We start from the raw sequence: 91,939 nt of genomic DNA, 5'->3' as shown, positions 1-91,939 counted from the left end.
GGGGGGGGGAGCCGGTCCCCCAGGACCGGCTCGCCGAGGCGGTGCAGTCGTTCCTGGAGTACTTCGCCGTCGCCCCCGGTGGCCGTACGCTCATCCCCGCCCCGCTCTACCACGCCGCACCCAGCCAGCACGCGGTCCTCGCCCTCGCCGTCGGTCTGGACATCACGCTGATGCCGCGCTTCGACGCCGAGGAATTCCTGCGCCTGGTCGAGCGGCACCGCATCCAGCAGGTGCAGATGGTGCCCACGATGTTCGTACGGCTGCTGCGGCTGCCCAAGGACGTCCGCGAACGCTACGACCTGACCTCGCTCACCTCGGTCGTCCATGCCGCGGCCCCCTGCCCGCCGCATGTCAAACACGCCATGATCGACTGGCTGGGACCGGTGCTCCGGGAGTACTACGGCGGCAGCGAAACCGGCGCCGTGACCTGGTGCGACAGCGCCGCATGGCTCGGCCATCCCGGCACGGTCGGCCGGGCCGAGGGGACCTGCGGGGTCGCGGTCCTCGGACCCGACGCGAGGCCCGTGCCGCCCGGCACCACCGGCGAGATCTACCTCAAACCCTCCGACAACTGGCCCCGCTTCACCTATCTCGGCGACCCGGCCCAGCGCGCCGCGATGGAGGCGCCGGGCCTGCCCGGATATATCACCCTCGGCGACATCGGCCATCTCGATGCGGACGGCTATCTCTATCTCAGCGACCGCCGCAACGACATGGTCATCTCCGGCGGAGTCAACATCTACCCGGCCGAGATCGAGGGTTGTCTGCTCTCCCTCGACGGAGTCCGGGACGCGGCGGTGTTCGGCATCCCCGACGAGGAGTTCGGCGAAGTACTGGCCGCCCATCTCCAGACCGAACCGGGCGTCGTGCTCGGCGCCGAGGCCGTACGGGCCCATGTCGCCGAACGGCTGGCCGGGTACAAGGTGCCGCGGGCCGTGGTGTTCGAGGAGCGGCTGCCCCGGGACGAGTCCGGCAAGCTCTTCAAACGGCGGCTGCGGGAACCGTATTGGGATCGATCGGCTGAGGGGTGATCCCGTGCAACGTCGGCGCTTCCTCGCCAAGAGCGGCCTGTGCTACCGCGACAAGGCTGGCCGGACCGAACTGGTCGCTCTGGGCCGGAATTGACGTACCGTCACTCACCGCGGCCGTCACCCGCCACGCCGTCACCCGCTTCCGCTCCGGGCTCGCGATGACCCCGGAGGTAATGATAGAGAGGACCACGAGCGCGGCTGCTGTGCAGGTCAGAGGCAACCTGCACAGCAGTCAGGGTTCGGGGGGAGCCAAACAGGGAGCCACGGGCTGGAAGTCATGCTTCCAGGCTGGGTCCCTGGGCGTCGGAACTCTCCCCTCCAAAGATGACGTCCATCGCTTCGGCCCCCTCCGTGATCACGGGACGCAGTTGCTTCCGGTAGACCCTCTCCGTGGTGGCGGTGCCGCTGTGACCAACTACTCGTGCGATGACCTCGATCGGGATCCCGTGGTCCGATAGCAGTGAGACAGCGCTCGTTCGCAACTCACGGGTGGTCCACTCGTGCGGCTTCGTGAAGCCAGCCTCCCTGAGCAAGCCTCTGAAGTTGCGAAGGACGTTTGTCGAGGTCCGCTCCTTACCATCCTCGCCTGGGAAGACGAGCCCGTCCTCCTGCCATTCCACACCAGCGCCGGCCCATGCCTCTTGCTGTCGCCTCCGATAGGCGTCCATAACAGCAGCAGCCTGCTGCGGCATAGCGAGCGACCGCCGGCTCTTCCTGGTCTTCGTGTCACCCTTCCGGCGCACAGATCGCCACACGTCTACGTACGGTCTCCCACCATCGCTGGGCGCCGTGTGCAAATGCGACCAGGTGAGAGGGCGAGCCTCCTCCGTTCGGACACCAACCAACAGAGCAAGCACTACGTAGGCGTGGATCCAAGTCCCTTCCTTGGCTCGCAGAACTTTCTCTGCCTGTTCCAGAGTGAGCGACTTGCTTGGACGCCCTGGTTGCCCCTCCGGGAGTTCCGCGAGGTCAGCGACGTTACGCGCGACCCTGCCCCTGCGCTGTGCGTGGCCGATTGACCGACGAAGAATCGCGCGCACTCTCTTCAGTGTCTCGTGCGACAGTTCCTCTGCCCTGGACTCCAGCCATTCATCGACCTCTTCTGCCTTCAGATCACGCAGCTGGGCTTTCCCCAAGTCAGGGACGACGTGGTTGTTCGCGAGGCTGCGATAGGCGGCAATGCTGCTGTCCTCACGCCCCTTCAGGCCGTGAACTAGCCAGTCGTTCACGGCCTGTTCGATGGTGTACCTGGCTGGCGCTTTGATCCCGGCTTCGAGTTCTTTCTTGAGGGTACGAAGTTTGCTGCGGACCTCGGTCTTCGTCTTGCCGTACACCTTGGGGCGGCGACGCTTGCCATCCGGCGCATAGCCACGGGAGACGGCGCCTACGTAGCGTTGTTTGGACTTGTCCCAGTAGATCGAATCTTCGCCGTTTCCAGCCTTACGGGACCGCTCAGTCGCGTCGGTCATTGGTCGCACTCCTGAAACGAAAGCCAAGGCCCCGCCCGGAGCGGGCAGGGCCTTGGTTCGGTGTGTGGTGGGTTCAGTCGTCCGCATCGGACTCGCGCATGAGCAAGGCGACGTAGTCGTCGATGTACTGGAGCGGCACGAGTCGGCGCCGACCGATCCGGACGGTGCGGAGTCGGCCGAGCCTGATCTCCTCGAACGCCGTTGAGCGTCCGACCCCGCACAGCTCTGCCGCGACCTCGATGCTGTAGAGGCGCGGCTGTATGCCATGGACCCTCGAGGTGGCGGCCATGAGCTCCTCCTTGGTGAAAACCTCGGGGGCTGCACCCCCTTCCTGGATCCGCAACATCCGCCACGCCGCAACACCGCAGGTCAGCGGCGTGGTTTTGTGGCGGATGGCGGTTGTGTTGCGGATAGGTGCCGCCGCGCATGGCCGCAGGAGCACTTGTTGAGCGCGGTTGGTCAGCCGACGCTGCGAAGTTGGGGCGTGTCGGTTTCCACGAACATGTGGCGGCTCTCAGAAGGGCCTTCCGCCACAGCTCCACCCCCGCTGACCTGCGATGTTGCGGATGTTGCGGATGTTGCGGACTTCTCGGGGGGAGGGGGGCAGTAGCGGATCCAGGCGTCGCTCAGGTCCTCGGCGTAATAGCCCTTCGGGGTGCCGCTGCCGACACGGATGCCGCGGGGGCGGATCGGGGTGTTGTCGGGCCGGACGTACTGACTCAGGAGCTTGGACAGGCCGCGTGCGGTGAGCGGCTTGCTGTTCTGGCCGTCGTCGCTCAGGTCAGCCCACGGGGCGTCATCGAGTCCGAGGAGGACTTCGAGGATGGCGGCGGTGGGCATGCGGTCGGCGCCGCAGAACACCTTGTCGCGCAGGTCGGTCAGCAGGCGGACTCCGAGGGATGCTTCGTCACCTTCCTGCGCGGCCTTGATGAGGGCGACGCAGGCGGCGCGGGCTCGCTCGGGCCAGTGGCCACCCGCCGCGTCGGCGACGGCGAGGAGCGGCTCCCATACGTCGGCGGGCCGGTCGGTGACGCCCTCGGGCATCTCCGGCCACGCCTCGGCGATCTGCTTCTGGATGGTGGCGGTCCACTCGGCGAGTTGGTCGCGCAGGGCGTGACCCTGCTTCTCGTGGACGCGCCGCCTGTACGGTTCGGCCTTCTCGTTGGGGGCCTTCTTGCGCATGCGGATGATGATCGAGCGGGTCAGGATCGTGTCGGGTAGTGAGCCGAGTCCGGCCATGGCGACCGCGCAGAAGGAGGAGAACCATTCCGCGTTCTGGCTGGACCCGTCGCCGACGCAGCGCAGGGACTTGGCGCCGCGCCGGTAGCCGGAGTTGAGGAAGCCGCGGACTTCCTCGTTGCCGCCGGCCTTGGGGCCGAAGACGGTGTCGATCTCGTCGAAGAGGAGGGTCGGGGTGCCTGCGTCGGCCTCCACGAGTCGAAACAGCGCGTTGGCGGAGGCATTGACGGTGGTTGCCGCGCGTGGCGTGAGTGTTTCCACGATCTCCAGAGCGCGGGACTTGCCGGACCCGGGTTCCGGGGAGAGGAAGGCGAGGCGGGCGGTGCCGTCGAGTGCGTCGATGAGGTGGGCGTGTGTGTCCCACAGGGCGACGGCGACGTAGGCGGCTTCGGTGGGGAAGACGTTGAAGCGGCGGTGAAAGGCTTCGACTTCGTCCAGGAGGGCAGCGCCGTCGATGTGGTCGGTCATGAGGCTTTCCTTGTCTCGCGGGTGGCGGGGTGGCGCCAAGGACAGACGTTGCGGTGGGCTTCGTGGTCTGCGATCAGGGCGAGGGCATTGGTGCGGCCGATGGCGCTTTTGTCCCGGCCGCAGCAGCACTTGGAGGTGGCGGTGGGCACGGCCCCACGGGGCGCGCTGATGTGCAGCCAGGCGACGGGGTAGCGTCCGTCGCCGGTCGGGTGCGGGTCAGAACGTTGAAAGGACGCCCTTCGGGCAGCGTCCTTCGGCGCACTGAGGCTGGTCGTGGTGCAGGCCGGTTCGGCGGGGTGCGGCTGGCGGGTGGCCGAGGGGCTCTTAGTGGGGGGATGTTGGGCGGCGCTCATGCGGTGCGCCCTTGGGGATTGTGGGCGATGGACCAGTTCAGAGCCCTGGTGATGACGTCGTCGTAGTAACGCTGCGACTGGCCGCCGTTGGTCGCCGCTGCCCAACTAAGAGCCTCCTCGACCTGCGCGCGGGGGAGGTCGCCGGATGCGACCAGCCGCCCCAGCGCCCGCGCGGCCCGCAGCAGCGTCGCGTTGCGGGTGCCCTCGGCTGCCGTCGCGACGGCTCGGACCTCGTTGTTGAAGGCCGCGTCGGCATACCGCGAGGCGCTGACCGTGATGGGTGCGAAGCGCGCCGGTGCCGGGCGCGAGCGCGGTGCGAGGGCGCTGAGCAGCCACTGGGGCAGCGGCGCCGCGGGGGCGTTGTCGAGGACGTCGTAGGTGCCGGTTGGTGTGGTGCTGGTGGGGGCGACGACGTAGCCGCCGCCTGCCCGGGTGTCGATCCGTGGTCCGAGCGCACCGGCGGTGTTGGGCAGCCGCGCACCGGGCGGTGCGGTGAAGTACAGGTGCCCGCCGCCGCTTGGTGTCCGCACCGTGTAGGTGGTGGGCATGGGCTGGCCGGCGCGCTCGCAGAGCGCCTGGAAGGTCGTCGCGCCGCTAGGCGCGTCCTTCGTGTTGTTCTTCGGTACGTCGAGGTCGACGACGACCAATCCGGCAGGGCCGGTGGCGATAGCGATGTTGTACGGCCCGGTTGACCATGCTGCTCGGATCCGGTCGGGGTTGGTGGTGGCGCGCTGTTCCCACTTCCGGTGCCCTTCGGTGCATGGTCCGGTGTGGGGGCAGCGGGCTTCGCCGTGGAGGGCGGGGCGCTTGTCGCCGGGGCGAAGGGGGAACACGGGCCAGCCGCGTTCTGCTGCGGTCAGTGCTGCGGAGAGCAGCGCAGTTCGCGGGTCATGCGTCATGCTGGAGACCTCCTTGAGTCTCTCGCAAGGGATAAGGAGCCAGGGCGGCCCGAGGCTTTGGCGAGACGCGGGCCGCCCTGCTGTGTCCTGCGGGTCAGAACGGGGGTTCTTCGGAGGCCGAGCCCACCGGCGCCACGGCCCCCGTGGTCGTCCGATCACCGGATTCCACGCCCCAGGGGTCGCTGCCAGCCGGTGCCGGGGTGTTGCGCTGGACGGTCGCGGTGGCGAACTGAAGGGAGGGGCCGATGTCGTCGACTTCGACGGCGAGCATCGAGCGGTTCTCGCCTTCCGGGGTCTGCCAGTTGTGCTGGCGGATGCGGCCGGAGAGGACGACGCGGGTGCCCTTGGTGAGGCTTTCGGCGATGTGCTCGGCCAGTCGTCGCCAGGCGGCGCAGCGGAAGAATGCGGCGGTGCCGTCGCCCCACTGCCCGGATTCCTTGTTGTAGGTGCGCGGGGTGGAGGCGATCGTGAACTTCACCAGCGGGGCACCGGAGTTGGTGAACTTCAGCTCGGGGTCGGCGGTGAGGTTGCCGATGATGGTGATCGGGGTTTCTCCGAACGACATGCTGTCTCTCCTGGTTAGTTGGTGGGATTACTCGCAGATGCAGTCGGGGCGTTCGCTGGAGCCGTCGGCGCCGCAGCCGCAGCAGTGGGCGTACGGGTGGGGCTCGCTGTCGTCGCTCGGGTCGCACAGTTCGCAGTCGATGAACTCGTCGTCCTCGTACACGGGGGTCTCCTGGGTGGTGTTGGTGATCAGGGCTGAAGAGCGGTCGTGGTGCACCACAGGGCTGCGAGTGCGGTGGCGGTGAGGGTGAGCCAGGACAGGGCGTCGGCCCACAGGCGGCGGCCCATGCCGTTCGGGTCGGGTATGTCGGCGTAGGCATCAGCGAGGCGGGCCTGTACGGCGGCGATGAGGCCGAGGTCGGCGTACCAGCGGCCTCGGCGGTCGACTGCGCCGGTCTTCTCACCGTCGGGGTAGTGGTCGCCGTGGAGGATTGCGCGGTGGCGGTCGCTTTCGCCCTTCAGCTCGGCGCGGTTCCGGCAGACGGGGCTGGTGGTGCGGCAGACGGGGCAGCGGTAGAGGAATCTGCGCATGGTCACGTCCTTCGTGGGAGCACGGGTCGGCCCTCCCTGGCGGTGCCGGGGAGGGCCGGATCGGGGTCTGAACGGGGGTGTAGCGGGTTGATTGGATTGATTGGTTTTTGCAGGTCAACATCGGTTTGCTGATCGGCTGGCCATCGGCGGTGATTGGCGTTGTCGGCCGATCGACAGCCGATCAGTGGCCGATCGCCGGCCGATCGGGAGCCGATGCCGGGAGGGGTCAGGCGGTGGCCTCGATGGCGTCCTGGATGGCGGTCAGGCGGTAGCCGCGGGGCTGGCCGGCGAGTTCCTTGAGCCGTTCGGAGGGAAGGTCCACTCCCGCATCGCGCAGGGCGCGGCTGAGGGCCTTGCCGAGTTCGCGAAGGCGGCTGACGTCGTCCCGGTCGTCCCACGCGCCCCACCGTGCGGGGTCCGCAGCCTTCAGGCAGGTGTGGATCTGGTCCATGGTCAGGAAGGCCGGATCGTCTTCCTTCGTGAAGGCACCCCGCAGGAGTTGCAGGACCGGGGGGACCTCCCGATCGGCCGTGCCCGCGCGGAGGGCGGCGCAGAGCTTTTGCAGTGCGCGCCATTGGTGGAGGAGTCCGGCTTCGGTGAGGGTGTGGCCGAGGTCGACGAGTCCGGCTGTGCGTCGTTCGGCGGCGACGCGGGCGGCGTGCTCGGGGGTGATTTCACGGACCTGGTAGCGGGTGGGCTTGTTGGGCATGCCGGGCAGGCCGGTGGCGTAGATCTGTCCGGCGTCGTTGGGCTGGGTGTGGGTGGCGGCCTGGAGGAGGTCGGCGCGGTAGCCCTCGGCGACGGCGCCGGCGCCGAGCAGCTCGGTGATGTCGACGCGTCGGCAGGCGCCGAGGAGCTTGGCGGACAGCTTGGGGCCGATGGCCTCGCCGAGGTAGTCCTTGGTGCCGAACTGGGATCCGGCGTAAACCCAGATGGCTTCCTTACGTCCCAGGAGCAGCAGGCGGACCAGGAGCCTTTTCGCCCTCTCCGACAGCTGCGGCCACTCGTCCCCGAACACGCAGACTGCGGGGTGCTCACGGGAGACGCGCCACTTGTTGCCCCAGCCGTAGCGGGCGCGCTGACGGGCTCGGGCCGAGCACCAGGACAGCAGGAATTCCAGCACGGCGCAGATCGCCTCATCGTCCATGCAGGCGCTCAAGGTGATGGCCTGCTCCAGGTCGCCGATACCGGTGCCCGCCGGGTCGAGGTTGAGGGTTACCGCGTCGTAGCAGGCGGTGGCGACCTCGGCCATGGCGAGCATGACACCGGACTTGCCGCCGCCGGAGTCCGCCACCATCAGCAGCATCAGCCCGGCCAGGGTGAAGGCGAGCGGCGTCGCGTCCATCGCGACCCCGTAGTCGGCCAGGTCGGTGATCGACATCGACAGCGGGGCCCGGTAGGGGGCCGGGCCGACCAGTTCGGGGGTGAAGGGGTCGGTGAGGATCATCCGGACGGTGCAGGTGTCACCGCTTTCGGGGTCGGTCTCCACCAGGAGTCCGTTGCGACGGAGCTTGAGCAGCGTGATCAGCCGCCGGTAGGTCCCCGTCTCGGCGAGTTCCTCGGGGCTTCCGGAAGCGAAGACGACACGGGCCGTCCAGCCCCACGGCTCACGCACCACACCGGTGATGCCCTCGATGTCGCAGCCCTGCGCCAGCAGTGCGCGCCGCAGTGCCTCCTGCGCGTCCTCGCAGCTGGTGACATCGCGGATCGGGAACGGCTTGGCCTCCTCCTGGACGGTCTCGTGCTCCTTGCTGACGGTCGGCATGTCAGGCTTCTCCAGTTCTCGGGGGCCGACCAGGTAGGCGGGCAGTGCGCGTTGGGTGAGGGCGAGGGGATGGCGGCCGAGCCACCAGGCGGCGCCGGCCAGTACCGGCACGGCCACCAGGCCCGCGGCCGGTGCGGCGAGCACGAGGGCGAGGGCTGTGGATCCTGCCGGGAGGAGTACGCCCGCGAACCTGCCCAGGGCCCGTACGGTGCGGTAGCGGCGGATCTGCTCGCGGGTGGGTTGAACTGCGGCGATGTCGAAGGGGATCTGGGCCAGGGCGGCGCCGGCGGTGCGGCGTAGCTTCAGCTCGGTGCCGAGGTCCTTCAGGCGGCGCCCCTCTTCGGTGGTGAGGCCGAAGTCGACGGCGTCGCGAGTCAGTTTCTGGGCCTTCTTGCCCAGGCGGTTGATGTCGGCGGTGACGTCTTCGCGCTGTTCGAGGTAGGTGTCCAGGTGGCGTTTGACCATGCGGCGCCGGATCTCCTCATCCGACATGTAGGCGAGAGTCGTCCAGTGCGCGGTGGCGGCCCAGGCGTGGCGCAGGCCCGGCACGGTGCCTCCGGCGACGGCACGCAGGGCGGCGGCCGTGTACCGGCCGACGCGGACAGCCGCGGGGCGGCGACTGGGACCAGGTTTTTCTTGCTGGGGGCCGGGGGCATCGTCGTCGAGGATTTCGGCCCATACGTATTCCCCTTCGTAGGGGGCGACTTCGGTGCTGTGGTGAGTGCTCATGTGTCCTCCGTTCGCGGTCCGGGCTGGGGCGGCCCGCCACACCTCCGCTGCAAAGGTGTGGGGGACCGTCACGGCCCGGTCAGCCGCCGAAGGCCCACAGGCCGACGTTGTTGGCGGCCAGGACGGCACCGGCGACGAAGTAGCCGGTGAAGCCGAGGCCGGTGCCGTAGCAGACGCCGACGCCGCAGCCGATGCACATCTCCTTGAGGTCCTTGGCGCGGCCCTTGGCGGCGAAGAGCTTGACCCCGTACCAGGCGAGGCCGCACAGGCCGACGACGGCTCCGCCCGCGGAGACGGGCGTGATGGTGGTGTGCGGGGCGTGCGGCGTCACTGCTGTTCCGGACACCCCGTGAACGGCCGCCTCGCCGCCGGCATTCAGGCCCAGCCGCAGGGCCCCCGCGATCTCGCCGAGGACGCCGCCGGAGTTGACGGTGACCAGCAGTACGAACAGGGCGACCAGGATCACGGTGGCTTTGGCTCGCAGCCACTTGAACTTGAATCCGGCGACGATGACGACGGTGCCGATGGCGGCGAAGGCGAGGCAGCCGAAGCCGGCGTTCGCGCCGGGGTTGTTGAAGATGTTCACGTCAGGCTCCTGTGAGAACGCGGAGAAGGAAGCGGCCGGACAGCAGGAGGACTCCGCTGATGGCGGCCCAGATGGCGGGGCGGGTGACGATCCAGCCCAGCCGGGAGGTGGCAAAGCGCCAGGTGGCGCGGGTGGTAAATGCCACCGCGCTCCACAAGGGGCGGCACACGGCGCCCAGCGGGCCCGGAGCGAAGGCGCCGACGAAGACCGGCATCACGCTGCCGAGCGCCATGCCGACGGGCATGAAGACCACGCCGAGGCTGTAGTTGGACAGGCCGTGGGCCACCCACTGGGCGGCCGTGTGCTCGCCGAGCGGAACGGTGGTGGCCACCAGCAGCGACAAGCCGTTGCGCTTGAGCTGCAAGCGGCTCCAGTCGATGGGGTTGCCGTCGGCGTCCTCTCGGTTGAACCGCTCGATCAGCCCGGTGGCCAGGTCCAGCCAGCCGAATCCGAAGGCGCCGGAGATGGCGGTCTCGACGCCGCGGGAGGCGACCTCGGTCACGTCGAACCGCCGGGTGGCCGGCGGCTCGGCGTAGGCGTCGGCCGCGGTGGCCTGTGCGGGGGTGTGATCCGGCGGTGCGGGGGGAGGGCTGCTGCCGGTGATGGGGCAGACGACGTAGGTGTCGGCGGCAAGCGCGCAGCCCTCACGGATCGGGCATCCGGCGCAGCACCCGCCCTCGGGCGCTCCGAGCGGCCAGTCGGTCGTCTTGCTGAACGAGTACGGCGAAGGTTCAGCCATGGCCTGCCTCGACTTCCGGCGGGGTGGCGCCCTGGAGGCTGTCGACGACGGCGTAGAGGCGGGCCCGTATGCGCAGTTCGTCGGCGCCGGGCGCCTTCGGGTCCGGCACGGTCTGTATCGGGGCGGGTGGGAAGCCTGCGGGGAGCGGCGGCAGTACGTTTTCGTGCGGCGTGCAGGGGCGGCAGGGAAGCCGGGTGCGGGTGGCCGGGTTGGTGCTGGTGGCGAGGCGGCGCAGGTGCCGCAGGCGGCGGGGGCGTCGGATCAGCAGACAGGTGAACAAGGCACTCTCCGGAAGGAGGGACAGGCAGGCCCGCATCCGGGCGGGATGCGGGCCTGCGAGGGAGCCGGTCAGGTCGTGCGGTTGCGGGCGCGCGACCGGGCGCGGGCGCGGGAGCTGGCGGAGGGCATCGCGATGCGGAAGCCGCACGTGTCGGCCAGGGGGCATGTCGCGCAGGTGCTGGCCGCCTCGATGCGGACGACGAGAGGCGCACGGCCACTGCCCGCCACGTCAAAGACGTCGCGCTTGTTGGTGCAGGCAGCCACGCCGCTGGTGGTGGGGCGGATCGTGGCGACCGCCGCGAGCGTGCGGCGCCCCTTACCGCCACGCGTCTGGGGGCTGGTCATCGGCCCCACCGGCCGTTGCCGTCCTGTCGGGCACGCTCGCTGTCCTCCCACGCTTGGCCCTGGCGGGCGACTTTCGTCAGGTTGCGTCGGTGGCCTTCGAGGCGTTTGCGGGCGGCCTTTGCGGATGCTGATTCGCGGTCGCTGTAGGTGGTGTCGGCCAACGTGCGGTCGTTGCCGAACAGTCCGAAGAAGGCCATCACCGCTCCCTCTTCTTGGTCTTGGGGGTGCCGGGGACGGGTTTGGGCTGGGTCTTGAACCAGCCGCCGCGAGATGGCTGGTAGGTCGTCTCGTGGCGCGGGTCTGGTCTCGTTCCGGGGGCAGTGGGGATGTCTCGGCGCAGTGGCATGCTGAGGCTCCTGTCTCGTGATCGGGATAGGACTGGGGCGGCCGGTCGCTGGGGAGTGGGTGGCCGCCCCGGGACGTGAGGCGATGGCTCAGGCAGCCAGGTACAGGGCGGCTGCGGTGAGCGCGGCGATGTGAGCGCTCTGGTCGACATGCGCCATGCCGCCGTGCGCGATGAATTTGCGCTGGCCGGTGTGTTCCATCCACCAGCGGATGGGCCAACGGCGGTCGATGAGGCTGTGTGTGGCGCCGATCCACGCCACGGCGACGGCGGCGTGGATGGGCGGCAGTTGCCAGCCCAGCACTGCACTACCGAGGGCCAGCAGCGCCCCGCAGACCAGGACGTGGGTGGTGGCGTGGGTGAGGTTGGCGCGCCAGCCCCGCGCGCTCGCTTCGGCTTTGTGGGCGGCTTGGTGGTCGGTCTGGCCGGGGTAGTCGGCCAGCAGATGGCCGACCCATAACAGGATCGCGATCGAGGCGAACACCGGAAGTCCTCTTCAGGCGGTGAGAGCCGGGGCGTCTGCGCAGGTGACGCAGATGCCCAGGGATGTCGGGATGGTGTAGCCGCGGTCCTGGCCACAGCTGGGGCAGGTACGGCGGGCGGCCAGGGCCTTGTCCAGGGCCGCCCACTTCGCCGGCGTCATCGGCCGGACCGGCTCGGCCGCGTCGACGCGGTAGAGGTAGGCGGCGCGGATCCCGGGACGGGGGCGGCGCGATTGCCACAGGACCTGTGCGGCGACGGCCTGGCCGCCCGGCCGCAGCCCCTTGGCGCGGAGCTGGCGGCGGGTGGCCAGGCCGTCCGGGGCGAGCCGCCACGGGTAGGTGGGGATGCCGTAGCGGCTCCCGTCGGGGTCCCAGAAGCGGGGGTTGGGCATCAGGGTTGGTCCGGGCGGGGCAGGGCGCGGCACTTCTCGGCGTGGCTGTTGGCGTCGCGGCGGGCCACGTCGCGCTCGTTGGGGAGGTAGCGCCCGTAGTCGAGGCTGGGCCCGCGGCTCCCGTCAAACCTGCCGTCGGCGTCGCACCCCAAGCACTCCCACACGAACCCGTCGACCTCGCGCGTCGAGTCGCCGCTGACGTAGGGGCGGCCCTGCCAGGTGTAGTGGGTGGTGAAGCGGTGGGAGCGCACCTCGACAGTGGCTCCGCCCTGGGTCAGGAACCTCATGACCGCGGTGGGCGTGGTGGCAGGGACGTCGGCGGTGGTGGGCTGGCTGGTGGTCATCGAGTTCTCCGGTTCGGTGCGGCGGAAGAGGGTTCGCAGAACGGATGCGGGCATCTCGTGTCCTGATTGATCAGCTGGCGATGGATGGCACATCGGCTGCCGGCATGTCGGGAGTGGGCAGCGCTCATCGGGTCTGCTGGCGGATCTGCTCACCGGCCGCCGCGGTCTCTGCGGCCGGGTCACTCACCGGCTGCTCGCCGGGTCTGCGGTGCCATGTCGACTTCCGGCAGTCGCAGCAATGGCCAGCCCGACGGGGCGGGCTGGCCATCACTGGTGGTGCCGGACTACTGGTCTTTCTCGCTCTCGCCGGCCTCGGCCGCCTCGTCGGCGGTGTCAGCCTCCTCGTGGGACATCAGCTCGCCCCATGCCTTGCGCACGCGCTGTTCCCCACCGACGTATCCGGCGTCACGGAACGCCGAGACGGCTTGGCGGTAGGACAGGGGCGGGTCGTCGCAGTAGCGCAGGTGCCGTAGGACGACGTCGAGTTGCGTGCCGGTCAGCCGCTCGCCCGGCGCGGGCGTGGTCACGCCTGCCACGGCTGCGATCTCCTCCAGCGTCGTGGCCCCACCGATTGCCGACTCGACATCGTCTGGGGTGTCTTCGGGCTCGACGGGCGTCACGGGCGGCGTCACAGGCTCCTCGGCTGCCGCCGTGTCCGTGACGGCCGGGACGTCTGCGGGCGGGGCCTGGGCGGTGACCTGCGTGCCAGCGGAGTCATCGCCGTCGGGTGAGGCGCTCTCCAGCGCCGGATGAACGCTCCCGGCTGCGAGCGGCGTCACGCGGTCCGTCACACCCGTCACGGGGTTCGTGACGGGTGTGACGGTGGGCGTCACGGCGAACATCGCGGCGATGGCGGCATCGGCGCCGTCCGTGACGCGGTCGCGCTGGACCTCCAGCAGACGCGGCGCCAACGAGGGGTCACCGGCGCCGACCTTCCGGGCCAGCTTCCACGAGGCGCGCTCCGACTCGGCCCGCAGCTCCTTGTCCGGATGGTTCGCCGCACGGGCACGGTGATACGCCAGCGCCTGCACCACCGAGGCGGCCTTGCGATCGACTTCGACGTCCCGCCCGTCGGTGTGGACGACGATGCGGCGGGCCAGGAACGCCATGCCCTCGGCCGCCACGCACATGCCCATAGGCGTGATCGCGTAGATCACCGTGCGGCTGGAATCCGGCGCGGCCATGGCCGACATCGCGGATGCGGCGGCCGGCAGAGCCCACAGCCCCGCGCGGACCACCAGGGGGGAGGACTGGCCCAGCATCGTCAGGCCCAGCAGCACCAGCGCCAGCACAGCGGTGGCACCCTCACCGGCAGCCACCGCGCCCAGCGCCGTTCCCCTGCCGTAGGCACGAGAGACGTTGCTGAACGTGCCGACCCCACCAGCGATGCCGGTGGCGAGCATCGGCACGAATGCCGCCCCCAGGACCCATCGTTGGGCCGTGGTGAGCGGCTTGGGGGAAGAGGTGCTGTGCATCAGGCCACCGCCTTCTGGCGCTCGACGGGGTGGTGGCTGCGGCTGTAGCCGATCAGGCACAGCTGGATGCCGGCGTAGTCGACGCTGGCCTCCAGCACCCGCGTGGGCACCTCCTCCAGCTCGGTGTACGTGACCGATTCGAGCGGGATGCCCAGCGCCTGCCGCCATGTCTCGAACACGTCGAAGCCGTCGTGGCAGGCCAACTCCAGCTGGCCGGGGTAGATCCGGGAGATGGCCACATTCACGGCGGGCAGGTCGGGGAAGTCCGCAGCCAGCAGCCGCAGGGCCCTCATCGGTGCCGCGAGGTCGGTCATGGTCAGGCTGCTCATGCCGCCAGCTCCTTCGAGGAGCCGGTCCGCCGGTACCGACGGTCAGCCGCCGCACGAGCCGCTCGGCACGCAGCGCACGGGAGCTCGCTCCGCCGCAGGTGCCGACGGTAACCACGGTCCGTTCCGCAGCCAGCAGGCTCCGTCAGGTGCGTGGCCTGAGCCTGGCGGACCAGGTGGTGGGGAAGGCTCAGATGGCGGGCGATCACGCGCAGAGCGACACCGTGGTCGGTGAGGACGCGGGCGGCCATGAGCGTCTCTTCCACCGTCATCCCGACCGGGGGAACGTCGTTGACGGCACGCTCCACCGCGATCAGATCAACTCCACTGCGGTAGGTCTGCGTCGTCGAAACGTGGACGTACGAATCCAGGACGGGCCTGGAAGTAGGGTCGGACATGGGTCGTGCTCCTCTCGAAGGGAACGGCCCGACAGCGGCCCCGGGATGCACCCCGGGGCCGCGCGCCGTTGAGGTGGAAGCCGTACGCATGGGCGTCGGCGCGGCTGCCGAGAGGCGGCCGAAGTGCCCCGGCCGGGAGTCGAACCCGGCCTGCGACCCTCGGGGCGGTAATGCGTCAGTGCCGGATGCGGTATTCGCACGCCGAGCACGGCCAGCGCCGCGGGCCGTAGATGCGGATCGGCCGCACGACCATTCCGGCGGCACGGGCCTCGGCGGCCCACTGGGGGCAGTCGCCCAGCCACGTGAATCCGTCGGCGTCGACCAGTTGGTATCCCTTACGCGACTTCATGAGCTCTCCTCTGATGCAGAGCAGAAGAGTTGGGGCGCCCGCGATCGGTGATGTGCGGGCGCCCCGGCTGGAGGTGGTGGGTCAGAGCGATTTGCCGGGGTTGCGCTGGGGCAGCGGCGGCATTGGCTCGGCAGTGTCCGGCGGGCGGTCGTGCTGTGGCTCGGGTTCGCTCACCGGGTACCGCCCTGGAGCTCGGCCGCGCGGGCGGCCGCGGCCTCAGCCGCGGCGGCGGCGTGCATGGCCTCCTGGATGCGCTGCTGGACGAGCGCGTCGGCGGCCTGCTGGTCGGCGATCTCACTCACCGGGAACCACCCCCGGCACGCTGTGCGTCGGCCTGGCGGGCACGGCGCAGGGACTCGTCCGTCTGGCTCGGGTGTCCCTCGTCGCCCGGCGAAGTGGTGGGCGGGAGTGCGAAGATGTGCATCAACACAGGTCTGCCTCTCACTAGGTGTGCCTGTGGCGGGTCCCGGGGGTAGTGGCCCTGGGGCCCGTGCCTGGTTGGCGCTCGGTACGAGCAGCCACGGCCGCCCACCTGTGTGTGCAGGTGGGCGGCCGTGGTCGTTCGTGTGCAAGCGGTCAGGTGCGGATCCGGTGGGGCTCCAGCGGCAGGTTCGGGCCGCGGAGTTCAGGGACCGTGTTGGCCGGGTGGAGCCGACAGGCGTTGTTGGCCTCTTCGATCGTGGTGCCGCTGCGCTTGGCCAGCGACTTCCTTCCGGCGGCTGTGTTGTCGCGGTGCTCGGCCCACCGGGCCGCGGTGTGCCGCCTGGCGACGGCCGACCGGTGGCGGGTGAGCAGTGCCTCGACGCGGTCCTCTTGCTTGTGCTCGCGGTCTCGATGCGGCTGGGTGCGCTGCAACTGCTCGTAGAGCGCGGCGAGCCGGGCTCCGTCAGCGCAGCGGTGGGTTCCGCCGCAGCGGCCGGGCGCCCGGCCGGCCGTGCACATCGTGAAGTGCTCGCGGTAGGCGGTGAGCGCGTCGGCTGCGCTTACTGGCGCCGAAGTCATCTGGGAGATGGCCGGCAGCGCCTTCACCTGGGGTTTGCGCCGCACGCTGGTCCGGCGCCGCGACGCAGTATCCGTGACGCCTTCCGCGAGGACCTGGCGCCACTCGGCGATCGGCACATCGAGCAGCACCCGCCGGTTGGTGCCGATACAGCGCCGGGCGTTCGGCCCGTCGTGCGGGACGAGCTTCGGGGTTCGAAGGCCGGTGATTGGGCACCAGGTCCGACAGTCGGGGCAGACCACGTGCTCCTTTCCGGGCTCCAGATTGACTTCCTGGACACGGAGGGTGCTCAGCTCAAGCGCGGGGTGGTGGGACACGTTCTTGGTCCGGGTGCGCTGCGGACGCTTCCGCTTGTCGCGGGTGCTGGTAGGGCTCTGATGGGTCGCAGTGGCAGGCATGGGACTCCTCGAATAGCGACAAGAGGTGTGCAGGTGCTCTCTCCTCCCGGCAGGCACACACGGGTATCCCGGCGTCCTGGCGAGCGGACAGCGCATCAGTGATGTCCACGTGCGGCAGCCGTCGCCGGCCGTGGGATTTGGTGGAGCTATCAACCCCGACCGCTGCATGTAAGCAGCGACAACTGCTCTACTTCTGTGGTGCGAACCGGAGGTCGTGTCACGGGCCATCCGGTGTATGAGTCGCACATTTACGCAGGTCAAACAGTGCGACTCTCGGGCCCAGTGGTGGCGCCCTCACCCATTCAGATTGACCTGGGTCAATCTGAATGTCAAGCCTGCACCCCGGCTCATCTCCGAGATTGACCTAGGTCCGGTTACGCTCGGAGCTATGAATCCCAGCTCCGACGCAGCCAAGCCCACGGCCAAGGACATCGCCGCGAGGTACCGCAAGGAGATTGCGAGCGGCGAGCGCGAGGTGGGCTCCCGCATGCCGGCCGCGCGCAAGCTCGCGAAGGATCTTGGTGTTCAGCTCATGACGGTGCAGAGCGCGTACAACCAGCTCCGCGACGAAGGCTTGGTCCTCAGCCAGCAGGGGCGCGGAACTTTCGTACGCGACCCCGCGGTACCACTCGGAACCGAACCTGGAAGCAGCCCCGCCTACGTCGCACTCGCGGAGGAGCTCAACTCGATCCACGACACCCTCCGCCTGCTCGGCGAGCGTCTGGACCGCCTTGAAAGAGTCGTGGGAGATGCGACTCCGCCTGCGCAATGAGCCCGTCGGCCCGCCGCAGCAGCTGATCAGCCGCTGCACGCGCCTCGCTCAGGCTCGCCTTGATCAGCGCAAGTTCTAGGGGAGTCATGCCTCCCAGATCGCCACATCGCTCGTTGATCCCCGTCATGTCTCCGAGCATGTGGCCGCGAACTGCAGAGGACCCGGACAGAGTGTCCGGGTCCTCTTTCTTTGCAGGTCAGGCAGGTTGACGATACGTCACCCCGCGGCTGCCTCCACCGCGTCCAGCACTGCCGTCCAGGGAAGTTCGCGCCCTGACGGCGCCTCCCTAGGCTCATACAACGGCCAGACGTCCGGTCCATAGACGAGTCGGACGCCTCCCTCTCGCAGGTCCCCGAGGTGGCGCTCCCACGCCGGGTGGCGAGCATGCGCCGCGTTCACGCGAGGGAAGACGACTACCGGCAGGCCGATGGTCCCGATCGCTTCACCGACCTGTGTCAGCGCCTGGTTGTCCAGGAGACCGGTCGCCAGCTTCGCGACCGTGTTCGCCGAAGCAGGAGCGACCACGTAGCAGTCCACTTCCGGGTGCGGTCGCGCTTCTCCAGGCAGTCGTGTCTGGTCACGTACGGGCAGACCCGTCAGCTTCTCCAGCTGCTCGACTTCACCGCTCATGCGCAGCCAATGCCCCGCAGTCGGCGTCAGCGTCACCGCCACCTGCCACCCACGTTCCATCGCCGGCTCAACGAGGCCGGTGCGCAGCTTCTCCACTCCGCCGGCCGCTGAACCCACAACCCCGAGCACACCGCGTTTACCTGAATTCACTGCACCGCCCTGCACCGTTGAGCCATCACGAACACCTCCGACGAACGAGAGCCGCCGGTCACCGGAGATTGTTTGATCAGGTCCCGCAGCGTCTCACGCACCCTGGGATTGTTGCGCACGAGCTGCGGGGATGTCCCCTCAGCCGTACGCAGCTCCGCGAACGCCTCGTCCCCTTGCCCGGCCAGCGAGAGCGCACGCGCGTAGTCGATCCGGTGCGAGACGCTGCGCTCCTGGGGCATATGATCCACATTGATCCGACCGTGCTCCACCACGTACGAGATGTTGTCGAAGTCCAGCTCAACGGACAGCCGATGGAGCAGCACATTCGTCGGGCCGAAACCGGTCTGCCAGTAGTTCTCGTCCGAGCCGAGATCGTCGGCAAGCGCCTCCGCCCGACTCAACAGGCTCGTTGCGGTAGGACGGTCCTGATGCCGCGCCGCGGCGACGGCGGCACGCAGGTGGATCATTCCCAGCAGGCTGAGCGCAGCAGGGTCGTTCTCTGACACGCGAGATGACAGCCATGCTGCGGCGGTGCTCCCCAGCTCGAGTGCGTCGTCATAGCGGCCATTGGCGAGCAGGGCGTGCGTCCCGGAACGCGCGGCCGACGTGAGGACGAGGGGGTCATCGGATTCATCCGCGGCCCGCATCGCCCGCTCGGCAGCCAGCCAGGAGATATCCGATTCGCCGATCTTCGCGAGTGTCGTAGCGGCGAGATGGTGTGTACGGGCCGAAACGGCCCAGCAGTCTCCGCGGTCATCCCCGCGCCGCGCGGCACGATCTTCCAGTTCCTGCGCCGTCTGGAGGAGAGCGGGAAGCGCGGCAATGACGCTGCTGAGTCGGCCGCCCTGGTAGTCGTTCCAGGCGTGTTCCACACGCACCGCCACCGGGGCAGGCGTGGGAAGCTGCACCTCTACTTCCGGACCGAAGAGCAGGCGTGAGAGCCTGCGCGGACTCATGAGCGCATCGCGTACCGCCGGCACATCGTCCTGCTGCCGCTCGCCTTCCATGAGCACCGTCTGGCCGAGCAGGTCGCCCAGCGGAACACGCAGGATGCGCGCGAGTTCCGTGAGCATGTCGATACGCGGCGGCTTCCTGCGGCCGGTCTCGATCTTTGCAAGCCAGTCAGTGCTGCGACCTACCAGTCCGGCCAGAACCTCTTGCGTGTAGCCGCGGCGCTTCCGGTAGAACGCGATCCGTTCGCCGATGCTGAGGTGATCTCCGAGACCACGCATTGGTGCTGCCTCCTGCTGATTGTGGGGGCTTGCTTCACGGTACAGAGCCGGTAATGCGGTGGGTAGTCAGCTTCGCGACCATGCCACCGAGACGAGCGTGAAGCCCCCGAAGTGAGGAGACCCGGACGGACTGTCCGGGTCTCCTCCTTCGTGTTCGCAGGCCAGTCGTGCCCGGCCGTCCCGAGGAGCGGCTAGAGCCAGACGGACAGCGCCTGGCGATGGGCGGGTGATCACACTTCCTCCCGGGGCAGGCGGTACACACCTGCTCGCCGTTCTTACTGGAGGAATCCGGTCGGTGAGTTACAACTTGCTCTACTGGTTTCAAGCTCCGGCTGCGCTCGGTCGAGATGCAGTCGCTTATACCGAGGGTTACGTTAGTTGTTTCGAGGACTCCGCGAACAAGGGACAAGGATGGGGTGACGCGGTCCCATCGGAAAGGAATGCAGCTGTGCCAGCTCCTATCCATGAAGGCGATCATGTTCGGTTCTTCAGCGTCCAACACAACGGCCAGTACATTTTCGTGTCCGAGGACAAGGACAGCGATGGGGACAGGTATGTTGAAGCGCATCCTTACGCAGACGAGCCGCGCAACGTGTTCAAGGCCTTCCGCACGGATAACGGCCTCTTTCGCTTCACCAACTCCGCGACCGGGCATGCCATGTTCGTCTCCCAGGACAAGGTGAACGGAGATCTAGCTGTGCAGGGGCACCAGCCGAATTTCGAGACTCGTGACCTCTTCGCCCTACAGGACGCCGGTGACGGCAGCAGCTACAACCTCTGGAACCCCGACACCGGAACCTTCGTATTCTTGTCCAACGACAGAATGGGGGACGACTTCGTGATCGAGGCTCACTCTCCCCAGGAGCTCCGCAATCACTTCATTGTGGAGCCGGTGCCTGCTCCGTAGGAGTTCGCTTCATCGGAGGGCTTCCCCCAAAGGCGCCCTCCGATGCCGTCGGCGGCCACACCCGCCGACGGGGCCCTTGGGTGGGGAACGCTGAAAGGGCGGGTGCATCACTGACGGAGTCATGGCCTGTCAAGTGGCCCCTCATTACTGACACCAGTGCCCGACACCAACAGCCCCGGACGGTGGCGGCTAAGAGTCGGTAACACAATGGGGGCGTCGCCACTCGGCGTCTGTGTTCATGACACAGGTGGGCACCCGGTACGTGGCGCGTATTTCCTGGCCGTGGCGGTTTCAGTACCCGTAGCCTGCCCTCCATGCTCGAGGAAGATGAGGCGAGTCCGGCTGTCCGCGTAAGCGGGGTGAGCCCGGGAGCGATCAAGCTGTGCTTCAGCGGCCTGACGCGCTCCTTCCTGGAGGATCGGGACGATTTGATGCGCGACTTCATCGTGATCGCGCGCAGCAACACCGTGCAGATCGAGGTCACGGTGAGGACATGGGGGGGTGATGGCCTTGACGTGTTCCTGGCCGAGTTGGCGGAAGAATTCCGGGGGTGGAACGGTTACTCGGACCTGGTGTTCTTTGGAACGAGACCTGACAGTCTCGGCGAAGCACGTGGGGTCCCATGTCCAACTGACGTGGGGTCTGCACGGTCAACTCCCCGAGCGCGACTGGCTGTTGTTAGCGCGGTACCTCCAATCTGTCCGTATCGCCACCCAAGTGGCGACCCGCTAGACCCCGTCATACCATCCAAATATGGCACCTTTGCCGAACCCACTCGACCCGATTGCTCTCGACGCGTCACCGGGGCAGGCGTTTGCTAGTCATAGGGCAAGAGCAAACGGGATAGCGCAATTCTATGCAGCCAATCATCCTTTGAGTACCGTCAGCGGCACGGCCAATGAGGACAACACGATCACTTTGATCGCACACCTTCATGCCGCAACCTGCGATCCGACTTTTAAAGTAGGCGAGGACCTCAGCCTGACGGCAGCGCCACAAGCGTTGCGGAGACTGAATAAGGGTAACGGTCTAGTAGGATCCGACCAAGCATCCACGAAGCGGGACTACGACTTTGCGCTGAAAAGCCTAATGGCTATCGCCTACCGCTATCAAAATATCTTGAGTAGCGAGGATGTCAAATTTATTCTAGAAAACCTCGTTCCAGGCTACCTTAGCGGAGGGCATCCTGCTGAGATCGAAATCGTTGAACTAACGTTCCTGAATATTGATAGCCCAGAAACAGAAAATCACTTGCTGATGATCGAGAGCTCCAGGTACCTCGTCAATCAGCTCCTTCACAAACAGCCAGGAGATGTATATGACAACGCGACAAATGGACTGACTGAGTGGCTACTGGCATATATGCAAAGGATTTCCAAGCATGACTTCTTGGAGTTCAGCGCCCGTCCTTACGCGCGACTAGCCCTACATGCACTGCTCAATCTCTATGAGTTCGGTGAACCAAAAATCCGGACGGCTGCGCAGATTCTACTCGACTACACCATGGTCAAGTTCGCCCTGTCGAGCAATCGCGGGCGACGGGTGACTCCATTTAGACGGCATCAGCACAGGATAAACCACCAGGCCAACGATCTTAACGATCTTTACGCGCCCGGGGGTGACCAAATTGCAGCGTATTTCGTTGCCTACATGGGGCAAATCGACGCACAGGGCAAACTGGCAAAGCTCCCGGAAGGCTTGGTGAGAGATACTCACGGTGCCTTGATAGCAGGAACCGCAGCATATCGCCCACCACCGGCCGCCTACATCTTGGCAATGAACGCCGCTCCTCCGTTCCTGCACCGTTTCTTCCACGGGACACGCCCGCAACTGCCTGGATCGAGTGACACAATCGATAGTGGTTTGGAAATCTACTATCGATCTCCATCCTTTCTTCTATCCGCCGGAGGATCCTTTCTAAACAGCGGCTACGGAAGCGACGAGTCTGGATGGGGCGACAAGACCGCCTGGGAAGAGACTTCGCGAGCGCAGGCGACAACTCTGATCCCCACGCGCACAGGCAGCGCTATTGAACCAAAGTTTCATGATCTGCTCCGCTTCGAACCCTACCCGGATCCCCTCGTCGATCCGTATGCGGATGACCCAAACGCTCCGCACTGCTATCACACGACGGCGGTAAATATCGGCGTCCACCGTGGAATTGCAGCAGGTGCCAACCTGCGTCCCGCCGAGAAGAAATCCGTCCTGGAGCATTCAACGTCAGCCTCACCTTCTCTCACCGCTCACGGTGACAAGCTCATGATCGCCTGGAAGGGCTCAGGAAACGACGCCATGAACGTCGCCACGGTTCAGAGCACCAGCTTGCTCGGAATTGACGGCGTCGAGGGGATAGAGGAAAGAATCACGCTCACACAACAAACCACCGATGCGGCACCGGCGCTGGCGTCGCACGATGGGCGATTGTTCTTGGCCTGGAAGGGATCCGGAAACGTTCAACTAAACCTCGCAGGCTCGAGCGACAATGGGAAAACGTGGAAAACAAGGACCTTTGCGGACGCCAGTGACTACGGCCCAGCCCTGGTGTCACACGCAGGCAGGCTATTCCTTGCCTGGGTGGGCCACGGTAATGAGAAGCTGAATGTGGCCAAGGTAGTGATTTGGGCCAATTCCACGGGCGCGTGGGGCATTGAGGGACTTGAGGGTAAAGCCATGCTGGAGGCGACAAGTTCCGCACCTCCGGCATTGGCATCTCACAACGGTCGCCTGTTCCTCGCCTGGAAGGGATCCGGAAACGACACCTTGAACCTGCAGCTTTCCGAAGATCAAGGTGCCAGTTTCCGTGCCACTACACCTCTGCCAGAGACATCCTCGCAAGGACCCTCGCTGGCATCACATGCAGGCAGGCTTTTTCTCGGCTGGCGTGGCTCTGGCAACAAGGTCCTTAACGTAGCGAAAGTAGTGTTGGTCGACAGCACCGCTGGTGCATTTGGCATTGAGGGAATCGGCGATAAAGCGATTCTCGGTGAAACTAGCACAAACTCACCAGCATTGGCCTCTCGCGACGGCAAGCTGTTCATAGCTTGGGAGGGCGAAAGTAAAGATCATCTTAACCTGAGAGTATCTCAAGATGGTTCGTTCCAGGTCGACGGCCCTTGGCGGTTCCTCAATCTTAAACATCTGGGATTTTATGTCGCAGTTTACAGGGCACTCCCTGCACATCCCGAAGATCTTGACCCTCCACCAGAAAGTCTAGCCATTCTGTACGCCATGGAGGCGGACACCATGGACTTCAGTCAATTCGTGGATCTGACGGTGGAAGGTAATATCAATCTGCCGAAACAAATTGCATATGGTTCCAATCTTGACTTCCATAGTCCTGACGGCAAACACTTCAAAGTTTGGTTCCTGCTAACCACGCAGAAGTATACTGAACGAGTTTCAGAAGCGAGTAATCCGTTCGCCGATCTAGACGTACTGCCGCTCGTTAGCGGCGACTACATGAACGCACCTGGCGGGCATGACGGCGTCATCAAGATTCATCATCCCGGCTGCGAGAACTTTCCCCTCGTCCTTGATTTCCATGATTCAAGTAATCCCATTTACCGGGACAACATAGGAGAATGTCCCCAGCCATGGCTCGAACGCGCCGATGCTCTCGCGGCCCTGGCAGGGCAACTCGCAAAATCCGGAGACTCTGCAGGGGCCACTGCCGCCCTGATAGACCGTGTCGAGATACTGGCACGGTTGAGCCAAATAGATTCCGTTAAGTACGGCCCGTTGTTGGGCGCCGCCTTGATCGATTTGGTTGGCAGACATCGGGCTGAATTGGGGTCGCAGGCCGCGCTGTCCTGGGCGCAGCGCGGTGTTCAGGTCTACGAGGAACTGGCCGGCCTGCGTCCAGCAGGTTCCACCACCCCGGTCAATTACGAGAATCTAGCCGCTTTCACCCCGAATACGTACTGGTGGGACCCTTCCACCGGCGGCCTGGCGTCGGCCCTTTGGTTCCTTGCCCTCGCCTACCGGGAAGCGAACAACGACGCAGCGGCGGCAACCATCTTGATCCAACGTGTCCGCCTCGCTGAACGTCTCGCCGGAGCCGACCCCAACACCTACAAATCCTTGCTGGGCTCCATCCTGGTCCACCAGTTCATCGGGGATGCCAAGTGGCGGGCTGAATTGGGGTCGCAGGCCGCGCTGTCCTGGGCGCAGCGCGGTGTTCAGGTCTACGAGGAACTGGCCGGCCTGCGTCCAGCAGGTTCCACCACCCCGGTCAATTACGAGAATCTAGCCGCTTTCACCCCGAATACGTACTGGTGGGACCCTTCCACCGGCGGCCTGGCGTCGGCCCTTTGGTTCCTTGCCCTCGCCTACCGGGAAGCGAACAACGACGCAGCGGCGGCAACCATCTTGATCCAACGTGTCCGCCTCGCTGAACGTCTCGCCGGAGCCGACCCCAACACCTACAAATCCTTGCTGGTTCATGCGCGCGCCGACGCGGCCGCCTTCGGGTTCCGTCCGCGTCTTTGAGTTCGAGCGGCTTCCAGCGTTATGGGATCAGCCGGCAGTGCCCAAGGCCTCTGCAAGGCAGATGCCCTGATCAAGGGAGAGGCCGAAGCCCCCCCATGCGCGGACTCCAGCTGCTCAAGCAGCGTAGAACTCGACTGGGTAGGGAGTTGCATTCCCACCACTGAGAGGAGAGGCGTCAGGCTCATCGAAGTACCAAGGAGGAGCTTCCCAGAAAGGGTGGTCCAGCAACGCCTCGGCGAGAATCGTGCGCGTCTGCGGGGGAGCGTCGATGGCGTCCAGGGCACTCTCGACAACGTCGACGGCATCCGGGGGTAGTGCCGCGTCGCCGAGAACGGGCAATAGGAGGAGCAGGCGAGCGTGCGGGGTGGTGACCCCGGGGCCCACACCTGGATGCTGAGCAATGTGGACCAGTTCGCGCCAGGCGAGACCGGGGCCGGCGAAGTGGCCTTCGATGCTGCCGAGCGAGCGTGGTCGGTCCCAGCTGGGGTGGGTCAAGTAGTAGTCGATTCCGCAGCCCTCGGGAAAGTTGCGATAGACGATCAGAATAGTGTGTCCGCGTTGCAAGGGCAGCCGGAGGACAGGCCAGGAAGCCGGGTCAGTGAGAGTCCCGTAGGTCTCCTCGGTGTCCGCGCCGTCGATGCCGAACCATCCGGGCTCAGGATCCACGTCCTCCTCTTCGGCCAGCCACAACAGGTGCGCGGGCCAGAAACCGGGAAGGCCGAGCAATTCCTCATTGAACGCAAGAGGGTCGTCCTCATATCCGGGGATCACCACGCCATCATCCTGACACCTCGCTACCTGCTTCCTGGGGAGAGTGCCCAACTGCGTGACAACGCCGACGTACACCGGCGAACCCGCGCGCACAGTGACGGAACATTGGAGCAGGTGAGAGACGCAGCGGCCCCAGGTCGAGCGCCCGCACAAGTTGCTTCGGGACGAAGCAGTCGCTCGGTCGGGTCATGGGGCTCGCGATGGGCAATCAGCTCGTCCAGAAACCACCCACGCCGAGGTTCCCGGCACTGGCATGCTGGCAGGTCCGAGTATCGGACCAAAGCCCCTGGGGGACAGTGTGATCGTGAACCGGCGTGTCGGCAGCGAACAGCCTGATGAGCACGACGAACTAGAACAGCACCTCGCCACGAAGCTCAACGTCCCGCTCGACTGGCCAGAGGATGGCGCCCTCACTGCCAGCCACGTTGCCGCAATCGCCGCTGCTACAACCTGCGATACGGCGTACAACCATGCCGCCAACGGTCACTTGATCGACCTGTTCGCGGCACTTCCGTTGCCAGGAACCGCAGAAGGGAAGGACTTCTGGGAGCGCATCCGCGACGCCGGAGGCAGCGCAGCCTGGAACATCCACCCTGCCAACATGGGCGGCCCCTTCTTCGACCGCATCCATAACGGCAACGAGGGCGGTATCGCCTCCCGTGTTCTGAGCTTCCTGGGGGAGCTGACGCCAGCTCAGCGCACCCATGTGGCTGAGGCCATCGGCTCAGCCCTCGACCATGGCACAGTCGGCGTCAATGGCCAGTACGGGGGCGAGCTGTGGCTGCGGGATGCAGAGATGAGCGCATGGCGCGTCGTGCTGGCCAGTCGACGGGAGTTCGAAACGGCAGAGGACCGCGAGCGATTCTTCGAAGCGTGGCGCCGCGCCTGACCCCCTGGCACGCCCCGAATTGCAAGGCCGACGGCAATACTGGTTGGCCAGACTGATCGAACTGGTAACGCAGTGGGGAGTCGTCTTCGCGGCCGTGCCACTGAGACGAGTGTGAAGGCCATGAAGTGAGGGGACCCGGACGGACTGTCCGGGTCCCCTCACTTCATGTTCGAGGGTGAGTTGTGACGGCTATCTCGGGCCACGGTGGGGAGCCAGATCTAGGCAGGCCGGGAGCCAAAGGGGGAGCCACCAGAGGCAAATTCCGGTGGACTCTCCCGGACGGTGACGGATGGATAGTGGGGCAACTCCAGCTCACAGTGACCGCTTTGGGCGTCCCTTCCTGTGTCCCTGCTCAGCCTCGTGTTACCCCGGAGGTAATCGCCCCGTACGGCCCCGGCTGCCACCGTTGACCTCGGCGCATCCCGCGCCCCCGTCCCCGGAGAGAGGCAGACCCATGACCGCCTACGCGATAGCCCACCTCCGCCCGGCCGCGCCGCACCCCGAAATCGCCCGGTACATCGAGGAGATCCAGGCGACCATGGACCCGTTCGGCGGGCGGTTCCGGGTGCACAACGCCGAGGTCGAGGTGCGCGAGGGGGAGTGGCCGGGCGCCCTCGTCGTGCTGGAGTTCCCGGACATCGAGCGGGCCCGCGCCTGGTACGACTCGCCCGCGTATCAGGAGATCCTGCCGCTGCGTGCCCGGCACATCGAGGGCGATCTGGTGCTGGTGCCGGGCGTCGCGGACGACTACGACGCGACTCGGACGGCGGCCGGGATGCGCGCCCGAGGCGGGTGGCAGTAGGGCGGCGGCAGCACGGGAAGCAGGGCCGGAGCAGGGCGGCACGACGGACGGACAGTCGAGGGTTGAGGACATCATCCGTCCTAGATGGCTCATAGCGTCGGTGGCGCGGGTCGCGAGTGGCGCGGCTCGGGCACCGTATGGAGGAACAGCGCGATGAGCAGCGAGAAGACCACGGGCGACGCGACCGCACGGCTGAGCGGGGCGGCGTTCTGGGGGCATGACGGCAAGGCGCTGGCCGACTTCTACGCGGCCGCCCTGGGCTGGAAGGTCACGCAGACGTACGGCGACTCGGCGGCGATGATCAGCGACGGCACCACCGGCTATGTCTTCTACACGGCCAAGGACTTCCGCGCCCCCGACTGGCCGGCGGACGAGCTCGTCTTCCACCTCGAACTGGCCTGCGACGACGTCGCCGCCACCGAGGAGCTGCTGTTGTCCCTGGGCGCGACCAAGCCCGACCACCAGCCGGGCGGCGAGCGCTGGACGGTCCTGCTGGACCCGTCCGGGCAGCCGTTCTGTATCAGCGCGCGGGGATGATCAACTCCCGGGCCGCGGACGGTCTCCGGCCGCCGCGCCCGTACGGTGTGGCGGCGTCGTCGGAGGGCCGTACGGGGGAGAGCGCCGGACGTCCCGGCGGCTCGGGGGGAATGGCCCGGTAAGCGGTGGTATGTGTGTCGGGCATGAGCGAGCACAGCGAGCGAATCATGCAGAGGTGCGCGCCTCGCGCATGCGAGGCCGAGCGAAGCGTGGGGGTCCCCCGGTCGGAGACCGGGGGAGTCTCGGCATGAGCGCACGCACACGGTATGCGGCCGTCGCCCTGGCCGCCGCGCTGGCCGCGGGTTGCGGCGGTCGGCTCTCGTCCCCGTATCCCCTCCCGCATCCGGCGCCGTATCCCGTCCGGAAGCCGCTCGCCAAGGCGCAGCCGCGCGGCCCGGTCGGGGCCGGCCCGGCGAAGGACGCCCGCCCCTTCACCCTCGTCGCCTCCGGCGACATCATCCCGTCCTCCCCGGACGTGCTGCGCACGGCGCGGCGCGATGCGGCGGGCACGGGCTATGACTTCCGGCCGATGCTGACGGAGGTGCAACCGGTCGTCTCCCGCGCGGACCTGGCGCTGTGTCATCTCAACGCCCCGCTCGGCCCGCTGTCCGGCCCGTTCACCGGCTATCCCGTCTACCAGGCGCCGCCCCAGGTCGCCACTGCCCTGAAGGCCACCGGCTACGACTCCTGCTCCACCGCCTCCAACCACGTGCTCGACCAGGGCGTTCCCGGGGTGAGCCGCACCCTGGAGGCGATGGACACCGTCGGGCTGCGGCATGTCGGCTCCGGGCGCGATGCCGCCGAGGGGATGCGGCCGGCGGTGCTGCGGGCCGAGGGCGGGGCGCAGGTGGCCCAACTCGCGTACACCTACGGCACCGACCAGAAGCGCCGCCCGGCTTCCGCCCCCTGGACGGTGAATCTGCTCAATGTGGAGAAGATCATCACCGATGCGCGGGCCGCCCGCCGGGCCGGTGCCGATGTCGTGGTCGTCAGCCCGCACTGGGGCACGGAGTACCACACGGCGCCCACCAAGGAGCAGCTCACCCTCGCCCGTGCGCTCACCGCCTCGCAGACCAACGGCCGCCCCGACATCGACCTGATCCTCGGCACCCATGCGCACACCCCGCAGCCGTACGAGAAGGTCAACGGCACCTGGGTCGTCTACGGCCTCGGCAACCAGCTCGCCGGCGGGATGCGCAAGCCGGAGGGCAACTGGGGCACCCTCGCCCGCTTCCGGTTCGCCCCGCCCCGCCGGGCCGGGCAGCGCTGGCGGGTCACCAGGGCGCAGTACATCCCGCAGCTCACCGACCTGGGGCCGCCGCTGCGGGTGCGCAACCTCGCCCGGACCCAGGCGCACCGCGACGTGCGCAAGGCGATCCGCGCGGCGGTGCTCAGCCGGGGCGCCGGCGCCGACGGGCTGCGCATGGGCGGGTGAACCCGCGCTCCCGGGCCGCTCCGGCACGGGCCGCCGCAGAGGTATGAAACCCTGGTCACCCACCGGATCGCGCGGATCCCCGCGGACCGGGGAGCAAGCAGCGGACAGCGGCGGCCATCGGCGCGGCCGGGAAGGACCGGAGGCAGTGAGCGAGAGTGCGGCCGCCCGGCCCCGTAACCCGCGCGGCCAGGGCGAGCGGCTGCGGGAGGAACTCCTGCGCGCCACCGAACGCCTCCTGGAAGAGGTCGGCAGCGAGGACGCGCTGTCGCTGCGCGCGGTGGCCCGCGAGGCGGGCGTCGCCGCGCCCAGCATCTACCGCCATTTCGCGGACAAGACCGAGCTGGTCTGGGCGACCATGGAGGTCAGCTACGACCGGCTGGGCCGCGCCATGGCCGAGGCCGCCGCGCAGGCCGACGACGACCCCGTCGCCCGGCTGCGCGCCCAGCTGCGCGCGTACTGCCGTTACGCCATCGGCCACCCGGCCACCTACCGGCTGCTCTATGAGACCCGGCAGACCCCGGTGGGCCCCGAGCGGCTGGCCGGGCACCCCGCCGCGCCCCTGGTACGCGGCTTCCATGACGCGCTGACCGCCTGCGAGGAGGCGGGCTGGCGGGTGCGCGGTACGCGCACCGAGGCGCCGTATGTGCTGTGGGCGGCGGTGCACGGCCGCGTCATGCTCTGGCAGGTCATGCCGAGCCGCAAGGACGCCGGCCGGCTGGACCGGTTCGTCGACGAGATGCTTCAGCTGCTGCTGGAGCGCTGAACCGGGCCGTCTTCCGGAGCACCACCCGGCGCCCTGAACACCCCGTGGCGCCCCGAACACCTCGTGGGAACCCCTGCCACCCACTTACCTGTGCATTACACATGTAAGCTTACAGTCGTTAGGCGAACGTTCTACTCGTGGCGCACGTCCCTGTCGGCGTGCGTACAAGGAGAGTGAGATGACGATCCCCACGGCTCCGGCTCCGGCCCCGCTGCCCGTCCAGCCCCCCACCGGCTGCCCCTTCGATCCCCCCGCCGCCTTCGACGCCCTGCGCACCGAGCAGCCGATCTCCAAGATCTCGCTCCCGGACGGCAGTTGGGCCTGGCTGGCCACCCGCTACCACGACATCCGCGCGATCCTCGGGGACACCCGCTTCAGCTCCGACACCACCCTCCACGGCTACCCGCTCAGCGGGATGACCGGCGGCGGGAACACCCAGAACCGCGGTTTCATCCGCCGGGACCCGCCGGAGCACACCCGGCTGCGCCGGATGGTCACCCGGGAGTTCATGGTCAAGCGGGTCGAGGCGCTGCGCCCGGAGATCCAGCGGATCACCGACGAGCTGTGCGACGCCATGGAGCGCGACGGCGGCCCGGTGGACCTCGTCGAAGCCCTGGCCCTGCCCGTCCCCTCGCTCGTCATCAGCCTGCTGCTCGGCGTCCCCTACGACGACCACGAAGTCTTCCAGCGGCTCACCGGCACCCTGCTCTCCCGCACCGTCGCCGACGAGGAGCGCGAGGCGGCCCGGATCGAACTGCGCGACTATCTCGACCGGTTGGTCACCGCCAAGGAAGCCGCCCCGGGTGACGACATCCTCGGCCGCCTGATCACCGAACAGCAGCAGACCGGCGAGATCACGCACGACGAGGTGGCCGCCTTCGCCGCCCTGCTGCTCATCGCCGGGCACGAGACCACCGCGAACATGATCGGCCTCAGCGCCCTGACCCTGATGCGGGACCCGGAGAGCGCGGAGCGGCTGCGCCGGGACCCCGGCCTGATCCGCGGCGCCGTCGAGGAACTGCTGCGCTTCCACAGCATCATCCGCAACGGCCCCCGCCGGGTCGCCACCACCGACATCGAGATCGACGGACACCTCATCCGTGCGGGCGAGGGCGTCGTGGCGGCCGTCCCGTCCGCCAACCGCGATGAAGCCGTCTTCCCCGACGCCGACCGCCTCGACATCACCCGCCCCAACGCCCAGCACCACGTCGCCTTCGGCTACGGCATCCACCAGTGCCTCGGCCAGGCGCTGGCCCGGGTCGAACTCCAGGTGGTGCTCGCCACCTTGCTGCGCCGCTTCCCCGCCATGCGGCCCGCGGTCCCGGTGGACGAGATCCCGTTCCGTACGGACATGGCGATCTACGGATGCCACGCTCTTCCCGTCACCTGGTGACCTGCCACCTCAACGACACACGCATATAACGGAGTTACTCGCCATGAAGATCACCCTTGACGCCGACAAGTGCTGCGCGGCCGGCCAGTGTGTGCTGGTCGCCCCCGAGGTTTTCGACCAGCGCGACGAGGACGGCATCGTCGTCCTCCTCGACGCCGAGCCGCCCGCCGGACAGCACGACGCCGTCCGCGAAGCGGCCGCCATCTGCCCGGCCGCCGTGATCGAGGTGCACGAATGACCGCCCGGCCGCTCGCCGTCGTCGGAGCCTCCGCCGCCGGACTCGCCGCCGCCGAAGCGCTGCGCCGCCTCGGCTGGCGGGGCCCGCTCACCCTGATCGGCGACGAACCGCATCTGCCCTACGACCGGCCGCCGCTGTCCAAACAACTGCTGCACGGCGCATGGGAGCCGGAGCGGCTGCTGCTGCGCAGCAAGGACCAGCTCGCCGCCCTCGCACTCGACCTGCGGCTGGGCACCCGGGCGACCGGACTCGACGCGGCCACCCGCACGCTCACCCTCGACAACGGCGAGACCCTGCCCTGCGCCGGAGTGATCATCGCGACCGGCGTGGCGGCCCGTACGCTGCCCGGCGCCGAGGGGCTCACCGGGGTGCACACCCTGCGCACCCTCGACGACGCGCTGGCGCTGCGCGCCCGGCTGACCGGCACCGGCCACCGCCTGGTGATCGTCGGCAACGGTGTGCTGGGCTGCGAAGCTGCCGCGGTGGCACGGGAGTTGGGCCATGACGTCACCCTCGTCGGCGTCGAGCCGATACCGATGGCCGCGGCCGTCGGCACCGAGATCGGCGAACTGCTCGCCGAGGAACACCGGGCGCACGGCGTGACGCTGCGCACCGCGGCGGTGGCGGGCTTCGACACCTCGGGCGGTGCGGTCACCGGCGTACGGCTGGCCGAGGGGGAAGCAGACGCCAGGGAAAGGGAAGGCACCCGCCTGCCCGCCGACACCGTCCTGCTCGCCATCGGCTCCACCCCCGCCGTCGGCTGGCTCGGCGACGACCCGGCCCTGGACACCACCGACGGCCTGCGCTGCGATGCCTACTGCGCCGCCGCCCCCGGCATCTACGCGGCCGGCGACGTCGCCCGCTGGGAACATCCGGTGCACGGACGGCCGGTGCGCTTCGAGCACCGGATGAACGCCAGCGAACAGGGCATGGCCGCGGCCCGCAACCTGCTCGCCGAACTGGCCGCCGAAGAGGGCGACCAGAGCGCCTTCGCGGACGCCTTCGAGGGAGCGCCTCCCGAGCGCCGGCCGTTCGCGCCCGTGCCGTACTTCTGGTCCGACCAGTACGCCGTCAAGCTCCAGGCGTACGGGCTGACCGCAGGCGCGGACCGGATCGAGACCACCGTGCTGGACCGCGCCGGGCGCCGGGCCGTCGCCCTCTACGGCCGCGACGGGCACGCCGTGGGCGTCCTCGCCGCCGGTCTGCCGCCCCGCCAGGTCCGCGGTCTGCGCGCACTGATCGCCGCCCCCGTCCCGTGGGAGGAGGCCCGCGAGCGGGTCCGCGCCGCCACGGCCACCGGCTGACGGTGCCGGTCACGGCGGACAGTGCCCGATCATGGAGGGATGGCCGACTCGTACGTACGGGTGCGCGGCGCCCGTGAGCACAACCTCCGCACCATCGATGTGGACATCCCGAGGGACGCGCTGGTCGCGTTCACCGGGGTGTCCGGATCGGGCAAGTCCTCCCTCGCCTTCGGGAGCGTCGCCTAAGTGCACCCCCATGGATGTGCGTAGGCGCCGCTCCTGCCCTTCGGGAGAATCAGCTACATGCACTGCGATAATCGGTCATACGACCCATAGCTGACCTGAAGGATCATGAGCACCACAACAGACATAGAGCGGCCCTACGACGGTTGCGGAAAGTGCCTTGTAGGGCTGCGTCGACTTTCCCGCTCCTCCGACGCGTCATCCAGCCCGGCCAAGCAGCGGGACCAAGTGCTACAGGTGGTGCGGGCGTACGGCGGCCATGTGATCGCCTGGGCGGACGACTGGGAGGTGTCGGGCGCCACGGACCCCAAGACGCGCCCCCGCCTAGGCCCCTGGCTCCGAGGTGAACGAGGGCCGTATAGCGGCATCGCAGGTGCTTCTGTGGACCGCCTCGGCCGCAACGTCGTGGATTGCCTCAACACCGGTTACATGATGCGCGACCATGGGCTGACGCTGCTCACGTACGGCCATGACGGGCCATGGGACCTGGACGACCCCCACGACGAAAACCGCTTCACCATGGAGGCGTGGGGCGCGCAGATGGAGCTGCGATCCGTCCAGCGCCGGAACCGAGAATCGGCGGTGAAGGCGCGCCGAGACGGCAAGATCAAGTACAAGCCTTCATACGGCTACCGATACGAGCGGGACCTCCCAACGGGCCCTGTAAGCCGCGCCATTCTCGATGACGGCGCCACGCTGCCCGCGCCGTGGAACGAAGAAGACGCAGCCGAGATCATCCGCAACGTGGCCCGTCGCATCCTCGTGGACCAGACAGGGGAGATCACGGAGAATACTGAGGCAGCCCGCCTGACACGCGAGGGCTTGCTGTCGCCGGAAGACCGGAAGCGAGTGCTGTACGGGCGAAAGCCGCAGGTTTCGCCCTGGCCAGGCGCTTCGCTGGCCCGAATCCTCATGTCGAAATCCGCACTCGGCTACCTGATACACAAGGACGAGCCGGTGCTGGATGAGGCAACCGGCAAGCCCATCCGAATCGGTCCCGAACTGTGGAATTACGCGACGCACCGCGCATTGGTAAAGAAGTTGACACCGAAGGGAAAGCGGCGAATACGCAGCGCCAACAACGCTTACCTCCTCACCAAGCGGATCGTGTGCGGCAATTGCCACAACCGCATGTACGTCGCCAGAGGGCGTAGCAAAAATGCATGGGCTTGCCGCTCCAAGTTCAAGGGTCTGACGGACTGTGCACCCGCCCCGAACATCCGTATGGAAGAGATAGATGCTCTGGTGGAAGGGTGGTTCCTGGAAGAGTTCGGTAGTGGAATGATTATGGAGACCGTCTACGTGCCGGGAAATGGTGTCGCTGATCTTGTAGAGGAAGTTGAGGCGACGCGGGCGCGCCTGCGCAGCGACCGCGAAGCTGGGTTGTACGACTCGGCGGATGACCAGGAGTGGTTCCGTTCCCGCTATGCGTCGCTGGGGCGAGAGCTGGAGGGCTTGCGACAGCAGCCAGAAACCACGGGCGGAATGGTCAGGCGACCGACTGGGAAGACCATCGAGGACGCGTGGCACGAGGCAGCGGACGACGCAGGACGGCGCGAGATCCTGGCGGGATTCGGTGTCGTGATCAGCGTCTGGCCCGACAGTTCGCCCGTGCGTTGGTACCCAGGTCGGATGCATGGACCTGAGCGCAACTCGGAGCAACCAACAACAACTGAACTGCTGCCCGCGCTAAGCAGCATGGAGAACGCCGTAGCTGCATAGGCGTCGAGCGTCGTTCCGGCCCGTCCGGACTTGAGTTCCTGGCCGACGACACAGTCTGATGTGATGCAAGTCATGTTGAGGGAGTCGGCCCCGCCAAGGGTTCGGCTCCCTCTCACGTTGAGCTAGTGCCGGCTGGGCGGAGAGTGACTAAGGGGAGAGCATTGGGGGCGGAAAAACTGCCCTTGAGTCCTTCTTTCCTATACCCGCGCATAAGAAAGAAGGAGCGGAGGGCAGTTTTTCTGCCCCGTGCGGAGGGCTCGGGGCCGAGCCTTCTTAGCGTCCTGTCACGCTCACCAGTTAATGGATATGTAGGCGGGGCCACGTTTCCACTCTCCAGCGTTTGACGTGGAGGTGGGTGCGTCCCCTGCTGTTGGCTCCTCCCGCCCGCCCCGTTCTCTCCTCCGGGATGACGCACGGGAGTTGAGCCGTGGTCTCGTAGCTCAGTGGTAGAGCGCCCGCCTGTCGAGCGGGAGTGCGCCGGTTCGATTCCGGTCGGGGTCGCTTGCGAGGGGACCACGTGCGGCCCCTTGCGTTGGGAGGGGCCGACACGGACTGGAACGTTCAGGTGTTGTGCCGGGGGTGTCATCGGCTGAAGGACGAGACGGAGTTGGGGGCCGGGTGGTTCGCCGCAAAGAGACAGCGACCCCGTAGTAGTGCACTGCGACGCAAGGAATGGCTTAGCCGTAAATATTCTGGTTGATCGCCAGATCGTGTTTGGCCTTCCCTGCATTGGAGTCCCACTCGATGACGCCCTGTGGCCCGCCGTCCCCCTGCCTGTCCCGGGTGCCGTCGTCCGCGACGCGGCTGATCGACCACTCCACGTAGTACTTCCCGGAGTCACATTCGATCCTCCGATCTGCCGAGATGGTTTCGCGGTGCGAAGGCTCGCAGCATCGCTTGGTCCTGATTTCGGCGACCCGGTCTCTGTCGTACCTGCCGCCGCCAGACCATTGGTACTCCGAGTAGATGGCGGCGAACAGCCCCACGGAGTGTTGGCCTCGCTGGGTGGGGGCCGCGCGGGCGACACCGGTGGACGTCCAGATGTCGTACGCAAACTCGAACTCCGGCTCCCACCTAGCGGAGTTCAGGTCGGGCACTTCCACGCCCCAAATGGGACGGCCTGACTGGTCCTTCTTGTTCATCATCTGGTAGCGGAGGCGGGGGTGGAACGTGAACTCGCCGCAGACCTTGTGCCAGTCGTTCGAGGTCCACTCCGATTTGGACTGCTTCAGCTCAGACATGAGTACCGCCTACCGGAAGTAGGGCCAGCGCGGTATGCCCGGCTGTCGTGGCCATTCCGGCACGGCAGGAAAGCACATAGGACATCAAGATCCGCCTCCTTATGCGGTGAAACCGAACAGATGATTTTCCTCGGGGAGATCAAGTGGAACACCGGGAGTAGAAAATTCACTCGTTGGAACCCCCCTCAAGCCCCTTACGGGACACCAACAGCATCCCGATGAGCTGCGACGAGCCTCCGCCCCTTGTTTGGATGTGCCCCCATGCCCCGAAGACCCCGCCCCCTTGCAGTGTCCCCGGGTGCCCCGAGCTGACCCGCGCCGGTGGACGCTTCGAGAAGCCTCAGCGCGAGACCGAGCGGCAGCGCGGGAAGGAGTCCCTTGTCCTGGCACGGCAGTGACCGACGCTCCCGCCTACCGGCGGACTGGCAAGTCCGTCGCCTTTCTGTCCTGAAGCGGGACGGCTTCCAGTGCGTGGCCGTCCTGCGGGACACGGGGGCGCGTTGCACGGCGCCGGCCACGGACGTGGACCACATCGTCCCGGACGACGACCACGCCCCGGCGAACCTTCAGGCGTTGTGTCGTTGGCATCACGCGCGGAAGTCCAGCGTGGAGGGTGCGGCGGCTCGGCGGAGGTGGGTGTCCAAGCGGAGGCCGGAGGCGCGACACCCCGGTGAGCTGGCGTAAATAGCCGCCCAGTTCGACGAGGAGATGCAGCCGGCGCCCTCAGCGGGCCAGGAGTGCCGGGGCCGCTCAGATCCAAGCGTATTTGCAGTTGAGTCACGGCCTTGATCCCTGGGGGATGCCCCCTCTATCCCGGATTGAAAGACCGAAGCGTGATAGCAGCTCCGGTTCTGTACGGGTTCCAAGGTCTATGTACGAAGCGAGACCCACGCCCACGGGGGCAGGGCCTCGCTCGGGCGGCCTCTCTTAGAGGGTCAGGTGCGGTTGCACATCGCGTACGCCCTGGCCTTGTTGTATTGGCCGACAGTCTTGTTGATCCAGCCCTCTCCGTTCATCGCGGGCCTGTCCACGTAGATCGCGAAGCTGGGGCTTCCTGCGTTGGTCATGGTCCACGCATCAAACTGGTATCCGCCACCGACGAGGTGCGTACCGTCAGGGCACTTGGCGTACGACTCTTGTTTGGGACCGGCCTGGTTGCCCTCGACGATGATGGGTTTTGCCGAGGTGGTTGCGTTGGCGTTCGCACTGCTGATGCTCAGCGGAACGACGACAGTGGCGGCTGTGATGATTGAGGATGCGGCGGCAGCCTGCCAGGCGGATAGCTTCATACGCATGATGTGGCTCCTGGTCGCTGGATCGCCCGATGGGGCGATTGGCCTTGCGATCGTGGCAGATCGAGCCCGGTGGTTGTGTTAGCTGCCCAAGAGCCCTTTCATCGACTCCACCCGTGTGAGCCATCCAGTTTCGTGCTCGTTCGCGGCATCTTCGAATGGTTCGCGTATCCGTGCTGATTTGTCCGACAGCTGTGAGCGCACGGATACCGTACAGCGCTGTCCGCGTGGCCCTGGGGAGTTGGAGGTAACAACCATGCCGGGCCCTGTCCCGAAGCGCAGTGATCAGCGCCGAAGGCGCAACGAGCCGGACGGCCCGACCCTGGTGAAGGCGGAGGCTGGCAAGGCCCCGACGATCCCCCGGGCCTCCGGCGACTGGCACCCCATTGCGAAGCGGTGGTTCCAGTCCCTCAAGGACTCGGGCCAGGCGCAGTTCTACGAGCAGTCGGATTGGCTCACGGCGGTGTATGTGGCGGAGGCCATGAGCCGGAACCTGGGCCAGAGCAAGTTCAGTGCCCAGCTTTTTCAGGCGGTCATGTCGGCCATGACTGACCTACTGACCACGGAGGGCGCCCGGCGTCGGGCCCGGGTGGAGCTGGAGCGGGACAGCGCCGGGGAGGACCCGGCGGAGGCGGCCCGTGTGACTCTCATGGATGCGTATCGGAAGGCAGCGGGCGGTGGTGGCACGACTGGAGCCCGTACGCACGTGGCCGGACACCGTGCCGGACGCGACGCGGACCCTGGGCTGGGACGTGCTCCTGTGGACCTCCCGCTACCTCCTCCAGCCTGACGGCCCCGACGCGGGCCAGCCCTGGCGGTTCACCCCGGAACAGGTCCGGATCGTGCTCCGCTGGTTCGAGATCAACGACGCCGGGGAGTTCACCCGGCGGCAGGGCACCATCAGGCGCCTGAAGGGCTGGGGGAAAGACCCGTTCCTGGCGGCTCTGTGCGCCGTGGAGTTCGTCGGCCCGTGCCGTTTCGGCGGATGGCGGGAAGATGGCACCCCGATAGCCGTCCCACATCCGGCTCCGTGGGTCCAGGTCTGCGCGGTCAGTAAAGACCAGACCCGCAACACCATGCGCCTGTTCCCGGGCATGTTCTCTCCGGAGTGCATTGCGGAATACGGCATCGACCTGGGCAAGGAGATCATCTATGCCCGCAGTGGGGCGGTGATTGAGGCCGTCACCAGTTCGCCGCGTGCGCTGGAGGGCGGCCGATTACCGCTCCACATTCGTGGTGATGAACGAGACCCATCACTGGATCTCGTCCAACGGTGGCCACGAAATGGCGATGACCATCGCGGGCAACGTCGGCAAGTCGCGCGGTGGTGGCGCTCGAACGATGGAGATCACGAACGCCCCGTTGCCGGGCGAGGAGTCCGTGGCGGAGCAGACTTGGCACGCCTGGTCGAAGTTCGCGGAGGGCAAGAGCCGGGCTTCCGGCATGTATTACGACTCTGTGGAGTCCCCGCCGGTTGACCTGGCGGACCCGGACCAGCTCCGGGCCGGCATTCTCGCGGCGCGTGGTGACGCGGACTGGCTGGATGTGGAGTGGATCGTCTCCACTATCTACTCCGGACACATGCCGCGGAGTCGGTCCCAGCGCATGTTCCTGAACCAATTGGTCACGGCAGAGGACCAGTTGATCAGCCCGGAGGACTGGGACGCGTGCGCGGTGGGTGACCGCCTGGTGGACGGCGACGCCATCACCTTGGGATTCGACGGTGGGCGGACCGACGACGCCACGGCCCTGGTAGCCGTCCGCGTGCGGGACCGCCTGATAGTCCCCCTGGCCGTGTGGGAGCGGCCCGACGGCCCGGCCGGGGACGGCTGGGAGGTGGACCGCCAGGCCGTGGACGGTGCGGTCCGCAACGCCATGGAGCGGTACGACGTACAGGCATTTCACGCGGACGTAGCGCTCTGGGAGTCCTACGTGGACGCATGGTCAGAGGACTACCGGGACCGCCTGGTCATCAAGGCGTCCCCGCAATCTGCGGTGGGTCGGGATATGCGCGGTGGCCTCCAGGAACTGACGTTGGCCAACGAACGGTTGGTGTCAGCCGTGGAAAACAGCCAGGTGCGACACCCGGGAGAAGCGATTCCCCTGGGCCGCACGCTGCGTCGGCACGTGCTCAACACCCGGCGCCGACCGAACCGGTACGGGCTGAGCTTCGGCAAGGCCAACCGGGAGTCCGCCCACAAGATCGACGCCTACGCGGCCATGTTGCTGGCTGACCTGGCGAGACATCGACTCATCGAATCCGGCAAGACGCGGCCCTCCGAACGATCGGGGGCCGTCTTCTTTTTCTAGGAGCGGCGCAGCGTTTTGGCAGTCACGAATTCCTCCCCCGTGGAGCTGGCAGACCTCGGGTTCTCCCGGCTCCGCGCGGACCGTGAGCGGCTGGACCGAATAGACCGGTACATGCGCGGCGAGCATGACGGGCCGTACATCCCCCGCAGCGCCACAGAGGAATACAAGCTCCTGGCGAAGCGGGCCATTTCGAATTGGCTGCCGCTGCTGGTGAAGACCCCATCCCAGGCTATGGCCGTGGACGGCTACCGGCGGAGCGCGGGCCCCGGCGGGGACGCTCCGGAGGAGACCCCCGCGGAGTGGCGGGCCTGGCAGGACAACCGCATGGACGCCCGCCAGACCCCGGTCCACCGGGCCGCACTCACCTACGGCCAGGCGTTCGCCACGGTCCTGCCAGACCCGGCGAGCCCGGCTCGGCCGGTCATCCGGGGGGTGTCGCCCCGGCTCATGCACGCCTCCTACGAGGACCCGGCGGCCGATGCGCTCCCGCTGTGGGCGCTCCAGGTGGAGACCGTCCCGGACGCGGAGGGCGTGGAGGCGCGGGCGTGGCTGTACGACGCCACCCACGTCTATGACTTCCTGGTGGGCGGGAAGGGCGGCCCCCAGCTCCTGGCGTCTCGGCCCCACGGAATGGGGGTGTGCCCGGTCGTGCGCTTTGCGCCGGACATCGACCTGGAGGGCCGGGTCACGGGCGTGGTGGAGCCCATGATCCCGATCCAGGACCGGGTCAATCAAACGGTGTTTGACCTGTTGGTTTCGCAGACATTCGGGTCATTCAAAGTCCGGACGATCAGCGGGATGGCGCCCGAATTCCGGCGTGATCCGAAGACCGGGGAGATCCTTTACGACGCCAACGGGCGCCCACAGGTGATCCCCATCCAGGCGGACGCATCGCGGTTCCTGGTCGCACCTGATGCGGACACCAAGTTCTCCCAACTGGACGAAACCCCGCTCTCGGGGTTCCTGGACGCCATCGAGCTGGCGACAAAGCACCTGGCCGCGCTCTCCCAGACCCCGCCCCACTACCTGTTGGGCTCCATGGTCAACCTGAGCGCGGAGGCCCTGGCGGCTGCTGAGTCCGCGCTCTCCCGCGCGGTGGATGAGTACAAGCACGCCATGGGGGAGTCCTGGGAACTGGTCCTGTTCCTGTGCGCCACGGTCGTGGGCGCGGAGCCGGACCCCCGGGCCGAAGTCCTCTGGAAGGACGCGGAAAGCCGCTCCCTGGCCCAGACGGTGGACGCCCTGGGCAAGGCCGTGACCATGCTCAACGTCCCGGCCCGCGTCATGTGGTCACGCATCCCGGGTGTCACGGCCCGGGACGTGGAGGAGTGGGCACAGATCCAGGAGGCCGACGACCCCGGCCTACGCATGGCGGACCGTATGGCGTCGGCCGTGGCCCCGCCACCGGGTACGGAGCGCTTGGCCGGCGGTGACGGTGAGTAGAGCAACAGCGGCCCTGCTCGATGAGCACTGGCGCGCACAAGCCCGCATCGGTGCGGGCGTCTCCGCCCAGTCTCTGGCCCAGTGGTCGCGTGTGAACCCCCACTCCCTGGAGGGGAACGGTTCGGCGTGGCTGGCCTGGATGCTGGCGCTCATCCGTACCGAGCGGCGCCGGTCCCGGAGCCAGGCGGCGGCGTTCTACCGCCTCTACCGAGCCCTGGAGACCGGCCACACCCTCCCGCCCCTGTCCCGGGAGCACGTGGGCGAGACCACGACCCTGGGGGAGCTGCGGGAGGATTGGGCCCAGCAGACGGACACGATCCGCACACCGGAGTCGGACGACGGCGAGGAAATCCGGCTGGACGGCTTCGACTGGCCCGACGAGCCGGAGGACGCCCACGACCGTGCGGCCGTGGCGTCCCTGGTCTCCCAGGGCCCCGCCAAACTGCGCCAGAACGTGGCCCAGGTGGCCGACGAGCAAGCGCGCGGCAGGCTGGACGAGGCCGGGTTCCTCCAGGAGCTGGAGGACGCGTCACAGACGGCGGGCCGTGCCTCTGCCGGAGCGGCCGACCGGGAGGCCCTGCGGGCCGGGCGGGACCTGATCGACCAGGCGTCGAAGGAGGACCGACGCGCCCTCGGTTGGGCCCGCGTCACCGACGGCAACCCCTGTGCGTTCTGCGCCATGTTGGCCAGTCGCGGCGCCATCTACTCGTCCCAGGCCACGGCGGCCAGTGGAGGGCGGAGGAAGCCCCGGGGATCGGCTGACGGGCGGGCCCGCGCGAACAGGCGGCCCCCGGTGTCCCGGGAGGACCTGACCCGGTACCACAACGGCTGTCATTGCCAGACGGTCCCGGTGTTCAGCCGGAACGACTTCATGACCCCCGACGCCCGGCGGTTCGACCACGAATGGCGGGAGGTCACGCGCGGCAAGGCGGGCGCGGAGGCACGCGCGGCCTGGCGGCGCCACATCGAATCATCACGTTGACCGGAGGCCACCACATGGCGGAGAATCCCACCTCGACCCCGACCGACTCCCAGTCGGAACATGTTCCGACTGGCGACGACGATGGCCAGGAGGCCCCAGTCCAGGCGCAGCCACCGGAGGCGGAGGACGAGGGCCAGGAGCTGGACGGCGACGGCCTCCGTACGGAGCTGAAGGCAGTACGGGCAGAGGCAGCGAAGTACCGCACCAAGGCCCGGGAGACGGCAGAGGCCCTGAAGGCGGCCAAGACCCCGGAGGAGTACCAGGCCGTGGCCGACCGGGCGGCGGAGCTGGAAACGGACCTCCACCGGGAGCGTCTGGCCCGCCGGTACAGCCTGCCGGATGCTCTGGCGGCCCGGATCTCCGGCGCGGATGACGACGCCCGCGAGGCAGACGCCAAGGCGCTGGCGAAGCTGTTCCACGGCCGTGGCGGGGGAGTGGGCCGTGGCGGCCTGGACCCGTCGGCCAAGTCGGTCTCCAACGATCCGGGAGAGCTGGCGGCCAGCATTCCCCGCGCTCGCCGGTAAGGCGAGCTAAGAAAGTCCCGGGCCGACACATGCATGCGGCGGCCCGGGACCGTCATTTGCTCATTGAATTGCGGACGGCGTTGACGAGCTTGTCACGCGGAGTTGCCGTTCCGACGTGAAGACGACCCAAGCCAGCCAGCGGAGCGCGATGCGGCGGTCAGCGCGACCGTCACCGCCAATAGCGCGATGGTTGGTGCGGCGCTGGACTGCGGACGTACGAAGAGCAGGACCGCCGCCGCAATCGTTGCGACAGACAGGGCTGCGAGTGCGCCCCTCGCCATGAGGATCTTCTGCGACTGCTTCATGACGTCACTCCTGCTCATCCGAACGGGTTGCAAACCACGGCGCCGTACGGAGGAACCCCCACCGCGTACAGGATCGACCAACCATTTTCATGCTGGCAGACGTACATCTGGGCAACCAACAATCCGGCGACCGCCCCGACAACCGGAGCCGCCGGCCCAGTCGCTCCCATGGCCGCCGCCAGGCCGGAAACGCCACCCACAGCGCCGATCCCGCCTGAAAGCTTGCCGATCAGGTACTTGTCCATCCCGAATTCAACGCCGTACCAGTGCATTTTGACGTAGCCGTGCTTGCCGGACGAACTCATCGCGGACTTCGCTTGAGCGGCGCTGGACCCGGAAGCCGTCTGCGGCGCCGGAATCTTTCCGTCCTTGACGTAGCCATTCATCTTGTCGATCTGACTCTTCAGCTTCTGAAGATCAGCCGCCGGTATCTGCGAGAATGCGTTCGCAGGAGCGTCGAGCTTCCAACCCTCGGGGCTGGAAGTGACATACGGATCAAGCTTCTTGATGGACGCACCCAGAGGATTTTGGGCCAGTGCCTTGGCCTCGGATGACGCACTTACCCGCGAGACTGGCTGATCGGCGGCAACGGCAGCGGGCGCGGCGATGCCCAGCGTTACGGCAAGAGTTACGGCAGATGCGGCGGCCCTCAAGCTGCGGCGAGTGAACAAGAAATTCCCCCTGCTTTACGCGAATGGGTATCCGCACATGAGCGGACTTTGGTCGTGATCAACACCATCAGTCCTGTGAAGTGAATGTCAAATGAGTGTCACTGGTGCCAGAGTTCCCCAATTTGATGATGTGTTATTGCCTATCTCCATGGCATTTCATCTTGAATCTGGCTCCGTCAGCATAAACCTGGCATACGAGGCTTTACGTCCTTGTGGGTCGGGCGTAGGGTCCGGGGCTGGGTAGGCGCATCAGGACCGGGGGCGCCCCGATGAGGGCGCGGAGTGGAGGCCCGCGGGGGCTGCGGAGCTGGCGTTCATGTCGGAGGGCGGACGCCCGCCAAAGTTTAAGTGGCGGCAAATTCAAGGGGTTTCACCATCCAAGGGCCCATGGATATGCCGCGTGTGCTGACCCAGGGCCCCTGCTTTGAGCGGAGCACATGGCTAACAGCTTTCTGAAGTCCGAGAAGATCGCGGCGACCGCGCTGGGTCTTCTTGAGCGGGAAATGGTCCTGTCGCGTCTGGTGTGGACCAACGGCGGGTTCGATTTCACCGGCGCCAAGAACGACACCGTGACCATTCGGATTCCGGCCCAGCTTGAGGCCCGCGAGTACGAGTGGCGCAACGACCGGTCCTCGGACATCGTCCTGGACGAGCTGGCGGAGGACTCCACCACCGTCACGCTGAACAAGGACATCTACAGCGCCGTGGCGATCACGGACGAGGAACTGACGCTGGATATCCGGGACTTCGCGTCTCAGGTCCTCCAGCCCCAGGTCAACGCCGTCGCCAAGGCGATTGATACTGGCGTGGCGAACATGATTGAGACCGCCACCTACAGCAGCACGGTCACGCTGGACGAGGCGGACCCGTGGAAGGGCCTCATTGATGCCCGCGCGGTCCTGAACAAGGCGAACGTTCCCCAGGAGGGCCGTACCCTCCTGATCGGCGCGGACGTGGAAACCGCCCTACTGAAGTCCAACCGCATCGCGGACGTGTCCCAGTCCGGTTCGGACTCGGCGCTCCGTGCCGCGACCATCGGCCGCCTGGCCGGGTTCGACCTGGTGGTGTCCAATGCGATCAACCCGCGCGCCGCGTATGGCTTCATCCCGTCCGCGTTCGTCCTGGCGACCCGTGCTCCGGCCATCCCGGCCGGTGTCACTTCGGGTTCCTCGCAGTCGTACAACGGTCTGGCCATGCGGTGGGTGCGCGACTACGACGCGGCAAAGCTGCGGGACCGCTCCATCCTGAACGTCTACGCCGGGTACAACGTCATGACGGACCCGGTGGGCGGAGGCAAGAACCCGGCCAAGCGCCTGGTGCGCGCGGTGAAGCTGGACATGCCGACCGCGACGAAGCCCCCGACCGACAAGTAGGGGTCTTCATGGAGCCCCTTGCGGACGTGGCGGCCCTGGAACAGCGTCTGGGGCGCTCCCTGGTTGGGGAGGAGCGGGCGCAGGCGGAGGCGGCTCTATCGGACGCCTCCACCACCGTGCGGGCGTATGGAGATGCCTGGCCCGACCCGGCCGAGGCCCCGGCCATCGCGGTAGCGGTCACGCTGGCGGCTGCGGAGCGACGGGTGAGGAACCCGGAGGGGTACCGGTCGGAGCTGCAAGGCGCCTACCAGTACCAGCTTCCGGCATCACTGCCTGTGGGCGCCGGCCTCACCGATGGTGAAGCCCGGTTGATCCGCGCGGCCGTTGGCGCGTCCGGGGTGTTCGCGGTGCCCGTGGAGTCCTTGGGGGGTTCGCTGTGAGCCTCCTGGACTCTGGCCCGGACATCGTGACCGTGTTCCCGACCGTGCCCGTGGACGACGGGTACGGCGGCACCAAACCGGGCCCCGGCCAACCGGTGATGCTCCGGGCCCGCGTCCTCCCGGCCACCAGCGACGAAAGCGGAGAGCCGGGATATCTGACTGGCACCGAGTACCGCGTGTACGCCCGCGCCTTCCCGGCCGGGCCCTGGTCCCGCGTCGAGTGGGCCGGACACATCTGGGCCGTGGTCGGTGAACCCCAGCACTTCGGCGGCTCCCGGCGCCTGGCACACGACGTGGCGACGATCCGGAAGCGGGGATGACGTGGCAGAGGTGAAGCCCAACCTGGACAGCATCGTGGCGCACATGCCCGGCGTCCGGGACGCCGTGGCGGACGAACTGGAGCACCGGGCGGACCGCGTGCGGGCGGTGGTCGAGGCGCACCGGCACTCCGGAGCCTTGGCTGCCCACACCAGGGTCCGCACCAACCGGACGGACTCCACGGTCACCCTGGAGGACCCGGCGGTTTTCGCCATCAACTACGGCCACCTGGCGCCCAACGGCCGATGGGTGCCTGGCATTCACGCGATTGAGGCCGGCCTATGAGGCCGGTACTCCCCGATGTGGACGCCCTGGTGGTGGACGCCTTCCGCGACGGCCTGAGCGGCGCCACGATCCGGGTGGCCTGGCCCGAGGACTGGACCGACCGGCTCCCCCTGGTGGTGGCCCGCCGGGTGCCGGGCGGCTCCTCCAATCCCCTCGGCATCGACGTGGCCCTGATCGACGTGCAGGCGGCGGCCACGGACCGGCGGGAAGCATCCCGCCTGGCCCGCGTTGCGCGCGTGGTCCTGGCGGACGCGTGCCTGAAGCAGTGGCAGGGCCCTGACGGCTACTTGAGCCGCTTTGAAGACGTGACCGGCCCGGCGGAGATCCGGACCGGAGAACCCACGGCCGGACCGGATCTCTTCCGGTTCCAGGCCACCTACCGCGTGACCGCGCGGCCCATCTGACGCACCCTGGAGGCGGCCCCTTTGGCCCTGATTGACGATGCCGCGTTCGTCGCGGCAGGCGGTTACATCTACATCGCCGACCCGGACACGGCCAAGCCGACCGATATCAAGGACCCACTGGCCCCGGGGAACGGCTGGGAGTCCATCGGCCACACCAGCCTTGACGACCTGCCGGAGTTCGGCCGGGACGGTGACGACCCCGAAGTCAAGGGATCGTGGCAGAACGTGAAGCTGCGGGCGACCACGCCGGACGTGACGTACTCCGTCACCATCAAGTCCATCCAGGCCACGGCCCTGACGTACCAGCTCTATTTCGGAGCGGGCCCCGCGGCCGTCCAGGCGGACAAGTCGTTCCGTATCCCTGCCCAGCCCCGGCCGCAGACCAAGGCCCTGTTGGTTGTCCTGGTGGACGGCGCCAACTACCTGCCGCTGTGGCATCCGCGTGTCTCCCTCCTGGGCTCGGACGCCGTGGGCCTTGCGGCGGATGACTTCGTGTCCTTCCCGATCAAGGGCACGTTCCTGGGCTCCAGCCTGATCGGCAACGCCATCGGCGAATGGGCCCAGATCGCCGCACCGGAGGCGCCGCCCGTACAGGGCGGCGGAGGCGAGTAGCGCCCTCACGTTGCGTAGAGCGCTGGCTGAGCGCTCCGTGACCGCCTTCCGCCCGGACGGTCCCCCGGGTGGGAGGGCCTGCATTCCCAACGGACCGCACCACCAACAACTTTGGGGAACACACCTTGGCACTTTCTTGCACGGAGATGATGGCGGAGGCTGCGGCGGAGTACGCGGGCCTGGAGCTGGAGACACGGGCCGGTGAGTCCGTGCAGCTCCGCAACATCCTCATGCTTCCGGACGACGGCCTGAAGGCCGCCCGGGACATCCTCGCGCGCTTCGGTGAGACCGGCGCGGAGGACCTGGAGGAACTGGTCCCACAGATCCGGGACCTTCTCCTCCTGGTGGCCGACGACCCCGCCGCGCTGAAGGCGGAGATGGCGGACTGGCCGCTGGCCGTGTTCGTCCGAACTGTTGGCGCCTGGCAGGAGGAGACCCAGGTGGGGGAAGCTCCGCGCTCGGACAGCTGATCACCGAGGGGCACGGCGGGGCGCTGCGGGCAGACCTCCAGCGCTACTACGGCCTGGACCTGGCCGACGTGTGGAGGGGCACCCTCACGCCCCGTCGGGCCTGGCAGTTGTCTGAGCACCTACCACCGGATTCCGCCCTGGCCGCATCGCTGGCGGGCGGTCCCGAACACCGGGGGTGGACGGTCCAAACCCACCTCCTGGCCCAGCTCGTCAACGCCGTGAGGTTCGCCGACGCCAACAACGTCCGCGTCTCCGGCGGACGACTCAAGCGGGAACCCACACCCGTCAACGTTCCACAGGTCAAGGCGGACAAGCACGAGCGCCCACGCCTTGACCTGTCCAACCACCCCTTGGCCAAGCCCATTGCACCCAGGGGGTAGTCCATGGCTGGGCCCGGAGGCCGCGAGGCCGGGCGGCTGGCGATCCGCGTCCTTCCCGACACATCGAATTTCGCCACCAGTCTCCAGCGGTACCTAGACCGCGTCGAGCGGCGAGCCCGCGTTCAGGTCCAGGCTGTCCCGGACCTGACAGGGTTCCGGGAGCGGCTGAATACCCAACTCGCCCGCGTGCGGGCCCGGGTCCGCGTCAATGTCGATCCGGACCTGTCCGAGTTTCGCGACCGACTCCGCGGTCGTCTCCAGGGCGCGAACGCCGCTCTCGGTGTCCGCCTGGAGGTCAACGAACGCGAGATAGCCCGGCTCCGTCGGGAGCTGGCACACATCACGCCCCCGCTGACCATCCCGGCCCGCGTGGACGTGGACCGGGACCGGCTGGCCAACCTGGCTCGGGACGTGACCTCTCTGGGGGACGGCTCGGGCGGCGCCGCTCGAAAGGTCCTGTCCCTGGCGGGGTCCGTCGGGAAGCTCGCCACGATGGCCTCCAGCGTCCCGGCCGTGGCGGGCCTGGCGTCGTCCATCGCGGCCATGGCCCCGGCGGCCGGAGTCGCGGCCCCGGCCGTCCTGGCCCTGGCATCGGCCGGTGTCGCGCTCAAGATCGGCATGTCCGGCGTCTCCGATGCCTTGTCGGGCGACGCGGACGCGATGGCCAATCTGGCCCCCGCTGCACAGGGTTTCGTCACCCAGGCCAAGGCGCTGGCGCCTGCCTGGGACGAGGTGAAACGTTCCGTCCAGGGGACGCTTTTCCGGGACCTGGGCGACACGCTCACCCGGACGGCGAACTCCGTTCTCCCGGTTCTGAAAACCCAGCTCACCGGTACCGCGTCCGCGCTCAACTCCATGGCCAAGGACGCGGCCGGCACAGCGCGGACCCTGGCCCAGGACGGCACGCTGGGCAAGGCGCTGAGCGGCGCAACCCGGGGCCTTCAGAACATGAAGGGCCTACCGGGGACGGTCCTTCAGGGCCTGGTCCAGCTCGGCGCGGCGGCGGCGCCCACATTCGACCGGATGACGGGCTCCATTGGCCAGGGCCTGGACCGCCTCCGGGCCAAGTGGGACGCGTCGTTCAAGTCCGGCGCCATGCAGTCGTCCATAGAGGCGGCTGTGGGAGTGGCCCGCACCTTCGGCGGGGTGCTGGCCAACGTCGGCAAGACCCTGGGCAACGTCCTGGGCGCGGCGGCCGACGCCGGGGGCGGCGCGCTCCAGGTTCTTTCGGAACTGGCCGCTACGGCAGCCAAGGTCACCGCGACCCCCGAGGCCCAGGAGACGTTCCGGGCCCTGTTCGAGACCGTCTCGGCGGTCGGCAAGGCTGTCTCCCAGGTTCTGGGGGCCGCCTTGAAGGCCGCCCTGCCTCTGGTCCACACGTTGGTGACAACGTTGTCTGGGCCGGTTCAGAGCGCGGTCCGGACCTTGACTCCGGCGTTCGTCCAGCTCGCTCAGAGTTTGGGCGCCGGGCTGGCCCCCGTCGTCAAGGTCGCCTCCCAGGCCCTGGCCGCCATCCTGCCGATCGCGGCCCAGCTCGCGGTCCAACTGGCGGGCGCCCTGGGCCCCACCCTGAAGATCGTCGGTGGCCTGGTCGCTCAGGTCGCGTCTGCGCTGCTCACGGCCCTAAAGCCGGCCCTGGCGCAGCTCCCGGCGATCGTCGGCCCCATCCTGGCCGTTGTAGCCAAACTTGCCCCGATTTTGGGGCAATTGGTCGGGCAACTGGTCAGCGCCCTGGCCCCCGCCCTGGCCACCATCGGGTCTGCCCTCGGCCAACTCCTGGCCGCCTGCGGCCCGCTGATCGAGGCCGTCGGCACGCTCCTGGCGGGCGCCTTCCGCGCCCTCATGCCCGTGATCACCGCTGCGATCGGCATCGTCGGCAAGATCGCGGGCGTGCTCGCCTCGCTGGCCGCGAAGTACATCACCGGCATCGTGGTGCCAGCGATCAAGGCCATCGTGGCGCTCTTTCGCGGGGACTTTTCCGGAGCGCTCACCGCCGCCAAGTCCGCTTTGTCCGGGCTGGCTTCGTTCTTCGGGTCCATCTTCTCCAAGATCGGCTCCATCGTGTCCTCCGGAGTCTCCGCCGTGGTCGGCTACTTCGGCGATATGGGCTCGCGGGCCTGGTCCTACGTGAAGTCGATGGGCTCCAATGTGGCCAGCGCGGCCCGGTCGGCCATGTCCTCCATGGGATCCAAGATCTCCAGCGGGATCAGTTCGGCCGTCGGGTTCATCCGCGGCCTACCCGGCCGTGCGCGGGACGCCCTGGGCAACCTCGGCTCCACCCTCTGGAACGCGGGCGCGAGCCTGATCCGCGGCTTCATCAACGGCATCACGTCCATGATCGGCAGCCTGCGGGACAAGCTGTCCAGCATCACGTCCATGCTCCCGGACTGGAAGGGCCCGGCGGAGCTGGACGCCCGCATCCTGACCCCGAACGGCCGCCTGTTGCTGAAGGGGTTCATGCGCGGCATTCAGGACCAGGTGCCCGCGCTCAAGCGGCAGTTGGGCGGGATCACCGGAGACCTTCCGGCCATGGTCGGCGAGCAGGCCCGCATCCAGGTCCAGTCAGAACACGTTTCGCCCGCATCGCGCGGCACCGGATCCATGGCGCTCACCATCGAGAACTTCAACGCCGGTCACCTCACCCCCGGGCAGGTGGCGCGCGAACTGGAGTGGCGCATGAAGGCAAGGGGGTAGTTTGGCGCCGCATCTGCGGACGGCCGACCGCCTGATAACTCAGGACGGCCAAATCCAATACAGCAACCTGCTGTTGGGGGAAGAGACACCGTTCGTCGGCGAGCGGCTGACTGGCTGGGATGACCTCCCGGACGCCGATGTGGCCAACGTGGCCATGCCGGGACAACACGGCGTATGGCTCGGCCAGATGCTGGCCGGCTCCCGCGTCCTCCAGTGGGATTTCTCCATTCTCCCGGACGACCCGGACGACTTCCCCGGCATCTTGAACCAGCTCCGAGCGGCCACCGCGCTGGGGCAGGAGGAACGGGAGCTGGTGGTCCAACTCGCCGGAGCCCGGCGGATGATGCGCGGGCGCGTCATCCGTCGCCTTCTCCCTGCGGACCGCCAGTACACCAAGGGGGAGCCCTCCGGTTCCCTGGTGTGGGAGTGCTCCGACCCGCGCCGCTACTCCGTCAGGGAGAGCCGGGCCCGGGTCGGACTCCCGGAGGGGGAACCCGGCCTGGACTGGGGCGGCGGTCTGGAATGGCCTCTGGATTGGGGGCACGCCGGGTCCGCCGGCACCCTCAACGTCGTGAACGCCGGGGACGCCCCGGCCCATCCCGTCGTGGAGTTCCGGGGCCCGGTCGTCCGCCCATCCCTGGTGCAGACGCATAGCGGCCTGGTGCTGGAGTACGACATCACGTTGGCGGAGCGCGACACGCTCACCGTGGACTGTGCTGCCGGAACGGTCGTCCTCAACGGTGCGGCCTCTCGCCTCTACACGGCCACCCGGGCCTCCGTGCCGGAGGAGGCATTCACCGTCGAACCCGGCTCCACCCCCATGGCATTTCGCGCGGACATGGCCGCGTACGACCCGCGCGCATCGGTGACGGTCCGGTGGCGCCACGCATTTTGGTAGCAGAGAGGTGGGCCGGCTGTGACGGTTCGTAGTGGATGGCTCGTTACTCGAGGACCGGACGGTGGGGGCCAGACCCGCGAGGACACCCGCGTGGTCCCGATCGGGACGTTCGCGCCCGCTGGGGAGCTGTCGGCGCGCTCCGGAGTGGTCCCCGGTGGCAGCCCGTTCGCCCTGGTGTCCGCCGGGGAGATGGAGGCCACCGTGGGCGTGGGCCGCGCCGTCATCCAGGGCAGCGGCCCCCAGGGCGCCTATCCGGTGGCGATTACTGCCCCGGAGTCGGTGACGTTCACTCCGGGGGACGCGCAGTTCCCGCGTATCGACGTGGTGGCGCTGCGGGTCTATGACGACCCCTACGACTCGTCGGGGGAGGAGAAGGCCGTCCTGGAGGTGGTCCAGGGCGACCCGGCCGCCGCGCCCACGGCGCCGACGGTCACCGGGGCCGCTGTGGTCCTGTGGGAGGTGACCGTCCCGGCCGGGGCATCCTCCGGCACGGGCGGGATCAACTGGTCCACGGGCGTGGCTGACCGCCGGGACTACGCGGTGGCCGTCGGCGGCATCGCGGTGGGCAACACCCCCGCGTCCTACGCCGGACAGTGGCGCGACTACGGCGGCGTCCTGGAGCGCTCCAACGGCACCGACTGGGAGCCGGTCGTCCGCCTCGGCTACTCCGGCCGCCTAGAGCTGGGAGACGTGAGCCTGTACCGGAAAGGCGCCAAGACCCTGGCGACCGACCAGCGGTTCACGGCCCAGGTCGAGAAGTCCACGGCCTACTCCGCCGTGCAATCCGGCTGGAAGGTCTTGGCGTTCGAGGCCAAGAAGACCTGCGGCCTGGTCCACCTCTTCCTTGAAGTCGAGCGGACCGGGGCGCCCATCACGGCGAACAGCTCCGGCAACATCGCCGACGAAACGATCGTCACCATCCCGCCCGGGTTCCGCCCCGCCCGCGACGTGGAGGCCATCGCGTGCGACGGCTACGCCGACGGCGGATGCCGCATCAGCCCCAGCGGCACGGTCGTGATCCGCACCTGGGCCCCCAACGGAACCCTCACCAAGGGCAACGTCATCCGCATCACGCCCACCTACATTCTCTAAAGGAGCTAAACGTCCTGTCGCAGTACCGGTTTCTGTTCGCGGACCTGCGCACAGACCAGACCCTGGACCAGCTCCCCGTCCAAGGCGTCACGTTCGACGACTACATAGGCAAGACCGGCGCCCTGTCCGGCACGATCCCGGTACCGGACGCGGAGATAGCCGCCCGCGTGAAGAAGGCAGTGGTTCCCGGTCGCACCGCCCTGTGGGTGGAGCGCGGCCCTGACCTGTGGTGGGGCGGAATCGTATGGACCATGACCCCGGCCGTGGACGACAGAGGCGCCGTAACGGTAGCCATCCAAGCGGCCACCTTTGACTCCTTCTGGGACCACGCCATCCTCCGGGACACCCTGGAGGCCCAGCAGATGGACCAGTTCGACATCGCCCGGGACCTGGCCACGTACGCCACGGACCAAGAAGGCGGAGACATTGGCATCCGCATCGACTACAGCAAGACGTCCGGCGTGCGGCGGGACCGCACCTATTCGCGGTTCGACGCCACCCGGGTCCGGGAGGCCTTGGACCGCCTGGCGGCAGTCGAGAACGGCTTTGAGTGGCGGGTCCAGGTCTACCGTGAGGCGGCGACCGGGGAGCGCGTGAAGCGGCTCCAGCTCGGATACCCCACGATCACGGCAGGGGCCGCGCCGGTCATGCTGACCTACCCGGGCAACGTCCTGAACTACTCCTGGCCCCAGGACGCCACCGGCATGGCCAACACCTGGCAGAGCCGTGGCGCCACCGACAACCAGAACCAGGCGGATCAGTCCAACCCGATCATGTCCACGCTCTGGTCCTACCCGGAGAAGCTGAAAGCCGGATGGCCCCGGCTGGACGGCTCCAGCGACTACAACACCGTGGAGAAGCTGACCACGCTCAACGAGCACGCGAAGGCGGACCTGGCCCGCGCCAAGGACCCCGTGGTCATCCCGTCCATCCGGACCCGGCTGGACGGACAGGTGACGCCCGCGCTCATCGGCTCCGCCGTTCGCCTGCGCATCCGGGACACCTGGTTCTCCGATGGCCTGGACGCGGACTACCGCGTGGTGGGGCTGCACGTGACCCCGGCCCAGCGCGGACAGCAGGAATCCGTGGAGCTGTACTTGGAGGCTGCATAGTGGCGACCATCCCTCAGGACATCAACGACCGACTCCGGCGCCTGGAACAGGAGTTGCGCGCCCTGACGACAGCGGCCAACCGTCGGCCGGCACTCAACCAGATCATGCACGGAGACGTGAAGATCGGCGAGGGCGGCGGCCTGTCCGTCAAGCAGCCGGGCGGCGCGGAAACCTTCCGCGTGGGCGAGGTCGGGCCCATCGCAGGGGAACATGCCCTGGTCGTCCGGCGCCGGGACGGCAGCGTGGCCCTTTCGGTCTGGAACGGCACCACCACCGGGGGACAGGCCCAAGCGTTCCGCATCAAGGACGCCCAGGGCCACGAACTCCTCTCAGAGGACGTGGTGGCCGGGGGCCTGGCCCGCCCTCACCTGCCCATCCCCATGAGCCCGGCCCAGCCCACCAACTGGCCGTCCACCAGCTCCACGTCCTGGACGGACCTCCAGGTGGCATGGCCAGAGGCCCAACACCCGCGCTTGGAGGTGTTCGCCCAAGCTGTGGGAAACGGCAACGGCGGAGATATGCGCATCACGGTGGATGGCCAGGTCATGGCCTCCGGGACCCACAACAAGCCGATCCAGGCCACGTTCAAGATCCCCAATTACGAGTTCGGGCAGCACCCGGAAATCAAGCTCCAGGCACGCGCCAAGACGTCGTCTACCGTGTGGGCGTGCGTTCAGCGCATGTGCGGCGTCGCATCGTAGGCGCTGTCCGACGGGTCCGGTGCCGACCATCTGGCACTGAGCCCGTCGGCGTTCGTGGTGACTGGGGCGCTCAGCCCGGCAGTTCACCTGCTTCGATGCCGCTGCGGAACGCGGACCATTCGGCTGCTGTGAAGCGCAGCGCCTTACGGTGGGGGTTCTTGGAGTCGCGCACCGCGACCGCGCCACCAGGCAGCTGCGCCACCTCGACGCAGTTGTCCAATCCTTCGCTGAAGGACGACTTCTCCCACCTCACGCGCGAGAGGTCCAACGCGTAAAGATCAGCCTTCTCCATCGTGTCCTCCTCGTCTGGGCGGTTGCGCCGCATCGCTACCCAGCTCGCACGGCGCCTACCGGCCAACATTTCCGAGCCGCAGGACCCGCCGGACACTACTGGCGGGGCATCTCAAAGCTCCAGCCAAGGGAACTGCCTGGCCTGAGGAGCGTTTGAGTCAGCAGCAGGCCAAGGCAGCCAATTTCAGGCCCGATTGATGTCGATCGTTGGGCCTGCGGCGAAGGAGTCGCCCAAGGCGACGTAGTTGTCAAAATCGGACCTCTTCTTGGGGGCCATGGTCGCCGTATAGGACGCAACCGTGTTCCCTGAACTGTCCACAACGGCGAGGTGAGCGGGGGCTGCCGTCCCCTCGCTCAGCTTCAGCACCGGCACACCGTCCCGGTACTCCAAAGACAACGTGCCGAGGTCCTGCTTACTGACCTCGGTTGCCGGGATGGTGACCAGTCCCTCGTTCCCGGGCTGCTTTTGACTCATGTCAACTCCTCCTGACGATCTCAGATTGCACCGCAGTTCAGCTTACCCAGCGCAGGTAACCGGTTACCTTCCGTCAGGCAGGCGGAGGAAACAGCTCACCCATTCGCCCCGGGCCGGTCGGCCGGGGTTCCATGCAGCACAACAAGGAGGACGGCTTGGGCAAGGCCGCAGACGTGATCCGCATAGCGCGCGGAGAAATCGGCTACCGCGAAGGATTCAGCGGTGGCCACTGGAACAACCATCAGCGCTACAGCCCGGCTGTGCCGGGCCTGGAGTGGTCCCAGAATCAGGCATGGTGCGCCACGTTCGTGAGCTGGTGCGCGCGGGAGGCCGAGGTGGCCTCTCTCTTCCCGGTGACAGCGTCCGTGTGGACGGCCTGCGACTGGTTCAAGTCCAAGGGCCGGTACTCGACATACCCGGCCATCGGCGCCCAGGTGATCTATGGGCGGTCGGCGAACTCCCACACGGGCATCGTCGTGGCCTACGACTCCACGTACATCACGACCGTGGAGGGCAACACCAACGCCAACGGGAGCGCCGAGGGAGACGGCGTGTACCTCAAGCGCCGCAGGCGCCGCGACGCGTATGTTCATGGCTACGGCCTCCCTCGCTATGCGGAGGGCGTGACGACGGCGGACCCGGCCCTGAAGGGGAAGGCCGGGTTCACCTACAAGGCGACAGCCTCCGGCCCCACCACGGGCGGCTCCCACTCCGGTTCGGGCAAGGCCAAGACCGTGACGGTGAAGGCCGGCCAGACCCTCGGCAAGATCGCGGCCTCCGCTGGGGTGTCCCTCGCGGCCCTTCTGGCGATCAACCCCCAGATCAAGAACCAGGACCTGATCCACCCCGGCGACAAGATCAGCATCCCGGACAAGGGCGCCAAGCCCCCGGCCAAGTCCAAGCCGATGGTGTCCCTGTCCCACATCCGCGCGGCGGCCGTCCGTGACCCCGGCCTGAGCCAGGGCGGCACCACCTACCCGGCCGACGTGCGGCATGTGGAGGCGGCGTTGAAGGCGGAGGGCCTGTTGGACAGCCGTTGGTGCGATGGCGCGTTCGGATCCATGACGCGCATCGCGTACGCGAACTGGCAGAAGCGGGCCCGCGTCGGCGGCCCGCCGGACGGCATCCCCGGAATCGCGTCGCTCCGCCTCCTGAGCACAAAGCACGGGTTCACCGTGAAGGGATGAGACAGACGTGAGCCAGCGTGACGAGCTGGGCGGCGTCACCATCGGAGCCCGCGAAATCTATGACGAGCTGGTGGCGCTGCGGGGCGATGTACGGAGCCTGTCCCAGACCCACGAAGCAGTGACCCAGACCCTGACCGACCACGAAACCCGACTCCGGGGCCTGGAGCGGTGGCGCTACGCCCTGCCCGTGGCGGCCCTCACCTCCGCCGGAACCCTGATCGCGGCAGCCCTGAAGGCCACAGGCGCCGTGTAACGACCCCCAGTGCACAACGACAAACACCCCGCGCCCCAGGGCGCGCAACGCCTGGAGGACCCCTGTCCCCTCCCCACATCGCACTCATCGGCAAAGCCCGGTCCGGCAAGGACACCGCGGCCTCCGAATTCGGCCGGCACGCCGCCTACACCCGTCTGGCGTTCGCCGACGAGCTGAAGGCAGCACTCACCCGCCTTAACCCCCTGGTGCATTCGTGCTGTTGCTACGAGGACTACCACCTGGTGGACGCCCTGGAGGACCACGGCGGATGGGAAGGGGCCAAGGCGCTACCCGAGGTCCGGCGACTCCTCCAGGAGTACGGCCAAGCCATCCGGGACCGAGACCCGGACTTCTGGGTCCGACCCGTTCAGGCCCAGGTCCGCCAGGGGACGGAATGGAACCTGCCGTGCATCGTCACGGACGTGCGATACGCCAACGAGCTGACCGCCCTCCGGGCCGAGGGGGCCGTGGTCGTTCGCGTGGAGCGGCCAGGGGCGGGCCTGGCGGGACAGGCCGGTGAACACGACTCGGAAACGGAGCTGGACGGCATCACGCCGGACCACGTGCTCCGTAACGGCGGAACGGTGGCCGACCTCCAGGCCAGCGTCCGCGCTTTGATCGACAAGTTGGGAGACTGAATGTTCGACCTCATCCGCCATGCCATCCGGGACAACCCGGTCCGGGTCCGCACGGCCCTGGGCGCGGTCCTGGTCCTAGTGGGCCACTACATCCCCGCCGTGGCTGACGTGGCCGTCAATGACCAAGCCGTGGACGCGATTACGTTCCTGGTGATCCTCTTCCTTGGCGAGGGCGCCTCCCGGAAGGTGGCGGCGAAGTACAACCCGGCCTACGTACCGCAGGAATCGGCGGGGGACGGCACCGGGCGCTAAGGCGTGTCCGACCGGTTAAACAGACGGTCAAACAGTCGGCCGTGCGGCAGTTTGTGGTGGGAGAGGAGCGGCGATGGCCCCGTGATGGTTTCGCCCGACGCCTGGCAGTGGGCGCGTGTGTTCCGCCGCCCGCGCCATCCAGCGCAGGGCCTGACTGGCGGTCTGCGGTTCGGGGGCTGTAGTGGGTGCGGAGATCCAGCTGGTGAGGGTGAAGCGATGGTCGGCGAACTGACCGGAGGGGCAGCGGGAGACCATCACCTCGTGGAAGGCGCTGGCGGGAAAGAAGACGATCGTGTCGTGGTCGGGTTCGATCACCGTGCAGGTGTCGGCGCGGCCGGCACGACCGTCGTGTACGGCGGTGTCGTAGATGCGCAGTTGCCCGCCGTCGAAGCCGCGCGGGCGCCGGTGCAGGTAGTAGATCGCTGATACGGCTGTGGCGGGGTGGGGCACCTTGGTGGCATCGGTGTGGATGCCAAAGTAGCTGTCTGTTCCGTGTGCGGTCAGGGCTGTGATCGCTTGGGACGGCGTGGTGTCCATGCCGAGCATTTCGATGACCTGGGGCAGGCAGTCGGAGAGGTACTGGTGGAAGGCCGTGCTGTGGGCCGGTAGCACCAGCGAGTTGCGGTCTTTGTGTGACAGCTGTCCGGTCAGCGGGTCCATCACGGTCCCGTCGGTGAAGTCCGCTTGCCGGGAGATGGCATGGGAGAGCAGCGCATCAGCGTGGGTTGCGCCGAGGAAGTTCTCCATGCGGCAGATCGGCGTGGGCACCACCACCCGGGGGGTTTGCGGACCAGACCATCGGTGTACGTACGGCAGCACCTCAGTGCCGATCTCCGTGAGCGCGGTTGGTTCCGTCGTGTATCCACCCATGCCCACGACGTTAGGCACACCCCCACACGGCTCCTAGGCGGGAACAAGCCTGTCATCGTCCTGGCCGGATACATACCCGACGGGTCGGGCGGTCAGGAACCATCGGACTGGCCCTGGTACCTCGACGAGTAGTGCCGTCCACACCTGCTCACTTCAGGCCCCGTTCCGGATTGGAACGGGGCTGTCGCATACCCGAGAGGGGGCTGTCACGGGCCCCAGTGGATTCCGCCGTAAGCAACTGAGCGCGGCCCCTTGGCGGGTCCGTGAGCGAGCGGAGAGACCCGTGGCAGCCCTCAACACCATTCAGCGTTCCGGAAGCCGGTTCTACGTCGATCCCGAGACGGGCGCCAAGGCGCCGGGCGTGACCTCTGTCCTGTCCATGCTCCCGAAGGGCTTCCTTCAGTTCTGGGCCGCCAAGGAAGTGGCCACGGCGGCCGTGGACAACATCGGCCCCCTGGTCGGCTTGGCCGTGAACGACCGCTCCGGCGCCATCGACTATCTGAAGGGTGCGCCCCGCCGAGTCACCCGGCAGGCGGCCGACATTGGCTCGGACGCACATGACGTGTTCGAGCGTCTTGCGCGCGGGGAAGCCGTGGCCCGCGTCCACCCGGACCTCCGGAGCTACGCCGACCACTTCCGCGCGTTCCTGGACGAGGTTCAGCCGGAGTTCCTGTTCCTTGAGGATGCGGTTTGGAGCGACCAGCACAACTACGCAGGGTCGTTTGACGCCATCGCGCGCATTGGCGGGGAGACGGTGGTCCTGGACTGGAAGACCACCAGGAGCGGCGTCCATGAGGAAGTGGCTCTACAGCTTTCCGCTTACGCGAATGCGGGCCGCATCGTCCGGGCCGACACGGGCGAATCCGCACCTGTGCCGACCATTGATGCGGCGGCTGTTCTCCATGTCCGCCCCGAGGGCTGGAAGCTGGTCCCCGTCGCCCACACACCGGAGCTGTTCCAGGTCTTCCTTCACTTGAGGGCGGTATTCGACTGGGAGCGGGAGCTGAAGCGCGGCGTTATCGGCCGCCCGGTGGCCTCCGGCGGGGAGGCCGAGACCGGCACCCAGCGGCGCGCGGCGTAGGGCGTGCCCGACGGAGGTTTCTCGACCGAACACGCCCCATGAATCGGTCTACGTCGCAGCGGACGCGTTACTCGTCACCGTCGTAGTGCTCGTACCGGCCGTGATGGATCTCTGTGCGCATGGACATCAGGGCGCCTCCTCTCCTCACACGGATGAGCCACATCCATGGTGGCCCGCTACGCCCGCACGCGCATCCGCGTGTTTTCGGCCCTTCCGCGATGCGGCACTGGCTTGGCAGGGCCTGTCACGGCCCCCAGTGCATGGAATCAGCGAGAGGCCCGGCGGCCATACGCCGGGCCTTTTCGCTGCCTCTTTCCATGTACTTCCCCAAGGAGAGCCAGCACAGTGGCCCGCACCCTCCGCGTGTTCGACAACGACCCCTCCGCCCGCCCCAAGGTCTACAACTCCGATTTCGTCGGCCGGTTCCGAGCCGGGCAGAAGCTCAACGGCCGCCCTGTGGGGCTGTCTGCCTGGCGGATCACAACCGGCGACCCTGAGGTGGGCAAGACCGTGGCGAATCTGTACGGCGGCATGCCCCAGTCGTGGGAGACCTCCAAGGAGGATTCCTTGGAGGTGCTGACCGATGCGGACACCGTCAAGGTCATCGTGGACGGCCCCGATGCAGTGTCGTTCCGCATGGCTCTCTACGGCATGACCGGCAAGCCCATCCACGCCTGCGACGGCGTGGAGTTCACGGACTCCGAGGACCCGCGCCACGGCCAGCCGTGCGGCTGCCCGCAGACGCTCCAGGAGCGCAAGGCGGTGGCCAAGGCGGGCCACGGCCCGAAGCCTGACCAGCGCGTGGAATTTCGCCTGGCCGATGACCCGGAGATGGGCAAGTTCAAGCTCCTGACGGGCTCCTGGGACTTCATGAAGGCCCTGGAAGGAGTCTGGCGGGAGCTGGAGGCCGTCGGCGGCCCCGCGCTCTGCACGCTCTCTCTGGAGCTGGTGGAGTTCACCACCAAGGCTGGTGTGGACGTGAGCTACCGAAAGCCTGTCCTGAAGGTCCACGGCAGTGTCCCGGCCGACGTGGACGCGGCGCTCCCCTCCCGGACCAAGGCCGCCGACCCCGTTCCGTTCTGATCACTCACCGCTAGGCCGGCGGTGAACCCAGCGTGACCGGCGGGGCCGGACCAGTTTGGGCCCGGCACCACCCTTCCCAAGAAACGACAGAGGAGAGACACGTGGCGAAGCGTGGCCACATACACGACTTCACGGGCCAGGAGATCCGGGAGGGGGACACCCTGGTGTACGCGGCCCGTCGGGGCAACGGCGTGCGAATGGTGGAGGCCACCGTCCAGCGCACGTACACCGAGCAGTACAAGGGGCGCACGATTCCCATGCTGAAGGTGAAGCCCACCGGCAACGAATCGGGGTTCGTCAAGCGCTCCACGTTTCGCGTGGAGACGGTGGCAGCCGAACACGTCGCCGTGACGATCCCAGCGGAGGTTCCGGCCGGTGTCTGACGTGATCCTGGTCCTGGTCGCCATCGTCCTGGGCCTGTTCATCCTGGGGCGCGTGCTTTGGTTCCTCCTGGCCGCAACCGTGGGCCTCGTGGGTGTACGGGCCGTCCGGCGCGCCCGGTTCCGAGGCCGCCAGTGAGCAGCCCGAACAAGCAGAAGGGGACCGCATGGGAGCGGGCGGTCCGGCACTACCTGAACGCCGCCCTCGGCCAGTACGTGGACCAGTGGAAGGACGCCGCGTACCCGTGGAAGGACCCGCACGACCCGGACAACATCACCCGGCCCGCCCAGACCGGCGCCAAGGACATAGGAGACCTCCACGCCCGACCATTCGTCATCGAGTGCAAGGCAGAGAAGTCAATCCGCCTGGCCGACTACGTACGCCAGGCCAACAGGGAGGCCGTCAACGCCGGGTTTCCCTACGGCGTGGCTGTGGTGAAGGCCCCGCGCCGCCGCGTGGACGACGCGTACGCGGTCATGGACCTGGTGACATTCGGGCGCGTCCTCGACGCCCTTCGCAATCTCGACTGACCCCCCAATCCGCGGGCGTGTCACGGACCCCAGTGCATGGGGCCGGACACGCCCGCTTTGCGTTGGAGGAGAGACGTTGCGCACGAAGGACCTGGCACAGTTCCTGACCCGCTTCCCGGAAGTGGTGGAGGAGCGCGGGGAGTACGGCGTCCCCTGTCCCGTCCACGACGACCAACGGCCATCCCTCTTCTTCCGCCTGAAGGAGGACGGGCGGCTCCTGATGCGCTGCTGGGCTGGATGCTCCCGTGACGCCATCCTGGCTGCACTGGGGATGAGGCCGGCGGACCTGTTCGACTGGACCCCGGGGGCGGGGGTGAAGGCGTCGGACAAGCCGGTGCCCGGCGCCCTGGACACTGGCGCCCTGGCAGCTCTGGCCCAGTACGTGGACACCACGAACGTGGCGTTCCTGGACCCGGAGCACCCCGAAGCCCGGGACTACGTAGCCGATCGGTTCGGACTGGACACTGAGCGCGCGGTGGACCTCGGCTTGGGCCTGGACTACCCGGGACTGGACGACCGGTTCCCCTACCGCTCCACCGGCTACCTGCGTCACCCCCGCTTGACCGTCCCGCTGTGCGACTTCAACGGCAGGCCCCGCGGCCTCCAGGGCCGGGACCTGACCGGCCATTGTCCGGCACGGTGGCTGTCCATCGTCTCCCCGGACGGGTCCGCATGGGCCAAGTACGGCGTCCTACGGGCCAACTCCGGCTATGACACAGTGCTGATTACCGAAGGGCCTGGCGACGGCCTTACGGGCCTTGCTGTCGGGTATGACGTGGTGATGGTCCGGGGCGCGGGACTGGCCCGCAACGCGGCGTTGGTGGGAGAACTGGCGGCGGGGCTGGGGGACCGGGACGTGGTTCTGGCCGGTGACCGGGACAACGCCGGGGCCGCCTTCACCGACGCTCTGGCGGACGCTCTGGTCCGGGCCGGAGTCATGGTCAGGAAACTGGAGATCCCGCACGCCGGGGACGATCTCACCGACTGGCGAAAGCGTGACCCCGAAGCCTTCCCTGGCGAACTCCACGCAGCCGTCCGGCGGGCCCCGCTCCACGCCGTGGACTTCGAGGCGCAGCCGGAACCCGTTCTCAATGACGACGACCAGGAGGAGACGGCCGGAGTCCTTCCGCTCACGGACCTGGGCAACGCCGAAAGGCTGTTCCGCCAGCTTGGCGGCCACGTCCGCATGGTCCCAGGCGCGGGCGTGTTCAAGTGGCGCGGCCGGTGCTGGGCCCAAGTGCCCACGGAAGCCCTGTACGCGGACGTGCGGCGCGTGGTCAAGGAGATGGCGGACGAGCCTGGCCACGAACCGGAGAAGCTTTCAAAGCACGTGCTCAACTCCCAGCAGGCGAACAAGGTCAAGGGGATGGTGGACATGCTGACGTCCATCCCCGGCGTCTACGCCACCGTGGACCAGTTCGACGCGCGCCCGGACCTCCTGGCGTTCCGGAACGCTGTGGTGGACCTCCGGACCGGCCAGGCCCGGCCCCACGACCCGGCCGACACGAACACTTTCTACGTGGACGTGGACTACAACCCGACAGCCCAGGCCCCGCGCTGGGAACGCTTCCTGAAGGAGTGCCACCCGGGTTGTGAAGCCATGCCGGCCTTCCTGCAAATGCTCACCGGGTACGGCATCACGGGGTACGGCGTGGAGCGCGCGTTCATCATGCACACCGGTCCGACCACGAACGGGAAGACCACGTTCACGGCCGCCATCGAGGACGTGTTCCGGGAGGCGACCAAGCGCGCGGATGCGAGCTTGTTCCAGCGCCGCAGGGAGAACGGCGGGCCGCGCGCCGACGTGGTGGGCCTGCGGGGCCGACGGCTGGTGATCTCCTCCGAGTGGCCCGCGAACATGCCCTTGGACCAAGCGCTGATGAAGGCCGTCACCGGAGATCAGACCATCACCGCCCGGGGCGTATACGCACGGTCGGAGATCACGTTCCGGCCGGTGTGCCTGGTCCAAGTGGACACCAACTACGTCCCCGACGTGGATGCCACGGACGCCGCACTATGGCAACGCGTTCGGGTAGTCCCTTGGAACGAGGATTTCCGGGGACGGGAGGACCGCCACCTCCAGGCCACCCTTCACCAGGAACGCGAGGGCATCGCGGCGTGGGCCGTGCGCGGCGCCATCGAATGGTTCCGGGAGTACGAGAGTGGGCGGGGCCTGGACTACCCCGCCGTGGTGGAACGGGCCACCGCGCACTACCGCGACAGCAGCCACCCGCTTAGCGGCTTCATCGGGGAGGAGTTTGTGGTCCAGGAGGGTGCGCACGTGCCCAGGACGGAGACCTGGGAGCGCTACCGGTCGTGGGCGGAGGAGTCCGGGATCCGCCACACGATGATGCGCAACAAGTTCTACGACGCCCTGCGCACGTTCCCCGGTGTCCGGGAGGCCAAGGTGAACGGCACTCGCGTCATAGCCAACCTGGCGGACTGCCGGGCCCTGTCACGCAACCCAGTGGATGGAGGCAGCCCAGACATATTCGGCCAGGCCAGAGCAGCGGTCTAAGCGTGCGGTGTTGGGGGTCGTCCCGGTCGGGACGGCCCCCTTTCGCATGTCACAGAGCGTGGGGCCGGCGGCCGACGGACAGTGACGGAGCCCGCCACGTGAAGACCTACCGCCACCCCTTCGCCGGGGACGTGACGACCATCCACGCCCTGGAGACACCGGACGACGCTCGGGAGGCACGGGAGTGGCTGAGTGCGCACCAGCCACGTTCCCTCGCTCTCGACACGGAGACCAGCGGACTGGACACGTTCAACCCCGGACACCAGCTCCGAACGGTCCAGTACGGCACGGGGGACGTGGCGTTCGTCGTCCCGTTCGAGCGGGGCGGGGCCTTCGTCGACCTGGCCCGGACCGTGGTCACCCGGTGCCCGGAGCTGGTGATCCACAACGCCGCCTATGACCTCCTGGTCTTGGACCGCCACGGCGTGGCCCCGCTGGAGGCCGTCGCGCCTCGCATACGGGACACCAAGATCCTCGCCCACCTCTGCGACAGCAGACAGGACTACGAGGGTGGTGTGGGCATCTCCCTGAAACCCCTGTCCGCCTCGTACGTGGACCCGGCGGCGCCCGACACCCAAGCGGGCCTCACGGCGGTATTCCGCAGCCTTGGGCTGACCAAGGCCACCGGCTGGGCAGGCATCCCGTACCAGGATGAGACCTACCAGCGATACGCCGGTTTGGACGTGCTCCTGGCCGCCCGGCTCCGCCCCCACCTGGAACGCGAGCTGGAGCGCCATGGCATCCCGGACACCCTGGTGGAGTTCGAGCACCAGCTCATGACCATATGTGCGGCCATGGAACGGCGGGGGATGCTCCTGGACGTGCCGTACACGGAGGGTCTGGTGGACCGCTTGGCGGCGGACGCCCACCGCCACGTGGAGCGCGCGGCCCGCTACGGCGTGGAGAACCTGAACTCCACAGCCCAGGTGGCGGAGGCTCTGTTGGGCATGGGGGAGGAGCTGGTGGACTGCACCCCGTCCGGTGCGTGGAAGGTGGACAAGGCGGTGTTGCTGGACCTGGCGGACCTCGACGGCCAATGGCAGCCGCGCGGCACCCGCCGACCCAACCCGCTGGCGGACGCGGTGCTCCGTGCCAAGCGGGCCGCGAAGTGGCGCAAGTCCTACGCCGTGGCCATGCTCGACAATCGCGACGCGCACGACCGCATCCACCCGAAGATCAACACCCTGGGGGCCAAGACCGGCCGGGCGTCCGTCTCGGACCCGCCGCTCCAGCAACTCCCGTCAAAGGGGTGGGAGATCCGGCGGTCCGTGATCGCGGAGCCGGGCAACGTGTACTTCAGCGTGGACCAATCCAGCGTGGAGCTGGTGGTCCTGGCCGCCCTGTCCCAGGAGCCCCGCATGTGCCAGGCCATCCGGGACGGCCGGAACCTCCACGACTTCACCGCCACGCTCATGTTCGGAGGCGCGTTCACCAAACACCAACGGAGCCTGGCCAAGATCGCTGGACTGGGGACCTCGTACCAAGGCGGAGCGGCCACCCTGGCCAAGATGACCGGCGTGCCGGAGCACGTCATGAGGGACACCCTCCAGCGCTACGCACGGGCGTATCCCGGCGTGAAGCGGTGGGCCCGCGGCCTCCAATCCCACGCTCTGCGCAACGGGTGCGAGATCCGTACGCCCTCGGGCCGGCGCTTGGTCCTGGACCGGGACCGCCTCTACAAGGGCGTGGCCTACCTTTGCCAGTCCACGGCACGCGACACGATGGGCCAGGCACTCATCGACCTTCAGGACAAGGGCCTGACCCGGTATCTGAACCTCTGGGTGCATGACGAAGTTCTGGGCACGGCCCCCAAGGCGGAGGCGGCTGCAATCGCGCAAGAGGTAGCGGAGACGGTCCGGATGGACCTGTTCGGCGTCCCCATCGGAACGGACGCTGAGGTGTACGGCAAGACCTGGGCAGGGGGGTACGGCCTCCCAGAGGACTGGGCGCCCGCCGCATAAGTAGGTGTCTCTCTTCCTCCAGTAGCAGGTCATGACCCATCTTTGAGAACCCATCTCGGCCTATTACTGATTCGTGCATGTCAGACGCTGCGGGCGGGTGTGCAGCCGGGAGTTCACCGGGCCCGCGGCAGAGGGGGGATGCGTGCTGCACCCAGGGGCATCGTTACGCCCGTTTGAGTGGCAAGTCCCCTGTGGGGGCCGGGCTTGCGGTTCTTCGCTGCCTACGTTGGATTCGATCACGAAGGGGCCTGATGACCTGCCGCTTCGTTCGACTCGACGAGAGGGGCCAGGAAATGGCGAACGTGAGTGCGAAATTCCACATGGGTAACCGGACGAAGGCGTCCTTCGACGGGGTGGTGGACCCGGACGGGGCCGAAGGCTACGTGTTCTCCGGCACGGTGAAAGCCACCTGCATGCTTGACCGGTCCTCGACGGGTTTCAAGAACAAGGTGATTCTCGGGCACAGCGGCAGGTCCGTCGGGCACACCGACCTGGAGCTTTACCCTGAGGGCGCGGAGGAGAACGTTATCCCGGTCGAGGGCCGGGGAAGGCGCGCCAAGAACGAGAAAGTGGAGTTCCTGATCGGGATGAACACCGGCCTCAGCGGCCAGATGAGCTTCGGGGAGACTGTCTATGTTGCGCCTGGGGGGCCGCCTCAGAAAATTTCCCTGTTCTTCACGAAGTCCAAATTCAATGTGTCGTTCGAAGGTACTGCTTGGGCGGACGGGCCGACGGGGTATGTCATTCAAGGGCAGTTGATCCCCGCCAGCAGCACTACCGACTCGTACGTGTCCGAATACGGAACGTTCGGTTACAAGCCGTCCGGAGGTAGCTGGCAGTACGAGACGACGAAGTTCAGAGAACCCAAGCAGATCCTGATCAGGGGCAGCCGCAAGGAGGGCGCGGACCTCAGTGTGATCGTGGGTAACACCACCGGGAGTTGCAACACCTATAAGTATGGCGACGAGTCCTCCCTCTCCCTTCCCCTGGAATTCTGAGAGCCGGAGCCCCGGTCACCATCGCGCGGGTCCGCCCGACGCAGACAGAGGCGAGCCCGAAGCACTTGAAGCACCCACCCAAAGGCCCCAACTTCTCTGTGAATCAAGGGGCGTTGAAGATACCGGCGAGGCGTTCGCCTACGGCGTTTCCGCCCCGGACGGTCGCTACGGCGATCTGTCCGGGGCCTCGTACCGTCTGCGTCAGCCTGCGGTGGGAACCAGAGTAATGACCCGCATGTTCGGCGCACGGAGCGGGGCCAGGGCCATGATGCGAACCGGCACCTCCGCCCCCTCGTGGTACGGGAGACGGAACCGGCGCACGTGACCGTCCGGGTGCTCCAACGCCTCATGATCCGCCCAGATGCGAGCGGCATCCTTGCTGCCCTCCAGAATGTCATCCCGGAGTTTCAAGAGCCCTGGTTCGTCAGGGTTCTTCGCGAGCGCTACGCGAATCTGGGCAAGAAACGGCCTCGCCCAGTCTTCCGCCCAGTTCACAAGCTGTTCGCGGGCCTCCGGGTACAGGAAGGCCCAGCGCATGAGATTAGGTTCGTGGGGAATCCAGGGGAACCAATCGATTTGTGGCTGGTTGTGCGCCACGATGTTCCACGCCACGTCAGACACGTAGGCAGGATTGGGGAGTTGTGCGTCCAGGAATTCGCGCAACGGCTTGTCTACGGCGGACACGGCATCCTCTGATGGTATGGACATGGGGACGGGCGGCTTGCCCGAACCCAGGAGAAAGAGAGTCAAACGCTCCGACGCATCAAGCCGGAGGGTTAGTGCCAGCCGTTCCAGAAAGCGGTCCGAAAACTTCGCAACGTGCCCATTCTCCAGTTGCCCAATCCACTTTGAACTCACCCCAGTGAGCTTTGCCACCTCGGCCTTGGTGAGCCCTGGTGACCGGCGTCCGGTTGAGCGGACTCCATGGATTTGGCGTGGATCTACTCGCTGCCGCCATGTCGTGAGCAGGTCGGCGAGTTCTAGCTCAGGCGCCCGAGGGACGCGATGGGAGATATGGGTGTTCGGCATGACCTAGACACCGTAACAGGCGTACCGGACATGTACGTCTTACGGATTCCTAGATCCTTTGTGGCACTTAGGTAACCCTTAGTGATGTCATGGGGGAAGTGCGAGTTCCGCCCGGATTCGTGCAAGGTGATCAGCGGAAGCTGCACAGCATCTGTTGGGAGAGATCATTTTGCCTAGGTCGATCATGGTCGTCGGTGGAAGCCGAGGTATCGGGGCCGAGGTGGCCCGCCAATTCGCTGCACAAGGTGACCACGTGGCCGTCACCTCCCGATCGGGCGCAGCACCCGAGGGCACATTCGGGGTGGCATGCGACGTGACCGACACCGAACAAATAGACATGGCTTTCAAGGCAGTTGAGGAACATCAAGGGCCGGTGGAGGTCCTGGTGGCGAACGCGGGAATAACCCGGGACACCCTCCTCCTGCGCATGTCCGAAGAAGACTTCACCAGCGTTCTGGACACCAACCTGGTGGGCGCCTATCGCGTCGCCAAGCGAGCCTCCCGGGGCATGCTTCGCATGCGGCGCGGACGCATGATCTTCATTGGATCCGCGGTGGGCCTTGCGGGAGAGGCGGGTCAGGCGAACTACGCAGCGAGCAAGGCGGGACTGGTCGGATTCGCGCGCTCTCTTGCCCGCGAGCTGGGATCGCGCGGGATTACGTCCAACGTGGTCGCACCCGGCCTGACAGAGACGGACATGACGGCCGTGCTCACCGACGACCGGCGAGCGGAAATCGTCCGACAGGTCCCGTTGGGGCGTATCGCCCGACCTGCGGAAATTGCGTCGACAGTCCGTTTCCTGGCGAGCGATGATGCTGCCTACATCACGGGCGCCGTCGTGCCTGTCGATGGCGGCGTGGCCATGGGCCACTGAAACCGGCGGCTACCGCCCGCCAGGCCGGCCAACACGGCCGGTAACAAAACCGGCGCCCAGGGGCGGCAACCCCTGGACGCCGGAAAGCTCCCCTGCAAGGGAGCCGAGTTCAGCTATCGAGGCCCGCCCAACCTTTGGCGAGGGGAGCGGAAACCTCGGCTTACTACGACCAGGGATTGTTGCACTGCACCCGACATTCCGCGAAATCGAACGCCGCGCACCCATGTCCGCGCACGCCTTTTCGTGCATCCGGCGACGTGTGGCCCGAGTGCGCCAGGGGCGCTACGCCCCCCAGTTGGTGGCCCTCTTCCTATGGTGCCGCCGCAGCGCGCTGCGCGCCTTCTTCCTGCGGCTCTCCGCATTGACCCGCCCCTCCACCGGCTGTCGCGCCCTCTATCTGCCGCGCGCCATCCGGCGACGCCGGTACGCTCGCGCTGCCCGCGTCTCCCGCGACCGTGAATGCGCGCTCACTCGTCTTGCCCGCCTGTCCAGGGCTGTCGGCATCTCTAATCCGTCCCCGCGCATCTGAGCCGGACGGACTTCCCCTTTCTCAGGCCCCGCCCCGGCATGCAATGCCGGGGCGGGGCTTTCTAGTTCGCTCGCTCTGAGCTAACCCCTCCTCCGCCAACACGCGCCCGCTGACGGGCCGCGTGGCGATACCCCCTGCCCGCGCTCCGCCAGAGCGCGCCCCTACCCACGCATTCGAACGTACGTGCAGCGACCCGGGCATTCCTCTGTCCATTGATTCGAACAGGCGTGCTGATTCCGCCTGTCACGGCCCCCAGTGCATGACCCCGAGCCGGTCACCCGGGCCCCCTTTTCAAGGAGCACCACCCCATGCTTTGCCCTGCCCTGATTCGTGCTGCCCAGAACGGTGACACGGAGGCAACTGCCCAGGCACTGGAGAGCCTGGAGGGGATGATCTACCGCCTGGCGGAGCAGCGCATGGCCCACACGCCGGTCCTGTCCGCCGGATACGGGGACAGGCTGGATGACCTCCGCCAGGAGGGTCGAGTGGCCGTCCTTGAGGCCCTGGCCCGCTACGACCCGGAGGGCGGAGCGAAGTTCTCCACCTATGCCCACACACGGATCCGGGGTGCCATCTGGGACACCGCCAACACCGCCACTGGGCCGGCTGTTTCGGCTGACGCTGTGGCCACCTTCAAGGGATGCATGGGCATCGTTGGCGGGGACATGGAGGCCGCGGAGTACCTGGCAACCGTCCTCCCCAACTCCGGCCATCGGCTGAGTGCAGAAACGTCACTTCAGGTCCGGTGGGTCCTGGAGGGAACGGAGTCCCTGAACGCTCCGGACCCCGCCAGCCGGGAGGGCGACACCCTCGGGGAGAGTCTGGCGGACCCGTATCGGTACGGGGTGCCGGAGGACCTGGTGGAGCCGCGCGACGTGGCCCGCCAGGACCAGGCCCGGAAGGCTGCCCTGGCGCATGCCCTCCTGGAGACGCTTCACGGCAACGCGGACCGCGTGGTCCGCATGACGTACGGGTTCGGCCCGGAACCGCACCTGTTCAACGGCTACGACCGGGACGGCCTCCCAGTGCCCGACCACACCGCTATTGCTGAAGCCCTGGGCATCACGGTGGCCACCTCACGGCAGACGTTGAAGCGCGCACTGGACCGACTCCGCAACGTCGTGCAGACGCTGGAGCTGGACGCCGCCGAGCCGGACATGGAGCTGGCGGCGTGAGACGACGCCGGAGGCCGCGGGCCTTCCCGGCGGTCTCGCGATCCGCCCGCCGACCACGGCCCGCCCCGTACGACCGCGCGGAAATCCTGACCCGCTGGTCCGGGTGCGCGTACTGCGACGGCCCGGCGGAGGAGCTGGACCACGTCGTCCCTCTCGCGCGGGGAGGGCCTGACACCTCGGACAACATCGTGGCCGCCTGCCGCACCTGCAACGCAACCAAGTACACCCACGACCTGGCCTGTTGGGCCCTGACTGAAGGAAGCGGCGCGCCGTGCGTATGCGATTCATGACTCTGGAGGACGCGACCTTGGCCGGGGCCTCCATGACGGACCTGGGCCGGGACCTGGAGCTGGCCGCAGACCCGGACGACACCGAATGGTCCCCTTGGGCCCTTGGTGATTCGGAGGAGTGATCACGCCGCGTTCATGGCGGGCTCAGCAGACAGTAATCAAACATGGAGGAGAAGGGCATGGCTGAGGCATTCAACTGCGAGTACGACCCGGACGTGGAGCTCAAGGTCCGCCAAGACCCGGACGGGTTTGTGGAGATCTCAGTGGAGGATCCGACTCCCCCCGGGGCTCCCGGCGTGTCCTTGGCCGCGTACCTGAAACCGGAGTCGGCCCGCCGGTTCGCTCGTGCGGTCACCCTCGCATCGTTCGAGGTGGAGGGGGAGCCGCTAGACGACGTGCTCCAAGGGGAGGCGCTGGCCATAAAGGAGACCATGGAGACCGGGTCACCCTCGGAGCCATGTCCGGAGACCAACCACCGCTGCGACCCCATGTGTTCGGCCCGTGCGGAGTGCCACCGGTCCGCCATGAAGGACCTGTTCCGTTCCCCGGACAAGTCGGTGGTGTTCACCGATGAGATGGGCAACGAACGCGCAGAGGCGTTCCTAGCGGCTCGGGAATTGGCGGGCCCGGCCGCGAATCTGGACGACGTGCTGACGCTGGCCGACTACTTGGCGGCCTAGACGGAACTTGCTGCTGAGGCTCTAAGGATTCCCGATACGCAAACTGCCCCTCCGTCAGGACGACGGAGGGGCAGTTTGCTGTTCACCCGCAGTGGGCGGGGTGAGTACCGTTCTGGTGTCGAGCCTGAACGGAACCACAGGAGTCCATCATGCCGCACGAGCTGGAAGAGCAAGAAGCCATCGGACGCCGGGTCAAGCGACGCCGACTGGCCCTCGGAATGCCGCAAGCTGACCTGGGCGCGGCGGTCGGCAAGACGCAAGGTTGGGTGTCGAAGGTCGAAGGCGGCCGGATCGAGCTGGACCGCACAGGGCTGATCAACGCCATTGCTGGCGCGCTGCACTGCCACCCCAATGACTTGATCGGCCGCCCTTACGCTGGCACGGTCGCCGAGAACCAGTGGCAGGCATCCGCTTCCTCCATCCTGCGGGAGCTGCGCCGGTACGACCTGACCCCCGTATTCGACGGCACGCCCCGGCCGTCTGCCGAACTGTGGCAGGAGACCGTTCGGCTCTACAGGCTGCGGGACGCCGCCGCGAACACCGCGATCATCCGCAGCCTGCCCGACCTGCTCCGCGAATCTCGCGCCCTTGCCGAAGTGACCACTGGCCGCGAGCGCGAAGAGGCATTCGCCGTCTACGCCGTGCTCTGCAAATTCGCGCACACCGCCGCGCACGCTCTCGGCCATGCCGAACTCGTCGCTCTGTCCTGCGAACGCGCCGTGTGGTCCGCGCAGCTGTCCGGCGATCCGCTGATGCCGTCGGTAGCCGACTGGATGCGCGTGTGGGACATGTGGGCCACGGCCGATTGGGAAGACGCCGTTACCCTGTCGGACAAGGCGCTGGCGGCCACTCAGGACGCCTACGATCGCGGCGACCCCTTGGCCCTGCGGGTGTGGGGATCTGGGCAGCTGCGGGCGGCAGTCAGCGCTGCCCGAGCCGGCCGAAAAGAGGAAACGGAAGATCGGATTCGTCATGCTCGGGAGGCAGGGAAGCGTCTGGATGCCTACACGGGTCCGCAGGCGTTCGACCGCTACTCGCTGAACTTCTCCAGCGGAAACGTCCACATCCACGCGATTTCCGTAGCACTGGAGCTGGGGAATCAGGCGCAAGCGATCAACCTTGAACAGCGCGCCAAGCCAGGACAGATCGACGCCCTTCCGAACTCCCGCAGGGGCCACCACCACATGGACATGTCCAGGGCATGGCTGTGGGACGGCAACCGCAGCAAGGCCCTGGGGGAGTTGAGGAAGGCTGAGAGCCTGGCCCCGCAACTCGTGCGGAACCACCCCATCGCAAGGGCCACGCTCCGTCAGATCGTTTATGCCGAGAGGGAGTCGACGCGCGAGCAGCTGCGAGGGATGTCCAACCGATTTCACCTCGATGACCAGGAGCTATTCCGCTGATTCATATTGGGGGGTAGCGGCGTCCTTACCGTCAGTCGCATGACGGACGGACGACGCACCCCCCAAGACGTCCAGCGCCGCAGGGCGTTGGCAGATGCGGCTGCCGGATGGGAGCCCAAGCGGGGCGACCTCGCCTACGACACCGGAAAGCACTGTGTCGGTGTTGTGGTCGCCTTACCAGAGGACACCGGCACAACGGTCTACAAACTCCGCCCCGATGGCGGCGGCGACGGTTGGACGGCGCCTTACGGCCGCCTCAAGGAACACCAGTCGCAGGCAGACGACGGCCTCACCCTGGACGAATCCGCTATGCCTCCGGACGGCTTCACCCCGGGCAGTGGGGGGCACGGCGTGACCGGGAGGGCGACGCGATGAGCGGCCGTCACGTGCGCGAGCATCCGTCACGGCCCGGCCTGGCTGTCGCCGTCCTGGGCACGCTGGGCCTGATGCCACCCGCTGTGATCCTCGGCTGGACCACGGAAGCCCACAGCGCGCCCGCCTCGGTCTCCTGCCCGGACACCGACTACGGGGCTCTTGCAACGACACATAGCGCCCCGGGGCAACCTCTCGATGCCACACCCCGCACCATCCCCTAAACCCGCCGGGCGGGGCTTGCGCCCTCGTCTGACGACACGACTGCCCTGCGGCAGGGGCAGGCCCTCGCGCCCAGCTACACCGATCCCTTGCCGCAGGGTGCAGAAGGGAGAACCGGATGAACGGCACCCGGATCCGCGAACAGGAGGACGTAGTGGCGGGCACCGTCGGCGACGACGTGATGACCGTGCACGAACTCCTCCAGGTCGGCGAAACCCTCCGTCCCAAGTGCGGGGCGGGGAAGTCGAAGGACCAGGCGGTCCAGTGGCTGCGTGTCGTGAACTGCCCTGCCTGCCTGGCAGGCGAGGAATGACGTTCAAGACCTGGAAGGAACAGGGAATGAGCCGCCCCCTTGGCGCCCGTAAACCCAAAGGCGACATGAAGAAGACCGCCGCCGTGTCCAATGATGACCGCGCCACCACCAAACAACGCGCCGAAAAGGCAGAGCTGTTGAACCGGATGCGCGACCGCATCAACGGTGCGCCGGCCCACGGCTAGCCCTCACGCTCCGCCCCTCCCCCGGACGCCCTGTCCCCAGCACCCCGCGCTGTTGACAGATCCCGGTGAAGGGCGGACGCCACCTCTCATGGCGTGCATGAAAGGAACACGATGCGACGGCGCACGCGCGAAGAGTTGACCATGGTCAGGAACGCCGTGATCGCCGACATGGAAACCATCATCTGGCGATACCGCCAGGGAGATTCCATGTCCGACATCAACCACGACTATTGGTCACCGGGCGAACATTGGTTGGCGCGGAAGTTCGACGAGTGGGGCGAACCCCGCCGCAAAGCCATCCCGCGAGTGCATCGCGCCCGATGAGCACCACCCCAGTTCGGACCCTCCTATATCCAACCGCCTCTCACAGCAGAGCGATTGCCAAAGACCCGTCCCTGCCGGATGTGCCGCACTGGGGCTCCACGTGACTCATTCGGAGTCCCGGCATGGACGGCGCAAGCCCCGCCCGGGTGGCGGAAATCCTGGGTAGGTCGAGCCACCGGGGCGGGTCAGTAAGAGCCAAAACGACAGGCCCCCTCGCCGTCTGGCGGCGTGAGTGCCACCGTAGGGCAACCCAAGAGAAGAGGAGATACATGCAGGCCACCGCGACAGACCGTCAGCACCTCCCCTGGGGCATCACCCGCATGCGCCCCTACCCGAGCACCTACCACCCCGGGTACGCCACCGCCGAACTGGACCCCGCAACCCAGCTCACCGTCTTCCGCGACGAGCGCGGCGGCGTCGTGGAGATGGGTAAACACGGAACAGCCAAGGGCACTGAGACCAGCCCGCAGTCCACCAACCTCGACAGCCGCAACGACAGCGACTCCGACCAGGACGACGAGCAAGACTGATGAGCGATGCTGAACCGGTCGCAGTCGTCACCGAAGTGGATGACGTAACCGCCGACATGGTGATCACTGAACTGAATAAGCGCGGAGTGCCCGTCGTGCGGTTCGATCCCTCCGACATCGGCGACCGTCTCTCACTGACAGCCCGGTTCGGCGTCAGTACGGCCAGCCCGGCCACTCCGGCCGGCACTCTCCGTACCCCCTCCAGGGCCACCACCCTGGAGGGGGTACGAGCCATGTACTGGCGTCGCCCCACCTGGCCCCACTTCGATCACCTGGATGCCCCGGACGCGCGCTACGCGGAGGCCCAGGTCCGACACGGACTCGGCGGCACACTCTTCGCCCTGCCGAACTGCCGCTACGTCAATCACCCACTGAGCAATCGCGCGGCCGAACACAAGCCCCTGCAACTGGCCATCGCTCAACGCCTGGGACTGACCGTTCCGCCCACCCTCATCTCCAACGACCTGGCGACGATCCGGGAGTTCATCACCGAACACGCCCCCGTGATCTTCAAGACCCTCCGCTGGACTCCTTACCGCCGGGACGACGGCGTGGGCCTGACGACATGGACCGAACCTGTCACTGCCGACGAAGTGGACGAGCGGGTCACCGTGACCCCGCACCTGTTCCAGGCGCAGGTCCCCAAGGCCGCGGACGTTCGGGTGGTCGTCGTCGGCCCCAAGGTGTTCGCCGTCCGGATCGACTCCGACCTTTTGGACTGGCGCGCGGACTACAGCGCCCTGACCTACACGCCCATAACCCTCCCCATCGACGTGGAGCGGGCCCTGACTGCCCACCTTGACCGCTTCGGTTTAGCCAGCGGCAGCTTCGACCTGTGCGTCACTCCTGACGGTGACCTCCACTGGTTGGAGCTGAACCCCAACGGCCAATGGGGTTGGTTGGAAGACGAGACCGGACTACCCATTGCCGCAGCCTTCGCTGACCTCCTGGAGCAAGGAGCCACACGGTGACCGCACCCGACTCCACCGCCCTCCGCCACGACCTGGCAAACGACCTGGCGCACGGCGGCGTCCTGAAGACCGCCGCATGGCGCGCCGCAGTTGAAGAAGTCCCCCGGGAACTGTTTCTCCGGTCCTTCTTCAAGGACGCCCCCGGGCCCCGCGGCCACGAGTACACCCCCGTGAGCCCGGACGCCGACGTGGACGAGTGGCTGACCCTCGTCTACCGGAACGAAACCTGGGTGACCCAGCTCGATGGCCACCTGACCGCTGACAAAGCAACCGGCCCTGTCACCGGCTTCCCCACCTCCTCTTCCACGATGCCTTCCACCGTCGTCGGCATGAGCGAAGCCCTGGACGTGGACGACGGCATGACCGTCCTGGAAATCGGCACCGGCACCGGTTACTCCACCGCCCTTCTCTGCCACCGCCTGGGAGAGGACAACGTCACCAGCGTGGAAGTAGACCCCGACGTGGCCCAGCGCGCGGACGACGCCCTGGAGGCCACCGGATTCTCCACCTGGACCGTCACCGGGGACGGCCTCCTGGGCCACCCTCGCCGGGCGCCCTACCACCGCACCATTGCCACCTGCGCTCTCCGCCGCATCCCGTACGCGTGGGTACGTCAGACCAAACCTGGTGGCATCATCCTGGCCACCGTCGGCCCCAGCGCCTGGTCCTACGGCACCGGCCTGGCAAAGCTCACCGTGAAGGACGACGGGACAGCAGAGGGCAGCATCATCGGCCGCACCTCCTTCATGCCGGCCCGCGCAGAGGCCGTTGTTCCCCTCTCCGGGGACCTGGCGGCCCGCGCCGCGTACGCCGACACCGAACGGAAGACCAGCCTGTCCCCGGACACGCTGAACGACTGGATGCCCGCCTTCCTGGCCCAGCTCGCCGCCCCGGGCGCCCAGCTAGTCCGTGCCACCAGCGACAGCCGAGAGACGGTGTACCTGTTCGACACCGGGCGGGAGGCTTTCGCGTCCCTCACCGCTGACGGGGACCAGTGGAACCTCCGCCAGGGCGGCCCGGTCGCCATCTGGGACGCCATCGAAGAGGCGGTAACCGCCTGGCGGAAGGCAGGGGAGCCCGACATCACCTCTGTCCGAATGGCGATCACGCCGGAGGCACACGCCTACTGGATCGGCGGACAGCAGATCACCAACGACCAACGGTCGTACTGGCTCGGAGGCGAGGAACCGGCGCTCCGCTGGAAGCACCCCTACCCCCCGATGACCGCCTGACGGGCGGCCCAGACCGCCCCGTCCGTGCGTACTCCCCCGTGGCGCATGGGCGGGGCCTCGACCTGTCCGGCGATTGCCCCTGGTGGCCACGGAGTCGGGGGGTTCTGGCCAGTCAGGCGACCAAGCGCCTGTCCGGTCGGCCAGGTTGAGTCGGGCGGCCAGGGGCCCATTGGCCACCGGAGCCCTTGCTTCCTCCATAGCGGACCTGCCTGTGCGCTGGCCCCGTGGCCTAGTGGTGAATTATCCAATTTTGTGTGTAAATACAGCCATTGAACCGAATCAAGTTGGTGAAATCTATTCGTTAACATGGGAAAGCGCTTATTGGAGCAAATTCGACTTGGCGAAATACCGCCCCCGATCCTTGATCGGGGGTATCCCGGTTGGTAGCTTCGTCGTCGTAAGGGGGGAAAGTTTTTTGCTGTGCGACGGCAAGTGCTACGACCAGTTCCACTGGTCGCCCGTCGCAGCTATCTGCGAATTGAACAACCTCCATCACGCCACCTTCGGGTCCGCAGTGGCCTTTGGTTGACCAGCTAAAGGCGTAACTTTGGTGTGAGTTCGTGTGGACTGATGGCCGGCGCAACAGTGAAGGGGGTTGAGCCTTGCGGATATCTCGCGATCGGTTTAAGCACATACTTTTCCCACTGCCGGGATGGATCTTCGCCATCATCACCGCAATCCGTCCGGCATGGTGGCCTCCGATGCTCGGGTGGGCATTGATCGGAATCTCAATCGTCTTCTGGTTGATGCTTGAAATGAAGTATTCGGAACGCGAGCAGCATCGGAAATAGTTCGACCCTGCCACCCTCGCGCGAACATCGGCAACCGTGGTCGAGGAGTTCATCACGTCCCCCAGGGGATAGCGCCTGTCCTTGGCTTCAAGCTTGCGTTTGTTCGCGATGCTTCAGGATGCGAGGCAGTATCACTCTACGGTCACTGATTCCAATCAATAGGGGGTTGCTTTGAACTCGCCTCGACACGGCGTTGACCCAAGGCAAAGGTTCGTGGACGGTCTGAAGTACCTGAAGGGTTTTGCGGCATCATCCTCTGCGTCGTCCTCTAAAGGGCAAGCGCTCGCCACTCTGCAGGACAAGAACTCTCAGAACTCAATTCCGCTGCATCTTCCCAATGGGGCCAGTTTGTCGTCCGACAACGTCAGGGTCCTGGCTGGCTCCGCTGGTGAGATTGTGATCGCGCACATTAAAGGCGGCGGTCTTGCCGAACAGAGCGCTGTGGTGACGCAGATCGGCCACGACTCCTCTGTCCATACCGTCGAAACTCACTTCATCCCCATCGATGAACAGTCTGGGCGCATCAAACAGTGGGTGGATGGACACTTCAAGATCGATAAGGCCATTTCCAAAGAAGGAGCGGTTATCGATCGAAGCGATTCGATTGTCGACAGTGGCGTCGTTCACCCAGCGGACTGGTGGGACGATATGGAGAACTGCATGGAAAATGCAGGCGTCCCAGGTTGGGTATTCACCGGAATCTGGGTTGCTTGTGGGGTTGCATGCGCTCTCACTGCTGGTGGTGGATGTCTTGCATGTGCACTCGGCGTTGCAGGCATCTACGGCAATGAAGTAGCTATTTGCATCGGTGCCTAATCGCGCAAGTATCCGACGGGATTAACGTAGCCGTCCATCATGACATCGGCTACCTGCGAGATCCTGCCCGCAACAGCCTCTGCCGAGAAAGCGCACGAGGCTCCAGCTAGCTCCCTCGGCGCCAGTCCCGCTCATGTTCACCGCCTGTGGGCATGAGCGGGGACTGGCGTTTTGTGCACGCTTCGAGTCGGCTACTCCGGCCGCCCGACATCCTTCCGGCTGGACACCGCAAACCGCGCGATCGTTGACAAGGTCAGCTCGCGCTCCTCGCCGACCACGAGCCAGCCCTTATTAAGGAGGGACTGGAGGAGAGAGCGGACCTCGTCGCCTAGTTCGTCCGCTAGGTCGTCATCGGTGGGGGAGTGGCCCGCCCGAAGGAGACCGGCCAGGCGGAAGATGAGCGCTTCCTCCTCCGCGCTGATGTTGAAGTCCATGAGGTGAAGGTATGCGCGACCTCGGTCCGCGGCACGCTGACGGCCCCGGCCTCGCATGGGCGGGGCTTCGCCCTGGGCCGGGTAGGATGCACTTAACCGATTCTCCTGTTCGGCACCCTCTACGCCGAGGCGCAGCGCCGCTACTTCGAGTCGGTGGCCCCCTACGCCCGCCGCCTGATCCACCAGGTCGGCGCGCCGAAGGTCGAGGACATCACCGGCCTGCCGCCCGCCGTCGCCCTCGAACAGCGGCGCTCCGCGCCCACCTCCCGCTCTTCGGTCGGCACCGTCACCACCCTCTCCAACACCCTGCGGATGCTCTTCTCCCGCGCCGGCGACTACCCCGAGGGCGCGACGGAACGTCTCGACTCCGATGCCTTCTCGCCCAATACGGCGGCCGGGGCCTGCCCGGAGTGCCACGGGCTGGGCACCGTCCACCAGGTGACGGAGGACTCGCTCGTCCCCGACCCGTCCCGCTCCGTGCGCGAGGGCGCCGTCGCCGCCTGGCCGGGTGCCTGGCAGGGCAAGAATCTCCGCGACATCCTCGCCGCCCTCGGCCACGACATCGACCGGCCCTGGCGCGATCTGCCGCAGGCCGACCGGGACTGGATCCTGTTCACCGACGAACAGCCCGTCGTCACCGTGCACCCCGTCCGCGAGGCCGGCCGGATCCAACGCCCCTACAAGGGCCAGTACATGAGCGCCAGACGCTATGTCCTGCACACCTTCGCCGACTCCAAGAGCGACACCCTGCGCACCCGCGTCCGGGGCTTCATGACCGCCGCGCCCTGCCCGGTGTGCGCCGGGCGGCGGCTGCGCCCCGAGGCGCTGGCCGTCACCTTCGCGGGCCGCGATATCGCCACCCTCGCGGGCCTGCCGCTCGGTGCCCTCGCCGACGTGCTGCACCCCACCGCCGCCCGCCCGGACGACGCGCCCGCACCGGCCCTCGCCCGCGACCTGGTCGCCCGTATCGAGGTGCTCACCGAACTCGGCCTCGGCTATCTGAGCATGGACCGCCCCGCCCCCACCCTCTCCGCCGGCGAACTCCAGCGCCTGCGCCTGGCCACCCAGCTGCGCTCCGGCCTCTTCGGCGTCGTCTACGTCCTGGACGAACCCTCCGCCGGTCTCCACCCGGCCGATACGGAATCCCTGCTCACGGTCCTGCACCGGCTCAAGGAAGCGGGCAATTCGCTCTTCGTCGTCGAACACGACATGGACGTGGTGCGGCGCGCCGATTGGATCGTCGACATCGGCCCGCGCGCCGGGGAACACGGCGGCCGGGTGCTGCACAGCGGCCCGGTCGACGGGCTCGCCGACGTCACCGGATCCGCCACCCGCCGCTTCCTCTTCGCCGCCGAACCGCCCGCCGCCCGCACCCCGCGCACCCCCACCGGCGCACTCTCCCTGCACGGCGTCACCCTCCACAACCTGCGCGGCCTGGACGCCGTCTTCCCGCTCGGCGTCTTCACCGCCGTCACCGGAGTCTCGGGATCCGGAAAGACCACGCTGGTCACCCGGGTCCTCGCGGAGGCCGTACGCGACCACCTCGGCGAGGCCCGCTCCGATACGGGCGAGGACGCCGGCGGCGGACCGATGGCCCGGGCCCAGCTCACCGCCGCCGAGGGCCTGGACGCCGTCGACCGGCTGGTCCGCGTCGACCAGCGGCCGATCGGCCGGACCCCGCGCTCCAACCTCGCCACCTACACCGGGCTGTTCGACGCCGTACGCAAGCTCTTCGCCGCCACCGACGCGGCACGCGCCCGCGGCTACACCGCCGGACGGTTCTCCTTCAACGTCGCCGCCGGCCGCTGCGAGACCTGCCAGGGCGAGGGCTTCGTCGCCGTCGAGCTGCTCTTCCTGCCCGGTACGTACGCGCCCTGCACCGACTGCCACGGCGCCCGCTACAACCCCGAGACCCTCCAGATCACCTACCGGGACCGCACCATCGCCGACGTGCTGGCGATGACCGTCGACGACGCCGCCGGCTTCCTCGCCGACCTCCCGTCCGCCGCCCGCAGCCTGCGCACCCTCCAGGACGTCGGACTGGGCTATCTGCGGCTCGGCCAGCCCGCCACCGAGCTGTCCGGCGGCGAGGCACAGCGCATCAAGCTCGCCGCCGAACTCCAGCGGGCCCGCCGCGGCCACACCCTCTACCTCCTCGACGAGCCCACCACCGGTCTGCACCCCGCCGACACCGAGGTGCTCCTGCGCCAGCTGCACGGCCTGGTGGAAGCGGGCAACACCGTGGTCGTCGTCGAGCACGACATGGGGGTGGCCGCGGGCGCCGACCACGTCATCGACCTGGGCCCGGGCGGCGGCGCGGAGGGCGGCCGGATCGTCGCCGCGGGCACCCCCGCCGAGCTGGCGGCCGCCCCGGGCAGCCGTACGGCACCGTATCTGGCCCGCCGGAGGGCGCGGCCGGAGCCGTCCTGACGGTCGGCTAACCTACGCAGGTCACCCGCCGTGACACGCCGGCGCACCGGCACCCGCAGCACACCGAAGAAGTGCACGCAGCACACCGAGGAAACACACCGAAGGGGGCATCTCTCATGGCAGACATAGCAGACATAGAGGCGGCCAAGGCGGCGTTCAACCGGTTCGACGCCGACGGCGACGGCCAGGTCAGTCCGGACGAGTTCAAGCGGGCGATGGCCGAAATGGGCGACCCGTTCGTCACCGGCCCGATCGCCGAGGCCGTCATCAAGGCCAAGGACAGCGACGCCAACGGCACCATGTCCTTCGACGAGTTCTGGCAGGCCATCCAGAACAGCTGACCGCCCGCCGCCCCTGCGAGGCGCTCAGCCCCGCGCTGAGCCGCCCACGGGCGGCGGCGCCGCATCGTTGCCGGTTCCCCAGCGTGACGGCTTCGGGCCCACCGAGAAGGTCAGCTCGTGGTGCGTGCGCAGCGCATCGGTGGTCAGATAGGTGCGGTCGTGCGCGGCGCCGTCCAGCCGGACGGACTGGACATACCGCTTCACCGGTGACGTACCGGGAGCCTTGACGGTGAAGTGACCGGACGGGAAGTAGCGCCGGTCCAGGGTCAGGTCGACGCGGTCGAAAACCGGTGTGCTCAGCCCCCAGGTGTCGGTGCCCGGCTGTACGGGGAACACCCCGATCGACGAGAGCACCATCCACGCCGACATCGTTCCCAGATCGTCGTTCCCGGTCATCCCGTCCGGCGTGTCGGTGAACAGCGTCAGCGCCGCGTGCACCACATCCGTGGACTTCCAGGGGTGGCCGGTCGAGAGATAGGTGTACGGGGCGATCAGATCGGGTTCGTTCTGCGGGTTGTACTTGTCCGCGTTGTCGTAGTCGTACGGCCCGTTGACCCACACCGTCCGCGCCGTCCGCTGCGGGTCCTTCACCAGCCGCCGGTAGGCGAAGAAGGAATCCAGCCGCCGCTCGGCCTTTTCCCTGCCGCCGATGAGGCGGATCATCCCCGGCAGATCCTGCGGCACCAGCCACTGGTACTGCCACGCCGTGCCCTCGTGGAACCCTTCGCTCCGGGCCGGATCCGCGGACCCCGTGAAGGCGCCCCGCGCGTCCCGGGCGCGGAAGAAGCCCGTCGAACGGTCGAAGATATTGCGGTAGTTGTGCGCCCGCGCCGCATAGCGCACGGCATCCGCCCGGTGCCCCAGATCGCGCGCCATCTGCGCCAGCATCGCATCCGACAGCGCGTATTCCAGGGTCACCGAGGCACCGTGGTCGAAGTCGGAGTCGCCGGGTTTGCGATGCGGACGGCCCTTGACGTACGGGGCGAAGCCGTTGCGCAGGTATGGCGCATTGGCCTCGCGTCCGACGGCCGGGGAATCGGCCGGGGGCACCCCGTCGGCGTTCTTCTTCAGCGCCGCGTATGCCTCCTGCGCCTCTCGTCCCCGCAACAGCCCCTGCTGATAGGCATTGGTGAGGAACGGCGTGACCGGATCCCCCGTCATGATGTTCGTCTCGACCGTGCCGTAGCCCCATTTGGGCAGCCAGCCGCCCTCCTTGTCGATCCGCAGCACCGACCGCGCCATGTCCCGGGACTCGCGCGGCGCGAGCAGGGCCAGCAGCTGCGCCTGGGTGCGGTAGGTGTCCCACAGCGACCAGTTCTGGTAGTAGGTGAACCCGCGCGCCCGATGGATCCTCCGGTCCCAGCCGGTGTAGCGGCCGTCCGCATCGCTGCCGATGTTCGGCGCGAGGAAGGACCGGTAGAGGGAGGAATAGAGCGTCCGGCGCAGGGTCCGGGTGCCGCCCTGTGTCCTCACCGCTCCCAGCCGCCGCTGCCAGGCGGCGTCCGCGGCGGCCCTCGTCCGGTCGAAGGAACGCCCGCCCTCGGCCCGCAGATTGCGCGCCGCGCCCGCCGCATCGACATAGCTGAGGGCCGTGGTGGCCTCGACCGTACGGTCCTTCCGGGTGTCGAAGCGGACGTACGCCCCGTGCCGTCCGCCCGCGGTCGAACCCTTGGAGCCGGGCGTCACCTTCTCCCCGTCCCAGGTCCCGTACGACGCGAACGGCCGGTCGAAGCGGGTGATCGTGTAGAGCGTGTACGGCCCGGTGTCCTGGCAGAAGCCGTGGCCGGTGAGGGCCGTGCGGACGGTGCGGGAGTCGAGCACCTCCACCGTCGTGGAGACGTTTTTGTGCAGCGACTGGCCCGTATTGAGCAGCACATTGGCCTTGTCGGTGGCGGGGAAGGTGTAGCGCTGCCGGCCGGTACGGGCGGTGGCGGTCAGCTCGGCGGTGATCCCGCCGTACGACGTCAGGCGGACGCGGTAGTAGCCGGGGCGGGCCGACTCGCCGTCATGGCGGTAGGCGGCGGCGTACTTCGCGTCGTCGGTCTCGGTGAGGTCGCCCGTGGTCGGCAGCACCGGCAGATCGCCGCCCAGCCCGCAGCCCACACCGGAGAGGTGGACGGAGCCGAAGCCGCGGATGTGGTCGTCGTCGTAGTCGTAGCCGGTGGTGTGGCCGGTGTCGGGGGAGAGCTGCACCATGCCGAACGGGACGGCGGCCCCGGGGAAGGTGTTGCCGTCGTTGCGGCTGCCGATGAACGGGTTGACCAGACCGGTGAGGGCGCCGTCGCCACCGGGCCAGGCGGCCCGGGCGGCGGGGGCGGTGAGTGCGCTCCCGACGAGCACGGCCGCCAGAACCGCTCCCGCGGTACGCAGCCGGTGAGGACCGGGCCATGACATGGGGTCACCCCTCCGCGCTTCGGACAACGTTGTCGGAGCGCGCTCATTCTTGGCGCGGGCCAGGTGCACGTCAAGGACCCGGGGCTGCTCCGCTCGTCATGGCAAGAAGCGCAACAGCCCCCGAGCTCCCACCCGCCGCAGGCTCAGGCGTCCCCGGCCGGCTCCGCCGACTCGCGCTCCGCCTTGGCCAGTTCGGACCGCCGGTAGGAGTACGAGAAGTAGATGACCATGCCGATCACGAACCACACGGCGAAGCGCACCCAGGTCTGCCACTCCAGGAAGGTGATCAGCCAGAGGGAGAAGCAGACACCGATCGCCGGGACCACCGGCATGCCGGGTGTGCGGAAGGTGCGCGGCAGGTCGGGGCGCTTGTAGCGCAGCACGATCACCGCGACGCAGACGACCACGAACGCCAGCAGAATGCCGATGTTCGTCAGCTCGGCGGCCTCGCCGATCGGCAGGAAGCCGGCGATGACGGCGGAGGCGCAGCCCACGATCCAGGTGACCCGGGTGGGCACATGGTGGGTCTCGCTGGTCTTGGCGAACCACTTGGGCAGCAGTCCGTCGCGGCTCATCGAGAACCACACCCGGGTCACGCCGAGCATGAAGGTGAACATCACGGTGAGGATGCCGATGATCGCGCCGACGGCGATGACATCCGCGAGTTTGTCCAGACCCACCGACTTGAACGCGGTCGAGAAGCCGCTCTCCGGATCGATGGACTTGTAGTTCTGCATCCCCGTCAGCACCAGGCAGGCCAGGACGTACAGCACCATCGAGATGACCAGCGAATACATGATGGCCTTGGGCATATGGCGCTGGGCGTCCTTGGACTCCTCGGCCGCCGTGCTCATCGCGTCATAGCCGAAGACGGCGAAGAACACGGTGGCCGCGCCGGTGAACGCGCCGCTGACCCCGAAGGGGAAGAACGGGTGGTAGTTCGCGGTGTCGATGTGGAAGAAGCCGACCACGATCACGACGATGACGACCAGCACCTTCAGGGCCACCACCATCGTCTCGAACCGCGCGGCGTTCTTGATGCCGAGGGTGAGGAGATAGGCGATCAGAAGGCAGAGGACCGCCGCGAAGAGGTCCACGCGATGGCCCGGCCCGGTGCCCGGGGCGCCCAGCATCCAGTGCGGCAGATCGAGGCCCACCTCGCCGAGCAGAAAGCCGAAGTAGCCGGAGATGCCGATCGCGACCACCGCCACGATCGCGGTGTACTCCAACAGCAGGTCCCAGCCGATGAACCAGCCCGCGATCTCGCCGAGCACCGCATAGCCGTAGGTGTAGGCGGAGCCCGCCTTCGGGATCAGACCGGCGAATTCGGCGTACGAGAAGGCGGCCGCGGCGCTGGCGATGCCCGCGATGAGGAAGGAGATCAGAACGGCGGGCCCGGCCTTGCCGTTGGCGACCGTGCCGGCCAGCGTGAAGATGCCCGCACCGATGATGCCGCCGACGCCGATGGCGGTCAGCTGCCACAGGCCCAGCGCCCGGGTGAGCTGCTGGCTCGCCGCGCCTTCCGGCTCTTCGATGTGGTCGATCGGTTTCCGGCGCAATACGCCCTGTCCCGCGCGCAGGCCCATGCGACAGCCCTCCGTAGGCTCGCTGATCCGTCGTGCTCCGACGGCGGATCATCATGGACCCTCGCGGGCGCCTGAGGAAGGCGACTCCCTAGTAGCGCCGGGACTCGCCGGGAGTCGTACACGGGAGGGGTGCCCAGGTCGCTCAATCGGCGTCCGCGGGCCCCGGCCGACGCTGTGGTCAGTCGGTGTCCTCCAGGCGGAAGCCGACCTTCAGACCGACCTGGTAGTGGTCGATGGCGCCGTCGACGATATGCCCGCGGACCTCGCTGATCTCGAACCAGTCGAGATTGCGCAGGGACTGCGAGGCGCGCTTGATGCCGTTGTTGATGGCGGCGTCCACGCTGTGCTGGGACGTACCGACGATGTCGGTCACGCGATACGTGCGATCGGTCACGATGGTCTCCCCTCGGCCGGGGCGGCGCTCCGCCCGTCCACCTTCCACCGTGCCTCAGCGCGGCCCGCCCCACCAGCGGAGCCGTACGGCCTACGGAACGACCGTGACCGGCCAGCGTCCGGCCTTGACCAGGCGCACCGCGACCGACCCCATGATGCGGTGCCCGGCCGACTCCGACGCGCCGACCACCACCGCATCCGCCGTGAGCTCATCGGCCATCTGCACCATGCCGTTGTACGGGTCCCCGCGCAGCGTGTGGAACTCCCAGCGGACGTCGTATATCCCCTGGAGCCGGTCCGTCGCCTCGCGGATCTCGGCCATCAGCTCCTCGGCGACCTCGTTCGTCGCATCCCCCACCGGCGCGCCCATCGCCGCGCCGGCCGCCATCACCGGCTGCACATAGACCAGGACCAGCTTCGACCCCTGCCGCCGCGCCAGTCCGGCCGCATACGCGGCGGCGCGCCATGACGATTCGGAGCCGTCGATGCCGACGACGATGACCTTCGGGCCGTCCGTTCCGCGTTCGAAGGGCGCGGGGGTGTGCGCGTTCTCGTCCACAGCAGGGAGCGTAACCGCACATGCGTGCCAGCGGGGACCCGGGCCGTGGCGCCGGCGGCGGTACCGGGGCGGGTCAGGCGGGGGACGGGGGCCAGGCGTCGGGGGAGAGGACGCCCAGCACGTAGGCCCGGGCGACCAGCGCGGTACGGCCCTGCACCCGCCAGCGGCGGGCCAGCCGGGTGAGGTGGTAGTTCACCCCGTCGACGGTCAGCCCCAGGGCCGTGCCGATCGCCGCCGTGGTGGCGCCGCCCGCGGCCAGCGCCAGGATCCGGGCCTCCACCGGGCTCGCCGAACCGCGCGGCGGCGCGGGCGGTGCGGCCTCGCGGCCCCGCAGTACCGCCAGCAGCACCGGCGGCTGGACGGAGACATCGCCGACCGGATCCACCGTCAGCTCCCCCTCCCGCTCGGTGCCGTCCGCCGCGGAGTGCCACTGCACCTCGACCGGATAGCGCGAGCGCCGCCCCAGCCGCACCGCCTCGGCGATCCGCAGCAGCTGCTCCTTGGCCCGCGGCCGGAACATCTCCAGCAGATTGCGGCCGCGCAGCTGCCCGGGCGCCGTGCCCCACTGCTCGGCCATCGCCGGATTGGCGATCAGCACCTCGCCGTCGGCCCGGCACACCGCGATCGGCGTGGGGATACGGTCCAGCAGGATCAGGAAGTAGTTGCGCCAGGGCCCGCCCGCGTACGGTCCCGCCGGATCGGTGGGATCGTCCAGCAGGAGTGGCCGGCGGGTCGCGGGCGCGCGGGTGTCCGCATCCGACGCGCCGTCGGCGTTCCCATTGTCCATTGCCTCGTCTCCGTCCGTGCGCAAGAGCCCATGGCGAAAAACCACTGCACAATCATGCAGTTACCCGGGATCAACCCGCGCACCGGGCCGGTCACGCTGGAGACATGACCGACACCATCGCGCTTCACACCGCAGAACGCGCCGCCGCCGACGGCATCCCGGTTGCCGACGTCACCGCGGCCGGTCTCACCGCCACGCCGCTTCAGCAGGCCATGGACCTGGCCCGGGTCCACGGCCCGGCATTCCGCCGACGGCTGGGCGACCGCGAGACGCTGTTCGTCTCGTCGCTGGACCTGGTCACCGAACTCGCCGACGAGAACCGCTTCGCCAAGGGCGTGTCGGTGGTCCTGGAAAACGTCCGGGAATTCGCCGGCGACGGCCTGTTCACCGCCTACAACGACGAACCGAACTGGGCCAAGGCGCACGAGGTGCTGATGCCCGCCTTCGCGCTGGGCTCGATGCGGACGTACCACCCGGCGATGCTCAAGGTCGCCCGCCGGGTGATGGCCAGCTGGGACCGCCGGGTCGCCGACGGCAGCACCCTGGACGTCGCCGAGGACATGACCCGGATGACGCTGGACACCATCGGGCTGGCCGGTTTCGGCTTCGACTTCGGATCGTTCGCCCGCGACACGCCGCATCCGTTCGTGGAGTCGATGGTGCGGTGTCTCCAGTGGAGCGGCGCCAAATTCGCCCGTGAGGCCGGAGTCGACTACTCCGCGGAGGACGCGGCGTTCCGGGCCGATGCCGACTATCTGGCGTCCGTGGTCGACGAGGTGATCGCCGCACGGACCGCGAGCGGCGAGAGCGGCGACGACGATCTGCTGGGCCTGATGCTCGGATCCCGCGAACGGGGCGACGGGGAACAGGGCCTGGATCTGGCCAATATCCGCAACCAGGTCATCACCTTCCTCATCGCCGGGCACGAGACCACCTCCGGTGCGCTCTCCTTCGCCCTCTACTACCTGCTCAAGGACCCGGCCGCGCTGCGGCTGGTGCAGCGGGAGGCGGACGAGCTGTGGGGCGACGCGCCCGAGCCCGACCCGTCCTTCGAGGACATCGCGCGGCTTCCGTACACCCGGCAGGTGCTCAACGAGGCGCTGCGGCTGTGGCCGACCGCCGCCGCGTTCACGCGGCAGGCCCAGGAGGACATCCTGCTCGGCGGGCGCCACCCGCTGAAGAAGGGCGATCTGGTCACCGTCCTCACGCCGATGCTGCACCGCGATCCGGCCTGGGGCGACAACCCCGAGCTCTTCGACCCCTCCCGCTTCACCCCGCAGGCCGAGGCGGCCCGCTCCCCGCATGCGTACAAGCCCTTCGGGACCGGTGAACGCGCCTGCATCGGGCGGCAGTTCGCGTTGCACGAGGCGACCATGCTGCTCGCCCTGCTGGTGCACCGCTACCGGCTGATCGACCACACCGACTACCGGCTGCGCGTCAAGGAGACGCTGACCCTCAAGCCCGAGGGCTTCACCCTCGCCCTCGCCGCCCGGACGCCCGCCGACCGGGCCGCGACCCGCGCCGCGCTCGCCGTGCTCCCCGGGGGCACGGCCACCGCCGAGAGCGGCACCGCGGCCGACGAGGGCCTGCCCACCCGCGTCCCGCAGGGCACCGGCCTGCTCCTGCTGCACGGCACCAACTACGGCACCTGCCGCGAGTTCGCCGAGCGGCTCGCCGACGAGGCCACCGGCCTGGGCTTCGCCGCCGAGGTGGCCCCCCTGGACGCCTGCGCCGACGGGCTGCCCGCCGACCGGCCGGTCGCGATCGTCGCCGCCTCCTACAACGGACAGCCCACCGACGACGCGGCCGCCTTCGTCGCCGGCCTGCGCACCGCACCGCAGGGCGCGGCCGAGGGCGTCTCGTACGCCGTCCTGGGCGTCGGCGACCGCAACTGGGCCGCGACCTACCAGCACGTGCCGACCCTCATCGACGACCGCCTGGAGGCGCTCGGCGGCGAACGGCTGCTGCCGCGCGCCGAAGCCGACGCCTCCGGGGATCTCCAGGGCAGCGTCACCGCCTTCGCCCGCGCGCTGCGCACACAGCTGCTTGCCCGCTACGGCGATCCGGCGAGCATCGGCGCGAACGCACCCGCCGCCGAGGACGCCTGTTACACCGTTACAGAGATCACCGGCGGCCCCCTCGACGCGCTCGCCGCCCGCCACGACCTCACCGAGATGACCGTCACCGAGGCCCACGACCTGACGGCTACGGACTGGCCCCGCCCCAAGCGCTTTGTGCGCATCGCGCTGCCCGACGGCGTCACCTACCGCACCGCCGACCACCTCGCGGTGCTCCCGGCCAACACCCCCACCGCCGTCGAACGCGCCGCGCAGGCGCTCGGCGTCGGACTCGACACCGTCCTCGCGCTGCACTCCGGCGGCCGCCCCGCCCGCGACACCCTCCCCGTCGACCGGCCGCTCACCGTACGCCAACTCCTCACCCACCACCTGGAGTTGGGCGCCCGGCCGACGCCCGCACAGACGGCGCTACTGGCCTCCCACAACCCCTGCCCGCCCGAGCGCCAGGCGCTCGAAGCGCTCGCCGCGGCCGAGGACGATCCGCGTACCCTGATCGACCTCGTCGAGGCCCATCCGGCACTGCGCGGCGCCCTGCCCTGGCCCGTCATCCTGGAGCTGCTGCCGCCGCTGCGCATCCGGCACTACTCCCTCTCCTCCTCGCCCGCGGCCGACCCCCGCCACGCCGACCTGATGGTCTCGCTGCTGCCCGGCGGCACCGGATCGACCCATCTGCACGGACTGCGGCCCGGCGACACGGTCCTGGCCCGTGTCCAGCCCTGCCGCGAGGCCTTCCGTATCGACCCGGCCGACCCCGCCCCGGTCATCATGATCGCCGCCGGTACGGGCCTGGCGCCGTTCCGCGGCGCCATCGCCGACCGGGTGGCCGCGGGCCGGACCACCCCCGCCCGGCTCTACTTCGGCTGCGACGACCCCGACGGCGACTTCCTCCACGCGGCGGAGCTCGCTGCCGCGCAGCAGGCCGGGGCCGTTTCCCTGCACCCCGTCTTCAGCGCCCGCCCCGAGCACGGCCACCGGTTCGTCCAGCACCGCATCGCCGCCGAGGGCGCCGCGATATGGGAGCTGCTCCAGGCCGGTGCGCGGGTGTATGTCTGCGGCGACGGCAGCCGGATGGCGCCCGGCGTCAGGGACGCCTTCTGTGACCTCCACGCCATGGCGCTTGGCGCCGTGGGCGCTTCGCGCCAGGAATCCGAGGCGTGGTTGCGGGAGCTGACTGCCGCGGGGCGGTACGTGGAGGATGTGTACGCGGCCGGTTGAGTTTCTCCCCACGTTTTTGTCTGCGGCGCCGCGGTGTCTTCTCGCCGTGGCGCCTGCGGCGGGCGTGGGTTGTACGGGTGCGGTGCCACGCCTCCGGACTTCGTCCTGCGGCCCGGCCCCTCCCCGTTGGGGTGGGAGAAAACCAGTGGGGGACCCGTAGACGGTCGGGTGCCGCTTGTCCGAGTGATACGGCACTGGACGCACAACGCCCGCCCCCACCGGCCCCTTCCCCCCCACCCACGGGAGGGGCCGCGCCGCAGGACGAAGTCCGGAGGCGTGGCACCGCACCCGTACAACCCACGCCCGCCGCAGGCGCAACGGCGACAAACCCCCGCGGCGGGACGGCCGACAACGTGGGGAGAAACCCGCGACGGCGGGACGGCCGACAACGTGGGGCTAATCCACCTCGCGCGGCAGGTGGAGCACCACCAGCCCCACCCCCGCCAACAAGAAATTCCGCAGGGCCGCCTCCAGGCCGTTCCAGCTCTTCGACTGCCACATCGCAAACCACTCCCCACCGATCGCGATGAACCCGGCACCGAACAGCACCAACACCATCAGCAATCCCACCGTCGCCATCGACCGGCCGCGGCCGGCCTGGCCGCGGCCGGACCGTAGGGCGGAGGCCAGGAGCCAGGTGGCGACGACAAGTACGGCCGCCGCCGCCGTCTCCCAGGCGATGATCGCCAGATACGCCGCGTCCTGGAGCACCGGCGAGGTGATGGACCGCCACATCAGGTCCGGGTCCCGGAACGTGGTGTCCATGGCCAGCACATGCTGGACGAACGCCCGGTTCGTGCCGTAGTCGGTGATGTTGCCGAAGGCGACCAGCGCGATATAGAGCGCGACCGTCCCGGTCAGCACCGTCGCCGCCAGCGGCAGCGCGGCGGACGGCCGCGCGGTGGCAGTGCCGTCCCCGTGTTCCTGCGCATGCACCGACGCCTCATGCGCATCCGGCTTCCTGGCCATTGCATCCTCCATGGTGGTAAAAGGCCGCCCCCGCGGGCCGTCGCCGTCACCAAGTCCCGTACGCTGCTGCCCGTTCGACCGGGTAACCGAACGGATGACCGACCGGGCCGGAAACGAGGGGAAGCGGGGAACATGAACGGGAAGCGGTGTGTGGGGACGGTCGCCGCGGCGGCGGCAGCGGTGTTCGCGGTGACCGGACCGGCGGGGGCCGAACCGGCCACGACATACGACACCACTACCTCGGTGGGCGTCCACAACGCTTACGAGAAGGAGAAGTACCCCTATTTCGCCG

The 91,939-nt window shown here is 67.9% G+C and carries 106 protein-coding genes, 1 tRNA gene and 1 pseudogene (1 of these 108 running past the window's edge); 67 read left to right on the top strand and 41 right to left on the bottom strand.

Going from position 1 to position 91,939, the window contains the following annotated elements; translation table 11 throughout:
- A partial coding sequence (locus tag SNA_RS14840; protein WP_044365368.1) for an AMP-binding protein occupies positions 1-1,031 on the top strand: 1,031 nt, incomplete at its 5' end.
- A 275-nt stretch (positions 1,032-1,306) separates the two neighbouring features.
- Here SNA_RS14840 and SNA_RS14835 read toward each other — a convergent pair.
- From SNA_RS14835 to SNA_RS38300, 23 genes are all read right to left on the bottom strand, one after another.
- Entirely contained in the window at positions 1,307-2,500 is a 1,194-nt protein-coding gene (locus SNA_RS14835; protein WP_030066492.1) for a tyrosine-type recombinase/integrase, read from the bottom strand.
- Positions 2,501-2,573: 73 nt separating this feature from the next.
- Positions 2,574-2,789 carry a helix-turn-helix domain-containing protein gene (locus SNA_RS14830; protein WP_044365366.1) on the bottom strand — a complete coding sequence of 72 codons (216 nt, stop codon included), beginning with the start codon at positions 2,787-2,789 and terminating at the stop codon, positions 2,574-2,576.
- A gap of 170 nt (positions 2,790-2,959) precedes the next feature.
- Positions 2,960-4,207, bottom strand: coding sequence for a DUF3631 domain-containing protein (locus tag SNA_RS14825; RefSeq protein WP_044365345.1), 1,248 nt, complete (start codon positions 4,205-4,207; stop codon positions 2,960-2,962).
- Between the two features lie 349 nt (positions 4,208-4,556).
- Positions 4,557-5,459, bottom strand: coding sequence for a bifunctional DNA primase/polymerase (locus SNA_RS14815; RefSeq protein ID WP_030066487.1), 903 nt, complete (start codon positions 5,457-5,459; stop codon positions 4,557-4,559).
- A gap of 94 nt (positions 5,460-5,553) precedes the next feature.
- Entirely contained in the window at positions 5,554-6,024 is a 471-nt protein-coding gene (gene ssb / locus SNA_RS14810; RefSeq protein ID WP_037790300.1) for a single-stranded DNA-binding protein, read from the bottom strand.
- A 27-nt stretch (positions 6,025-6,051) separates the two neighbouring features.
- On the bottom strand, positions 6,052-6,186 hold the full coding sequence (locus SNA_RS44715; RefSeq protein WP_275042005.1) for a hypothetical protein: 135 nt from the start codon (positions 6,184-6,186) through the stop codon (positions 6,052-6,054).
- 26 nt (positions 6,187-6,212) lie between these two features.
- Complete coding sequence (locus SNA_RS14805) at positions 6,213-6,554, bottom strand: hypothetical protein (protein WP_030066485.1); 342 nt, start codon at positions 6,552-6,554, stop codon at positions 6,213-6,215.
- A gap of 226 nt (positions 6,555-6,780) precedes the next feature.
- The gene (locus SNA_RS14800; protein ID WP_030066484.1) at positions 6,781-9,048 is read right to left on the bottom strand and encodes a hypothetical protein; all 2,268 of its coding nucleotides are present in this window, start codon (positions 9,046-9,048) and stop codon (positions 6,781-6,783) included.
- Between the two features lie 79 nt (positions 9,049-9,127).
- A complete protein-coding gene (locus tag SNA_RS14795; protein WP_044365344.1) occupies positions 9,128-9,634 on the bottom strand; it encodes a hypothetical protein in 507 nt (168 codons plus the stop codon).
- A gap of 1 nt (position 9,635) precedes the next feature.
- On the bottom strand, positions 9,636-10,373 hold the full coding sequence (locus tag SNA_RS14790; protein WP_030066482.1) for a hypothetical protein: 738 nt from the start codon (positions 10,371-10,373) through the stop codon (positions 9,636-9,638).
- A complete protein-coding gene (locus SNA_RS14785) occupies positions 10,366-10,653 on the bottom strand; it encodes a hypothetical protein (protein WP_051877320.1) in 288 nt (95 codons plus the stop codon). The genes SNA_RS14790 and SNA_RS14785 overlap by 8 nt, the downstream gene beginning before the upstream one ends.
- 68 nt (positions 10,654-10,721) lie before the next feature.
- Positions 10,722-10,997, bottom strand: a complete 276-nt coding sequence (locus tag SNA_RS14780; RefSeq protein WP_044365365.1) for a hypothetical protein — start codon at positions 10,995-10,997, stop codon at positions 10,722-10,724.
- Positions 10,994-11,194 (bottom strand): hypothetical protein, encoded by a 201-nt coding sequence (locus SNA_RS14775; protein WP_030066479.1) that lies wholly within the window; start codon positions 11,192-11,194, stop codon positions 10,994-10,996. Before SNA_RS14775 ends, SNA_RS14780 begins: the two co-directional genes overlap by 4 nt.
- A complete protein-coding gene (locus tag SNA_RS42295) occupies positions 11,194-11,343 on the bottom strand; it encodes a hypothetical protein (RefSeq protein ID WP_157879925.1) in 150 nt (49 codons plus the stop codon). Before SNA_RS42295 ends, SNA_RS14775 begins: the two co-directional genes overlap by 1 nt.
- Positions 11,344-11,431: 88 nt before the next feature.
- Entirely contained in the window at positions 11,432-11,824 is a 393-nt protein-coding gene (locus SNA_RS14770; protein ID WP_030066478.1) for a DUF3307 domain-containing protein, read from the bottom strand.
- Between the two features lie 12 nt (positions 11,825-11,836).
- Entirely contained in the window at positions 11,837-12,214 is a 378-nt protein-coding gene (locus SNA_RS14765) for an RRQRL motif-containing zinc-binding protein (RefSeq protein WP_044365342.1), read from the bottom strand.
- Positions 12,214-12,612, bottom strand: coding sequence for a hypothetical protein (locus SNA_RS14760; RefSeq protein ID WP_030066476.1), 399 nt, complete (start codon positions 12,610-12,612; stop codon positions 12,214-12,216). The genes SNA_RS14765 and SNA_RS14760 overlap by 1 nt, the downstream gene beginning before the upstream one ends.
- A gap of 230 nt (positions 12,613-12,842) precedes the next feature.
- Positions 12,843-14,033, bottom strand: a complete 1,191-nt coding sequence (locus tag SNA_RS14755) for a hypothetical protein (protein WP_044365341.1) — start codon at positions 14,031-14,033, stop codon at positions 12,843-12,845.
- Positions 14,033-14,362, bottom strand: a complete 330-nt coding sequence (locus tag SNA_RS14750) for a hypothetical protein (RefSeq protein ID WP_044365340.1) — start codon at positions 14,360-14,362, stop codon at positions 14,033-14,035. The genes SNA_RS14755 and SNA_RS14750 overlap by 1 nt, the downstream gene beginning before the upstream one ends.
- The gene (locus tag SNA_RS14745; RefSeq protein WP_044365339.1) at positions 14,359-14,757 is read right to left on the bottom strand and encodes a hypothetical protein; all 399 of its coding nucleotides are present in this window, start codon (positions 14,755-14,757) and stop codon (positions 14,359-14,361) included. The genes SNA_RS14750 and SNA_RS14745 overlap by 4 nt, the downstream gene beginning before the upstream one ends.
- Positions 14,758-14,932: 175 nt before the next feature.
- Positions 14,933-15,106, bottom strand: a complete 174-nt coding sequence (locus SNA_RS42290; RefSeq protein ID WP_157879924.1) for a hypothetical protein — start codon at positions 15,104-15,106, stop codon at positions 14,933-14,935.
- Positions 15,107-15,276: 170 nt separating this feature from the next.
- A complete protein-coding gene (locus tag SNA_RS44710) occupies positions 15,277-15,408 on the bottom strand; it encodes a hypothetical protein (protein ID WP_275042004.1) in 132 nt (43 codons plus the stop codon).
- A 274-nt stretch (positions 15,409-15,682) separates the two neighbouring features.
- Positions 15,683-16,504 carry a hypothetical protein gene (locus SNA_RS38300; protein ID WP_051877395.1) on the bottom strand — a complete coding sequence of 274 codons (822 nt, stop codon included), beginning with the start codon at positions 16,502-16,504 and terminating at the stop codon, positions 15,683-15,685.
- Positions 16,505-16,892: 388 nt separating this feature from the next.
- Here SNA_RS38300 and SNA_RS14735 point away from each other — a divergent pair, with 388 nt between their 5' ends.
- Positions 16,893-17,276 carry a GntR family transcriptional regulator gene (locus tag SNA_RS14735; RefSeq protein WP_030067956.1) on the top strand — a complete coding sequence of 128 codons (384 nt, stop codon included), beginning with the start codon at positions 16,893-16,895 and terminating at the stop codon, positions 17,274-17,276.
- Between the two features lie 216 nt (positions 17,277-17,492).
- Here SNA_RS14735 and SNA_RS39540 read toward each other — a convergent pair whose 3' ends face one another.
- Positions 17,493-18,023 carry a flavoprotein gene (locus SNA_RS39540; protein WP_275042006.1) on the bottom strand — a complete coding sequence of 177 codons (531 nt, stop codon included), beginning with the start codon at positions 18,021-18,023 and terminating at the stop codon, positions 17,493-17,495.
- 29 nt (positions 18,024-18,052) lie between these two features.
- The gene (locus SNA_RS14725) at positions 18,053-19,288 is read right to left on the bottom strand and encodes a helix-turn-helix domain-containing protein (RefSeq protein WP_030067954.1); all 1,236 of its coding nucleotides are present in this window, start codon (positions 19,286-19,288) and stop codon (positions 18,053-18,055) included.
- 295 nt (positions 19,289-19,583) lie between these two features.
- Here SNA_RS14725 and SNA_RS14720 point away from each other — a divergent pair, with 295 nt between their 5' ends.
- The 4 genes and pseudogenes from SNA_RS14720 (at position 19,584) to SNA_RS42285 (ending at position 24,683) form a co-directional block, all read left to right on the top strand.
- Entirely contained in the window at positions 19,584-20,195 is a 612-nt protein-coding gene (locus SNA_RS14720; protein ID WP_157879923.1) for a hypothetical protein, read from the top strand.
- Positions 20,196-20,509: 314 nt separating this feature from the next.
- Positions 20,510-20,695, top strand: a pseudogene (locus tag SNA_RS44980) (DUF6228 family protein); the annotation flags it as partial.
- A 4-nt stretch (positions 20,696-20,699) separates the two neighbouring features.
- Complete coding sequence (locus SNA_RS43845) at positions 20,700-20,927, top strand: DUF6228 family protein (protein ID WP_241779655.1); 228 nt, start codon at positions 20,700-20,702, stop codon at positions 20,925-20,927.
- Positions 20,928-20,948: 21 nt separating this feature from the next.
- Positions 20,949-24,683, top strand: a complete 3,735-nt coding sequence (locus tag SNA_RS42285; RefSeq protein ID WP_157879922.1) for a hypothetical protein — start codon at positions 20,949-20,951, stop codon at positions 24,681-24,683.
- Positions 24,684-24,797: 114 nt separating this feature from the next.
- Here SNA_RS42285 and SNA_RS14710 read toward each other — a convergent pair whose 3' ends face one another.
- Positions 24,798-25,457 (bottom strand): hypothetical protein, encoded by a 660-nt coding sequence (locus tag SNA_RS14710; protein WP_051877394.1) that lies wholly within the window; start codon positions 25,455-25,457, stop codon positions 24,798-24,800.
- Between the two features lie 301 nt (positions 25,458-25,758).
- Between SNA_RS14710 and SNA_RS14705 the strand changes: the two genes are divergently transcribed.
- The 12 genes from SNA_RS14705 to SNA_RS39535 all read left to right on the top strand — a co-directional run bounded on the left by SNA_RS14705 (position 25,759) and on the right by SNA_RS39535 (position 35,420).
- Positions 25,759-26,343: a hypothetical protein gene (locus SNA_RS14705; RefSeq protein ID WP_157879921.1), complete on the top strand. Its 585-nt coding sequence runs from the start codon at positions 25,759-25,761 to the stop codon at positions 26,341-26,343.
- A 454-nt stretch (positions 26,344-26,797) separates the two neighbouring features.
- Positions 26,798-27,145 carry a DUF1330 domain-containing protein gene (locus SNA_RS14700; protein WP_030067949.1) on the top strand — a complete coding sequence of 116 codons (348 nt, stop codon included), beginning with the start codon at positions 26,798-26,800 and terminating at the stop codon, positions 27,143-27,145.
- 153 nt (positions 27,146-27,298) lie between these two features.
- On the top strand, positions 27,299-27,682 hold the full coding sequence (locus SNA_RS14695) for a VOC family protein (RefSeq protein WP_030067948.1): 384 nt from the start codon (positions 27,299-27,301) through the stop codon (positions 27,680-27,682).
- A gap of 247 nt (positions 27,683-27,929) precedes the next feature.
- Positions 27,930-29,117, top strand: a complete 1,188-nt coding sequence (locus tag SNA_RS14690; RefSeq protein ID WP_030067947.1) for a CapA family protein — start codon at positions 27,930-27,932, stop codon at positions 29,115-29,117.
- 145 nt (positions 29,118-29,262) lie between these two features.
- Positions 29,263-29,880: a TetR/AcrR family transcriptional regulator gene (locus SNA_RS14685; protein WP_030067946.1), complete on the top strand. Its 618-nt coding sequence runs from the start codon at positions 29,263-29,265 to the stop codon at positions 29,878-29,880.
- A gap of 178 nt (positions 29,881-30,058) precedes the next feature.
- Positions 30,059-31,273: a cytochrome P450 gene (locus SNA_RS14680; RefSeq protein WP_030067945.1), complete on the top strand. Its 1,215-nt coding sequence runs from the start codon at positions 30,059-30,061 to the stop codon at positions 31,271-31,273.
- Between the two features lie 43 nt (positions 31,274-31,316).
- Positions 31,317-31,511, top strand: coding sequence for a ferredoxin (locus SNA_RS14675; RefSeq protein ID WP_030067944.1), 195 nt, complete (start codon positions 31,317-31,319; stop codon positions 31,509-31,511).
- The gene (locus SNA_RS14670) at positions 31,508-32,815 is read left to right on the top strand and encodes an NAD(P)/FAD-dependent oxidoreductase (RefSeq protein ID WP_044365336.1); all 1,308 of its coding nucleotides are present in this window, start codon (positions 31,508-31,510) and stop codon (positions 32,813-32,815) included. The genes SNA_RS14675 and SNA_RS14670 overlap by 4 nt, the downstream gene beginning before the upstream one ends.
- A 39-nt stretch (positions 32,816-32,854) precedes the next feature.
- Complete coding sequence (locus SNA_RS42280) at positions 32,855-33,001, top strand: hypothetical protein (RefSeq protein ID WP_157879920.1); 147 nt, start codon at positions 32,855-32,857, stop codon at positions 32,999-33,001.
- A gap of 105 nt (positions 33,002-33,106) precedes the next feature.
- Positions 33,107-34,720, top strand: coding sequence for a recombinase family protein (locus SNA_RS14665; protein ID WP_044365334.1), 1,614 nt, complete (start codon positions 33,107-33,109; stop codon positions 34,718-34,720).
- A gap of 429 nt (positions 34,721-35,149) precedes the next feature.
- Positions 35,150-35,221, top strand: a tRNA-Asp gene (locus tag SNA_RS14660).
- Positions 35,193-35,420, top strand: a complete 228-nt coding sequence (locus SNA_RS39535) for an HNH endonuclease (RefSeq protein ID WP_078969912.1) — start codon at positions 35,193-35,195, stop codon at positions 35,418-35,420. The genes SNA_RS14660 and SNA_RS39535 overlap by 29 nt, the downstream gene beginning before the upstream one ends.
- Here the strand turns inward: SNA_RS39535 and SNA_RS14655 are convergent.
- Both SNA_RS14655 and SNA_RS14645 read right to left on the bottom strand, forming a co-directional pair.
- Entirely contained in the window at positions 35,398-35,961 is a 564-nt protein-coding gene (locus SNA_RS14655; protein WP_030067940.1) for a hypothetical protein, read from the bottom strand. The two genes, SNA_RS39535 and SNA_RS14655, sit on opposite strands and share 23 nt — an antisense overlap.
- A 935-nt stretch (positions 35,962-36,896) precedes the next feature.
- On the bottom strand, positions 36,897-37,256 hold the full coding sequence (locus tag SNA_RS14645; RefSeq protein ID WP_157879919.1) for a hypothetical protein: 360 nt from the start codon (positions 37,254-37,256) through the stop codon (positions 36,897-36,899).
- A 253-nt stretch (positions 37,257-37,509) separates the two neighbouring features.
- On the opposite strand from SNA_RS14645, the gene SNA_RS45420 reads away from it, so the two are divergent.
- The 5 genes from SNA_RS45420 to SNA_RS14620 all read left to right on the top strand — a co-directional run bounded on the left by SNA_RS45420 (position 37,510) and on the right by SNA_RS14620 (position 42,512).
- Positions 37,510-38,043, top strand: coding sequence for a phage terminase small subunit (locus SNA_RS45420; RefSeq protein WP_476718246.1), 534 nt, complete (start codon positions 37,510-37,512; stop codon positions 38,041-38,043).
- 500 nt (positions 38,044-38,543) lie between these two features.
- Positions 38,544-39,563, top strand: coding sequence for a phage terminase family protein (locus SNA_RS14635; protein WP_241779650.1), 1,020 nt, complete (start codon positions 38,544-38,546; stop codon positions 39,561-39,563).
- Positions 39,564-39,578: 15 nt separating this feature from the next.
- On the top strand, positions 39,579-41,006 hold the full coding sequence (locus SNA_RS14630) for a phage portal protein (RefSeq protein WP_044365332.1): 1,428 nt from the start codon (positions 39,579-39,581) through the stop codon (positions 41,004-41,006).
- A complete protein-coding gene (locus SNA_RS14625) occupies positions 40,999-41,988 on the top strand; it encodes a VG15 protein (protein WP_030067935.1) in 990 nt (329 codons plus the stop codon). The genes SNA_RS14630 and SNA_RS14625 overlap by 8 nt, the downstream gene beginning before the upstream one ends.
- Positions 41,989-42,002: 14 nt before the next feature.
- On the top strand, positions 42,003-42,512 hold the full coding sequence (locus SNA_RS14620; protein ID WP_052808915.1) for a hypothetical protein: 510 nt from the start codon (positions 42,003-42,005) through the stop codon (positions 42,510-42,512).
- A gap of 92 nt (positions 42,513-42,604) precedes the next feature.
- Here SNA_RS14620 and SNA_RS14615 read toward each other — a convergent pair whose 3' ends face one another.
- Positions 42,605-42,817: a hypothetical protein gene (locus SNA_RS14615; RefSeq protein ID WP_044365330.1), complete on the bottom strand. Its 213-nt coding sequence runs from the start codon at positions 42,815-42,817 to the stop codon at positions 42,605-42,607.
- 14 nt (positions 42,818-42,831) lie between these two features.
- Positions 42,832-43,488: a hypothetical protein gene (locus SNA_RS42275; protein ID WP_157879918.1), complete on the bottom strand. Its 657-nt coding sequence runs from the start codon at positions 43,486-43,488 to the stop codon at positions 42,832-42,834.
- Positions 43,489-43,925: 437 nt separating this feature from the next.
- Between SNA_RS42275 and SNA_RS14605 the strand changes: the two genes are divergently transcribed.
- The 13 genes from SNA_RS14605 (at position 43,926) to SNA_RS14540 (ending at position 54,207) form a co-directional block, all read left to right on the top strand.
- Positions 43,926-44,861, top strand: a complete 936-nt coding sequence (locus tag SNA_RS14605; protein WP_030067931.1) for a phage major capsid protein — start codon at positions 43,926-43,928, stop codon at positions 44,859-44,861.
- Positions 44,862-44,869: 8 nt separating this feature from the next.
- Positions 44,870-45,241, top strand: a complete 372-nt coding sequence (locus tag SNA_RS14600) for a hypothetical protein (protein ID WP_030067930.1) — start codon at positions 44,870-44,872, stop codon at positions 45,239-45,241.
- Positions 45,238-45,561 (top strand): hypothetical protein, encoded by a 324-nt coding sequence (locus tag SNA_RS14595; RefSeq protein WP_030067929.1) that lies wholly within the window; start codon positions 45,238-45,240, stop codon positions 45,559-45,561. The genes SNA_RS14600 and SNA_RS14595 overlap by 4 nt, the downstream gene beginning before the upstream one ends.
- A 1-nt stretch (position 45,562) precedes the next feature.
- Entirely contained in the window at positions 45,563-45,844 is a 282-nt protein-coding gene (locus SNA_RS14590) for a DUF5403 family protein (protein ID WP_030067928.1), read from the top strand.
- Positions 45,841-46,248: a phage tail termination protein gene (locus SNA_RS14585; RefSeq protein ID WP_030067927.1), complete on the top strand. Its 408-nt coding sequence runs from the start codon at positions 45,841-45,843 to the stop codon at positions 46,246-46,248. Before SNA_RS14590 ends, SNA_RS14585 begins: the two co-directional genes overlap by 4 nt.
- 21 nt (positions 46,249-46,269) lie before the next feature.
- Positions 46,270-46,860 (top strand): phage tail tube protein, encoded by a 591-nt coding sequence (locus SNA_RS14580; protein ID WP_030067926.1) that lies wholly within the window; start codon positions 46,270-46,272, stop codon positions 46,858-46,860.
- A gap of 125 nt (positions 46,861-46,985) precedes the next feature.
- Positions 46,986-47,330, top strand: a complete 345-nt coding sequence (locus tag SNA_RS14575) for a phage tail assembly protein (RefSeq protein WP_241779649.1) — start codon at positions 46,986-46,988, stop codon at positions 47,328-47,330.
- 107 nt (positions 47,331-47,437) lie between these two features.
- Positions 47,438-47,710 (top strand): hypothetical protein, encoded by a 273-nt coding sequence (locus SNA_RS43510; RefSeq protein WP_157879917.1) that lies wholly within the window; start codon positions 47,438-47,440, stop codon positions 47,708-47,710.
- Between the two features lie 3 nt (positions 47,711-47,713).
- On the top strand, positions 47,714-50,404 hold the full coding sequence (locus tag SNA_RS14560) for a phage tail protein (protein ID WP_030067924.1): 2,691 nt from the start codon (positions 47,714-47,716) through the stop codon (positions 50,402-50,404).
- A gap of 1 nt (position 50,405) precedes the next feature.
- Positions 50,406-51,302 carry a phage distal tail protein gene (locus SNA_RS14555; protein WP_030067923.1) on the top strand — a complete coding sequence of 299 codons (897 nt, stop codon included), beginning with the start codon at positions 50,406-50,408 and terminating at the stop codon, positions 51,300-51,302.
- 90 nt (positions 51,303-51,392) lie between these two features.
- Entirely contained in the window at positions 51,393-52,394 is a 1,002-nt protein-coding gene (locus SNA_RS14550; protein WP_051877392.1) for a hypothetical protein, read from the top strand.
- Positions 52,289-53,506 carry a hypothetical protein gene (locus SNA_RS14545; protein WP_241779648.1) on the top strand — a complete coding sequence of 406 codons (1,218 nt, stop codon included), beginning with the start codon at positions 52,289-52,291 and terminating at the stop codon, positions 53,504-53,506. Before SNA_RS14550 ends, SNA_RS14545 begins: the two co-directional genes overlap by 106 nt.
- Positions 53,506-54,207 (top strand): hypothetical protein, encoded by a 702-nt coding sequence (locus SNA_RS14540; RefSeq protein ID WP_030067920.1) that lies wholly within the window; start codon positions 53,506-53,508, stop codon positions 54,205-54,207. The genes SNA_RS14545 and SNA_RS14540 overlap by 1 nt, the downstream gene beginning before the upstream one ends.
- A 70-nt stretch (positions 54,208-54,277) precedes the next feature.
- On the opposite strand, the gene SNA_RS14535 is transcribed toward SNA_RS14540, so the two are convergent.
- Both SNA_RS14535 and SNA_RS14530 read right to left on the bottom strand, forming a co-directional pair.
- Entirely contained in the window at positions 54,278-54,499 is a 222-nt protein-coding gene (locus tag SNA_RS14535; RefSeq protein ID WP_030067919.1) for a DUF397 domain-containing protein, read from the bottom strand.
- Positions 54,500-54,682: 183 nt separating this feature from the next.
- Entirely contained in the window at positions 54,683-54,973 is a 291-nt protein-coding gene (locus SNA_RS14530) for a hypothetical protein (RefSeq protein ID WP_030067918.1), read from the bottom strand.
- A gap of 155 nt (positions 54,974-55,128) precedes the next feature.
- On the opposite strand from SNA_RS14530, the gene SNA_RS14525 reads away from it, so the two are divergent.
- The 4 genes from SNA_RS14525 to SNA_RS14510 all read left to right on the top strand — a co-directional run bounded on the left by SNA_RS14525 (position 55,129) and on the right by SNA_RS14510 (position 57,303).
- Complete coding sequence (locus SNA_RS14525; protein ID WP_030067917.1) at positions 55,129-56,160, top strand: LysM peptidoglycan-binding domain-containing protein; 1,032 nt, start codon at positions 55,129-55,131, stop codon at positions 56,158-56,160.
- Between the two features lie 7 nt (positions 56,161-56,167).
- Positions 56,168-56,413: a hypothetical protein gene (locus tag SNA_RS14520; protein ID WP_030067916.1), complete on the top strand. Its 246-nt coding sequence runs from the start codon at positions 56,168-56,170 to the stop codon at positions 56,411-56,413.
- A 206-nt stretch (positions 56,414-56,619) separates the two neighbouring features.
- Entirely contained in the window at positions 56,620-57,051 is a 432-nt protein-coding gene (locus SNA_RS14515) for a deoxynucleotide monophosphate kinase family protein (RefSeq protein WP_052808914.1), read from the top strand.
- On the top strand, positions 57,052-57,303 hold the full coding sequence (locus SNA_RS14510) for a hypothetical protein (protein ID WP_030067914.1): 252 nt from the start codon (positions 57,052-57,054) through the stop codon (positions 57,301-57,303).
- A gap of 27 nt (positions 57,304-57,330) precedes the next feature.
- Here the strand turns inward: SNA_RS14510 and SNA_RS14505 are convergent, their stop codons facing one another.
- A complete protein-coding gene (locus SNA_RS14505; protein ID WP_030067913.1) occupies positions 57,331-58,173 on the bottom strand; it encodes a 2OG-Fe(II) oxygenase in 843 nt (280 codons plus the stop codon).
- A 283-nt stretch (positions 58,174-58,456) separates the two neighbouring features.
- Here SNA_RS14505 and SNA_RS14500 point away from each other — a divergent pair, with 283 nt between their 5' ends.
- The 8 genes from SNA_RS14500 to SNA_RS38295 all read left to right on the top strand — a co-directional run bounded on the left by SNA_RS14500 (position 58,457) and on the right by SNA_RS38295 (position 66,725).
- Positions 58,457-59,254, top strand: a complete 798-nt coding sequence (locus SNA_RS14500; protein WP_030067912.1) for a PD-(D/E)XK nuclease family protein — start codon at positions 58,457-58,459, stop codon at positions 59,252-59,254.
- A gap of 345 nt (positions 59,255-59,599) precedes the next feature.
- On the top strand, positions 59,600-60,337 hold the full coding sequence (locus SNA_RS14495; protein ID WP_030067911.1) for a recombination directionality factor: 738 nt from the start codon (positions 59,600-59,602) through the stop codon (positions 60,335-60,337).
- Positions 60,338-60,438: 101 nt separating this feature from the next.
- Positions 60,439-60,720 carry a hypothetical protein gene (locus SNA_RS14490; protein WP_030067910.1) on the top strand — a complete coding sequence of 94 codons (282 nt, stop codon included), beginning with the start codon at positions 60,439-60,441 and terminating at the stop codon, positions 60,718-60,720.
- Complete coding sequence (locus tag SNA_RS42265; RefSeq protein WP_157879916.1) at positions 60,713-60,856, top strand: hypothetical protein; 144 nt, start codon at positions 60,713-60,715, stop codon at positions 60,854-60,856. Before SNA_RS14490 ends, SNA_RS42265 begins: the two co-directional genes overlap by 8 nt.
- Complete coding sequence (locus tag SNA_RS14485) at positions 60,853-61,248, top strand: hypothetical protein (RefSeq protein WP_051877390.1); 396 nt, start codon at positions 60,853-60,855, stop codon at positions 61,246-61,248. The genes SNA_RS42265 and SNA_RS14485 overlap by 4 nt, the downstream gene beginning before the upstream one ends.
- 76 nt (positions 61,249-61,324) lie before the next feature.
- Entirely contained in the window at positions 61,325-63,766 is a 2,442-nt protein-coding gene (locus SNA_RS14480; RefSeq protein ID WP_030067908.1) for a phage/plasmid primase, P4 family, read from the top strand.
- A 98-nt stretch (positions 63,767-63,864) separates the two neighbouring features.
- Positions 63,865-65,727, top strand: coding sequence for a DNA polymerase (locus SNA_RS14475; protein ID WP_044365325.1), 1,863 nt, complete (start codon positions 63,865-63,867; stop codon positions 65,725-65,727).
- Positions 65,728-65,978: 251 nt separating this feature from the next.
- A complete protein-coding gene (locus tag SNA_RS38295) occupies positions 65,979-66,725 on the top strand; it encodes a hypothetical protein (protein WP_051877389.1) in 747 nt (248 codons plus the stop codon).
- Positions 66,726-66,926: 201 nt separating this feature from the next.
- Here the strand turns inward: SNA_RS38295 and SNA_RS39530 are convergent, their stop codons facing one another.
- A complete protein-coding gene (locus SNA_RS39530) occupies positions 66,927-67,754 on the bottom strand; it encodes a helix-turn-helix transcriptional regulator (protein ID WP_030067904.1) in 828 nt (275 codons plus the stop codon).
- Positions 67,755-67,923: 169 nt separating this feature from the next.
- On the opposite strand from SNA_RS39530, the gene fabG reads away from it, so the two are divergent.
- From fabG to SNA_RS42240, 15 genes are all read left to right on the top strand, one after another.
- Positions 67,924-68,628 carry a 3-oxoacyl-ACP reductase FabG gene (gene fabG, locus SNA_RS14460; protein ID WP_030067903.1) on the top strand — a complete coding sequence of 235 codons (705 nt, stop codon included), beginning with the start codon at positions 67,924-67,926 and terminating at the stop codon, positions 68,626-68,628.
- Between the two features lie 837 nt (positions 68,629-69,465).
- Entirely contained in the window at positions 69,466-70,332 is an 867-nt protein-coding gene (locus SNA_RS14455; RefSeq protein WP_030067902.1) for a sigma-70 family RNA polymerase sigma factor, read from the top strand.
- The gene (locus SNA_RS39525; RefSeq protein WP_078969910.1) at positions 70,329-70,622 is read left to right on the top strand and encodes an HNH endonuclease; all 294 of its coding nucleotides are present in this window, start codon (positions 70,329-70,331) and stop codon (positions 70,620-70,622) included. The genes SNA_RS14455 and SNA_RS39525 overlap by 4 nt, the downstream gene beginning before the upstream one ends.
- Positions 70,604-70,744: a hypothetical protein gene (locus SNA_RS42260; RefSeq protein ID WP_157879915.1), complete on the top strand. Its 141-nt coding sequence runs from the start codon at positions 70,604-70,606 to the stop codon at positions 70,742-70,744. Before SNA_RS39525 ends, SNA_RS42260 begins: the two co-directional genes overlap by 19 nt.
- Positions 70,745-70,801: 57 nt before the next feature.
- A complete protein-coding gene (locus SNA_RS14445) occupies positions 70,802-71,302 on the top strand; it encodes a hypothetical protein (RefSeq protein WP_030067901.1) in 501 nt (166 codons plus the stop codon).
- 149 nt (positions 71,303-71,451) lie between these two features.
- Positions 71,452-72,705: a helix-turn-helix domain-containing protein gene (locus tag SNA_RS14440; RefSeq protein WP_030067900.1), complete on the top strand. Its 1,254-nt coding sequence runs from the start codon at positions 71,452-71,454 to the stop codon at positions 72,703-72,705.
- A gap of 39 nt (positions 72,706-72,744) precedes the next feature.
- The gene (locus tag SNA_RS42255) at positions 72,745-73,080 is read left to right on the top strand and encodes a hypothetical protein (protein ID WP_157879914.1); all 336 of its coding nucleotides are present in this window, start codon (positions 72,745-72,747) and stop codon (positions 73,078-73,080) included.
- Positions 73,077-73,301, top strand: coding sequence for a hypothetical protein (locus SNA_RS42250; protein WP_157879913.1), 225 nt, complete (start codon positions 73,077-73,079; stop codon positions 73,299-73,301). The genes SNA_RS42255 and SNA_RS42250 overlap by 4 nt, the downstream gene beginning before the upstream one ends.
- 116 nt (positions 73,302-73,417) lie before the next feature.
- Complete coding sequence (locus tag SNA_RS14435; protein ID WP_030067899.1) at positions 73,418-73,612, top strand: hypothetical protein; 195 nt, start codon at positions 73,418-73,420, stop codon at positions 73,610-73,612.
- On the top strand, positions 73,609-73,797 hold the full coding sequence (locus SNA_RS42245) for a hypothetical protein (RefSeq protein ID WP_157879912.1): 189 nt from the start codon (positions 73,609-73,611) through the stop codon (positions 73,795-73,797). Before SNA_RS14435 ends, SNA_RS42245 begins: the two co-directional genes overlap by 4 nt.
- A gap of 111 nt (positions 73,798-73,908) precedes the next feature.
- Positions 73,909-74,121 carry a hypothetical protein gene (locus tag SNA_RS14430; RefSeq protein ID WP_030067898.1) on the top strand — a complete coding sequence of 71 codons (213 nt, stop codon included), beginning with the start codon at positions 73,909-73,911 and terminating at the stop codon, positions 74,119-74,121.
- A 269-nt stretch (positions 74,122-74,390) separates the two neighbouring features.
- A complete protein-coding gene (gene tgmA / locus SNA_RS14425; RefSeq protein WP_030067897.1) occupies positions 74,391-74,651 on the top strand; it encodes a putative ATP-grasp-modified RiPP in 261 nt (86 codons plus the stop codon).
- A complete protein-coding gene (gene tgmB, locus SNA_RS14420) occupies positions 74,651-75,622 on the top strand; it encodes an ATP-grasp ribosomal peptide maturase (RefSeq protein WP_030067896.1) in 972 nt (323 codons plus the stop codon). The genes tgmA and tgmB overlap by 1 nt, the downstream gene beginning before the upstream one ends.
- Positions 75,619-76,854, top strand: coding sequence for an ATP-grasp peptide maturase system methyltransferase (gene tgmC / locus SNA_RS14415; RefSeq protein WP_030067895.1), 1,236 nt, complete (start codon positions 75,619-75,621; stop codon positions 76,852-76,854). The genes tgmB and tgmC overlap by 4 nt, the downstream gene beginning before the upstream one ends.
- A 1,004-nt stretch (positions 76,855-77,858) precedes the next feature.
- Positions 77,859-78,461 carry a hypothetical protein gene (locus tag SNA_RS42240; protein ID WP_157879911.1) on the top strand — a complete coding sequence of 201 codons (603 nt, stop codon included), beginning with the start codon at positions 77,859-77,861 and terminating at the stop codon, positions 78,459-78,461.
- 191 nt (positions 78,462-78,652) lie between these two features.
- Here the strand turns inward: SNA_RS42240 and SNA_RS14410 are convergent, their stop codons facing one another.
- Positions 78,653-78,895 carry a hypothetical protein gene (locus tag SNA_RS14410; protein WP_030067894.1) on the bottom strand — a complete coding sequence of 81 codons (243 nt, stop codon included), beginning with the start codon at positions 78,893-78,895 and terminating at the stop codon, positions 78,653-78,655.
- Positions 78,896-79,048: 153 nt separating this feature from the next.
- Between SNA_RS14410 and uvrA the strand changes: the two genes are divergently transcribed.
- Both uvrA and SNA_RS14400 read left to right on the top strand, forming a co-directional pair.
- On the top strand, positions 79,049-81,325 hold the full coding sequence (uvrA, locus tag SNA_RS14405) for an excinuclease ABC subunit UvrA (RefSeq protein WP_241779647.1): 2,277 nt from the start codon (positions 79,049-79,051) through the stop codon (positions 81,323-81,325).
- 125 nt (positions 81,326-81,450) lie between these two features.
- Complete coding sequence (locus tag SNA_RS14400; protein WP_030067892.1) at positions 81,451-81,666, top strand: EF-hand domain-containing protein; 216 nt, start codon at positions 81,451-81,453, stop codon at positions 81,664-81,666.
- Positions 81,667-81,690: 24 nt separating this feature from the next.
- Here the strand turns inward: SNA_RS14400 and SNA_RS14395 are convergent, their stop codons facing one another.
- From SNA_RS14395 to SNA_RS14375, 5 genes are all read right to left on the bottom strand, one after another.
- Positions 81,691-84,060: a GH92 family glycosyl hydrolase gene (locus SNA_RS14395; RefSeq protein ID WP_044365323.1), complete on the bottom strand. Its 2,370-nt coding sequence runs from the start codon at positions 84,058-84,060 to the stop codon at positions 81,691-81,693.
- A 143-nt stretch (positions 84,061-84,203) separates the two neighbouring features.
- A complete protein-coding gene (locus tag SNA_RS14390; protein WP_037791504.1) occupies positions 84,204-85,646 on the bottom strand; it encodes an amino acid permease in 1,443 nt (480 codons plus the stop codon).
- Between the two features lie 178 nt (positions 85,647-85,824).
- Positions 85,825-86,040, bottom strand: coding sequence for a dodecin (locus SNA_RS14385; protein WP_030067888.1), 216 nt, complete (start codon positions 86,038-86,040; stop codon positions 85,825-85,827).
- A 90-nt stretch (positions 86,041-86,130) separates the two neighbouring features.
- The gene (locus SNA_RS14380) at positions 86,131-86,598 is read right to left on the bottom strand and encodes a universal stress protein (RefSeq protein ID WP_030067887.1); all 468 of its coding nucleotides are present in this window, start codon (positions 86,596-86,598) and stop codon (positions 86,131-86,133) included.
- A gap of 73 nt (positions 86,599-86,671) precedes the next feature.
- Positions 86,672-87,385, bottom strand: coding sequence for a PAS domain-containing protein (locus SNA_RS14375; protein WP_052808913.1), 714 nt, complete (start codon positions 87,383-87,385; stop codon positions 86,672-86,674).
- Positions 87,386-87,489: 104 nt separating this feature from the next.
- Between SNA_RS14375 and SNA_RS14370 the strand changes: the two genes are divergently transcribed.
- On the top strand, positions 87,490-90,678 hold the full coding sequence (locus SNA_RS14370; protein ID WP_044365320.1) for a cytochrome P450: 3,189 nt from the start codon (positions 87,490-87,492) through the stop codon (positions 90,676-90,678).
- 396 nt (positions 90,679-91,074) lie between these two features.
- On the opposite strand, the gene SNA_RS14365 is transcribed toward SNA_RS14370, so the two are convergent.
- A complete protein-coding gene (locus SNA_RS14365; protein ID WP_078969909.1) occupies positions 91,075-91,647 on the bottom strand; it encodes a DUF2165 domain-containing protein in 573 nt (190 codons plus the stop codon).
- A 132-nt stretch (positions 91,648-91,779) separates the two neighbouring features.
- Here SNA_RS14365 and SNA_RS14360 point away from each other — a divergent pair, with 132 nt between their 5' ends.
- Positions 91,780-91,939, top strand: the 5' portion of a protein-coding gene (locus tag SNA_RS14360; RefSeq protein ID WP_030072735.1) for a phosphatidylinositol-specific phospholipase C domain-containing protein. It continues 872 nt past the right edge of the window; 160 of the gene's 1,032 nt are visible here — the first part of the coding sequence; the start codon lies at positions 91,780-91,782; its stop codon lies off the right edge, out of view.

Origin of the sequence: Streptomyces natalensis ATCC 27448, from assembly GCF_000935125.1 — a bacterium.
In the GTDB taxonomy this organism is placed as follows: domain Bacteria; phylum Actinomycetota; class Actinomycetes; order Streptomycetales; family Streptomycetaceae; genus Streptomyces; species Streptomyces natalensis.
Note: the sequence above shows the minus strand (reverse complement) of the source record. Positions and strands in the feature narration are given on the sequence as shown.

Bases quoted from the DNA above. Each gene is read 5' to 3' on its own strand.
- SNA_RS39530 (WP_030067904.1), bottom strand. From the start codon at position 67,754: ATGCCGAACACCCATATCTCCCATCGCGTCCCTCGGGCGCCTGAGCTA.
- SNA_RS14455 (WP_030067902.1), top strand. From the start codon at position 69,466: ATGCTTTGCCCTGCCCTGATTCGTGCTGCCCAGAACGGTGACACGGAG.
- SNA_RS14670 (WP_044365336.1), top strand. From the start codon at position 31,508: ATGACCGCCCGGCCGCTCGCCGTCGTCGGAGCCTCCGCCGCCGGACTC.
- SNA_RS42290 (WP_157879924.1), bottom strand. From the start codon at position 15,106: ATGAAGTCGCGTAAGGGATACCAACTGGTCGACGCCGACGGATTCACG.
- SNA_RS14365 (WP_078969909.1), bottom strand. From the start codon at position 91,647: ATGGCCAGGAAGCCGGATGCGCATGAGGCGTCGGTGCATGCGCAGGAA.
- tgmB (WP_030067896.1), top strand. From the start codon at position 74,651: ATGAGCGATGCTGAACCGGTCGCAGTCGTCACCGAAGTGGATGACGTA.
- SNA_RS14560 (WP_030067924.1), top strand. From the start codon at position 47,714: ATGGCTGGGCCCGGAGGCCGCGAGGCCGGGCGGCTGGCGATCCGCGTC.
- SNA_RS14690 (WP_030067947.1), top strand. From the start codon at position 27,930: ATGAGCGCACGCACACGGTATGCGGCCGTCGCCCTGGCCGCCGCGCTG.
- SNA_RS14745 (WP_044365339.1), bottom strand. From the start codon at position 14,757: ATGTCCGACCCTACTTCCAGGCCCGTCCTGGATTCGTACGTCCACGTT.
- SNA_RS14765 (WP_044365342.1), bottom strand. From the start codon at position 12,214: ATGCCCAACCCCCGCTTCTGGGACCCCGACGGGAGCCGCTACGGCATC.
- SNA_RS14695 (WP_030067948.1), top strand. From the start codon at position 27,299: ATGAGCAGCGAGAAGACCACGGGCGACGCGACCGCACGGCTGAGCGGG.
- SNA_RS14780 (WP_044365365.1), bottom strand. From the start codon at position 10,997: ATGACCAGCCCCCAGACGCGTGGCGGTAAGGGGCGCCGCACGCTCGCG.
- SNA_RS45420 (WP_476718246.1), top strand. From the start codon at position 37,510: ATGCCGGGCCCTGTCCCGAAGCGCAGTGATCAGCGCCGAAGGCGCAAC.
- SNA_RS14600 (WP_030067930.1), top strand. From the start codon at position 44,870: ATGGAGCCCCTTGCGGACGTGGCGGCCCTGGAACAGCGTCTGGGGCGC.
- SNA_RS14430 (WP_030067898.1), top strand. From the start codon at position 73,909: ATGCGACGGCGCACGCGCGAAGAGTTGACCATGGTCAGGAACGCCGTG.
- SNA_RS14680 (WP_030067945.1), top strand. From the start codon at position 30,059: ATGACGATCCCCACGGCTCCGGCTCCGGCCCCGCTGCCCGTCCAGCCC.
- SNA_RS14635 (WP_241779650.1), top strand. From the start codon at position 38,544: ATGACCATCGCGGGCAACGTCGGCAAGTCGCGCGGTGGTGGCGCTCGA.
- SNA_RS14655 (WP_030067940.1), bottom strand. From the start codon at position 35,961: ATGTCTGAGCTGAAGCAGTCCAAATCGGAGTGGACCTCGAACGACTGG.
- SNA_RS14505 (WP_030067913.1), bottom strand. From the start codon at position 58,173: ATGGGTGGATACACGACGGAACCAACCGCGCTCACGGAGATCGGCACT.
- SNA_RS14375 (WP_052808913.1), bottom strand. From the start codon at position 87,385: ATGGACAATGGGAACGCCGACGGCGCGTCGGATGCGGACACCCGCGCG.
- SNA_RS14410 (WP_030067894.1), bottom strand. From the start codon at position 78,895: ATGGACTTCAACATCAGCGCGGAGGAGGAAGCGCTCATCTTCCGCCTG.
- SNA_RS14750 (WP_044365340.1), bottom strand. From the start codon at position 14,362: ATGAGCAGCCTGACCATGACCGACCTCGCGGCACCGATGAGGGCCCTG.
- SNA_RS14790 (WP_030066482.1), bottom strand. From the start codon at position 10,373: ATGGCTGAACCTTCGCCGTACTCGTTCAGCAAGACGACCGACTGGCCG.
- SNA_RS14830 (WP_044365366.1), bottom strand. From the start codon at position 2,789: ATGGCCGCCACCTCGAGGGTCCATGGCATACAGCCGCGCCTCTACAGC.
- SNA_RS42255 (WP_157879914.1), top strand. From the start codon at position 72,745: ATGACGGACGGACGACGCACCCCCCAAGACGTCCAGCGCCGCAGGGCG.
- SNA_RS38295 (WP_051877389.1), top strand. From the start codon at position 65,979: ATGACCTGCCGCTTCGTTCGACTCGACGAGAGGGGCCAGGAAATGGCG.
- SNA_RS14395 (WP_044365323.1), bottom strand. From the start codon at position 84,060: ATGTCATGGCCCGGTCCTCACCGGCTGCGTACCGCGGGAGCGGTTCTG.
- SNA_RS14605 (WP_030067931.1), top strand. From the start codon at position 43,926: ATGGCTAACAGCTTTCTGAAGTCCGAGAAGATCGCGGCGACCGCGCTG.
- SNA_RS14530 (WP_030067918.1), bottom strand. From the start codon at position 54,973: ATGAGTCAAAAGCAGCCCGGGAACGAGGGACTGGTCACCATCCCGGCA.
- SNA_RS14755 (WP_044365341.1), bottom strand. From the start codon at position 14,033: ATGCACAGCACCTCTTCCCCCAAGCCGCTCACCACGGCCCAACGATGG.
- SNA_RS42245 (WP_157879912.1), top strand. From the start codon at position 73,609: ATGACGTTCAAGACCTGGAAGGAACAGGGAATGAGCCGCCCCCTTGGC.
- SNA_RS14700 (WP_030067949.1), top strand. From the start codon at position 26,798: ATGACCGCCTACGCGATAGCCCACCTCCGCCCGGCCGCGCCGCACCCC.
- SNA_RS14805 (WP_030066485.1), bottom strand. From the start codon at position 6,554: ATGCGCAGATTCCTCTACCGCTGCCCCGTCTGCCGCACCACCAGCCCC.
- SNA_RS14620 (WP_052808915.1), top strand. From the start codon at position 42,003: ATGGCGGAGAATCCCACCTCGACCCCGACCGACTCCCAGTCGGAACAT.
- SNA_RS14545 (WP_241779648.1), top strand. From the start codon at position 52,289: ATGCCGCATCAGCCCCAGCGGCACGGTCGTGATCCGCACCTGGGCCCC.
- SNA_RS14800 (WP_030066484.1), bottom strand. From the start codon at position 9,048: ATGAGCACTCACCACAGCACCGAAGTCGCCCCCTACGAAGGGGAATAC.
- SNA_RS14370 (WP_044365320.1), top strand. From the start codon at position 87,490: ATGACCGACACCATCGCGCTTCACACCGCAGAACGCGCCGCCGCCGAC.
- SNA_RS14645 (WP_157879919.1), bottom strand. From the start codon at position 37,256: ATGCGTATGAAGCTATCCGCCTGGCAGGCTGCCGCCGCATCCTCAATC.
- SNA_RS42250 (WP_157879913.1), top strand. From the start codon at position 73,077: ATGAGCGGCCGTCACGTGCGCGAGCATCCGTCACGGCCCGGCCTGGCT.
- SNA_RS42295 (WP_157879925.1), bottom strand. From the start codon at position 11,343: ATGCCACTGCGCCGAGACATCCCCACTGCCCCCGGAACGAGACCAGAC.
- SNA_RS14665 (WP_044365334.1), top strand. From the start codon at position 33,107: ATGAGCACCACAACAGACATAGAGCGGCCCTACGACGGTTGCGGAAAG.
- SNA_RS14510 (WP_030067914.1), top strand. From the start codon at position 57,052: ATGTTCGACCTCATCCGCCATGCCATCCGGGACAACCCGGTCCGGGTC.
- tgmA (WP_030067897.1), top strand. From the start codon at position 74,391: ATGCAGGCCACCGCGACAGACCGTCAGCACCTCCCCTGGGGCATCACC.
- SNA_RS14615 (WP_044365330.1), bottom strand. From the start codon at position 42,817: ATGAAGCAGTCGCAGAAGATCCTCATGGCGAGGGGCGCACTCGCAGCC.
- SNA_RS14775 (WP_030066479.1), bottom strand. From the start codon at position 11,194: ATGGCCTTCTTCGGACTGTTCGGCAACGACCGCACGTTGGCCGACACC.
- SNA_RS43845 (WP_241779655.1), top strand. From the start codon at position 20,700: ATGGCCTTGACGTGTTCCTGGCCGAGTTGGCGGAAGAATTCCGGGGGT.
- SNA_RS14835 (WP_030066492.1), bottom strand. From the start codon at position 2,500: ATGACCGACGCGACTGAGCGGTCCCGTAAGGCTGGAAACGGCGAAGAT.
- SNA_RS14585 (WP_030067927.1), top strand. From the start codon at position 45,841: ATGAGGCCGGTACTCCCCGATGTGGACGCCCTGGTGGTGGACGCCTTC.
- SNA_RS14435 (WP_030067899.1), top strand. From the start codon at position 73,418: ATGAACGGCACCCGGATCCGCGAACAGGAGGACGTAGTGGCGGGCACC.
- SNA_RS14815 (WP_030066487.1), bottom strand. From the start codon at position 5,459: ATGACGCATGACCCGCGAACTGCGCTGCTCTCCGCAGCACTGACCGCA.
- SNA_RS14760 (WP_030066476.1), bottom strand. From the start codon at position 12,612: ATGCCCGCATCCGTTCTGCGAACCCTCTTCCGCCGCACCGAACCGGAG.
- SNA_RS14440 (WP_030067900.1), top strand. From the start codon at position 71,452: ATGCCGCACGAGCTGGAAGAGCAAGAAGCCATCGGACGCCGGGTCAAG.
- SNA_RS14675 (WP_030067944.1), top strand. From the start codon at position 31,317: ATGAAGATCACCCTTGACGCCGACAAGTGCTGCGCGGCCGGCCAGTGT.
- SNA_RS14390 (WP_037791504.1), bottom strand. From the start codon at position 85,646: ATGGGCCTGCGCGCGGGACAGGGCGTATTGCGCCGGAAACCGATCGAC.
- SNA_RS14825 (WP_044365345.1), bottom strand. From the start codon at position 4,207: ATGACCGACCACATCGACGGCGCTGCCCTCCTGGACGAAGTCGAAGCC.
- SNA_RS14725 (WP_030067954.1), bottom strand. From the start codon at position 19,288: ATGCGTGGTCTCGGAGATCACCTCAGCATCGGCGAACGGATCGCGTTC.
- SNA_RS42280 (WP_157879920.1), top strand. From the start codon at position 32,855: ATGGCCGACTCGTACGTACGGGTGCGCGGCGCCCGTGAGCACAACCTC.
- SNA_RS14445 (WP_030067901.1), top strand. From the start codon at position 70,802: ATGGCTGAGGCATTCAACTGCGAGTACGACCCGGACGTGGAGCTCAAG.
- ssb (WP_037790300.1), bottom strand. From the start codon at position 6,024: ATGTCGTTCGGAGAAACCCCGATCACCATCATCGGCAACCTCACCGCC.
- SNA_RS42285 (WP_157879922.1), top strand. From the start codon at position 20,949: ATGGCACCTTTGCCGAACCCACTCGACCCGATTGCTCTCGACGCGTCA.
- SNA_RS14735 (WP_030067956.1), top strand. From the start codon at position 16,893: ATGAATCCCAGCTCCGACGCAGCCAAGCCCACGGCCAAGGACATCGCC.
- SNA_RS38300 (WP_051877395.1), bottom strand. From the start codon at position 16,504: ATGCCTGCCACTGCGACCCATCAGAGCCCTACCAGCACCCGCGACAAG.
- SNA_RS14535 (WP_030067919.1), bottom strand. From the start codon at position 54,499: ATGGAGAAGGCTGATCTTTACGCGTTGGACCTCTCGCGCGTGAGGTGG.